This window comes from Bacillus sp. LJBS06 (genome assembly GCF_016924995.1).
GTDB classification, from domain to species: Bacteria; Bacillota; Bacilli; order Bacillales; family Bacillaceae; genus Bacillus; species Bacillus stercoris.
The window spans coordinates 2,274,329-2,389,068 of sequence record NZ_CP070483.1 but is presented as its reverse complement, the minus strand read 5'-3'; the positions used below and the strand labels follow the sequence as shown (position 1 = coordinate 2,389,068).

Below are 114,740 nucleotides of genomic sequence, written 5' to 3'. Positions count from 1 at the left end.
TTACAGCAAAAAACATAAAAAAGCGCAAATGCTGCCGCTCGCAGATACATTTGCCGATATCGGCGCAACGATCGCTGATAATTTCCAAACAAATAAACCGAAATACGGGAAAAGCTTTTTATCTTTATTACAATAGGGGGACTGTTTCTTGAAGGACAGAATTGAACGCGCAGCCGCTTTTATTAAACAAAACCTGCCGGAATCTCCGAAGATCGGCCTTATTTTAGGCTCAGGTCTTGGCATTTTGGCGGACGAAATCGAAAATCCGGTCAAGCTGAAATATGAAGACATACCTGAATTCCCGGTATCTACTGTTGAAGGGCATGCGGGACAGCTTGTGCTGGGCACTCTTGAAGGAGTTTCCGTCATTGCAATGCAAGGCCGCTTTCATTTCTATGAAGGCTACTCAATGGAGAAAGTGACATTCCCAGTACGCGTGATGAAAGCGCTCGGCGTGGAAGCATTGATCGTGACAAATGCCGCAGGCGGTGTCAACACTGAATTCCGTGCGGGAGACTTAATGATTATTACCGATCATATCAACTTTATGGGGACAAACCCGTTAATCGGGCCAAACGAAGCTGATTTCGGCGCCAGATTTCCAGATATGTCTTCAGCCTATGACAAAGAGCTATCCAGCTTGGCTGAAAAGATTGCGAAAGACCTTAATATTCCAATTCAAAAAGGCGTGTATACTGCTGTGACAGGACCTTCTTACGAAACACCGGCAGAAGTCCGTTTCTTAAGAACGATGGGCTCTGATGCAGTCGGCATGTCTACTGTTCCGGAAGTCATTGTGGCGAATCATGCGGGAATGCGGGTTCTTGGCATTTCCTGCATCTCTAACGCGGCAGCCGGAATTCTGGATCAGCCTTTAAGTCACGATGAAGTAATGGAAGTGACTGAAAAAGTAAAAGCTGGATTTTTGAAGCTTGTTAAAGCGGTCGTCGCTCAATACGAATAAAAAAGAATCAAAGCAGGACCAAAAGACAGCTGTGTCGGATATCACACAGCTGTCTTTTTTTGTGCCCAAAATTCGAAACATTTTCCATCAGTGGCGTATAAAACCATCCCGCTTGGAAAAAATAAAAAGGATTATGAAATGGAGGGCTTTTGAGATGAAACGTCTTTTATCCACTTTGTTGATTGGTATAATGCTGCTTACATTTGCACCGTCTGCATTTGCAAAACAAGACGGAAAACGCACATCGGAGCTTGCTCATGAAGCGAAGTCTGCGGTGCTGATAGAACGTGACACGGGAAAAGTGCTTTACAACAAGAACAGTAATGAGAGACTGGCGCCTGCAAGCATGACGAAAATTATGACGATGCTTTTGATTATGGAAGCTTTAGATAAAGGCAAAATCAAAATGAGTGATAAGGTCCGTACAAGCGAGCATGCGGCGTCAATGGGCGGCTCACAGATCTTCCTTGAGCCCGGCGAAGAAATGACTGTCAAAGAAATGCTGAAGGGTATCGCAATCGCTTCAGGAAATGACGCTTCTGTAGCCATGGCTGAATTTATTTCCGGCTCTGAAGAAGAATTTGTGCAGAAAATGAACAAAAAAGCAAAAGAGCTGGGATTGAAAAATACATCCTTCAAAAACCCGACCGGATTGACAGAGGAAGGACATTACAGCTCTGCTTATGACATGGCAATCATGGCTAAGGAATTATTGAAATACGAATCAATTACGAAGTTTACCGGCACGTATGAAGATTACCTGCGTGAAAATACAGATAAAAAGTTTTGGCTTGTGAATACGAATCGCCTGATCAAGTTTTACCCTGGTGTAGACGGCGTCAAAACAGGCTATACAGGTGAAGCGAAATATTGTCTGACTGCTTCGGCTAAAAAAGGGAACATGCGGGCCATCGCAGTTGTATTTGGAGCGAGCACACCTAAAGAAAGAAACGCGCAAGTGACAAAGATGCTTGATTTCGCCTTTAGTCAATATGAAACGCATCCTTTATATAAACGAAATGAAACAGTAGCAAAAGTAAAGGTCAAAAAAGGGAAACAAAAACTGATCGAACTTACTACATCTGAGCCGATTTCAATATTGACGAAAAAAGGCGAGGATATGAACAATGTGAAGAAAGAAATCAAAATGAAGGACAATATCAGTGCTCCGATTCAAAAAGGCCAAGAGCTTGGCACTCTTGTTCTGAAAAAGGATGGAGAAGTACTCGCTGAAAGTCCAGTTGCTGCAAAAGAAGATATGAAGAAAGCCGGGTTTATCACATTCTTGAAGCGGACGATGGGAGACTGGACAAAATTTAAGTAATTATGCCGAATGACCACTAGTTTTGTCACGGTGAAGGAATTCATTCCGTCGAAATCGAAACACTCATTATCCGATCATATCAAGGAGGAATGAGCATGAGCCTTGGAATTGACATGCATGTCAAAGAATCTGTGCTTTGTATTCGATTAACAGGCGAACTCGATCACCATACGGCTGAAACCCTGAAACAAAAAGTGACTCAATCATTGGAGAAGGATGATATTCGCCATATCGTGCTGAACCTAGAGGACCTTACCTTTATGGACAGCTCGGGGCTTGGCGTCATTTTAGGAAGATACAAGCAAATTAAGCAAATTGGCGGAGAAATGGTCGTTTGCGCTATCTCTCCTGCGGTGAAGCGGTTGTTTGATATGTCAGGTCTGTTTAAAATTATCCGATTTGAACAATCTGAGCAGAAGGCTCTGCTTACACTGGGGGTGGCATCATGAAAAATGAAATGCACCTTGAGTTTTCTGCTCTCAGCCAGAATGAATCATTCGCCCGTGTGACAGTTGCTTCATTTATAGCCCAGCTGGACCCGACAATGGATGAATTGACTGAAATCAAAACAGTCGTGTCAGAGGCTGTCACGAATGCGATTATCCATGGATATGAAGAAAACAGTGACGGAAAAGTTTACATTTCTGTAACGCTGGAGGATCATGTCGTATATATGACCATTCGTGATGAAGGCTTGGGCATAACAGATCTTGAAGAAGCCCGCCAGCCTTTATTCACGACTAAGCCTGAGCTTGAGCGTTCTGGAATGGGCTTTACCATTATGGAAAATTTCATGGATGATGTCAGTATCGATTCATCGCCTGAAATGGGAACAACGATTCGCTTAACAAAGCACTTATCAAAAAGCAAAGCGCTTTGTAATTAAGGAGATTTGTTATGGATGTGGAGGTTAAGAAAAACGGCAAAAACGCTCAGCTGAAGGATCATGAAGTAAAGGAATTAATCAAACAAAGCCAAAATGGCGACCAGCAGGCAAGAGACCTCCTCATAGAAAAAAACATGCGTCTTGTTTGGTCTGTCGTACAGCGGTTTTTAAACAGAGGATATGAGCCTGACGATCTCTTCCAGATCGGCTGCATCGGGCTGTTAAAATCTGTTGACAAATTTGATTTAACCTATGATGTGCGTTTTTCAACGTATGCAGTGCCGATGATTATCGGAGAAATCCAGCGGTTTATCCGTGATGACGGAACCGTAAAAGTATCAAGGTCATTAAAAGAGCTCGGAAACAAAATTCGGCGCGCCAAGGATGAGCTTTCGAAAACACTGGGCAGAGTGCCGACGGTGCAGGAGATCGCAGACCATTTGGAGATTGAAGCAGAAGATGTTGTACTGGCCCAAGAGGCGGTAAGGGCTCCATCTTCAATCCACGAAACCGTTTATGAAAATGACGGAGATCCGATTACCCTGCTTGATCAAATCGCTGACAACTCAGAAGAAAAATGGTTTGACAAAATTGCGCTGAAAGAAGCGATCAGCGATTTGGAGGAAAGGGAAAAATTAATCGTTTATCTCAGATATTATAAGGACCAGACACAGTCCGAGGTGGCTGAACGGCTCGGGATCTCTCAAGTACAGGTTTCCAGACTTGAAAAGAAAATATTAAAACAGATCAAGGTTCAAATGGATCATACGGATGGCTAGTCTGCAGTGCAGGCTAGCTTTTTTGTGTGTAAAAGCGTGGTAATTTATGGTCTTTTCGAGCGGATGAATGAGAACAAAATCGAACCACATACTACATATATAACCACCGAAAGATGGTGATCAATGATGGAACGACGAATATTTATCCGGCTTCGCCACCGGGTGCTGGCACATCCAGGGGATATCATTACCGTTGGAGATGCCGCGCAAATAGAAGGGCAGCTTCAGCTGAAAAAGAAACTTTCGGCTATGCCGCTTTATCAAGTGAGCGAAAAAGATAAAAATATCGTAATTCTGGATATCATACAGGTCCTCAAAGCCATTCACTTACAAGATCCGACACTTGATGTTCAAACAGTAGGCGGAGCAGAAGCCATTGTTGAAATTCAGTATCGAAAACGGAAATTATCAACGGTTCTGTTTATCGGTGTCTGGCTGCTTCTGTTTATCGGATCGTGTCTTGCCATCATGAACTTTCATGAGGATGTAAGCATGAGAGATGTTCATATCGCACTATATGAAATCATAACCGGAGAGAGGAATGACTATCCATATTTGCTTCAAATCCCATACAGCATCGGTTTGGGACTGGGGATGATCGTGTTTTTCAACCACATATTTAAAAAGCGCCTAAATGAAGAGCCCAGCCCGCTGGAGGTTGAGATGTTTAACTATCAGCTTGATCTCGATCAATATGTGGCCATGCACGAGAATCAAGAAACCATAAAGGATCTGCATGATCGTTAGTGTATTGTTCATTATTTTTGTCGGGCTCGGCGGAGGCATAACGGTGGGGGCAGGTTTCGTTGCTTTTTTAACCGTAATGGGGATCATTCCGCGGCTGATGCAGCTCACCAAAACAATGAGATTTGTCCAGGCTTATGAAGCGGCTGTTATTCTTGGCGCGGTTTGCGGGGGATGGGAGACGCTTCATATGAATCATCTTTATCTGACAAAATGGATAGCTGTGCCGGTCGGACTTCTGGCAGGTTTGTTTGTCGGGATGCTAGCGGCTGCCCTTACAGAGGTTTTAAATGTCCTGCCGATTTTGGCAAAACGAATCGGGCTCAGAAGTAAAATCATTATTCTGTTAATGGCCATCGTGATTGGGAAAATCGCGGGATCTTTATTTCATTGGCTGTACTTTATTGACCATTCATAAGGAGGTTTCAAGATGACAAACATTAAAGAAAATTACAAATCCAAAGTAAAAACATATCAGCCTAAGCCGCCTTACGTCTGGAACTGTGTAAAAGCCTTTTTGGTGGGCGGGCTGATTTGTGCAATCGGGCAAGGTCTGCAAAATTTCTACATCCATTTTTTTGATTTTAATGAAAAAACCGCAGGAAATCCAACGGCTGCAACGCTGATATTAATTTCTGCCCTGCTTACAGGGTTCGGCATCTATGACAGAATCGGACAATTCGCAGGCGCCGGTTCAGCCGTACCTGTCACAGGATTTGCCAACAGCATGGCAAGCGCCGCACTTGAATATAAAAGCGAAGGGTTAGTGCTTGGCGTAGCGACTAATATGTTTAAACTGGCAGGAAATGTTATTGTTTTCGGGGTTGTGGCTGCATACATCGTTGGAATGATTCGGTTTGCTTTTGAGAAACTGATGTCATAGGAGGAGAAGATAATGAAATTAACAGGAAAGCAAACCTGGGTATTTGAACATCCCTTATTTGTGAACTCAGCGGGAACGGCAGCAGGACCAAAGGAAAAAGACGGACCGCTCGGCTCTCTATTTGATAAAACCTATGACGAAATGCATTGCAATCAAAAAAGCTGGGAAATGGCGGAACGGCAGCTAATGGAAGACGCTGTAAATGTTGCGCTTCAAAAAAACAATCTGACAAAAGATGATATTGATCTATTGCTGGCAGGCGACTTGCTGAACCAAAACGTGACGGCTAACTACGTGGCAAGACATTTAAAAATCCCGTTTCTTTGTATGTTTGGCGCTTGTTCAACATCAATGGAAACAGTGGCTGTCGCGTCAGCGTTAGTTGACGGCGGGTTTGCCAAAAGGGCACTCGCTGCCACCAGCAGTCACAATGCAACGGCGGAAAGACAGTTTCGCTATCCGACAGAATACGGAGGCCAAAAACCGGACACTGCCACTTCTACTGTAACCGGAAGCGGCGCAGTTGTCATCAGTCAGACACCGAGTGATATTCAAATCACAAGTGCGACTGTCGGAAAGGTTTCTGATTTAGGAATTACAGATCCTTTTGATATGGGATCGGCCATGGCTCCGGCTGCAGCTGATACAATTAAGCAGCACTTTAAAGATCTAAACCGGACAGCGGATGACTACGATCTTATCCTGACAGGTGATCTGTCAGGCGTCGGTTCTCCAATCGTAAAAGATCTCTTAAAAGAAGATGGTTATCCAGTCGGCACAAAGCATGATGATTGCGGGCTTCTGATTTATACCCCGGATCAGCAGGTCTTTGCCGGGGGGAGCGGCTGTGCTTGTTCAGCGGTTGTCACCTACTCTCATATTTTTAAGCAGCTGAGAGAAGGAAAATTAAACCGTGTATTTGTCGTGGCGACCGGTGCGCTGTTAAGCCCGACGATGATCCAGCAAAAAGAAAGCATCCCGACTATCGCCCACGGGGTTGTATTTGAGCGTGCAGGAGGTGCATCTTAACATGGATTATCTTTTGGCTTTTGTATGTGGCGGTGCCATTTGTATCGTCGGCCAGCTACTCTTGGACATTTTCAAATTGACGCCAGCTCATGTCATGACAACATTCGTTGTAATCGGTGCCATATTAGATGGTTTCGGCATTTACGATAAATTTATTGAATTTGCCGGAGGAGGCGCCACCGTTCCGATCGTCAGCTTTGGTCACAGTCTTTTGCACGGTGCCATGCATCAGGCGCATATACACGGATTTATCGGAATCGGCATGGGAATTTTTGAGCTGACATCTGCCGGTATCTCAGCCGCCATTCTCTTCGCTTTTATCGTAGCTGTTATTTTCAAACCGAAAGGATAATGCCGACATGACAACAAAACGCAAGGTCATACTGGTAACAGACGGGGATGTGTATGCCGCTAAAACAATTGAATACGCCGCAAGAAAAGTAGGAGGCCGATGTATTTCACAATCGAAAGGGAACCCCTCCACCCGCAGCGGCGCCGAGCTCATCAAGCTGATCGCCTCAGCACCGTATGATCCTGTTTTTGTCATGTTTGACGACTCCGGCCTTCAAGGAGAGGGTCCGGGAGAAGCCGCTCTGACCTATGTCGCGACCCATCCGTCTATTGAAGTGCTCGGTGTGATTGCGGTCGCGTCAAAAACACATCAGGCTGAATGGACCAGGGTAGATGTAAGCATTGACCGCAATGGAGAAGTAACTGAATATGGCGTCGATAAAGTCGGGGAAAGAGAATTTGATGACCACAGAATGAGTGGAGATACAGTCTATTGCCTTGATAAACTTGATCTTCCGCTTATTGTCGGTATCGGGGATATCGGCAAAATGGGCAGAAAAGACGATATCTCAAAAGGGTCGCCAATCACCATGAAAGCGGTCGAGTTTATTTTAGAAAGGAGCGGGTATCATGCCGGACCACAAGGAAGAGAAAATTCGGGTTTATCGGAATCCAGCTAAAAATGAAGAGTACTTCAAAAAACGTGTCGGGATGGGGACAAGCTATGATGTAGGTGTTCGCAAGCTCATTATTTTAGACAAAGAGATCCAGCTTTACTATCTAAATGGATTATGCGATACGGCTTATATTATTCATTTAATGAGAGAGCTTGTTGCCATTAACAATCGGAAAGAAGATCCTGATGAGCTGGTCGATATTGTCGAAAACAGATTGCTTAACGCCCAGGTCGAAAAAGTAAAAACCTTGGATGAAACCACCGACCAAGTGCTGTCCGGGCTCGTCGCAGTCATTGTTGAAGGCGCAGGCTTCGCATTTATCATTGATGTCAGGAGCTATCCGGGCAGAAATCCGGAAGAACCAGATACGGAAAAGGTAGTCAGGGGAGCCAGAGACGGATTTGTTGAAAATATCGTCGTCAATACGGCCCTTCTCAGAAGGCGGATCAGAGACGAACGCCTTCGAGTCAAGATGACGAAAGTTGGCGAACGGTCAAAGACGGATTTAAGCATTTGTTATATAGAAGATATAGCTGATCCGGATCTGGTTGAGATCGTGGAAAAGGAAGTTGCTTCCATTGATGTCGATGGATTAACAATGGCCGACAAAACTGTCGAGGAATTCATTGTTAATCAAAACTATAATCCTTTTCCGCTCGTGCGCTACACAGAAAGACCGGATGTGGCCGCGAATCATGTTCTTGAGGGCCATGTTGTCATTATAGTGGATACATCGCCTAGTGTGATCATTACCCCGACGACTTTATTTCACCACGTGCAGCATGCGGAAGAATATAGGCAGGCGCCTTCAGTCGGGACCTTTTTAAGATGGGTCAGATTTTTCGGTATTCTTGCTTCTACTTTATTTCTTCCGATCTGGTTTCTCTTTGTGCTTCAGCCTGATCTGCTCCCGGACAATATGAAATTTATCGGTTTAAATAAAGATACGCATATCCCGATCATCCTGCAAATATTTTTAGCGGACTTAGGAATCGAGTTTCTCAGAATGGCTGCCATTCACACCCCGACAGCTTTATCGACAGCAATGGGTTTAATTGCCGCTGTTCTGATCGGGCAGATTGCGATTGAAGTCGGCCTTTTCTCGCCTGAGGTGATTCTGTACGTCTCACTTGCGGCGATTGGAACCTTTACGACGCCTAGTTATGAATTAAGCTTGGCAAACAAAATGAGCCGCCTTGTCCTCATGATACTCGTTGCCTTATTTCATATAAAAGGGCTCGTTATTGGATTTACAGTGCTAATTATTGCCATGGCAAGCATCAAATCCCTTCAGACACCGTACTTATGGCCGCTGATTCCCTTTAACGGAAAGGCGCTGTGGCAGGTTCTTGTCCGCACAGCGAAACCTGGCGCAAAAGTTAGGCCCAGTATCGTTCACCCCAAAAATCGCTTAAGACAGCCTACCAATTCATAATCGCATTGAAACTGACTGAAGAGTATGATAATGTATGTCTTAATTATGAAGGGACAGTCCGTAAAACTGTCCTTTCATCCATAAGCGGAGAAAGAGGGAATGACATTGTTCTTACACGGCACAAGCAGACAAAATCAACATGGTCATTTAGAAATCGGAGGTGTGGATGCTCTCTATTTAGCGGAGAAATATGGTACACCTCTTTACGTATATGATGTGGCTTTAATACGTGAGCGTGCTAAAAGCTTTAAGCAGGCTTTTATTTCCGCAGGGCTGAAAGCACAGGTGGCATATGCGAGCAAAGCATTCTCATCAGTTGCAATGATTCAGCTCGCTGAGGAAGAGGGACTTTCTTTAGATGTCGTATCCGGAGGAGAGCTTTATACGGCTGTTGCGGCAGGCTTTCCGGCAGAACGCATTCACTTTCATGGAAACAATAAAAGCAGGGAAGAACTGCGGATGGCGCTTGAGCACCGTATCGGCTGCATTGTGGTGGATAATTTCTATGAAATTGCGCTACTTGAAGACCTATGTAAAGAAACGGGACACTCCATCGATGTTCTGCTTCGGATCACGCCTGGAGTAGAAGCGCATACGCATGACTACATTACGACGGGACAAGAAGATTCAAAGTTTGGTTTCGATCTTCATAACGGACAAACTGAACGGGCGATTGAACAAGTATTACAATCGGAACACATTCAGCTGCTGGGTGTCCATTGCCATATCGGATCGCAAATTTTTGATACGGCCGGTTTTGTGTTAGCAGCGGAAAAAATCTTCAAAAAACTAGACGAGTGGAGAGATTCATACTCATTTGTATCCAAGGTGTTGAATCTAGGAGGAGGTTTCGGCATCCGTTATACGGAAGAGGATGAACCGCTTCACGCCACTGAATACGTCGAAAAAATTATCGAAGCTGTGAAAAAAAATGCTTCCCGTTACGGTTTTGATATCCCGGAAATTTGGATCGAACCAGGCCGTTCTCTCGTAGGAGACGCAGGCACAACCCTTTATACGGTTGGCTCACAAAAAGAAGTGCCGGGTGTCCGCCAGTATGTGGCAGTAGACGGAGGCATGAACGACAATATTCGTCCTGCGCTTTACCAAGCTAAATATGAAGCTGCGACAGCCAATCGGATCGGAGAAGCGCATGACAAAACGGTATCGATTGCTGGAAAGTGCTGTGAAAGCGGAGATATGCTGATTTGGGATATTGACCTGCCGGAAGTAAAAGAAGGTGATCTTCTTGCCGTTTTTTGTACAGGCGCTTACGGATACAGCATGGCCAACAATTATAACCGTATTCCGAGACCTGCCGTTGTATTTGTCGAAAACGGTGAGGCTCATTTAGTCGTGAAGCGAGAAACATACGAAGATATTGTAAAACTTGATCTGCCATTTAAAACGAGTGTAAAGCAATAAAAAAAGCGCCGATTTTTCGGCGCTTTTCTTATTTGAAGATAGATACAATCGCATTCCAGATAGATACGAAGAAATCAATGACTTTCTGGATGAAGTTTTTGCCTTCATCTGATTCTATGAATTTCGTAATCTTATCTTTCGCTTTATCAAGCTGGTCACTGACCTGTCCCCAGTTAATGTCAGCGTTTTTCATCTTATTGAATAGGGAGACAAGCTGATTCTTTTGGCTGTCTGTAAGTGTGACGTTTAAATCAGAAGCTGCGTCGTCCACTTGTTTTTCGATGTCAGCTTTATTATCAGGCACCCCGTTTTTAGCAAACTCTTCTTTGATTTTTGCGATCAGGGCTGCCGCATTTTCGTTACCGATTTTGTCTCCAAGATCTGATGTCGTGACAAGCTCTTGGTTGGCGACTTGCTTAACATCCTCTGAGATCGCTTCGTCGGAAGAAACCTCATACGCCTTAATCAATCCGGTTAAAGCCGCAGTCCCGGATACTTCAAACGGCGCTGTAACATACACCTTCGCATCTTTAACACCGGCTGTCATCAGCGCATTCAGGTACATTTCATCTGTAATGCCGCTGATATTATGTGTCTCAACATTCAGTCCAGAGCCTTTTTTGGCAATCGTTATGGACGATGAAGAAATCGCTCTTGATCCGATTTGCGCGTTCGATATATATTTTCCTAAATATTCATGTTCTTCCTTATTGGTCACGGTTACCGTTGTGGCATTATCAGGGACATTCATTTCATCAAGCACTTTTTGTTTGTCGGATTCTGACAAATCAGCACCAAGTGTTACAATGACATCTCCAACTGCGGCATCCGCGAGACTGACCTTCGGAACCATCAGCAGCAAAACGGCCGCTGCCAGCATTCCAATCCAAATTTTCTTCAAAGCAGTTTGACCTCCTTCAACTTCACAAGCAGCTGGCTAGAGCTGCTTTGTGAGGACCTGAATCATAATGAAAATACAGTTCCGTTAGGTTAGACGGAGATAAAGAGATTCAGGTTTCATTTTTATTTTTTAGTAAAGCCGGGAGATTCGTTTTCCCCCGAAAGGTGTGGTATAATAGCCGCGACAAGGAGAGACAGGCTATAACCTATCATACATAATCTCCTTTGAAAATTTAAATAAAGAAAGTAGGCATACAATTGAAAACAGGTTACTTTTTATTAGAAGACGGAAACAAAATTGAATTTGAACTTTACCCTGAAGCTGCACCGGGTACTGTCGCAAACTTTGAAAAGCTTGCGAACGAAGGCTTTTATGACGGCCTTACATTCCACCGAGTGATTCCTGGCTTCGTCAGCCAAGGCGGATGCCCGCACGGAACTGGTACTGGCGGTCCAGGATACACAATCAAATGTGAAACAGAAGGAAACCCGCATACACATGAGGCGGGCGCACTTTCTATGGCACATGCCGGAAAAGATACTGGCGGCAGCCAATTTTTCATCGTTCATGAGCCACAGCCTCATTTGAACGGTGTTCACACTGTATTCGGTAAAGTAACAAGCGGATTAGAATTCGCGAAAAACATGTCTAACGGCGATGTCATGAAAGAAGTTCGCGTAGAAGGCTAATCGGCAGGCAAAAGGCTTCCTCTTAGAGAGGAAGCTTTTTTGTTGGCCAAAAATGGTCAATAAAAAACCGCCGAATGCTGATGGCGGTTGGCAAACCAGGTGTTAAAGGAAGGAGTTTCTCAATCCCCAAATAAATACATTAAAAAGTTTTGGTGACGTTCTGATCAGTAAACTGATGATTAATCATTTTAGCCTTGCTTACGAAGTTATTTTCAAAAACAATCCCTGTGTTTAAACCTCCGGAGCCAAACACAGATTTGGACAAAGTTAATGGCCTGATCATAAAAGCGCCGCCTACGTTAACTACGCCGTTGCCGGAAATGTTGTTTATATTAATAGGATAATCAATCATACCATCCAAATCTCCTTTCATAGTATTCTACTTTTTATATGTATTAGTGCTAGAGTCAATAAGCATAAACTTATTGGTAAAAATATTTAAATGAAGCCTCTTTTTTTCGGTTTTTGAAAAATGTGCATAAAAAAGAGCTTCTTTAAAGCTTCCCGAAACCCAAGTATTTGTCTGTGCTTTTATTCTCTCTGAAAATGGCGGCTTTTTTTCTAGATAATGCTAAGATTAACTTCTGGTTGACTACAAATAGATATACATTACAAGCGGCTCTTCAAATAACCAGTGAGGACGCATGCTGTAGCCGTGATGTTCCTTTCTTGTAAGAGAACGGTTTCTCCTAAATTTAATAAACTGCTATGATGACCCTCAAATGAAAACATGGGGGCGATAAGGTAGTCACTCCCTTAACCGTATATGTTAGATTTTTCAAACCAAACAAACACCTGACTTGGACGTTGACCAGAACCGCCCTTGGCAAACAATCTGCATCAATATGTATGGACAAGGATAGGTTGCGTTTTTTTATCCAGATAAGATCCCGTCGGAATTACTGAAAAGAAAATTGAGCTGATTATACAAAAGTGGATTGGGAATGATAAAAGGACAAAAAAGGTTAAGGAGAAACACATGCAAGTTTTGACGGGGTTACTTGAACAGCATGGATATGCCGTCTTGTTTATTGTGTTAATGTTAGAGCTTATCGCTTTACCTGGGCCTGGAGAGTTTCTGATGGGCTATGCGGGTGTTCTCGTGTTTCAAGATAAGTTAAACTGGGCGCTAAGCATGTTAGCGGCAGGATTGGGAAGTTGTGCGGGAGTGAGCATTTCGTATTGGATCGGGTATAGACTGGGCCCTGCCATTTATAAATATGGAGAACGAATTCATTTTGGAAAGGACAGGATGGAAAAAACATCACGCTGGCTTGCACATTACGGAAACAAATTATTTCTTATTGCTTACTTTATACCAGGTGTGCGCCATGTCGCCGGCTATGCTGCAGGCATTACTCATATCCGATTTAGACAGTATGCCATCTATGCGTATTGTGGTGCATTTCTTTGGACCGGCACGTTCATTTCACTTGGAAAGTTACTCGGACCGGACTGGGAACAGTTTCATGTCGCAATCAAAAAGTATGTATTGATCGGGAGTTTGTTTGCTGCTATTCTGATCTTGCTTTTCTACCTGGTCAAGACGCAAAAAAGCAAGATCAGAGAGTTGATCATAGCGGGATTGGTGAAGGGGGCAAGACAATTTCACACCCTTCGCCGTTTAAGGCTTCTGATCGTGTTTACAGCTTTATTGTTTTTGATGTTTGTGCTGTTAATGGGAAGCTTGGTTGAAAATTATATCAATAATGAATTTAAGCCGTTTGATACGATCGTTACACTTGTTGTGACAGTTCTTTTTAACTCACAGTGGCAGTATTGGATGGCAGTATTCGGGGTTTTTGCGTCGAGAGATGTTCTATTAGCCGTTATTGTTGTAACTTTTCTTTGGATAGTATTCAAAGGGCAAGACCGGAAAATCGAACTCTCTTTCTTATTTTTCCTAGTCATTGGCGGAGAGCTTTATGAAGAGGGAATCAGGCGGCTCTTTCATTCCCTTCGTCCTGTCCATGCTCCTTTGGAAAGTCCCGTCTTATACCCGTTTCCAAGCGAACAGACGTTAACGGCATTTGTCATTTTTGGTTTTTGCGCTTATCTCTTTGTGCGTCATTCTCACAAAGCTCGTCTGCAAACTGTTACATTTTTATCGTTGCTTGTCGTTTTGTTCCTCATCGGGCTGAGCCGTGTGTACTTTCATGAACAGTATCCTAGTGATGTTGTTGGGGGCTACGCCTTCGGCGGTGTTTGGCTCAGTTTGAATGTTTTCGTCATGGAGCTCTTCCGTTTCTCCAGAAGATTTAGCAAGCTGAGAAACGAACCCGATTAGTATGTAGGACGGGTGATTAAAATTAAGAAAACTTTAAAGTTGTACGATTCATTGAGATTGGTATTTTGTAGTAAAATAAATCAAAACAAACGTGATGTATGAAAAGGGGTTCTATATATGGACAACAAAGGCTGTATAAAATGCGGCAGCACTGAAGCCGGACAAAAAGAAATAGCCACAACCGGCACGGGTTTATCAAAGCTGTTTGACGTGCAGCATAACCGATTTTTAGTGGTTTACTGTAAGAACTGCGGATATTCAGAGTTTTATAATAAAGAGTCTTCAACGGCCGGGAATATATTGGATTTATTTTTTGGAGGCTGACAATGTTTTTCGAGCTTCACTGATTTAAACATATCATGAAAGCAAAACGGATGCCTGTTAAGTCACCTGTGAAATAAGCTGCCCGTAACCTCTGTCCCTGTGCAGGATAAGGATGCTGACGTTGATGCCGTCCAGGTTATGTTGAACTATGAAGTTGAAGTTCAATTTCTCAAGCGACATTTGAGGAAGGCCTGGTTGTGATCGACAAGAAAAAATAGGCATGAAGAAGATGAAGATTAACAGTTTGTAAAATCACTTCAATGGTCCTAATGGGATTTCTTTTCGATTCGTGATAACATAAATTGAAGACCGTTGTTTATTGGAGGAAATCAGTTGAAATCAGAAAATGTTTCGAAGAAAAAATCCATTTTAGAATGGGTTAAAGCAATTGTGATAGCTGTCATTCTTGCTTTGCTCATCCGCAACTTTATTTTTGCGCCGTATGTCGTTGATGGTGACTCTATGTATCCTACACTTCACAACCGTGAAAGGGTCTTTGTCAATATGACAGTCAAATACATCGGCGAGTTTGATAGAGGAGACATCGTTGTGTTAAACGGAGATGATGTTCACTACGTCAAACGCATTATCGGCCTTCCCGGCGATACAGTTGAGATGAAAAATGACCAGCTCTATATCAACGGGAAAAAGGTGGACGAACCTTATTTGGCAGCTAATAAAAAGAGAGCGAAACAAGACGGTTTTGACCATTTGACCGATGATTTCGGCCCGGTTAAAGTGCCTGATAACAAGTATTTTGTGATGGGTGACAACCGTCGGAATTCCATGGACAGCCGTAACGGACTTGGCCTCTTCACGAAAAAACAAATTGCGGGTACGTCAAAGTTTGTTTTCTACCCGTTTAACGAAATGCGCAAAACAAATTAGAGTCAAGCAGACCCATTGGGGCTGCTTTTTTTATATCTTTTTTATGGTTATCCCCCAAAACCAGAACATAAATTCGTATATCTATAGAAAAGAAATTTTTGCAGAAATGTGAAACATATTCCCGTTATGCATCGTTATATTAATAATTTACGAGAATTAACGGTTTTTTATTCATGAAAAAAAGGAATAACTCATATGAATGAATAGATTCATATTGGCTGGAGGTTTAGATATGGGAAGAATAAAAACCAAGATTACCATTCTGTTAGTGCTTTTGCTTTTACTTGCAGGCGGTTATATGTACATAAATGATGTTGAGCTGAAGGATGTCCCGACAGCAATCGGACAAACCTTGTCCTCGGAAGAAGAGGAATACACCATCCAAGAATATAAAGTAACGACAATCGACGGCTCAGAGTATCATGGAGTAGCAGAAAACGGAACGAAAATCATCTTCAACGGAAAAAAATTAAATCAGGATTTATCTGATATAAAAGAAGGTGACAAGATTAAGGCGTACTTCAGCAAATCAAAGCGGATCGATGGATTAATCAAGGTTGCAAAAGTGAATGATTAACAAAACATCACCTTTCAGATCGAAGGGTGATGTTTTTGTTTTTCTCAAATTGTAAGTTTATTTCATTGCGTACTTTTAGAAGGATCGCTATAATAGCCAATAAGGACAAATGAATAAAGATTGTATCCTTCGGGGCAGGGTGGAAATCCCGACCGGCGGTAGTAAAGCGAATTCGCTTTAGAGCCCGTGACCCGTGTGCATAAGCACGCGGTGGATTCAGTTTAAGCTGAAGCCGACAGTGAAAGTCTGGATGGGAGAAGGATGATGAGCCGCTATGCAAAAAGTTTAAAAATGCATAGTGTTATTTCCTATTGCGTAAAATACCTAAAGCCCCGGATTTTTCATAAATTCGGGGCTTTTTTTGACGGTAAATAACAAAAGAGGGGAGGTAAACAAATGGAAGAGTATTATATGGAACTGGCATTAGATCTTGCGAAGCAGGGCGAAGGACAGACCGAATCAAATCCGCTCGTCGGCGCTGTTGTCGTAAAGGACGGACAAGTTGTCGGAATGGGCGCCCATTTAAAATATGGGGAAGCTCATGCAGAAGTTCATGCTATCCATATGGCTGGAGCACATGCAGAGGGGGCCGACATTTACGTTACACTCGAACCGTGCAGCCATTACGGAAAAACACCGCCATGTGCAGAATTGATTATCAATTCTGGCATCAAAAGAGTGTTCGTGGCGATGAGAGATCCTAACCCGCTTGTGGCTGGAAGAGGGATCAGCATGATGAAAGAAGCCGGCATTGAGGTAAGTGAAGGCATCCTGCCAGACCAGGCGGAGAAGCTGAATGAAAAATTTCTGCACTTTATGAGGACAGGCCTTCCGTACGTCACACTAAAAGCGGCCGCAAGCCTTGATGGCAAGATAGCTACCAGCACGGGTGACAGCAAATGGATCACATCAGAGGCTGCAAGACAGGATGCTCAGCAATACAGGAGAACACACCAAAGCATTCTAGTCGGAGTTGGGACGGTGAAAGCCGACAATCCGAGCTTAACTTGCAGACTGCCGAATGTAACAAAACAGCCCATTCGGGTTATACTTGATACCGTACTCTCGATTCCTGAGGACGCTAAAGTGATTTGCGATCAATTAGCGCCGACATGGATTTTTACAACGGCACGCGCAGACGAGGAAAAGAAAAAACGGCTTTCCGCTTTCGGAGTGAACATATTTACACTGGAAACCGAGCGCATTCAAGTTCCCGATGTTTTGAAAATCCTATCGGAAGAAGGCATCATGTCGGTGTATGTGGAAGGCGGTTCAGCTGTTCACGGAAGCTTTGTCAAAGAAGGCTGTTTTCAAGAAATCATCTTCTATTTTGCCCCTAAACTAATCGGAGGAACGCTTGCTCCCAGCTTAATCTCCGGTGAAGGTTTTCAATCAATGAAAGATGTCCCCTTATTACAATTCACTGATATAACCCAAATCGGCCGTGATATCAAACTGACGGCCAAACCGACAAACGAGTAGGATGGTGACCATGTTTACAGGAATTATCGAAGAAACAGGCACAATCGATTCCATGAAAAAAGCAGGGCATTCAATGGCCTTAACAATTACATGCTCAAAGATTTTAGAGGATGTTCATCTTGGCGACAGCATTGCAGTGAACGGTATTTGTCTGACTGTCACTGATTTTACAAAAAATCAATTCACTGTGGATGTTATGCCTGAAACAGTCAAAGCTACGTCACTGAATGATTTATCAAAAGGAAGCAAAGTAAATCTGGAAAGAGCGATGGCGGCAAACGGCCGTTTCGGAGGTCATTTCGTCTCAGGCCATGTCGACGGAACTGCGGAAATCACACGAATTGAAGAGAAAAGCAACGCAGTTTACTATGATTTAAAAATGGACCCGTCTTTAACCAAAACATTGGTTTTAAAGGGATCAATTACCGTGGATGGCGTGAGCTTAACCATTTTCGGCCTGACAGAAGACACAGTGACGATTTCTTTAATACCGCATACGATCAGCGAAACGATCTTTTCAGAAAAAACGATCGGCTCTAAAGTGAATATCGAATGCGATATGATCGGAAAATATATGTATCGATTTTTGCATAAAGCCAATGAAAATAAGACCCAACAAACCATTACAAAAGCCTTCTTAAGCGAAAACGGCTTTTAGAGAGGAAGATTTGCATGTTTCATCCGATAGAAGAAGCACTTGACGCTTTAAAAAAAGGCGAGGTCATCATCGTTGTAGATGATGAAGACAGAGAAAATGAAGGAGACTTTGTGGCTCTAGCCGAGCATGCAACGCCGGAAGTGATTAACTTTATGGCGACACACGGAAGAGGGCTGATCTGCACGCCGCTCAGTGAGGAAATTGCAGACAGGCTTGATCTTCACCCTATGGTTGAGCATAATACAGATTCTCACCATACTGCCTTTACCGTAAGCATAGACCATCGTGAAACGACAACAGGTATCAGCGCTCAAGAAAGATCATTTACTGTCCAAGCTTTGCTGGACAGCAAAGCTATGCCATCTGATTTTCAGCGTCCCGGGCACATTTTTCCTCTGATTGCGAAAAAAGGAGGTGTCCTGAAAAGAGCGGGCCACACAGAAGCTGCTGTTGATCTTGCTGAAGCCTGCGGATCTCAAGGAGCCGGCGTCATTTGTGAAATTATGAATGAAGACGGAACGATGGCGAGAGTGCCTGAGCTCATTGAAATTGCGAAAAAGCATCAGCTAAAAATGATCACGATTAAAGATTTGATTCAATACCGTTACAATCTGACAACACTAGTCGAGCGTGAAGTTGACATTACGCTGCCTACTGATTTTGGCACATTCAAGGTTTATGGATACACAAATGAGGTAGATGGAAAAGAGCATGTCGCATTTGTGATGGGGGATGTGCCGTTCGGAGAAGAACCGGTATTGGTCCGGGTGCATTCAGAATGTCTCACAGGTGATGTGTTTGGGTCTCATCGCTGTGACTGCGGTCCGCAGCTTCACGCCGCGCTGACCCAAATTGCCGCAGAAGGCCGCGGAGTGCTTCTGTATTTGCGCCAAGAAGGACGAGGCATCGGTTTAATCAATAAATTAAAAGCTTATAAGCTTCAGGAACAAGGCTATGACACCGTCGAAGCCAATGAGGCGCTTGGATTCCTGCCGGATCTTCGCAACTATGGCATCGGTGCACAAATTTTACGCGACCTCGGTGTGCGGAATATGAAGCTTTTGACGAATAATCCGCGGAAAATCGCAGGCCTAGAAGGCTACGGACTCAGTATTTCAGAAAGAGTGCCGCTTCAAATGGAGGCGAAAGAGCACAATAAAAAATATTTGCAAACCAAAATGAACAAGCTGGGTCATTTACTTCATTTCTAATCACAAATATCACAAAAAAGGATGGGAATCATATGAATATCATACAAGGAAATTTAGTTGGTACAGGTCTTAAAATCGGAATCGTAGTAGGAAGATTTAATGATTTTATTACGAGCAAGCTGCTGAGCGGTGCAGAAGATGCGTTGCTCAGACACGGCGTAGACACAAATGATATTGATGTGGCTTGGGTTCCAGGCGCATTTGAAATACCGTTTGCTGCGAAAAAAATGGCGGAAACAAAAAAATATGACGCTATTATCACACTAGGCACTGTCATCAGAGGCGCGACGACTCATTATGATTATGTCTGCAATGAAGCTGCAAAAGGCATCGCGCAAGCCGCAAACACTACTGGAGTACCTGTCATCTTTGGAATTGTGACAACTGAAAACATCGAACAGGCTATCGAGCGTGCCGGCACAAAAGCGGGCAACAAAGGTGTAGATTGTGCTGTTTCTGCCATAGAAATGGCAAATTTAAACCGCTCATTTGAATAATTTGCTGAAAACAGTTTAAAAATATGGCGAAAATGATATAATGTGAGAAAACGGATCACCTATTCGTATCCGTTTAATAGCAGACTGGACATTTTGGATATAGAGGGGTTTTTATGTTAATTCGTTATAAAAAATCGTTTGAAAAGATTGCGATGGGACTTCTTTCGTTTATGCCGAATGAAAAAGACCTTAAGCAGCTTCAGCAGACAATTAAGGACTACGAAACGGATACAGACCGCCAGCTCTTTCTTTGGAAAGAGGACGAGGATATCGTCGGAGCAATCGGAGTCGAAAAAAAGGATTCTGAGGTAGAGATCCGGCATATCAGTGTGAATCCTTCTCATCGCCATCAAGGAATCGGAAAACAGATGATGGATGCTTTAAAGCATTTATTCAAAACGCAAGTGCTGGTTCCAAATGAATTAACGCAGAGCTTTTTCGAACGTTGTCAAGATCAGCAGGATCAAGACATTTCATACAATAATTAAGCAGAGGCTGTGATCAGCCTCTGCTTTTTTTTCTGCGTTCTCTTTCTTTTTCACGTTCGCGGATGACGTCAGTTCGATCCCGCAAACGGTGTTTGTCGATAAGAAATGTGTCGCTAAGTGTGCTGGGCTGCCCCCATGTATACTTTTTATTCTTGCATTCGTTCCGGCAAGCTTCCTTTAATTTCTCATCTTTGATCGGCAGCATAATGCTTTTATAGGCAGAGCCGGTTTCGATTTGTTCATAAACCGTTTGCATAAGCTCGAGCAAACGCCCATGATCGAGCCCTAAGTCTTCGACTGCCTGGTGTTCTGCTTGAAGAATCCGGATGCTGTTCGCCATCAGTCTTTTGGCCCCGGCTGTATTCTGCCTTCTGTGATGATATAAAGCAACTGCAAGCTGAATAAAGCCGACCCAATAGCGTTTTCGTTTCTTTGGCGGATCTTCCTTCCAATATTCTTCTAATATTTCATGGCATTCAAAATAATCCCGTGTCGCGTGAAACTCAACGAGATAATCTATATAAGCTTTTGGATACAAGGTGCTTCCTCCTTTAATGTCTTTTAGTGTAACACAGGAAGGATAAAAGGAAAAAAGAACGCTCAGCCAACGCATTTCGCGTTTTGAATATTCTGTACAAACTGCTTCAAAACAGGAAATGAAATAGTATTGGACGAGAGCTTTTTGGTGGCTTATACTAAAGGGTAGCCAGTTTTACCGGCAATGAGAGTGATACTTGAAAATGGTGAGATGATGGAAGAATATCAAGTGAAAATTGATACGTTTGAGGGCCCATTGGACCTGTTGCTTCATTTAATCAATCGTCTTGAAATTGACATATATGATATACCTGTGGCGAAGATCACTGAACAATATTTATTATATGTACATACAATGCGCGTGCTTGAGCTCGATATTGCCAGCGAGTATTTGGTTATGGCCGCCACGCTGCTCAGCATTAAAAGCAGAATGCTGCTTCCGAAGCAAGAGGAGGAGCTTTTTGAAGATGAATTACTTGAAGAAGAGGATCCGCGTGAGGAACTGATTGAAAAGCTGATTGAGTATAGAAAATATAAAGATGCGGCGAAGGATTTAAAAGAACGGGAAGAAGAAAGACAAAAATCGTTCACGAAACCGCCGAGTGATTTGAGTGAATACGCAAAAGAAATAAAACAGTCTGAGCAAAAGCTCTCTGTTACGGTCTATGATATGATCGGGGCTTTTCAAAAAGTGCTGAAACGCAAAAAAATAAACAGGCCGATGGAAACGACGATTACCAGACAGGACATACCAATCGAAGACAGAATGAACGAAATCGTGCACAGCCTGAAATCAAGAGGAACGAGAATCAACTTTATGGACCTGTTTCCATATGAGCAAAAAGAACATTTAGTAGTGACCTTTCTAGCCGTTCTCGAGCTGATGAAAAATCAGCTGGTTCTCATTGAACAGGAGCAAAATTTTTCAGATATTTACATTACGGGGAGTGAATCCATTCATGGGGCTTGATATCGTGAATTGGAAAGCTATAGTGGAAGCCCTTCTTTATGCGGCAGGCGATGAAGGGCTCACAAAAAAGCAGCTGTTAACAGTGCTTGAAATCGAAGAGCCTGAGCTGAACACCATCATGGCGGAAGTGGCGGACGAATACCGCGGGGATACAAGAGGCATTGAACTGATTGAGTATGCAGATACGTACATGCTCTCTACCAAAAAAGACTTTGCACCTTACTTGAAAAAACTGATTGAAGTGCCGTCCAAGGGCCTTTCTCAAGCATCTTTAGAAGTGCTGGCTATTGTTTCATACAAACAGCCAATTACGAGAGCAGAAATTGAAGAAATCAGAGGAGTAAAATCAGAGCGGATTTTACACAGTCTCGTCGCGAAGGCTTTATTGTGTGAAGTGGGACGTGCTGACGGTCCGGGACGTGCCATTTTATACGGTACAACGCCGACTTTTCTTGAACAATTCGGTCTAAAAACACTGGACGAGCTTCCGCCGCTGCCTGAAAATGCGGAAGAAGACGTTCTTCAAGAAGAAGCAGATTTATTTTTTGAAAACTTTAACCAAACCTTCGAAGATATAAAATAGAAGTTTAATGAATCGCGCTTTTTCATCATCATAAGATATAAGGAAGAAGCTATCATGAAAGAAGCAAAATGTGAGAGACAAAGACATGAGGGGAAGATACCAAACGAAATGGGACATTCGATTGTGCGAGCGCAGACTCAAAAAACAGGCGAATTCTTATCAATGGTTGTCAATACCGTGAACGATTACCTAAATCAAACGACGCTGGAATCCTTACAGGCTGAATTGCCTATTGAAAAAGGATACTGCTGTGATGTGCTGAGCACTTTGAGAAGAATGGCAGTATTTTGTGAAGGAGGCGCAGAAGCGTGCCGCCGTCTCCTGATGCAGGAGCCTTTTCAGGAAGCCAGAGCGGAAAAAACACTTTATAATGTGTATCACCAATGCATTGAAGAGTTCTTTATGCCGAAAAAAGACACGTGGTGTGAAAATAGCCGGGCGTCTTATACAGGGGTCAGCGCAATTGAGTTTTATCATGCTGTTCCTGCGTCGCTTGAGCAATTACTATTGCCGTTGAGCGCAGCCTTTCTGAAGATGAGGGAAGAGCTGGCTCATTACGAAGCGTCCGGATCAAGCGTGGCGCCAATCAGATAACGTTTACTCTCCCTCTTTCAGGGAGAGTTTTTTATGTTTGCTTCCAGAAATAGAATTGTTATTCATAACTGATGGACATGCGCATAAACTTGTACAAACCACCACAAGGACGTGAGCAAACATGCGCATTTTCAAAAAAGCAGTATTCGTGATTATGATTTCTTTTCTGATTGCCACTGTAAATGTGAATACAGCACATGCAGCTATAGATGTCAGTGCAAAAAGCGCGATCATTATCGACGGAGCGTCAGGCAGAGTGTTATTTGCCAAGGATGAGCATCAAAAAAGGCGTATTGCCAGCATCACAAAAATTATGACCGCCGTCCTCGCTATCGAATCCGGCAAAATGGATCAAACGGTGACGGTTTCGGCAAATGCTGTCAGAACAGAAGGCTCCGCCATTTATTTAACAGAAGGTCAAAAAGTGAAATTGAAAGATCTTGTGTATGGCCTGATGCTAAGATCAGGAAACGACGCCGCTGTCGCGATTGCTGAGCATGTCGGTGGGAGCCTCGATGGGTTTGTTTATATGATGAATCAAAAAGCCGAGCAGCTTGGTATGGAAAACACCCGTTTTCAAAACCCGCACGGATTGGACGACCATGAAAATCATTATTCAACAGCCTATGACATGGCCATTTTAACTAAATATGCTATGAAGCTGAAAGACTATCAAAAGATTTCAGGCACAAAAATATATAAAGCGGAAACGATGGAAAGCGTATGGAAAAACAAAAATAAACTGCTTACAATGCTTTATCCATACAGCACAGGAGGAAAAACAGGCTATACAAAACTTGCAAAACGGACACTGGTTTCAACGGCTTCAAAGGATGGCATTAACCTGATAGCCGTCACCATTAATGACCCTGATGATTGGGATGACCATATGAAAATGTTTAATTATGTGTTTGATCACTATCAAACCTATTTAATTGCAAAAAAAGGGGACATTCCAAAGCTGAAAGGCACATTTTATGAATCGAAGGCTTTTATCAAACGAGATATCACCTATTTGCTGAACGAAGAGGAAAAAGAAGATGTGAAAATTAATACCACGCTGCTCAAGCCAAAAAAAGCATGGGAAAAAGATGCCTCAAAAATTCCTGACATCGTAGGGCACATGGAGATCATGTTCAACAATGAAACCGTCGCAAAAGTGCCAATCTATTATGAAAATGAACGTCATCAAAAACCGAAGAAACAATTTTTTGAAACGTTTAAGTCAATCTTTCTGAATGCGGCAGGCGGAGCAAAATGGTCAATATAATTTGGGTCAGTTTAACTGTGATCGGACTTGTTTTTGCGATGTGCAACGGAACTCTGCAAGATGTAAATGAAGCCGTGTTTAAGGGTGCGAAAGAAGCCGTTACGATCTCATTTGGATTGATGAGCGTGCTTGTTTTCTGGCTTGGCTTAATGAAAATAGCTGAGCAGTCAGGGCTTTTGGATATTTTCAGCCGGATGTGCAGGCCTTTTATATCTAAACTGTTCCCTGATATACCGCCGGACCACCCGGCGATGGGCTACATTTTATCTAATCTTATGGCGAATTTCTTCGGCCTCGGAAATGCAGCAACTCCGCTTGGCATTAAAGCAATGGAGCAAATGAAAAAGCTGAATGGAGACCGATCGGAAGCAAGCCGGTCGATGATTACGTTTTTAGCTGTTAATACGTCCTGCATCACTCTCATTCCGACAACGGTGATCGCTGTCCGGATGGCTTATTCCTCCAAAACACCGACAGATATCGTCGGACCAAGCATTTTGGCAACGCTCATTTCCGGAATCGGCGCTATTATCATTGACCGGTATTTTTATTATCGCCGCAAGAAGAAGGGGAGGTAAGCGGATGGAAATCATCAACTGGATGTCTTTAGCGATGATTCCGATCATTATTGCCGGCATACTTCTTTATGGGACAATCAAAAAGGTTCCCACATATGAATCGTTTGTCGAAGGAGGCAAAGAGGGGATAGAAATCGCCTTCTCCATTATCCCCTATTTAGTCGGAATGCTTGTCGCGATAACTGTTTTCCGATCATCAGGCGCGCTTGATTTTATAATGGATCTTTTAAAACCGGTTTTCTCTGCTATCGGCATCCCCGGTGAGGTGGTACCGCTTGCTCTGATCCGCCCGATCTCCGGTACGGCCGCACTCGGAATGACGACCGATTTAATCGCAGTATACGGGCCCGATTCCTTTATCGGCAGGCTGGCTTCCGTCATGCAGGGATCTACAGATACAACGCTTTACGTACTGACAGTGTATTTTGGTGCAGTCGGTATTAAAAAAATGGGTGATGCATTAAAGGTGGGACTTCTTGCCGATTTAATCGGCGTAGTTGCATCAATCATCATCGTTACGTTATTATTTGGGAGCGCCTGAAAACGGCGTTTTTTTTAGATTTGGTATAGGGATTTGAAAAAGCTTGTTTGTTATGGTTGAAAAAAGTAAGATAATACTTGAGGTGAAAGACATGGAAAGACTGCAAAAAGTAATTGCTCATGCCGGAGTTGCGTCGCGCAGAAAGGCAGAAGAGCTGATTAAAGAAGGAAAAGTAAAGGTGAACGGCAAAGTAGTAACAGAGCTCGGTGTTAAGGTCACCGGTTCTGATCAGATTGAGGTAAACGGGTTAAAGGTTGAACGCGAAGAGCCGGTTTACTTTCTCTTATATAAACCGAGAGGCGTTATTTCTGCAGCGCAAGATGATAAAGGACGCAAAGTGGTGACGGACTTTTTTAAAAATATTCCGCAGCGCATTTATCCGATTGGACGCCTGGATTATGATACGAGCGGTCTTTTGCTTTTAACCAATGACGGCGAATTCGCCAATAAGCTGATGCACCCTAAGTATGAAATAGACAAAACATACGTGGCGAAGGTGAAAGGAATCCCGCCTAAAGAGCTGCTCAGAAAGCTGGAGCGCGGAATTAGGCTGGAAGAAGGCAAAACAGCGCCTGCTAAAGCGAAGCTATTGTCTTTGGATAAGAAAAAGCAGACAAGCATTATTCAACTGACGATCCATGAGGGACGCAACAGACAGGTGCGCCGCATGTTTGAAGCGATCGGACATGAGGTAATCAAGCTGAAGCGTGAGGAATACGCGTTTTTAAACCTGCGAGGCCTGCACACGGGAGATGCCAGAGAACTTACGCCTCATGAAGTAAAAAGACTCAGAGCACTGGCGGAGCACGGTAAAAACGCTTTCTAAATTTCACATAACCTTCAAAAAGTAAGAAATGTGAAATGAACTTGCAATGATATAATTGAATGGATCTGCAATAGGGGGAAGGGGGCAGTGGACAATGAAGAAAAAAAGGCGATTATTCATTCGGACCGGCATCCTTCTCGTTTTAATCTGCGCACTTGGCTATACCATTTACAACGCTGTATTTGCCGATAAAGAAAGTATATCCGAAGGGTCCGACGCACCGAATTTTGTCCTTGAGGATACGAATGGGAAACGTATCGAGCTCAGTGACTTAAAAGGGAAAGGTGTTTTTTTGAATTTCTGGGGTACATGGTGTGAACCATGCAAAAAAGAATTTCCTTATATGGCAAACCAATATAAGCATTTTAAAGACCAAGGTGTTGAAATTGTCGCTGTAAATGTTGGGGAGTCAAAGATAGCAGTACATAATTTTATGAAATCCTACGGAGTGAATTTCCCGGTTGTTCTGGATACAGATCGCCAAGTGCTTGATGCCTACGACGTATCTCCGCTTCCGACAACCTTTTTGATTAATCCGGAAGGAAAAGTTGTCAAGGTGGTGACCGGCACTATGACAGAAAGCATGATACACGATTATATGAATCTCATAAAACCCGGAGAAGCTTCGGGATGAAGCAAGTCAAATGTGAATGCGGACATATAAACCCGGTCGGAACCGTTTTATGTGAATCGTGCGGAAGGGCTCTCCAGGAAACTCAGCCTCCGCTCGCTGATATGAGATATGACGGAAGCGCAAGACGTTCGCAAACCTACAACAAAACAATTATCGATAAAATTTGGAATTTCTTTTCCTCGGTTAAGGTGGGAATATGGCTTATTGTCATAACCCTTGCTGCATCAGCGTTCGGCACCATTTTTCCCCAGGAAGCCTATCTGCCTCCGGGCGCACAGGCCGAGACCTATTACAAGGAGCAGTACGGCGTGTTTGGCCAGCTTTATTTTTTGCTCGGGTTTCATCATTTATATGGTTCCTGGTGGTATTTGCTGCTCATTGCCTCGATCGGCATTTCGCTCGTGATTTGCAGCCTTGACCGTGTCATTCCGTTGTACAGAGCATTAAAAAACCAAGGCATCAGAAGGAACCCAGCTTTTTTAAGAAGGCAGCGCTTGTTCAGTGAAACGGCTACTGTGCTGGACGGGGAAGCAAAAGAAAAGATAGTTGCCCTATTAAAGAAAAAACATTATAGAATCAGAGAAAAAGAGGGCAGCATTCTTGCTGAAAAAGGGCGTTTTTCCCGCTGGGGCCCGTATGTCAACCACATTGGATTGATCATCTTTCTGATTGGTGCGATGCTGAGATTTGTGCCAGGCATGTACGTCGATGAGACGCTTTGGGTCAGAGAAGGCGAAACCGCAGCAATTCCGGGTACAGACGGGAAATACTACTTGAAAAACAATCAATTCAGCGTAGAGACCTATAACAGCAAAACGGAAAAAAAGGTATTTGCAGATGCCATTGACAGAGTCGGGGACGGGAGAGTGGCAAAGAGCTTTCAAACCGATGCCGTTCTCTACAAGAGAGAAGGAAAAATTGTTTATGGCGAGAAGCCGAAGCTGAAAAAAGTAACAGAAGAAGACATCCGTGTCAATCAGCCGCTGCGCTTTGATTCTTTTTCCGTTTACCAGGTGGATTATAAAGAAAATCAGCTTGACCAAATGGTGTTCCAGCTGATTGATAAAAAAACAAAAAAATCTTTTGGAAGCCTGAAGATTAACCTTCTGGATCCAGATTCGGTCTATGATCTTGGCAACGGTTACAAAGTGGAAATCGCCAGCTACCTGCCAGACTTCTATTTTAATCAGGACGGAGAACCAAGCACGAAAACAAAGATCCCTAACAACCCGGCTTTTGTCTTTAATATCATAACGCCGGATAAACCAAAGGGTGAAAAGAGCTTTGTCGCCATCCAAGAAACCATCGAAGGATCAGGCAGCAATAAATACAAGCTGAAATTTGACCATGTCGAAACGAAAAACATTACTGGGCTTACAGTCAGAAAGGATCTGACACTCTGGGTGCTTGCTGTCGGTGGAGCCATTTTTATGATCGGTGTCATTCAAGGTATGTACTGGCAGCATCGAAGAATTTGGCTGCACTCACAGGACGGCTCAGTCATGGTGGCGGGGCATACCAATAAAAACTGGTTTGGCCTGAAGAAGGATATAGCATTTATATTGGCTGATTCCGGACTGACTGAACCGGCGGACCAAAAAGAATTAATCAAAACACAGAAATAGGCGAAAAGGGAGTGATGTCATGGCAGAGCTGAGCGGAAATTTTCTTTATGCGGCCTTTCTTGTGTATTTAATCGCTGTCCCGATTTTCGGCGGGGCCATACGAGGAAATAAAGATAAAAAGGGTAGGCAAAACCGATGGGCCAACATTGGAATCACCCTTTCTGTTGTCGGGTTTATTTGCCACCTTGGGTATTTCATCACAAGGTGGGCTGCCAGCGGCCATGCGCCGGTCAGCAATATGTTTGAGTTCACCACCGCTTTTGGCATGATGCTTGTTTTGGCGTTTATTATTCTTTATTTTATTTATAGATTGCCTTCATTAGGCCTGTTTACGCTGTCAATCGCTTTATTGCTGATTGCCTACGCCAGCATGTTTCCGACAGATATCTCGCCTTTAATTCCTTCGCTCCAAAGCAATTGGCTGTATATTCACGTAACAACGGCCGCGCTTGGGCAAGCTATACTTGCCATCAGCTTTGTCGCTGGTGTCATCTTTCTTTTGAAGCATGTAGACCAGACAAAACCAAGCAAAAAAACCTTCTGGCTTGAAGCGATTATGTTTATCCTGGTCACAACCGTCGCCTTTATTGCGGTCACATCAGCATTTCGTCTTGCGGGCTATGAAGCGGAGTTTAACTGGGTGGATAAAAATAAAGAAAAAAGCGTGATGGTGTACGAAATGCCTGCGCTTGTCGGTCCGCATCAGGGAGAGCTTTTGACCGAGGGGAGAATGGAACCGCTTGTTGATCTTCCCGCGCTTTTCTCAGGCAGAAAAGTGAACACTGTCATTTGGTCATTTGGAGCAGGTCTTGTGTTGTATGGGGCTCTCCGTCTGATCATCAGAAAAAGAATCAGCGCTCTTTTACATCCGCTTGTGAAAAACGTCAATCTTGATCTGGTGGATGAGGTTGGGTACAGGGCCGTATCAATCGGGTTTCCGGTCTTTACGCTCGGCGCGCTGGTCTTTGCGATGATTTGGGCTCAGCTCGCGTGGACGAGATTTTGGGGCTGGGACCCTAAGGAAGTATGGGCGCTGATCACGTTTTTGTTTTATGCGGCTTACTTGCATTTAAGACTGTCAAGAGGCTGGCACGGTGAGAAGTCAGCATGGCTGGCCGTAATCGGTTTTGCTATTATTATGTTTAATTTAATATTCGTAAATCTAGTGCTTGCCGGACTTCATTCTTATGCATAGTCCTTTGAAAGCGACACAGTTCTCAAACTTTCTCACGATTTGATAAAATGAAAGTAACAGAAGGAAAGCAGGGGGAAAACATGGACCAAACGAACGAAACAAAAATATTAGTAGTTGATGACGAAGCCAGAATTCGCCGCCTTTTAAGAATGTATCTTGAACGTGAAAATTATGTTATAGATGAAGCGGAAAATGGTGATGAAGCCATTGCCAAAGGGCTTGAAGCCAATTATGATCTGATTTTGCTTGATCTGATGATGCCGGGAACTGACGGAATTGAAGTGTGCCGGCAAATTCGCGAAAAAAAAGCGACACCCATTATCATGCTGACCGCAAAAGGAGAAGAAGCAAACCGGGTGCAGGGGTTTGAAGCGGGCACAGATGATTATATTGTTAAGCCATTCAGCCCAAGAGAAGTCGTGCTGCGGGTAAAGGCTCTTTTGAGAAGAGCATCCCAAACCTCTTATTTCAATGCCAATACACCGACGAAAAATGTGCTCGTGTTTTCACATTTGTCCATTGACCATGATGCTCACCGCGTAACGGCTGATGGAACGGAAGTAAGCCTGACGCCAAAAGAGTATGAACTTCTATACTTCTTAGCGAAAACGCCTGACAAGGTGTATGATCGGGAAAAGCTTCTGAAAGAAGTGTGGCAATATGAGTTTTTTGGTGATTTACGGACAGTGGACACTCACGTCAAACGCCTGAGAGAGAAGCTGAACAAGGTATCTCCGGAAGCAGCGAAAAAAATTGTCACCGTATGGGGTGTAGGTTATAAATTTGAGGTCGGCGCTGAATGAAATTTTGGAAAAGCGTAGTAGGCAAGCTGTGGTTTACGATCCTTTCACTCGTCTTGATCGTATTGTTCATTTTAACGGTTCTTTTGCTGGAGTTTATTGAAAACTACCATGTGGAAGAAGCCGAGAATGATTTAACACAGCTTGCGAATAAAGTAGCTGTCATCTTGGAAAATCACGAGGACCAGGCACTGGCACGGTCAATCACTTGGGAGCTCGCTGATAACTTAACAAGCATTGCCATCATCCAGGATGAGAAGAAGTACTGGTATTCTCCCAATGACAAAAATCGCCTGTCGTCTATTACGGTTGAGCAAATACAGCATGACAAAGACTTAAATAAAGCTCTCCGAGATCATAAAAAAGTAAGCAAACGAACGGGACTGAGTGATACAGATACGGATAATGAACGCTTGATTGTAGGTGTCCCGTATGAAAAAGACGGAAAGAAAGGCATGGTCTTTTTATCCCAGTCTTTGCTTGCCGTTAAAGATACAACAAAACATACGACCCGCTATATTTTTCTTGCCGCGGGGATCGCGATTGTGCTGACCACATTTTTCGCATTCTTTTTATCAAGCAGGGTCACGTACCCGCTCCGAAAAATGAGAGAAGGCGCGCAGGATTTGGCGAAGGGCAAGTTCGATACAAAAATCCCGATTTTAACCCAGGATGAAATCGGTGAACTTGCGACCGCTTTTAATCAAATGGGCCGGCAGCTTAACTTTCATATCAATGCGCTCAATCAAGAAAAAGAGCAGCTTTCTAACATTTTGAGCAGTATGGCTGACGGGGTTATTACCATTAATATTGACGGTACGATTCTTGTGACCAACCCGCCTGCTGAACGTTTTCTTCAGGCTTGGTATTATGAGCAGAACATGAATATCAAAGAAGGCGACAACCTTCCGCCTGAAGCAAAAGAACTGTTCCAAAATGCTGTCAGCACTGAAAAAGAACAAATGATTGAGATGACGCTGCAAGGCAGATCATGGGTGCTTTTGATGTCGCCGCTTTACGCGGAATCGCACGTCAGAGGAGCAGTTGCCGTACTGCGTGACATGACTGAAGAACGCCGCCTTGATAAACTGCGGGAGGACTTTATCGCAAATGTCAGTCATGAGCTGAGAACACCGATCTCTATGCTTCAGGGATACAGTGAAGCGATTGTTGATGACATTGCAAGCTCTGAAGAAGACCGGAAAGAAATCGCCCAAATCATTTATGACGAATCGCTCCGAATGGGCCGACTAGTTAATGATTTGCTTGATTTAGCCCGAATGGAATCAGGCCATACAGGTTTGCATTATGAAAAAATCAATGTCAATGAATTTTTAGAGAAGATTATTCGGAAGTTTTCCGGTGTTGCTAAAGAAAAAGATATTGCTTTACATCATGACATTTCTCTCGCAGAAGAGGAATTTATGTTTGATGAGGACAAGATGGAGCAGGTATTTACCAATTTGATCGATAACGCGCTGCGTCATACTTCATCTGGCGGCATTGTCTCCATTACAGTCCATTCTGTAAAGGATGGATTGAAAGTTGATATCAAAGACTCCGGATCCGGCATACCAGAAGAAGATCTGCCATTTATCTTTGAGCGGTTTTATAAGGCAGATAAAGCGCGAACAAGGGGCAGAGCAGGAACCGGTCTAGGGCTGGCTATCGTTAAAAATATCGTAGAAGCCCACAACGGATCGATTACTGTGCACAGCCGAATAGATAAAGGAACAACATTTACTTTTTATATTCCGACAAAACGGTAAAATCGAGTCTGAATTTGCCGAAGAATCTTGTTCCATAAGAAACACCCGCTGATTGAGCGGGTGTTTTTTTAATAGCCAACATTAATAAAATTTAAGGATATGTTAATATAAATTCCCTTCCAAATTCCAGTTTCTCGTAATATAGTTGTAATGTAACTTTTCAAGCTATTCATACGACAAAAAAGTGAACGGAGGGGTTTCAAATGGAAGAAACCTTTCAATTATTATATGATACATATCATCAAGATTTGTACCAATTTTTATTTTATATGGTAAAGGATAAAAACCAGACAGAAGATCTTCTTCAAGAGGTTTATATCCGTGTATTAAATTCTTATCATACGTTTGAAGGAAGAAGCAGTGAAAAAACATGGCTTTTGTCTATCGCACGCCATGTAGCGATAGACTGGTTCCGTAAACAGCAAACGATCAGACAGCGTATACTTGGCACATTTGACTGGGATACACAGGATGTCAGGGATCAGCAATTGCTTCCGGACGAACTTGCGGTTCAACATGAAAATGCCCGGGAAATTTATGCTGCACTTGATCAATGTACGATCGATCAAAGAGCTGTGATTATCTTGCGGTTTATTCAGGGATATTCAATACAGGAAACAGCCAAAGCTCTGCGCTTCTCGGAAAGCAAAGTAAAAACGACCCAACACAGAGGGCTCAAAGTACTTCGGAAACATATGGAGCTTTTGAGGGAGGAGCTAATGGATGATGAAGTCAGAATGGAACGAAGAACAGATAAAGGAGTTGCTAAGTCAACTTCCGGCAGTTAAAGACCATCGTTCGCCTCAGGATATTTACAAGCGGCTGACGATGGCAAAGCGTAAAAAAAAGCCCGCTGTCAGGTGGATTGGCCCCGCGTGTGCCGCTGCAATTGCGGTTTATATCGCCTTCATTATTTCTCCTCATTTCTTTGATCAGGCACAGCCTCAACAAAAAGAAGCGTCCCAAGAGCACGCAGTAACGAAAACTGAGACAGAAGACAGCCCAAAAGCTGCATCATCCCTGGATCAGACATCGTATGTTGTACCTGAAAAGGAACAAGACAATTACATCACTGTAGCGGTTGCTGATGCCGATACATCCGCAATCATACCCATCAGCATCCAAAAAACAAATGCATACCAAACGATACAGGATATGCTGTTTGTAAGTAGTGAATTGGATATCTTTGATCATGCCATTACGATTCCATCCTTCATAGATGAAGTAGAAATAAAGGAAAACCCAAAGCAGAAGGAATTAAGTGTGCGAGTCCATCAGCCTATTACGGCTTTTTCTGTAAAAGATGATACACTGTTAAAAAAATTGCTGAAAGAATCCTTAAAATGGAGTCCTTATGAAAAAATAAAATTTCTTTCGGATCAAAATGAGCCTGGGGTTCGGATTGGCTCATATGGCACTTTTACGGAAATTTCGATTCCCAAACAGTCAAAACGATCCTACTACTTGTACCAAAATAAACAGGGACAAGACTTTCTCGTTCCGTCAAAAAATTCTTTTGATACAGTAAAAGAAGCGATTATGGAAATGGAATCGAACAGCCAAGAAGATACGAGACCTCTTATTCAAGCGGGTGCTGTCCAATCTGTAACGAAGAAACAGAAACACTTATATATCCGCTTCTCAAAGGACTCAGAAGTTGATGATTCTATTGCCGGTATTTTAATGATTGAGGGACTACTTTTAACTGCAAAAGAGTTTGGCTTCACAGAAGTGACCTTTACGGAAACCAGAACGAAAAAAATCGGCAAATATGACATATCAGATGCAATACCGGTGCCAGCTGCTCCAAATCCGATTTTCTTAAACTAAAAAGGGCCTTTTGAGGCTCTTTTTTAGTTGCTGTTCATATAATAGAAATTTTCAAAAAAAAGTTGTGCGTGTATAATAAAACAAGGTAACGATTGAAAGGATTTGAGACAAGTGAACGTGTTAACGATTAAAGGAGTTTCCATCGGAGAAGGGATGCCGAAAATCATCGTTCCGCTGATGGGAAAAACGGAAGAACAAATTTTGAATGAAGCAGAAGCTGTAAAACTTCTGAATCCGGATATTGTAGAGTGGCGAGTTGACGTATTTGAAAAAGCGAATGACAGAGAAGCGGTCACAAAGATGATTTCTAAGCTTCGTAAGTCTTTAGCGGACGAGCTATTTCTATTTACATTCAGAACCCATAAAGAAGGAGGAAGCCTGGAAATAGACGAAAGCTCCTATCTTGCTTTGCTGGAATCGGCAATCCAAACAAAAGACATCGATCTGATAGACATCGAATTATTTACAGGAGATGCACAGGTAAAATCGTTAGTATCGCTGGCGGAAGAAAACAACGTCTATGTGGTGATGTCAAATCACGACTTTGAAAGAACACCTGCAAAAGATGAAATTCTTTCCAGACTTCGAAAAATGCAGGATTTAGGCGCGCATATTCCAAAAATGGCTGTCATGCCGAATGATACTGGAGATCTTTTAACGCTGCTTGATGCGACGTATACAATGAAAACAAAATATGCAGACCGTCCCATTATTACAATGTCAATGGCTGCAACAGGGCTCATCAGCAGGCTGAGCGGTGAGATTTTTGGATCGGCTTGTACTTTTGGCGCGGGAGAAGAGGCGTCGGCACCAGGCCAAATACCTGTTTCTGAGCTAAGGAGTGTCTTAGACATTTTGCATAAAAACACACGAGAATAGAACAATAAAAAAACTCAAGCTATATAGCTTGAGTTTTTTTGATTATGGCAGATCTATGAGCTTCACAGACACAATATCAGGGACATTTGTTAGTTCTTTCACAATTTTATCTTCCAGATGTCTGTCAAAGGAAAGCATCATGATGGCTTCTCCGCCTTTTTCCTTACGGCCAACCTGCATGGTTGCAATGTTAATATCGTTATCCCCGAGAATACGTCCTACTCGGCCAATCACACCTGTTGTATCTTGATGCTGGATATATACCAAGTGACCTGTCGGATAAAAATCGATATTAAATCCGTTGATCTCGACAATACGTTCCCCGAAATGAGGAATATACGTAGCCGTTACAGTAAAGGTGCTTCGGTCTCCTGTCACTTTTACGCTGATGCAGTTATCATATCCAGATTCAGAAGAGGAAATTTTTTCACTGAAGCTAATGCCGCGTTCTTTTGCGACACCTCCGGCATTGACCTCATTAACAGTAGAGTCAACGCGCGGTTTTAAAAAGCCTGACAAAAGGGCTTTTGTAATGAACGATGTTTCAAGTTTGGCAATTGTGCCTTCATATTGAATGGCAACATCCTGTACCGGTTCTTTCATGCACTGTGATACAAGGCTGCCAATTTTTCCTGCAATTTGATGGTAGGGTTTAATTTTAGCGAATTCATCTTTTGTCATAGCAGGCAGGTTAATAGCTGACATAACAGGTAGACCTTTTGCGAACTGCAGAACTTCTTCTGACACTTGTGCCGCGACATTGAGCTGTGCTTCTTTCGTTGATGCTCCCAGGTGAGGAGTGGCAATGACTAATGGATGATCAACGAGTTTGTTGTCAACTGGCGGTTCAACTTCGAAAACGTCAAGCGCCGCTCCGGCAACATGCCCGCTTTCCAAAGCTTCGAGAAGTGCAGCTTCATCGATAATACCGCCTCGCGCACAGTTAATTAAGCGAACACCTTTTTTCGTTTTTGCAATCGTTTCTTTATTCAATAAGCCTTTTGTTTCTTTTGTTAAAGGCGTGTGAACAGTTATAATATCCGCACTTTCTAGCACTTCTTCAAATGTACGGCTGTTTACGCCGATTTTTTTCGCTCTTTCTTCCGTTAAGAAAGGATCAAAAACGTGCACAGTCATACCGAACGCTCTCGCACGCTGTGCAATTTCGCTTCCGATTCGGCCTAATCCTACAATACCAAGTGTTTTTCCATAAAGCTCTGAACCGACGTAAGCTGTACGGTTCCACTCTCTGGATTTCACTGAGATATTAGCCTGAGGAATATGTCTCATTAAAGAAGAGATCATCGCAAATGTATGCTCAGCTGTTGAAATGGTGTTGCCGTTCGGAGCGTTGATCACGATTACCCCGTGTTTAGTTGCCTCATCAATATCGATATTATCGACACCGACACCGGCTCTTCCGACAATTTTTAAAGAAGTCATTTTGTTGAAAAGGTCTTCTGTTACTTTTGTCGCGCTTCGCACCAAAAGAGCATCAAAAGTATGTAATTCATCTTCTGCATCTGCTACGTTTTTTTGAACGATTTCAATAAAGTCTGATTCAATAAGTGGCTGTAAACCGTCGTTGCTCATTTTGTCTGAGACCAATACTCGAAACATCGTTAGATTTCCTCCTAAATTGACAAACTAAATATCTGATAATTTAACATATTCTCAAAAGAGTGTCAACGTGTATTGACGCAGTAAAGGATAAAAGTAAAGCCTAATATATCAATGTTCTGACAGCTTATAGACAATATTTATAATTTGAAGCAATTCTCTATACAGCCAACCAGTTATCGTTTATAATGGAACTAAATTTCATATGATCAATCTTCGGGGCAGGGTGAAATTCCCTACCGGCGGTGATGAGCCAATGGCTCTAAGCCCGCGAGCTGTTTTTACAGCAGGATTCGGTGAGATTCCGGAGCCGACAGTACAGTCTGGATGGGAGAAGATGGAGGTTCATAAGCGTTTTGAAATTAAAGTTTTCAAACGTTTCTTTGCCTAGCCTAATTTTCGAAACCCCGCTTTTATATATGAAGCGGTTTTTTTATTGGCTGGAAAAGGACCTTTCCGTTTTCGAGTAAGATGTGATCGAAAAGGAGAGAGTGAAGTGAAAGTAAAAAAATTAGTTGTGGTCAGTATGCTGAGCAGCATTGCATTTGTTTTGATGCTGTTAAATTTCCCGTTTCCGGGTCTTCCGGATTATTTAAAAATCGATTTTAGCGATGTTCCCGCTATTATTGCCATTCTGATTTACGGACCTTTGGCGGGTATTGCCGTAGAAGCGATAAAAAATGTTCTTCAGTATATCATTCAGGGAAGCATGGCAGGAGTTCCTGTAGGGCAAATTGCGAATTTTATTGCAGGAACACTCTTTATATTGCCGACTGCTTTCTTATTTAAAAAGCTCAACTCAGCAAAGGGCTTGGCTGTCAGCCTGCTTTTGGGAACTGCAGCGATGACCATTTTGATGAGTATTTTAAATTATGTTCTGATTCTTCCTGCATACACGTGGTTTTTACATTCACCGGCATTATCCGACAGCGCGCTGAAAACAGCAGTCGTTGCGGGTATCCTGCCGTTTAACATGATAAAAGGTATTGTGATTACGGTTGTTTTCTCACTTATTTTTATCAAGCTTAAGCCTTGGATTGAGCAGCAGCGAAGTGCGCATATCCATTAAATAAAAAAGCTCCCGCCGGGGAGCTTTTTTTGTTACTTCTATTCAAATTTAAGCGGGTCGCCTTCAAATGGCTCATCCGCCACTTTGATGGAATCAGTAGGGCATCCTTCAAATGCGTCAATCATATCTTCTTCCAGTACCTCAGGAACTTCGACAACACCTTTGTTTTCGTCAAGCGTTACGAACGCGATGCCTTCATCATCGTAATCGTAAATGTCTGGTGCAGCAGCTCCGCAAGCGCCGCATGCAATACATGTATCTTTGTCTACGATTGTGTACTTTGCCATGAATAAAACCTCCCAGATTGTTCTTGGTGGAACAAATGGATCAATCTTTATAATTTAATCAATTTAACACCTATTCCTCTTACTTATTGTAATGATGTTGCTGCCACATTTCAACAGAAAAATGATTGAGAATGCTTATCACATAAGGGGTTATCTACATAACATCCCCCTTAATGATGACTTTAAACGTCGATTTCTGTTTGAAATCTGTTAAAATAAAAAGAGCAAATCAACGATTTTTGTCAGGAAGAATGTGGGTGAATAGGTTGTCATTAAATTACTTCGATATTATGGTTCTCGATTGCCTTTGCAAAATAAATGGGGAACGGTCGGGAAGCGCTGTTTTTCACCTATTCAAAGGCAAGAGATCGTCACAAACCATTCAAGATGCCGGCTTATTTCAGACTGCAAAATACTTTGGAATGGCGGCGCAATGTTCGAGAAACGATATTTCTGCGTCGCTTGACAAGCTTGAAAAGCATTCATATCTCGCGCCTTTGTCTGAAACAGATACATACAAAGTAACAGCCAGCGGCGAAGGAGTTTTGAGGCATGCCCTTAGTGAGCGGCCTTGGCCCGTTCATTGCCACGGTGCTCATTATCAGCAGGCTGCCAGCGTGCTTTGGAAAAGGCTTTCGCTGCTTGTGCAGGTCTTATCCCATAAGCAGAAAGGGAGCAGGCGATATATTCCTGTCACAAAGGATTACAAGACACTTCACTGGGTAAAGAAATACCTGTCCCGGCATACGGATCATAAAGAGATGGCAAGGAGCCTTTTCGCCATGCTTGAGGCGCATTTGAAAAAGATCGAAGACAAAGCAGCGCAAATTTTTGTCTACTCCTTAACCTCGCACGATCGGATCGGTTATACGAGCAGGCAGCTTGCTGACACGCTGAAAGAAGATGAATGGTATGTCTATATCATGTTTTGGGCTTCGGTACATTATTTTATTCATTCTCTTCCCGAGTGTGAAGATGCTTTGTTAAAGGATCTACTTTCTGATGTGCATTTAGATAATGCCCTGACAGAGTCAACGAGGAAAACATGGCAGATGGTCAAACAAGGGTTCCCGATACATCGAATTGCCGAAATCAGAAAGCTGAAAACAGCGACGATCGAAGACCATATTGTTGAGATTTCTCTTCACGAGCCTGCGTTTATAATTAATGACTATGTATCAGCAGAAGATCAAATCCAAATTGCAGCGTTTGCCAAACGGATGCGGACGAACAAAATCAAACAAATTCGTGACGGTCTGGGGCAGCGGTTCAGCTACTTTCAAATCAGACTGGCATTGACAAAGCAGGTGCAGCAATATGAGTAGATTACAGCAAACGTTACATCATTATTTTGGTTTTACTTCCTTTAAAAAAGGGCAGGAGGACATTATTAGAAGTATTCTCAGCGGGAAGGATACCATTGCAATGCTCCCGACTGGGGGAGGGAAATCGCTTTGCTACCAGCTGCCTGGTTATATGCTTGACGGCATGGTATTAATCGTTTCTCCACTGCTTTCTTTAATGGAAGATCAGGTGCAGCAGCTGAAAGCCCGAGGAGAAAAGCGTGCGGCCGCTTTGAACAGCATGCTTAACAGACAGGAAAGACAATTTGTTTTAGAACATATTCATCGCTATAAATTTTTGTACTTGTCCCCTGAGGCTCTGCAGTCTCCATATGTATTGGAAAAATTGAAAAACGTTCCGATCAGCCTTTTTGTTATTGATGAAGCACATTGTATATCTGAATGGGGCCACGACTTCAGGCCTGACTATTCAAAGCTCGGACAACTGAGAAAAATACTGGGACACCCGCCCGTTTTGGCATTGACTGCTACGGCTACAAAGGATACGCTGCAAGATGTCATGAACCTGCTAGAGCTGCAGCATGCTGACCAGCATCTCAACTCAGTCAACCGCCCGAATATCGCACTGAGGGTTGAAAATGCGGCGGATGCGGCCGAAAAAATAGATAGGGTCATTCAGTTGGTTGAAAACCTGCAAGGTCCAGGAATTGTTTATTGTCCGACACGGAAATGGGCCGAGGAATTAGCTGGTGAAATTAAAAGCAAAACAAGCAGCAGAGCAGACTTTTACCATGGCGGTTTGGAGTCAGGTGACAGAATTTTAATTCAGCAGCAGTTTATTCATAACCAGCTTGATGTGATATGTTGTACGAATGCGTTTGGAATGGGTGTCGATAAACCTGATATCAGATATGTGATTCATTTTCACCTTCCGCAGACGGCTGAAGCTTTTATGCAGGAAATCGGCAGAGCGGGCCGCGATGGAAAGCCGAGTGTCAGCATTTTGCTCCGGGCGCCAGGGGATTTTGAATTGCAGGAGCAGATTATCCAAATGGAGAGTGTCACAGCTGAAGAAATCGCCGACGTGATCCGTGTGCTAGAGAAGACGGAGGAGCGGGATGAGAGAAGACTGCGTGACGTATTAATGCAGTATGGCGCCGGAGAGACACAGGCCCGTATGATGATTCATCTCTTTATGCAGGGGAAAACGTCAGTTGAACTGATGAAGAAAGAAATTTCATATCGCATGGAGCTGAAGCTGGAAAAAATGCACCGTGTATCATTTTTGCTTCAGCGTGACGGCTGTTTAAGGCAGGCACTATTAACCTACTTTGATGAATCATACCAGCCTGATGACGGAAACCTCCCGTGCTGTTCACATTGCGGTTTTGATTTATCCTTGTATGAACAAAAAGGGGAACGGAGTAAAATGGCGCCATTAGACAGCTGGAGTTCGGAATTGCACCGGATATTCAGCTTGCAGACTGTAGGTGAGCTGAACTGAAACAGCAAAAAGATTATATTCAGCATATGTCTGACCGTGATATGCTGAAGCAGTTATATTTGACGCAGCTACTCATCATCTTTGCCGCTGCTGCAGCAGGACTGTTCTTTTTTGAGGATGTACGGGACGTATTAAAGCTCTGGGACATTCGCGATATGCGAATCATCTGGTATGGTGTTTCTATAGCGGTTATTGTTATTTTAGCCGATATGGCAGTAATGAAATGGTTTCCGTCTCATTTATATGATGACGGCGGAATCAATAAAAAAATATTCAGTAAGAGGTCAATCCCTCATATTATATTTTTAACGCTTCTGATTGCTTTCGCGGAAGAAATGTTATTCAGGGGAGTGCTGCAGACTCATATCGGTTTATGGGCGGCCAGCCTTATATTTGCCGCTCTGCACTTTCGGTATTTGTCAAAATGGCTGTTATTTATTATGGTGACAGCAATCAGCTTTTTGCTCGGTCTGATGTATGAATGGACCGGCAACTTATTTGTTCCGATGACGGCGCATTTTATCATTGATGCCGTGTTTGCCTGTCAGATTCGTTTTGAACATGTGAGGAGGGATAAACATGACGAACATGTCGAGAGTAGAGAGAAGAAAAGCCCAGAATCTTTATGAAGATCAAAACGCCGCATTGGCGGACGATTATGTCGATGATGGAGAAAGCCTTCCGACAAGACAATCTGTAAAAAATCAAAGAGAACAGAAAAAAAAGCAAGGCAAAACAAAAACGCCATTATTCACAGTACTCGCAGTAATATTTGTATTTGTGCCGGTTATCGTTTTAGTCACCTTATTTTATCTAAAGAGCCACCCGGATAATCATGACGATTATGAAGATGTTTTTATTGACAGCAGCCAAAGCAAATATGAGGTTGTCCCGAAATCAGAGGATAAAAACGATACCGCAGACACTAAAGAAACCGCACTGCAGAAGGAGTCAAAACAAGAGCCTGAAGATTCCAAGCCAAAAGAGCCGGCAAAAACAGCTGCTGATAAGAAACAGACTGCTGTAGCGGAAAAAGAAGACTCGGCAAATAAGGAGGAAGCAACCGCCGCGGCTGCTTCCTCTTCCCAATCAACAGTACAACAGCAAGAACAGCCAGCTGAGCCAGTTCAAAATGTGCCGAATCGCGTTGTCAAGCACACCGTCCAAAAGAAAGAAACGCTATACCGCATTTCCATGAAGTATTATAAAAGCCGGACAGGAGAAGAAAAAATTCGGGCGTATAATCATCTGAATGGAAATGATGTTTACACCGGACAAGTTTTGGACATCCCCTTAATGGATGAATAGGGCATTTTTTTTCTTTTACGTTCATATATTGTAGCAATGAAAATGGACAAGGTGTGAAGCGTATGGAATCCTTATGGAATCAGCTGGATCAGTTTACAGACGCGCCGACCAAACAGATGCTCCAAGCGCTGGTGAAGCGAAAACAAAAATTTGAAAATTATGCGTTGCAATGCCGCAGATGGCGATGGGCTTCACTTATTTGCTTAGGCTTATTATGTCTTATGATTATGGTCAAAAGCCCGGCGCCTCAGCTCATACTTCAAGAAATGCTCAGCCATACCTTTTATTTATTTTGGATGATGGCAACCGCTTTTGCATACTGCACTTCATATTACTTTAAGAAAAAGGAAGAAAAAGCTGAGGGTGATTTCCATAAACTGAGATGCGAAATTATTCAGAAGAGCACTGATCTTTGGCCGCAGCCGGATAAATGGAAGGCGAGAGAGTCTGTTTTTCAAATGATGAAGCACAGATATGACATTAATCTATATTTTGAAAGTAAATAAAATCGGGCGTTTTCTCAAACGGTAGAAACGTCTTTTTTTATTGTCCGTCTTATTGATAAGTTCTAAAAAAGAATGGAGAGTTTTTATGAAGCTATCAGTGAAAATTGCCAGTGTGCTGACTGTTGCGGCAGCGGCAATGACGGCAAAAATGTATTCAACTGCAAAAGGCAACCATTTAAAAACACATACGTTTCCTTTATCAAAAATGAAGGGCAAGCCGCCACTTACCATCTTTTTTATTTCGGATATTCACAAACGTCTTATCGATCAAGACCTTTTGGAAAAAGCGCGAAGCCATGCCCCTCACCTCGTAATCATCGGCGGAGATTTAGCTGAGGGCGGGGTGCCTATTGCGAGAATTGAGGAAAACATCAAAAGGCTCGCTGATTTAGGAGTTCCTGTTGTATTTGTGTGGGGGAATAATGATTATGAAGTCAAACAGCATAAGCTGTATTCCATATTCAAAGCGCACGGTGTCATCACTCTGAGGAATGAGTCAGTTCCGTTTTCGTACAACGGCCATACGATTGCGATTGCCGGGGTTGATGATATCAGGATGGAGATGGATCATTATGAGGAAGCCATTAAAGAACTTGACAAAAGCCAGCTGAATATTCTAGTTTGTCATAATCCGGAGATTCATGAGCAAATCAATGAAGGTGACGGTATTGATGTGATATTCAGCGGACATACCCATGGAGGTCAGATCAGGTTTGGGAAATTTGGCCCTTATGAACTGGGGAAAACAGGCATTGTTAAAAATGCGGCTTATCTGATCAGCAACGGCTACGGCACGACAAAAGTGCCTCTGCGTTTAGGTGCTGAGCCTGAAACACACATTGTGACTCTTTGCGGACCAGAGTAACTTCTAAAAAGCGAAAATCCATATGGCAATAAAAACTGCATTGTGCTTGTCTTACTAGTGAACTCAGTGTAAACTGATAACAATTAAGAACCTATGACTCATCATCTCATATAATGTGTTATATGATTTGTGTGCAAGTAGAGGCAGGAGGGAACGTTATGCGGCTTGAGCGTCTGAATTATAATAAGATCAAAATCTTTTTAACCCTCGATGATTTGACAGACCGGGGATTGACAAAAGAAGACCTCTGGAAGGACTCATTTAAAGTCCACCAGTTATTTAAAGATATGATGAATGAAGCAAATACAGAGCTCGGCTTTGAAGCGAATGGACCGATTGCAGTGGAAGTGTATTCTCTCCAAGCACAAGGGATGGTCGTGATCGTAACAAAGAACCAAGACGCCGATTCAGAAGACGATGAGTATGATGATGATTACATCGAAATGCAAGTCAAGCTTGATGAAAGCGCGGACATCATATATCAATTCCATTCCTTTGAAGATATCATTCAGCTTTCAGAAAGCTTACAGCGAATCGGTATCACAGGGGGAACTGTTTACCACTATGACGGGCAGTACTTTTTAAGCCTTGAAGATCTGGGGTCACATACGGCTGAGGGGGTTGTGGCGGTTCTGGCTGAATACGGCAATCCGACAACTTTAACGATTTATCGCCTGCAAGAGTATGGTAAGCTCATTATGGACGGTAATGCCGTTGAGACGATACAAACTCATTTTTCATAAGAATGCAACGGAAAACTGCTGATTTCACAGCAGTTTTTTTTTCGGTAAAAAACATGGAAAAACATAACGTTTATTCTATGCACAGATCAGATGAAGGTGTATACTATTCTCTGAAAGGGAGCATGTGAGAAACAGAAGATTCTAGGAGGTTAACTCAAATGGCAGCCGATCGAAACACCGGTCATACAGAAGAGGACAAACTTGATGTATTAAAATCAACCCAAACCGTAATACATAAGGCTCTGGAAAAATTGGGGTATCCCGAAGAGGTATACGAACTGTTAAAAGAGCCGATGAGGCTATTAACGGTAAAAATACCTGTTCGTATGGACGACGGTTCAGTAAAGATTTTCACAGGTTATCGTGCGCAGCACAATGACTCTGTCGGTCCGACGAAAGGCGGGATACGTTTTCACCCGAACGTAACAGAAAAAGAGGTGAAGGCGCTTTCAATTTGGATGAGTTTAAAATGCGGCATAATTGATCTTCCATATGGCGGTGGTAAAGGCGGAATTGTTTGTGATCCAAGGGATATGTCGTTTAGAGAGCTGGAGCGTCTGAGCAGAGGGTATGTCAGAGCGATCAGCCAAATTGTCGGCCCGACAAAAGACGTGCCGGCGCCGGATGTATTTACAAACTCACAAATCATGGCTTGGATGATGGATGAGTATTCAAGAATTGATGAATTTAATTCGCCTGGATTTATTACAGGCAAGCCTCTTGTGCTTGGCGGATCTCACGGGAGAGAATCTGCGACAGCAAAAGGTGTAACCATCTGTATTAAAGAAGCGGCCAAGAAAAAAGGCATCGATATTAAAGGTGCGCGTGTCGTTGTCCAAGGCTTCGGAAACGCGGGAAGCTATTTGGCAAAATTCATGCATGATGCGGGAGCAAAGGTTGTCGGCATCTCAGATGCATATGGCGGACTTTATGATCCGGAAGGCCTTGATATCGATTATTTACTCGACCGACGCGACAGCTTCGGTACTGTAACAAAGCTTTTCAACGATACCATTACGAACCAAGAGCTGCTGGAGCTTGATTGTGATATTCTCGTTCCTGCTGCGATTGAAAATCAAATTACAGAAGAAAATGCCCATAATATCCGGGCTAAAATTGTCGTTGAAGCGGCGAACGGGCCAACAACGCTTGAAGGAACAAAAATTCTTTCAGACCGAGACATTCTGCTTGTACCAGACGTGCTGGCAAGTGCCGGTGGCGTAACAGTTTCTTATTTTGAGTGGGTTCAGAATAACCAAGGCTTCTACTGGAGTGAAGAAGAGGTAGAAGAAAAATTAGAAAAAATGATGATCAAGTCATTTAACAATATTTACGAAATGGCTAATAACCGAAGAATTGACATGAGGCTAGCTGCATATATGGTTGGCGTACGCAAAATGGCTGAAGCTTCGCGTTTTAGAGGCTGGATATAAGTTGATGATTTGCATAAAAATAAAAAATCTCCTATGATAAAATAGGAGATTTTTTTATTCGGAAATAGAAAATATGAAGTGAAATGCCAATCGCAGGAGTTGACAGAAATGATTCAAGAAAAAGCAATTATTATAGGCGGAGGACCTTGTGGACTATCTGCTGCCATTCACCTAAAACAAATTGGCATTGATGCCCTCGTCATCGAAAAAGGCAATGTCGTTAACAGTATTTACAATTATCCGACACATCAAACCTTTTTCAGCTCAAGTGAAAAGCTCGAAATCGGAGATGTGGCATTTATTACAGAAAACAGGAAGCCTGTCAGAATTCAGGCTTTATCGTATTACCGGGAAGTCGTTAAACGGAAAAACATTCGTGTTAATGCGTTTGAAATGGTGCATAAAGTGACGAAAACGGAAAATAACGCATTCGTTATTGAGACGTCAAAAGAGATTTACACGACGCCATATTGTATCATCGCCACAGGCTATTATGATCATCCAAACTATATGAATATACCCGGTGAGGATTTGCCGAAAGTATTTCATTATTTTAAAGAAGGCCATCCGTATTTTGATAAAGATGTTGTGGTCATCGGCGGGAAAAATTCAAGCGTGGACGCCGCCCTTGAACTCGTGAAATCTGGAGCGCGTGTCACAGTTTTATATAGGGGCAATGAGTATTCGCCAAGCATTAAGCCGTGGATCTTGCCCGAATTTGAAGCGCTCGTCAGAAACGGTACAATCCGTATGGAATTTGGCGCCTGTGTCGAAAAAATCACCGAGGATGAAGTTGTGTTTCGTTCCGGAGAGAAAGAACTCATCACCATTAAAAATGATTTTGTATTTGCCATGACAGGCTATCATCCTGACCATCAATTTCTTGAAAAAATTGGTGTTGAGATTGATAAAGAAACAGGACGTCCATTTTTCAATGAAGAAACAATGGAAACGAACGTTGAAGGTGTCTTTATTGCCGGGGTTATTGCTGCGGGAAACAACGCAAATGAAATATTTATTGAAAACGGCAGGTTTCATGGGGGGCATATCGCAGCGGAAATCGCCAAAAGAGAAAACCACTAAAGATGAGGAGCATATGATGCATTCGTATGCTCTTTTTATTTTTTAAGTGCAGACAGATGTAAAATGATAAACAACATGGTAGGATAGACGTAGGAATATAAAGGAAAGAGGTTGCCTGATGTTTGCAATCATCTCTGCAGGAATTGCCCCCGGCATCGCGCTGTTAAGTTATTTTTATTTAAAAGATCAGTATGATAATGAACCTGTACATATGGTGCTTCGGTCGTTTTTTCTCGGGGTTGTTCTTGTATTTCCCACAATGTTTATCCAGTATGTACTTGAAAAAGAGAATGTAGGAGGCGGAAGCTTTTTCGTTTCTTTTTTATCTTCAGGGTTTTTAGAGGAATCATTAAAATGGTTTATACTGATGATCAGTGTTTACCCGCACGCCCACTTTGATGAGCATTATGACGGGATTGTGTACGGTGCAAGTGTATCACTCGGTTTTGCAACCCTCGAAAATATTCTTTATTTAATTGGCCACGGTGTGGAGCATGCGTTTGTCAGAGCGCTCCTGCCTGTTTCATGCCATGCCTTGATTGGTGTGATAATGGGATTTTACCTCGGAAAAGCGCGCTTTTCCGCTGATAAGGCGCGTGTGAAGTGGCTTGTTCTTTCTTTAGTTCTCCCATCCCTTTTGCATGGATCATATGATTTTATCCTGACAGCGCTTAGTAATTGGATTTATTACATGCTTCCATTTATGGTATTTTTATGGTGGTTTGGTTTGCGTAAAGCGAAAAAAGCCCGTTCCGTTAATATGATGCAAGTATAGAAGCCGCACAGCAATCGTGCGGCTTTTTTGTGTACAGTTTTTACAAAAGAGATTTTATGTTCTGAGGGATAACAAGGAAAGAGTGTATAAAAATAACCTCGTTACAGAAAATACGATTACACTTAAAAATTTGCTGTAGGAGGCTTGAAAAGATGAAGTCCAAAGGATCGATTATGGCATGTCTCATCCTTTTTTCCTTTACAATAACGACGTTTATTAATACTGAAACGATCTCTGCCTTTTCGAATCAGGTCATTCAAAGAGGGGCAACAGGGGATGATGTGGTCGAGCTTCAGGCGCGTCTTCAATACAACGGATATTATAACGGAAAAATTGACGGGGTTTATGGATGGGGAACATACTGGGCAGTTCGAAATTTTCAGGATCAATTCGGGTTAAAAGAGGTTGACGGCCTTGTCGGGGCTAAAACAAAGCATACCTTAATATGTAAATCTAAGTATTATCGTGAATATGTTATGGAACAGCTCAATAAAGGGAACACATTCACGCATTACGGAAAAATTCCGCTGAAGTATCAGACGAAACCGTCAAAAGCAGCAACACAAAAAGCAAGACAGCAAGCGGAAGCGAGGCAGAAACAGCCTGCGGAAAAAACAACGCAGCAGCCTAAAGCCAATGCGAATAAACAGCAAAACAATACACCAGCAAAAGCAAGAAAACAGGATGCGGTAGCAGCGAACATGCCTGGTGGATTTTCCAACAACGATATCAGGCTGCTTGCTCAAGCGGTTTATGGCGAAGCCCGGGGCGAGCCATACGAGGGGCAGGTTGCGATTGCAGCAGTCATTTTGAACCGTTTGAACAGCCCGTTATTTCCAAATTCAGTGGCGGGGGTTATTTTTGAGCCGCTTGCCTTCACAGCAGTAGCCGACGGGCAAATTTACATGCAGCCGAATGAAACGGCCCGAGAAGCGGTGCTGGATGCCATCAATGGCTGGGACCCGTCAGAGGAAGCACTTTACTACTTTAATCCCGATACGGCTACAAGTCCGTGGATTTGGGGGCGTCCGCAGATTAAAAGAATCGGTAAACACATTTTCTGTGAGTAGCAGATATGAGAAAGCATAAAAAGAGGTGTGATAAATGATCAGAGGAATTTTAATCGCCGTGCTTGGTATTGCAATAGTCGGTACAGGCTACTGGGGATACAAAGAACACCAGGAAAAAGACGCAGTTCTTCTTCATGCTGAAAATAACTATCAGCGGGCGTTTCATGAGCTTACCTATCAGGTGGATCAGCTTCATGATAAAATCGGAACAACACTTGCCATGAACAGCCAAAAATCACTGTCGCCTGCATTGATTGATGTGTGGAGGATTACTTCTGAAGCACATAACAGCGTCAGTCAGCTGCCGCTTACATTAATGCCGTTTAATAAAACGGAAGAGCTATTATCAAAGATCGGTGATTTCAGCTATAAAACGTCAGTCAGAGATTTGGACCAGAAGCCGCTTGATAAAAACGAGTATACATCACTAAATAAGCTATATCAGCAGTCTGAAGATATCCAAAATGAATTGCGCCATGTTCAGCACCTTGTCATGAGCAAAAACCTTCGCTGGATGGACGTAGAAATGGCACTGGCTTCAGACGAAAAACAAAGTGACAATACAATTATCAACAGCTTTAAAACTGTCGAAAAGAATGTTGGTGCATTCTCCACCGGCACTGACCTTGGCCCTAGTTTCACCAGCACGAAAAAAGAAGAAAAGGGTTTCAGCCACCTGAAGGGAAAACAAATTTCCGAACAGGAAGCAAAACAAATTGCTGAGCGCTTTGCCCCTGATGACAATTATTCAATTAAGGTGGTAAAGAGCGGAAAAAAAACAAATCGCGATGTATATAGCATCAGCATGAAAGACCCAGACCATAAAGCAGCGATTTATATGGATATCACGAAGAAGGGCGGGCATCCGGTATATTTGATCCAAAACAGAGAAGTGAAAAACCAAAAAATCAGTTTGAATGACGGATCGAACCGAGCGCTCGCATTTTTAAAGAAAAACGGATTTGAAACAGATGATTTGGAAATTGATGAAAGTGCCCAATATGATAAAATCGGCGTATTTTCATATGTTCCTGTTGAAAATAAAGTCCGGATGTACCCGGAGGCAATCCGCATGAAAGTGGCCTTGGATGACGGTGAGGTTGTCGGTTTTTCAGCAAGAGACTTCCTAACATCCCACAGAAAAAGAACTATACCTAAGCCGGCAATTACTGAAGCAGAGGCAAAATCTAAATTAAATAAAAATGTACAAGTGAGAGAAACGAGGCTCGCTTTAATTACAAATGAACTTGGTCAAGAAGTGTTATGCTATGAAATGCTCGGAACCATTGAAAATGACACATTTAGAATGTATATAAATGCCAATGATGGCACAGAAGAAAAGGTTGAAAAATTAAAAAATGCAGAACCAATATATAAAGACCTATAAAAAACAGGAGGAAAGGACTAAATGTCTTTTCCTTTTTTTCATTACGTGCTTTAATAAAAACGTGAGTATAATGAATACGAAAGAGTGAAGTCAATGATAGAGATTGGAGAAAATGTACTTTTAGAATATATAGAAGAAAATGAATTGAAAAAGGCAAAAACTAAGGCGGTAAGCATCGAAAACAATGAGCTTTTGATCGCGTATCCGGTTGATGTAGTTACAGGGCGAACTGTGATTTTACATAATGATATAGAGGTAACGGTAGAGTTTGTGGGGAAAGACGAAGTTCCTTACCACTTTACAAGCCGTATAAAAGGCAAAGTGAAGGACAAACTTCAAATGATCTGTCTTGAAGTGCCTCCCCGTGAAAAAATGAAAAGAATCCAGCGCCGCCAGTATGTAAGAACTGATGCGGTATTAGATGTGCAAATTCAGCCGGCAAATGAAGAAGAATTCCGCACACTATCCTATAACATTAGTGCAGGCGGCATCGCCGTGGTTTTAGCTGATGGACGTTCTTTTCAAGCCGGGGAATCATTGCGCCTGATCATCTGTCTTTCTGAAGAGGAGCACACACGTCAAATAGAAACAGAAGCGGTTGTCAGACGTCTCTTTGATGACCCAAAGTCAGGAAAACGCAAAATGACTTTAGAGTATTCAGAAATTGCAGCAAGTGACCAGCAGGCTCTGCTTCAATACTGCATTCGGCGCCAGTTAAAAAAGAGAAGAAAAGCCCGAATGGAATAAACATCGTCAAACACTTCCATACTATTAGTAATGGAGGTGCTCCAATGAAAACATTTGAACGGCTGCTGATCAAATTAGTGTTCATTCAGGCCATCATTTTACTTGGTGTCCAATTTCTTTTTCACTATCAGCATATTGAACCATACGTATCAAAAGTGATTCAATATGAAGGGGTGGATAAAATGGCGGAAAACAATAGGATTGAAACGTTCAAACATTAATTATTCATCAATTTTTCACCCTTTTTCATAAAGTTCATGATACAATCCATAGAGGAGAAAAGAGCAAGGAGAGGAATTATGGAAAAGAAATTATCGATTGCAATCGACGGCCCGGCAGCTGCAGGGAAAAGCACTGTCGCCAAAATTGTGGCTGAGAAAAAATCGTACATATATATTGATACAGGAGCAATGTACCGGGCGATAACGTACGCGGCTTTACAAGAAAACGTTGAGCTGACAAATGAAGAAAAATTGGCTGAGTTATTAAAGCGGACTGACATTGAACTGATTACGACAAAAGAAGGACAAAAAGTACTTGTAAACGGCACTGATGTAACTGAGGCGATCAGAACAGATGAAGTCAGCAACCAGGTTTCAATTGTGGCCAAGCATAGAAGTGTCAGAGAAGAAATGGTGAAACGCCAGCAGCAGCTTGGGGAAAAAGGCGGCGTTGTCATGGATGGTCGTGATATTGGAACTCACGTGCTGCCAAATGCAGAGGTGAAAATCTTTCTTTTGGCATCTGTTGAAGAGAGAGCGAAACGCCGTTATGAAGAAAATGTGAAAAAAGGCTTTGATGTCAACTACGAAACTTTAATTGAGGAAATTGCAAGAAGAGACAAGCTTGATTCAGAGCGTGAGGTATCTCCGCTGCGTAAAGCAGAAGACGCTCTTGAAATCGACACAACATCGCTTTCCATTCAAGAGGTAGCTGATAAAATCCTTGAGGCGGTGGAGCAAAAGTCCCGCTGAGGATGGCAAATGCCACTTTTTTTGAATTTTTCAACGAAGATAGAATGTTATTGCTTGACAAACCTGTCCTTTTATTAGAAGTTAATACTAATAAAACTTTTTATTGATCATTCAAAAAACTTTTTTGGATGATTCTTTAATACATATTCGGCTAAAAGCGGGCATGTTATATGTTCAGCTTTCAAACCGTTTTAATTAAGCTGTGTAGGTTTGGACCAAGGAGGTTATTCAAATGACAGAGGAAATGAATCAAATTGATGTTCAAGTGCCAGAGGTTGGAGATGTAGTTAAAGGGATTGTCACAAAGGTAGAGGACAAGCATGTAGATGTAGAAATTATCAATGTTAAACAATCCGGTATTATTCCAATCAGTGAATTATCAAGTCTTCATGTAGAGAAAGCATCGGATGTTGTTAAAGTAGACGACGAGCTTGACCTGAAAGTAACAAAAGTGGAAGACGATGCTTTGATTTTATCTAAACGTGCTGTTGATGCAGACCGCGCTTGGGAAGACCTTGAGAAAAAATTTGAAACAAAAGAAGTGTTTGAAGCTGAAGTGAAAGATGTCGTGAAAGGCGGCCTTGTCGTTGATATCGGCGTTCGCGGTTTTATTCCGGCATCGCTTGTTGAAGCACATTTCGTTGAAGATTTCACTGACTATAAAGGAAAAACACTGTCTCTGCTCGTTGTAGAGCTTGACCGTGATAAAAACCGCGTGATCCTTTCACATCGTGCCGTTGTGGAAAGTGAACAAGCGAATAAAAAACAGGAACTTCTTCAGTCTCTTGAAGTTGGAAGTGTACTTGATGGCAAAGTGCAGCGCCTGACTGACTTTGGCGCGTTTGTAGATATCGGCGGCATCGACGGACTTGTGCACATTTCACAACTTTCTCACTCTCATGTAGAGAAACCGTCTGACGTTGTTGAAGAGGGACAAGAAGTAAAAGTGAAAGTGCTATCGGTTGACCGCGATAATGAACGTATTTCATTATCAATCAAAGATACACTGCCTGGACCTTGGAGCCAAATCGGCGAAAAAGTGAAGCCTGGCGATGTGCTTGAAGGAACTGTACAGCGTCTTGTAAGCTTCGGTGCCTTTGTTGAAATCCTTCCAGGTGTTGAAGGTCTCGTTCATATTTCTCAAATTTCCAATAAACACATCGGCACGCCGCATGAAGTCCTTGAAGAAGGACAGACTGTAAAAGTGAAGGTTCTTGATGTGAATGAAAATGAGGAGCGCATTTCATTAAGCATGCGTGAACTTGAAGAAACGCCTAAAGCTGATCAGGAAGATTACCGTCAATATCAAGCGAAGGAAGAAACAAGCACTGGCTTCCAGCTTGGAGATCTGATCGGAGATAAGCTGAATAAACTAAAATAATTGGTGATAAACGTGACTCGAGCAGAACGAAAAAGACAACACATCAATCATGCCTTGTCCACCGGTCAAAAGCGGGAAACAGGTCTTGATGATATTACGTTTGTTCACGTTAGTCTGCCCGATCTTGCATTAGAACAAGTAGATATTTCCACAAAAATCGGCGAACTTTCAAGCAGTTCGCCGATTTTTATCAATGCAATGACTGGCGGCGGCGGAAAACTTACATATGAGATTAATAAATCGCTTGCGCGAGCGGCTTCTCAGGCTGGAATTCCTCTTGCTGTGGGATCGCAAATGTCAGCATTAAAAGATCCATCAGAGCGTCTTTCCTATGAAATTGTTCGAAAGGAAAACCCAAACGGGCTGATTTTTGCCAACCTGGGAAGCGAGGCAACGGCTGATCAGGCAAAGGAAGCAGTTGAGATGATTGGAGCAAACGCACTGCAGATCCACCTCAACGTGATTCAGGAAATTGTGATGCCTGAAGGAGACAGAAGCTTTAGCGGAGCACTGGAACGTATTGAACAAATTTGCAGTCATGTCAGTGTACCAGTCATTGTGAAAGAAGTCGGATTCGGTATGAGCAAAGAATCAGCAGGGAAGCTGTATGAAGCTGGTGCTGCAGCTGTTGACATTGGCGGTTATGGGGGGACGAATTTCTCCAAAATTGAAAATCTCCGAAGGCAGCGGCAAATCACCTTTTTTAATTCGTGGGGCATTTCAACAGCTGCAAGTTTGGCGGAAATCCGCTCTGAGTTTCCCGCAAGCACCATGATCGCCTCTGGCGGCCTGCAGGATGCACTTGACGTGGCAAAGGCAATTGCGCTGGGAGCCTCTTGTACCGGAATGGCAGGGCATTTTTTAAAAGCGCTGACTGACAGTGGTGAGGAAGGACTGCTTGAGGAGATTCAGCTGATTCTTGAGGAATTAAAGATGATTATGACCGTGCTGGGCGCCAGTACGATTGCCGATTTACAAAAGGCGCCTCTTGTGATCAAAGGTGAAACCCATCATTGGCTCACAGAAAGAGGGGTCAATACATCAAGCTATAGTGTGCGATAAATGATAAAAGCCCAAAACCATATGTGGTTTGGGCTTTTCGTATTATGATTTTCGTTTTTTGAATCTTCCGTTTTGTTCAAGGCTTGTCGCTCCGTCATAGTGAATGGACTGGTCGCGGTCTGATTCGACTCTTCCTGAAGCTTTGAGTTTTTTTTCCTGTCTGTCTTTTCCCATGATCATACTCCTTAATTGTGAGAGAGATTGTTTAAAAAATGCGCTTGGACTCCATACTGGAAATATGGAGGAAGTGTAAAATGGAACAATTTTATTACTATTGGTCAATGTGGTTTCTGTGGGTTCTGACAACATTTATTATCCAAAAGACAAAAAGACGATTTGCCGTCTCTGTCTTTATTTTAACTAATATTATTCTTAGCATACATGACATCGCTTTATATTTTTCCCTTAACGCTGCATATATGATGTTTTTCGTTTGTGGGTGTGTCTATGCCGGGTATTTGGGAATGTATCGTTTCCGTTACATTCTAGTCTGTCTGACGCTTGTTGCCGCGTATGCGTTTGTTTATCTTTTTGCATTATATGACCCGGTTTGGTTCATCATAAAACCTGAGTGGGCTGCCGTTATATTAATAGTGCTTTTGACAGCTTCTGTTGAAAGGAATTTTGAGAAGCAGCTTGCCTTATTTGTCCTCGGAATGTGCCAAGGCGAACTTGTGTATTCATTTGTGATTCAAAAGTTGGCCGGGGCTTTGGCTGTCGGCGGCTTTCAATGGCTGAATGCGTGTTCTGCGGGGATGATATTGCTATTTGGCATATCTAAATACGAACAGCTCGCAAGCCAGATTGGTCAGAAAAGCAAAAGATCAAACAAAGGAGCTACCAAAATGTCATGAGTGATTACATTTATCCGATTATTGCGGGGGTCATCGCCGGTATTGCAACAAGGCTTTATATGCTGAAAACGGATTATCGCCAGTATCCGACCTATATTCATGGGAAAGTGATTCATATCGCACTGGGGATGATAGCGGCTGGTTTAGGTGCAATTATTATGCCGGCGCTTTTGCAGCAGGAATTTACGGCCATCACATTTTTAACGTTAGCAGCGACGCAATTTAGAGATGTTCGAAACATGGAGCGGAACACATTGACGCAAATGGATTCGTATGAACTTGTCTCGAGGGGAAGCACATATATTGAGGGGATTGCCATTGCGTTTGAAAGCAGAAATTATATTGTGATCTTTACAGCGCTTTTGACAACCTCCGCGTATGTGTTTTTATCCATCTGGGCTGCAGTCATAGCGGCTGTCGTTTGTTTCTTACTGGCCATGAAATTTATGTCTGGCAGTGTGTTAAAGGATATTGTAGACATCGAGTACATAAAGCCACGCTTTGATGGTCCGGGCTTGTTTGTTGATAATATTTATATGATGAATATCGGGCTTCCAGAGAAACAGGAGCTGATTTTAAAGCATGGCATGGGCTTTATTTTGACGCCAAAAAACTTTAATTCAGCAGCGACGATAGCCAATTTAGGGCAGCGTCAGGCGATTTTATTTGATGTTTCCAATGTGCTCGGGGTTTATCGAGATTCAGGAGAGCCGTCTCTGACCCCAATTGCAAAACGGGATTTAAATGACGGGAGAGTGGCAGTTTTTGTTCTGCCGCAAATTCACCACCCCGAAACGGCAGTACAGATTATTAGCAATGTTCCAACCCTGGAAAATGCGATTAGAATGCCGACAGAATTTATCAAGAATCAGGATAAGGTGATAGGATGAGTGAATCTCTCACGAAAGTGATTTTGTCTGTGATTACGACAAATCGAAACCGGGCTGCAGGGGGAGCGCCTGTCTTTTTTTGCAATGACCAAAAGGAGATGGAGCTTTTCGCTAAAAATCTTGAGGCGATCCTTGATGGAATAGCGCATAGAATCGGAGATGACGTGTATTTGATCGTGAAACATTTTTAAGAATAGTTGTGATCCCGGTAAAAACTGATATAATAAATGAGTTAAGCCCTTCCTCTGAAGGGTTTCTTTTCATAAAAGTGAATGAAATGATTTTAATAACCGGTTGAAAATTTATGTAAAAATGAAAGCGGCTGGATCGAAAGGAAGGGTACTATGGGTAAACCTGTCGTAGCCATTGTCGGGAGACCAAATGTAGGAAAATCCACAATCTTTAACCGGATTGCGGGAGAAAGAATTTCAATAGTAGAAGATACCCCTGGCGTGACAAGGGATCGGATATACAGCTCGGCTGAATGGCTGAATTATGATTTTAATTTGATTGATACGGGCGGTATTGATATCGGTGATGAGCCGTTCTTAGCTCAAATTCGCCAGCAGGCTGAAATCGCCATGGATGAAGCGGACGTGATCGTTTTTATGGTGAACGGCCGTGAAGGCGTGACAGCTGCTGATGAAGAAGTAGCGAAAATTTTGTACCGCACAAAAAAGCCTGTTGTTTTAGCGGTTAATAAACTGGATAACACAGAAATGAGAGCGAATATTTATGATTTTTATTCGCTAGGCTTTGGCGAGCCATATCCAATTTCGGGAACACACGGACTCGGACTGGGTGATTTACTGGATGCCGTTGCAGAGCATTTTAAAAACATTCCAGAAACGAAATACAATGAGGAAGTTGTTCAATTCTGTTTGATCGGACGTCCGAATGTCGGAAAGTCCTCACTTGTGAACGCCATGCTCGGCGAAGAACGCGTTATTGTCAGCAACGTGGCTGGAACGACAAGAGATGCTGTTGATACGTCATTTACTTACAACCAGCAGGAGTTTGTCATTGTCGATACTGCAGGTATGCGAAAAAAAGGGAAAGTCTATGAAACGACTGAGAAGTATAGTGTACTGCGGGCGCTGAAAGCGATTGACCGCTCAGAAGTCGTGGCGGTTGTGCTTGATGGCGAAGAAGGCATTATTGAACAGGACAAGCGTATCGCCGGTTATGCACACGAAGCGGGCAAGGCCGTCGTAATCGTCGTAAACAAATGGGATGCTGTTGACAAAGATGAGAGCACGATGAAGGAATTTGAAGAAAATATTCGCGATCATTTTCAATTTCTAGATTATGCGCCAATCCTATTTATGTCTGCCTTAACGAAAAAACGGATCCATACGCTGATGCCTGCGATTATCAAAGCAAGTGAAAATCATTCACTTCGAGTTCAAACGAACGTCTTAAATGATGTCATCATGGATGCTGTGGCAATGAATCCGACACCGACTCATAACGGTTCGCGTTTGAAAATTTACTATGCGACCCAAGTGTCGGTGAAGCCGCCAAGCTTCGTTGTGTTTGTAAATGATCCGGAATTGATGCATTTTTCATACGAACGGTTTTTAGAAAACCGAATCAGAGACGCGTTCGGTTTTGAGGGGACACCAATCAAAATATTTGCAAGAGCTAGAAAATAAAAAGGTGTGAAGCAAATATGAAAAAAGTCACAATGCTCGGAGCGGGAAGCTGGGGGACAGCACTGGCTTTAGTGTTGGCTGATAATCATCACGAGGTAACCATGTGGGGACACCGTGCAGATCTGATCCATCAAATCAATGATCAGCATGAAAACAAAGATTATTTGCCGAACGTCAAGCTTCCAGAATCAATAGTGGCAACTACGGATATGAAGATGGCTGTGTCAGACGCAGATGTCATTATCGTTGCGGTTCCCACAAAAGCGATTCGGGAAGTGCTGGGGCAGGCTGTCCCTTTGATAACGAAAAAGGCAGTCTTTGTCCATGTCAGCAAGGGGATAGAGCCGGATTCACTCCTGCGCATTTCTGAAATTATGGAAGTAGAGCTTCCGAGTGATGTCAGAAAAGATATCGTTGTCCTTTCCGGTCCGAGTCATGCGGAAGAAGTAGGGCTGCGGCACCCTACAACTGTTACTGCATCTTCAAAAAGCATGAAAGCAGCGGAAGAGGTGCAGGATTTATTTATTAATCATAATTTTCGGGTGTACACAAATCCTGATGTTATCGGAGTTGAAATTGGAGGGGCTTTAAAAAATATTATCGCCCTTGCTGCAGGAATTACAGACGGTTTAGGGTACGGTGACAACGCCAAAGCTGCCTTGATTACACGCGGACTTGCCGAAATCGCGAGACTCGGAACGAAAATGGGCGGGAATCCCTTGACGTTTTCTGGATTGACAGGAGTAGGCGATCTAATTGTGACATGCACAAGTGTTCATTCCAGAAACTGGCGTGCAGGCAATTTGCTCGGAAAAGGGTACAGGCTTGAAGACGTTCTTGAAGAGATGGGAATGGTAGTCGAAGGCGTCCGCACGACGAAAGCGGCTTACCAGCTTTCGAAGAAATATGATGTCAAAATGCCGATTACAGAGGCGCTCCATCAGGTTCTATTCAACGGACAAAAAGTGGAAACCGCTGTTGAATCTTTAATGGCGAGAGGGAAAACCCACGAGATGGAGGATTTAGTAAATACGTTTGAAAATCAAGTGAAGTAAAAGTGTCAATCGTATAATGAATCGCATATCTTAATTGAACGAAAGCCCGAAAAACAGAAGAATACCCAAGTCTTGGGATCTCCTGAAACATTTTGCCGATTTAGGCAATAGAGGATGCATCTGTATGCCAAGTCGCATACTATAGCATCGAAGTCCAAGAGAGTGTTTCTTAAACGTGCAGGTGAATATAGTCAAGTTGACTGAAGCGAAGGTCCCCCTCTTTGCTTCAGTTTTTTTGTTCTATCAAAGGATGGAAAATCTGGTTGATCTTTTCCGGTGCTGTATATTAAAATAAAATATAACGCTTACATCATACATATCGGGGAGGCGCACGTCATTGAATCTGGCATTGATGAAAATGTGGTTTGCTCTAGGGTCCATGGGTTTGATGTTTCTGGCTGTCGCTTCCATCTATTTCAGTCGCTTTAAGTGCCAAAACCGTTTTTTGAAGATTACGATTTCATCATTCGCTTACATGTGTATGCTCATATCTGGAATTATTGTGTTTGTCGTGGTTTTTAGCGGCCCTGTCAATGAATAAAGCTGTAAAAGGAAGTGCTGTATGGGTAAACTGAAGTGCGCTATCATTTTTGCGGCAGTCGTGTTTTTATCCGGTTGTTTGTATCCGAATGAACGGAAAAGCAGTGTGCATGCCATTCCTTATCAAGACCAGCTACAGCAGGTTCAGTCTGCTGTTGATGAATTTCAAAAGGCAAATGGAGGGCTGCTTCCAATTCAAACCAAAGATATGTCGACTCCGCTATATCAAAAATATCCGATAGACTTTAACCGGTTAGCGCCAAGATACATAGCTGAACCTCCGAGTACGGCATATGAAAGCGGGGGAGACTATCAATACGTGCTTGTTGACGTAGAGAACGATCCGACTGTTAAATTAATTGATCTGAAGATGGCTGAAAAAATTCGCGATGTGAAATTGCGTATCCAAATGTACCGTCAGGAGCATCAATATCCGCCTTACAAGGATGTGCTATCACATGATTTATTTACACTCGATGAGAAGAAGCTGGGGGATGGAAGCTCTCTTACAGTGACAAGCCCAATCTCAGGGAATTCCTTGCCGCTTATGATTGATGGAGACGGAGAAATATATGCCGATTACCGGACTGAGCTGGCTTCTTATCTCAAAAAAAGCAAAAAAACGTTTAAACCCGGGACTGAAATCCAGGATATAATTTGGCAAAAAACCCCCTTTGTCCCTGCGTTTTCTGTGAAATATACGGTAAATGACAAGCAGGAACCTGTTTTTTTAGAAAATGATATGAAAAAGGAATGAACCTTTCTCCCTTGCATACAAATAGGGAGAAAGGTTTTTTTATACTTTAATAGATTGAGGATGAGAAATTTTCTAAAGATGTCATATTCAAATAGGACAACGTCATACACATATAGTGTCCTGTGTTTGATTGAAAGAGCTTAATAAAATTGATAAGGATAGGAAGTCCGGGAGGGGATCACTTGGAAAAGGTCGATATTTTCAAGGATATCGCTGAACGAACAGGAGGCGATATATACTTAGGAGTCGTAGGTGCTGTCCGTACAGGAAAATCCACGTTTATTAAAAAATTTATGGAGCTTGTGGTGCTCCCGAATATCAGTAACGAAGCAGACCGGGCCCGAGCGCAGGATGAACTGCCGCAAAGCGCAGCCGGCAAAACAATTATGACTACAGAGCCTAAATTTGTTCCGAATCAGGCGATGTCTGTTCATGTGTCAGACGGACTCGATGTGAATATAAGATTAGTAGATTGTGTAGGTTACACAGTGCCCGGCGCTAAAGGGTATGAAGATGAAAACGGGCCGCGGATGATCAACACGCCTTGGTACGAAGAACCGATCCCATTTCATGAGGCTGCTGAAATCGGCACACGAAAAGTCATTCAAGAACACTCGACCATAGGAGTTGTCATTACGACAGACGGCACCATTGGAGATATCGCCAGAAGTGACTATATAGAGGCTGAAGAAAGAGTCATTGAAGAGCTGAAAGAGGTTGGCAAACCCTTTATTATGGTCATCAACTCAGTCAGGCCGTATCACCCGGAAACTGAGGCTATGCGCCAGGATTTAAGCGAAAAATATGATATCCCGGTATTGGCAATGAGTGTAGAGAGCATGCGGGAATCAGATGTGCTGAGTGTGCTCAGAGAGGCCCTCTACGAGTTTCCGGTGCTTGAAGTGAATGTCAATCTCCCAAGCTGGGTAATGGTGCTGAAAGAAAACCATTGGCTGCGTGAAAGCTATCAGGAGTCCGTGAAGGAAACGGTTAAGGATATTAAACGGCTCCGGGACGTAGACAGGGTTGTCGGCCAATTTAGCGAGTTTGAGTTCATTGAAAGTGCCGGCTTAGCCGGAATTGAGCTGGGCCAAGGGGTGGCAGAAATTGATTTGTACGCGCCTGATCATCTATATGATCAAATCCTGAAAGAAGTTGTGGGCGTTGAAATCAGAGGAAGAGACCATCTGCTTGAGCTCATGCAAGACTTCGCCCATGCGAAAACAGAATATGATCAAGTGTCTGAGGCCTTAAAAATGGTCAAACAGACGGGATACGGCATCGCAGCGCCTGCTTTAGCTGATATGAGTCTTGATGAGCCGGAAATTATAAGACAGGGCTCGCGATTCGGTGTGAGGCTAAAAGCTGTCGCTCCGTCGATCCATATGATCAAAGTCGACGTCGAAAGCGAATTCGCCCCGATTATTGGAACGGAAAAACAAAGTGAAGAGCTTGTACGTTATTTAATGCAGGACTTTGAGGATGATCCGCTCTCCATTTGGAATTCCGATATATTCGGAAGGTCACTGAGCTCAATTGTGAGAGAAGGGATTCAGGCGAAGCTGTCACTCATGCCTGAAAACGCACGGTATAAATTAAAAGAAACGTTAGAAAGAATCATAAACGAAGGCTCTGGCGGCTTAATCGCCATTATCCTGTAATACCGGTAGACCTCTTTATAGAATGGGAGGTCTTTTTTCTTTGCTCTTAATAATGGAAAAGGATCAAGGAATAGGATGAAAAAAGTAAAAAAAGGAATATTTGTTCGATAAATCACGTTAAATCCTTGACGAGCAAGGGATTGACGCTTTAAAATGCTTGATATGGCTTTTTATATGTGTTACTCTACATACAGAAATTCTTCACTTTGTTGGACAAACATTCCTCAGAGTGCAGTTTTTCTTAAAAAGCCGTTTAATTGTCTTTCTCTTGCCTGCTCTCATTTTTTTCTGAGACAGGTTTAGAATCAGACTGAACTGTGAAGAAATGATAATAAACGAACTGAATGTATTCCTTTTGGGAGGAGGTGAAAGGCATGAACAAAACAGAACTTATCAATGCGGTTGCAGAAGCAAGCGAATTGTCTAAAAAAGACGCTACAAAAGCAGTTGACTCTGTTTTTGATACGATCTTAGATGCACTTAAAAACGGTGATAAAATCCAACTGATCGGTTTTGGTAACTTCGAGGTGCGTGAACGTTCTGCACGTAAAGGACGCAACCCTCAAACAGGTGAAGAAATCGAAATTCCTGCAAGCAAAGTACCTGCTTTCAAACCAGGTAAAGCGCTTAAAGACGCAGTTGCCGGAAAATAATTGTGAATATAGATCGTGTATGCATCTAGCTTACATACACTTTATTTCTTCACAGAAAAGCCCCTTTCTAAGGGGCTTTTCATATTTCAAGAGCATGGGCTTCCTGACAGGGCATTCACTTTGCTTTTAGCGGGGCATGTGTGCTAGAATCGAAATTAAATGTATTCATTGGTGGAGGACATAGAACATGAAAGAAGTTAATAAAGAGCAAATCGAACAAGCTGTTCGTCAAATTTTAGAAGCGATCGGAGAAGACCCGAATAGAGAAGGGCTTCTTGATACTCCGAAAAGAGTCGCAAAGATGTATGCCGAAGTATTCTCCGGCTTGAATGAAGATCCAAAAGAACATTTCCAGACTATCTTCGGTGAAAACCATGAGGAGCTTGTTCTTGTAAAAGATATCGCGTTTCATTCTATGTGTGAGCATCACCTGGTTCCCTTTTATGGAAAAGCACATGTTGCATATATACCGCGAGGCGGAAAGGTCACAGGACTCAGCAAGCTGGCACGTGCCGTTGAAGCCGTTGCAAAGCGTCCGCAGCTTCAGGAACGCATCACTTCGACAATCGCGGAAAGCATCGTAGAAACGCTTGACCCGCATGGCGTAATGGTTGTGGTTGAAGCAGAACACATGTGCATGACGATGCGCGGTGTAAGAAAACCGGGTGCAAAAACTGTCACTTCAGCAGTCAGAGGCGTTTTTAAAGATGATGCCGCTGCCCGTGCAGAAGTGCTGGAGCATATTAAACGTCAGGACTAATAAAGATAGAGGGTGCTATAAATGAATCAAAAGCATTCAAGTGATTTTGTCGTCATTAAAGCGGTTGAGGATGGAGTAAACGTGATCGGCCTGACAAGAGGAACAGACACAAAGTTTCACCATTCCGAAAAACTCGACAAGGGAGAAGTGATCATCGCTCAGTTTACAGAGCATACTTCTGCCATCAAAGTCAGAGGAGAGGCACTGATTCAAACCGCGTACGGAGAAATGAAAAGCGAAAAAAAATAAGCTGGCTGTCCCCGCTGTTAAAAGCAAATGCTCGCAAACAGCGGGAGGATACAGCCAATTTCTTTTTTTTATGCTATAATGATATCTGCGTAAGCGAATGAAAAGATAAGACTCTTACATAGATTAAGAAATAAATGTGAATTTGGGGACAAGGGTGATATTTTTGCAAGACATCTACGGAACTTTAGCCAATTTGAACACAAAATTAAAACAAAAGCTGTCTCATCCTTATTTAGCGAAGCATATTTCTGCGCCGAAAATTGATGAGGATAAGCTTCTTCTTTTTCATGCTTTATTTGAAGAAGCAGACATAAAAAACAACGACAGAGAAAATTATATTGTAACAGCGATGCTTGTACAAAGCGCCCTTGATACCCATGATGAAGTGACGACAGCTAGAGTCATAAAACGAGACGAAAACAAAAACCGCCAATTGACTGTTCTCGCGGGCGATTATTTCAGCGGGCTGTACTACTCTTTACTATCTGAAATGAAGGATATTTACATGATTCGGACGCTTGCTACAGCTATCAAAGAAATCAATGAACATAAAATTCGCCTATATGACCGTTCTTTCAAGGACGAAAACGATTTTTTCGAAAGTGTCGGCATCGTTGAATCAGCTTTATTCCATCGTGTGGCAGAACACTTCAACCTTCCGCGCTGGAAAAAGCTGTCGAGTGATTTTTTTGTATTTAAGCGGCTTATGAACGGGAATGATACATTTCTGGACGTGATCGGCAGTTTTATACAGCTTGGAAAAACAAAAGAAGAGATATTAGAAGATTGTTTTAAAAAAGCGAAAAACAGCGTTGAGTCACTTTTGCCTCTAAATTCTCCTATTCAGAACATTTTATTAAACCGTCTGAAGACAATCAGCCAAGATCAAACCTATCATCAGAAAGTGGAAGAAGGGTAAACCATTATGCAGGACTCAAAAGAACAGCGCGTACACGGAGTATTTGAAAAAATATATAAAAACTATGACCAAATGAACTCTGTCATCAGTTTTCAGCAGCATAAAAAATGGCGCGATAAAACGATGCGCATCATGGATGTAAAAGAAGGCGCCAAAGCACTCGATGTATGCTGCGGAACGGCTGACTGGACGATCGCTCTTGCGAAAGCGGCCGGCAAAAGCGGCGAGATCAAGGGCTTGGATTTCAGTGAAAATATGCTGAGTGTCGGCCAGCAGAAAGTAAAAGACGGCGGATTCAGCCAAATCGAACTGCTGCATGGAAATGCGATGGAGCTTCCTTTTGATGATGATACATTTGATTATGTCACCATTGGCTTCGGGCTCCGCAACGTCCCTGATTACTTGACTGTATTGAAAGAGATGAGACGTGTAGTGAAGCCGGGCGGCCAGGTTGTATGTCTGGAAACGTCTCAACCGGAAATGTTCGGATTCAGACAGGCTTACTTTATGTACTTTAAGTACATTATGCCGTTTTTCGGAAAACTGTTTGCGAAGAGCTATAAAGAATATTCTTGGCTTCAAGAATCAGCCAGAGATTTCCCTGGAATGAAGGAACTGGCAGGCCTGTTTGAAGAGGCGGGCCTGAAAAATGTTAAATATCATTCGTTTACTGGCGGAGTCGCTGCCACGCATATCGGATGGAAATGAAAACACAGATGTTTGGGTGAATGATATGAAATTTAAAATGGCCTACTCTTTTTTAAATGACGATATTGATGTAATCGAAAGAGAACTTGAACAAACCGTACGTTCCGATTATCCGCTTTTAAGCGAGGCGGGGCTTCACCTGCTGCAGGCCGGAGGGAAACGTATTCGGCCTGTTTTCGTACTGCTTTCAGGCATGTTTGGCGATTACGATATTAATAAGATTAAATATGTGGCTGTCACTCTGGAAATGATTCACATGGCATCTCTGGTTCATGATGATGTCATTGATGATGCGGAGCTTCGCCGAGGGAAACCGACAATCAAAGCAAAGTGGGACAATCGTATTGCGATGTACACAGGCGATTATATGCTTGCGGGATCTCTTGAAATGATGACGAGAATTAACGAACCGAAAGCCCATAGGATTTTGTCGCAGACGATCGTTGAAGTTTGTCTAGGAGAAATCGAGCAGATCAAAGACAAATACAACATGGAACAAAACCTCAGAACATATCTCCGCCGTATTAAAAGAAAAACGGCTCTCTTGATCGCGGTCAGCTGCCAGCTCGGTGCCATTGCGTCTGGCGCTGATGAGAAGATTCATAAGGCACTGTACTGGTTTGGATATTACGTCGGTATGTCTTACCAAATTATTGATGATATTCTTGATTTCACTTCAACTGAAGAAGAGCTGGGTAAACCCGTTGGAGGAGATTTACTTCAAGGGAACGTCACATTGCCAGTGCTGTATGCCCTGAAAAATCCAGCATTAAAGAACCAGCTTAAATTGATTAACAGTGAGACAACGCAGGAACAGCTTGAACCAATCATTGAAGAAATCAAAAAAACGGATGCCATTGAAGCATCTATGGCAGTAAGCGAAATGTATTTGCAGAAAGCTTTCCAGAAATTAAATACGCTTCCCAGAGGCCGCGCGCGCTCGTCTCTTGCAGCCATCGCAAAATATATCGGTAAAAGAAAATTTTAATTTTTGTAGATATTAAGAAATTTCTCCGCCCCGGATTGATTAATTATCAGAAAGATGTTACGATTTCGGTGTGCAGTGTGAAAGCCTATACATACATAATGATGGGGTGGAGAATATGATGGAAAAGACTTTTATCATGGTGAAACCAGACGGTGTCCAACGTCAGCTCATTGGGGACATTTTATCTAGATTCGAACGTAAGGGCTTACAATTAGCTGGTGCCAAGTTAATGAGAGTGACTGAACAAATGGCTGAGAAACACTACGCCGAACATCAAGGGAAGCCTTTCTTCGGAGAGCTCGTTGAGTTTATTACTTCAGGACCTGTATTCGCAATGGTGTGGGAAGGCGAAAATGTCATTGAAGTGACGAGACAGCTGATCGGAAAGACAAATCCTAAAGAAGCTTTACCTGGTACGATTCGGGGAGATTATGGCATGTTTGTCGGGAAAAACATCATCCACGGCTCTGATTCTCTCGAAAGTGCAGAACGCGAGATTAACATTTTCTTTAAGAATGAAGAATTAGTGTCATATCAGCAGCTTATGGCAGGCTGGATCTATTAATCATTGTGAAAATATGTAACAGAGCCGGCATTATTGAACGCCGCCGGTTTTTGAACTGTTTTGTAAAGGTTTACATTAAAGTGAATAAAGGGTTCAATGGCAGTGCGCATCAGACCTCTGCCTTTCCCAACGATCTAAAATCAGCTGAAAAGCTGATTTTTTTATTGAATTAATACAATTTCCTGATAAAACAAGCTATACTAGGACAAAAAGACAGCGAGACTGGGAGAGTAGAGATGGATACATACAGCGTTTTTACAACGAAATGGAAACAATTAACCGGAGTCGATTTGACACTATATAAAGAGTCACAAATGAAGAGAAGGCTAACATCACTTTATGAGAAAAAGGGGTTCCAAAGCTTTAAGGAATTTGCGGCGGCATTGGAAAAAGATCCCGCTCTCTTAAATGAAACATTGGACAGAATGACGATCAATGTTTCAGAATTTTATCGTAATTATAAAAGATGGGAAGTTCTTGAGACTGCAATTCTGCCGTTAATCAAGACCTCTAGACCTTTAAAGATTTGGAGTGCCGCCTGTTCAACAGGTGAGGAGCCATACACGCTTGCCATGCTTTTGGACCAGCAAAAAGGTCTTCCGGGCTATCAGATTTTGGCAACGGATATTGATGAAAAAGCATTGGAAAAAGCGAAAAAAGGCGTTTATCAGGAGCGGTCTTTACAGGAAGTGCCGTTATCAGTGAAGGATCGTTATTTTACTCAAAACACAAATGGAAGTTATGAAGTAAAACCGGGAATCAAAAAGAATATTACATTCAAAAAGCACAATCTGCTGGCGGATCGTTATGAACAAGACTTTGACTTAATCGTGTGCCGCAATGTATTTATTTACTTTACAGAAAGCGCGAAGGAAGAGCTTTATTTAAAAATGGCAAATAGCTTGAAAAAGAATGGAGTTCTTTTTGTCGGCAGCACCGAGCAAATCTTCAACCCTGAGAAATTCGGCCTGGCTCCAGCCGATACATTCTTTTATCAAAAAAGATAGACTGACTTTTTGCTGAAAAATATGTTATAGTAGTCTTACTTAAAAGCGTTAATGCGATGAAGGGAGAAGAAGTCATGAGATATTTAACAGCCGGAGAATCACACGGCCCCCAACTGACAACCATTATTGAAGGTGTGCCTGCCGGGCTTTACATAACGGAGGAAGATATCAATTTTGAGCTTGCCAGACGCCAAAAAGGCCACGGCCGCGGCCGTCGCATGCAGATCGAAAAAGACCAAGCCAAAATTATGAGTGGGGTGCGCCATGCACGTACACTCGGCTCACCAATTGCTCTCGTTGTTGAAAATAACGATTGGAAGCATTGGACAAAAATCATGGGTGCCGCTCCGATTACAGAAGATGAAGAGAAGGAAATGAAGCGCCAAATTTCCAGACCGAGACCTGGGCACGCTGACTTAAATGGCGCGATTAAATATAATCATCGTGATATGAGAAATGTGCTTGAGCGCTCTTCAGCAAGGGAAACAACTGTCAGAGTGGCGGCAGGGGCTGTTGCTAAAAAGATTCTTTCTGAGCTCGGCATTAAGGTGGCGGGCCACGTGTTGCAAATTGGCGCAGTTAAAGCTGAAAAAACAGCATATACGTCAATTGAAGACCTGCAGCGTGTAACGGAGGAGTCTCCTGTCAGATGCTACGATGAAGAGGCAGGAAAAAAAATGATGGATGCCATTGATGAAGCGAAGGCAAACGGAGATTCGATCGGCGGAATTGTGGAAGTCATTGTCGAGGGAATGCCAGTAGGTGTGGGCAGCTATGTCCATTATGACCGCAAACTGGACAGCAAGCTTGCTGCAGCTGTACTGTCAATTAACGCATTTAAAGGTGTTGAATTCGGGATCGGATTTGAGGCGGCAGGCCGAAATGGCAGTGAAGTCCATGACGAGATCATTTGGGACGAGGAAAAAGGCTACACCCGTGCCACCAACAGACTTGGAGGACTGGAAGGCGGCATGACAACAGGGATGCCGATTGTTGTCCGCGGAGTCATGAAGCCGATTCCGACTTTGTATAAACCGCTGAAAAGTGTCGATATTGAAACGAAAGAACCGTTTTCCGCCAGCATTGAACGTTCTGACAGCTGTGCTGTTCCTGCGGCAAGTGTAGTAGCTGAAGCGGCTGTCGCTTGGGAAATTGCGAACGCAGTCGTTGAACAATTCGGATTAGATCAAATCGACCGCATTAGAGAAAATGTGGAGAATATGAGAAAACTGTCGAGGGAATTTTAATGAAGACACTGCATGTTCAAACTGCTTCTTCGTCGTATCCTGTTTTTATCGGACAAGGCATCAGAAAAAAGGCTTGCGATCTATTAACCTCCTTAAACAGGCCTTTAACAAGGATCATGCTTGTTACGGATGAAGAGGTGGACCGCCTGTATGGCGATGAAATGCTTTATTTGCTGCAAGAAAAGTGGCCTGTGAAAAAAGTGACGGTACCGAGTGGAGAGCAGGCGAAATCCATGGACATGTATACGAAATTGCAGAGTGAAGCGATTCGTTTTCATCTGGATCGCTCCTCTTGTATCATCGCATTCGGAGGCGGTGTTGTAGGGGATCTTGCCGGTTTTGTGGCTGCCACTTTTATGCGCGGCATTGATTTCATCCAAATGCCCACGACGCTCTTGGCGCATGACAGCGCAGTCGGAGGAAAAGTAGCCGTGAACCATCCGCTTGGAAAAAATCTAATCGGTGCGTTTTACCAGCCGAAAGCCGTGCTCTACGATACAGAGTTCCTGCGTTCTCTGCCTGAAAAAGAACTTCGGTCCGGAATGGCAGAAGTAATTAAACACGCATTTATCTACGACAGAGCGTTTCTGGAAGAGCTGCTGAATGTCCGCTCACTTCGTGATATCACTAATGATCAGCTGAATGACATGATTTTTAAAGGCATTTCAATTAAAGCGTCTGTCGTTCAGCAGGATGAAAAAGAAGAGGGGATAAGAGCTTACTTAAACTTTGGGCATACGCTCGGCCATGCCGTTGAGGCGGAATATGGCTACGGGCAAATCACTCACGGTGATGCAGTAGCCCTCGGAACGCAGTTTGCTTTATATATAAGCGAAAAGACTGCAGGCTGTGAAATGGACAGAAAACGTTTGGTCAGCTGGCTAAAACGTTTGGGTTATCCAACTCAAATCAGAAAAGAGACGGAAACTTCGGTTCTCTTGGACCGTATGATGAATGATAAGAAAACCCGAGGCGGGAAGATTCAGTTTATTGTGCTCAACGAATTAGGGAAAGTTGCTGATCACACATTTTCAAGAAATGAACTTGAGAGCTGGCTGAACAAATGGCGATTGGAGGAGACATCATGATGATTCGCGGAATTCGCGGAGCAACTACAGTTGAACGGGATACCGAAGAAGAAATTTTACAAAAAACAAAACAGCTGTTAGAGAAAATCATAGAAGAAAATCAAACAAAACCGGAAGATGTTGTTCAAATGCTTCTTTCGGCTACACCTGATTTGCACTCTGTTTTCCCGGCAAAAGCTGTTCGCGAGCTTTCAGGATGGCAGTATGTACCGGTAACATGTATGCAGGAAATGGACGTAACAGGCGGTCTGAAAAAGTGCATAAGAGTCATGATGACGGTCCAGACAGATGTCCCTCAGGATCAGATCAGACATGTATATTTAGAAAAAGCCGTCGTATTGAGGCCCGATTTATCATTGACAAAAAATACTGAATTGTAATACGATAAGAACAGCTTAGAAATACACAAGAGTGTGTATAAAGCGTTTAGAATGAGTTGAGTTAGAGAATAGGGTAGCAGAGAATGAGTTTAGTTGAGCTGAGACATGCATGTTTATTCTACCCAAAAGAAGTCTTTCTTTTGGGTTTATTTGTTATATAATATTTTATCCTCTCATGCCATCTTCTCATTCTCCTTGCCATAAGGAGTGAGAACATTGAATTTCCAATCAAACATTTCCGCATTTTTAGAGGACAGCTTGTCCCACCACACGATACCGATTGTGGAGACCTTCACAGTCGATACACTGACACCCATTCAAATGATAGAGAAGCTTGACAGGGAGATTACGTATCTTCTTGAAAGCAAGGACGATACATCCGCTTGGTCAAGATATTCGTTTATCGGCCTGAATCCATTTCTCACAATTAAAGAAGAGCAGTGCCGTTTTGCTGCCACTGATCAGGACAGCAAATCTCTTTACACGGGAAATGAACTAAAAGACGTACTGAACTGGATGAATGCCACATACAAAATCAAAACACCTGAGCTTGGCATTCCTTTTGTCGGCGGGGCTGTCGGGTACTTAAGTTATGATATGATCCCGCTGATTGAACCTTCTGTTCCTTCGCATACAAAAGAAACAGAAATGGAAAAGTGTATGCTGTTTGTTTGCCGGACATTAATTGCGTATGATCATGAAACCAAAAACGTCCACTTTATCCAGTATGCAAGGCTCAATGGACAGGAAACAGAAAACGAAAAAATTGATGTGTTCCATCAAAATCATCAAGAGCTCCAACATCTCATCGAAAAAATGATGGACCAAAAAAACATAAAAGAGCTGTTTCTCTCTGTTGATTCATACAAGACACCCAGCTTTGAGACAGTATCTTCTAATTATGAAAAATCGGCTTTTATGGCTGATGTAGAAAAAATCAAAGGCTATATAAAAGCAGGCGATATCTTCCAGGGCGTTTTGTCACAAAAATTTGAGGTTCCGATAAAAGCAGATGCTTTTGAGTTATACCGAGTGCTTAGGATCGTCAATCCTTCTCCGTATATGTATTATATGAAACTGCAAGACAGAGAAATAGTCGGCAGTTCTCCGGAACGGTTAATTCACGTTCAGGACGGGCACTTGGAAATCCATCCGATTGCCGGTACGAGAAAACGCGGTGCAGACAAAGCCGAAGATGAGAGGCTGAAAGTTGAGCTGATGAAGGATGAAAAAGAAAAGGCGGAGCATTACATGCTCGTTGATCTTGCCCGAAACGATATCGGCAGAGTAGCAGAGTATGGGTCTGTTTCTGTGCCGGAGTTCACAAAAATTGTCTCCTTTTCACATGTCATGCACATTATCTCGGTGGTTACAGGCCAACTGAAAAAAGGGGTCCATCCCGTTGATGCACTGATGTCTGCTTTCCCGGCGGGGACATTAACAGGAGCACCTAAAATCCGTGCCATGCAGCTTTTGCAAGAGCTCGAACCAACACCGAGAGAGACATACGGAGGGTGTATTGCCTACATTGGGTTTGACGGGAATATCGACTCTTGTATTACGATTCGCACGATGAGTGTAAAGAACGGTGTTGCCTCGATACAGGCAGGTGCCGGCATTGTTGCTGATTCTGTTCCGGAAACCGAATACGAAGAAAGCTGTAATAAAGCCGGTGCGCTGCTGAAAACGATTCATATTGCAGAAGACATGTTTCATAGCAAGGAGGATAAAGCTGATGAACAAATTTCTACAATTGTGCGTTGACGGAAAAACCCTTACAGCCGGTGAGGCTGAAGCGCTGATGAATATGATGATGGCAGCGGAAATGACTCCTTCTGAAATGGGCGGTATATTGTCTATTCTTGCCCATCGGGGAGAGACACCAGAAGAGCTTACGGGTTTTATGAAGGCAATGCGGGCACACGCTCTTACAGTCGATGGACTTCCTGATGTCGTTGATACATGCGGAACCGGGGGAGACGGTATTTCCACTTTTAATATCTCAACGGCATCGGCAATTGTTGCCTCGGCAGCTGGCGCGAAAATCGCTAAGCATGGCAATCGCTCTGTCTCTTCTAAAAGCGGGAGCGCTGATGTTTTAGAGGAGCTAGAGGTTTCAATTCAAACTACTCCTGAGAAGGTCAAAACAAGCATTGAAACAAATAATATGGGATTTCTATTTGCGCCGCTTTATCATTCGTCTATGAAACATGTAGCAGGTACTAGAAAAGAGCTAGGTTTCAGAACGGTATTTAACCTACTCGGACCGCTAAGCAATCCTTTGCAGGCGCAGCGTCAGGTGATCGGGGTCTATTGCGTTGAAAAAGCTGGACTGATGGCAAGCGCACTAGAGTCATTTCAGCCGAAGCATGTCATGTTCGTATCAAGCCGTGACGGTTTAGATGAGCTTTCAATTACAGCGCCGACCGACGTGATTGAATTAAAGGATGGAGAGCGCCGGGAATATACGGTTTCACCCGAAGATTTTGGTTTTGTAAATGGCAGACTTGAAGATTTACAGGTGCAGTCACCGAAAGAGAGCGCTTATCTCATTCAGAATATTTTTGAAAATAAAAGCAGCAGTTCCGCTTTATCTATAACGGCTTTTAATGCGGGTGCTGCGATTTACACGGCGGGAATTACCGACTCACTGAAGGAAGGAACGGAGCTGGCCTTAGAGACGATTACAAGCGGAGGCGCAGCTGCGCAGCTTGAACGACTAAAACAGAAAGAGGAAGAGATCTATGCTTGAAAATATCATCAAACAAAAGAAAGAAGAAGTGAAAACGCTGGTTCTGCCGGTAGAGCAGCCTTTCGAAAAACGTTCATTTAAAGATGCGTTGGCAAGCCCGAATCGGTTTATCGGGCTGATTGCCGAAGTGAAGAAAGCATCACCGTCAAAAGGGCTGATTAAAGAGGATTTTGTCCCTGTGCGGATTGCAAAAGACTATGAAGCTGCGAAGGCAGATGTACTTTCCGTTTTAACAGACACCCCGTTTTTTCAAGGGGAAAACAGCTATTTATCAGATGTAAAGCGCGCTGTTTCGATTCCTGTACTCAGAAAAGATTTTATTATTGATTCTCTTCAAGTGGAGGAATCAAGAAGAATCGGTGCGGATGCCATATTGTTAATCGGCGAGGTGCTTGACCCTTTACACCTCTATGAATTATATCTTGAAGCAGGCGAAAAGGGGATGGACGTGTTAGTGGAGGTTCATGATGCATCAACGCTAGAACAAATATTGAAAGTGTTCACACCTGATATTCTCGGTGTAAATAACCGAAACCTAAAGACGTTTGAAACATCTGTAAAGCAGACAGAACAAATCGCATCTCTCGTTCCGAAAGAATCTCTGCTTGTCAGTGAAAGCGGAATCGGTTCTTTAGAACATTTAACATTTGTCAACGAACATGGGGCGCGAGCTGTACTTATTGGTGAATCATTGATGAGACAAACTTCTCAGCGAAAAGCAATCCATGCTTTGTTTGGGGAGTGAGGTTGTGGAGAAACCGGCATTAAAATATTGCGGTATTCGGTCACTAAAGGATTTGCAGCTTGCGGCGCAATCACAGGCTGACTATCTTGGCTTTATATTTGCTGAAAGCAAACGAAAAGTATCTCCGCAAGATGTGAAAAAGTGGCTGAACCAGGTTCGTGTCGAAAAAAAAGTTGCAGGTGTTTTTGTTAATGAATCAATAGAGAGGATGTCACGCATTGCTAAGGAATTGAAGCTTGACGTCATTCAACTTCATGGTGATGAAAACCCGGCGGATGCTGATGCGCTTCGCAAACTGACAGATTGTGAAATTTGGAAGGCGCTTCACCATCATCATAATACAACTCAAGAAATAGCCCGCTTTATAGATAATGTGGATGGCTTTGTGATTGATTCATCTGTAAAAGGGGCTAGAGGCGGAACTGGTGTTGCATTTTCATGGGATTGTGTGCCGGAATATCAGCGGGCGGTGATTGGTAAACGCTGCTTTATCGCTGGCGGGGTGAATCCGGATAGCGTCAAAGGCCTATTGAAATGGCAGCCGGCAGGAATTGACCTTGCCAGCGGAATTGAAAAAAACGGGCAAAAAGATAAAAATCTGATGAGGCTTTTAGAAGAAAGGATGAACCGATATGTATCCATATCCGAATGAAATAGGCAGATACGGTGATTTTGGTGGGAAGTTTGTTCCGGAAACACTCATGCAGCCGTTAGATGAAATAGAGACAGCATTTAAACAAATCAAGGATGATCCTGTTTTTCGTGAAGAATATTATAAGCTGTTAAAGGACTATTCCGGACGGCCGACTGCATTAACATATGCTGATCGAGTCACTGAATACTTAGGCGGCGCGAAAATCTATTTGAAACGAGAAGATTTAAACCATACAGGTTCCCATAAAATCAATAATGCGTTAGGCCAAGCGCTGCTTGCTAAAAAAATGGGCAAAACGAAAATCATTGCTGAAACGGGCGCCGGACAGCACGGCGTTGCCGCTGCAACAGTCGCAGCCAAATTCGGTTTTTCGTGCATTGTGTTTATGGGCGAAGAGGATGTTGCCCGCCAGTCTCTGAACGTTTTTCGTATGAAGCTTCTTGGTGCGGAAGTAGTGCCTGTAACAAGCGGGAACGGAACATTGAAGGATGCTACAAATGAGGCGATCCGTTACTGGGTTCAGCATTGCGAGGATCATTTTTACATGATTGGATCGGTTGTCGGTCCGCACCCTTATCCGCAAGTGGTCCGCGAATTTCAAAAAATGATCGGAGAGGAAGCGAAGGATCAGCTGAAACGTATTGAAGGCGCTCTGCCTGATAAAGTAGTGGCATGTGTAGGCGGAGGAAGCAATGCGATGGGGATGTTTCAGGCATTTTTAAACGAAGATGTTGAACTGATCGGAGCTGAAGCTGCAGGAAAAGGAATAGATACTCCTCTTCATGCCGCTACTATTTCGAAAGGTACCGTAGGGGTTATTCACGGTTCATTGACATATCTCATTCAGGATGAGTTCGGGCAGATAATTGAGCCTTACTCTATTTCAGCAGGTCTCGACTATCCGGGGATCGGTCCGGAGCACGCTTACTTGCATAAGAGCGGCCGTGTCACTTATGACAGTATCACAGATGAAGAAGCGGTGAATGCATTAAAGCTCTTGTCAGAAAAAGAGGGGATTTTGCCGGCAATCGAATCTGCCCATGCGTTAGCGAAGGCATTCAAACTCGCCAAAGGAATGGATCGCGGTCAAATCATTCTCGTTTGTTTATCAGGACGGGGAGATAAGGATGTCAACACATTAATGAATGTATTGGAAAATGAGGTGAAAGCCCATGTTTAAATTAGATCTTCAACCATCAGAAAAATTGTTTATCCCGTTTATTACGGCTGGCGATCCAGTGCCTGAGGTTTCGATTGAACTGGCGAAGTCTCTCCAAAAAGCTGGCGCCACAGCACTGGAGCTTGGTGTTCCATACTCTGACCCGCTTGCAGACGGCCCGGTGATACAGCGGGCTTCAAAGCGGGCGCTTGATCAAGGAATGAATATCGTAAAGGCAATCGAATTAGGCGGAGAAATGAAAAAAAACGGAGTGAATATTCCGATTATCCTCTTTACGTATTATAATCCTGTGTTACAATTGAACAAAGAATACTTTTTCGCTTTACTGCGGGAAAATCATATTGACGGTCTGCTTGTTCCGGATCTGCCACTAGAAGAAAGCGCCAGCCTTCAAGAGGAATGTAAAAGCCATGAGGTGACGTATATTTCTTTGGTTGCGCCGACAAGTGAAAGCCGTTTGAAAACCATTATTGAACAAGCCGAGGGCTTCGTCTACTGTGTATCTTCTCTGGGTGTGACCGGTGTCCGCAATGAGTTCAATTCATCCATGTACCCGTTCATTCGGGCTGTGAAGGATCTCAGCACTGTTCCGGTCGCTGTAGGGTTCGGTATATCAAACCGTGAACAGGTCCTAAAGATGAATGAAATTTGTGACGGTGTCGTAGTAGGAAGTGCGCTCGTCAGAAGGATAGAAGAATTAAAGGACCGGCTCACCAGCGCTGAAAAGAGAAAACAAGCGCTGCAGGAATTTGAGGAGTACGCAATGGCGTTTGGCGGCTTGTACAGTTTAAAATGAGGTGACTGATTTGCGTATCAAAGAACATTTAAAACAGCTGAAGCCTTATCAGCCCGGTAAGCCGATCGAAGCAGTGAAATCAGAATATGGCTTGGATAAAGTTGTGAAGCTTGCTTCAAACGAGAATCCGTACGGCTGTTCGGAGGCTGCAAAAGAGGCGCTTCATCATGAGATTCAACAGCTTGCCCTTTACCCAGACGGGTATAGCGCCGCTTTGCGGACAAGGCTCAGTAAGCACCTCAATGTCAGCGAAACATCACTTATTTTCGGCAACGGTTCTGATGAAATCATTCAAATCATCTGTCGGGCATTTTTAAACGATAAAACAAACACGGTTACTGCTGCCCCCACTTTTCCGCAATATAAACATAATGCGGTCATTGAAGGTGCTGAAGTACGTGAAATCGCACTTCGTCCTGACGGCTCACATGATCTAGACGCCATGTTAGAAGCGATCGACGAACAGACACAAGTCGTTTGGATATGCAGCCCGAATAATCCGACTGGCACTTATACATCTGAAGGAGAATTACTCGCATTTCTGGAGCGCGTTCCTTCACGTGTCCTTGTCGTTCTTGACGAAGCATATTATGAATATGTAACAGCCGAGGATTACCCGGAAACCGTGCCGCTCTTAAGCAAGTATTCCAATTTGATGATTTTGCGCACATTTTCAAAAGCATATGGTCTGGCAGCGCTCAGAGTCGGATACGGAATTGCTGACGAGAACCTGATTCGCCAGATTGAGCCGGCGAGAGAGCCGTTTAATACGAGCCGTCTGGGCCAGGCTGCGGCGATCGCAGCACTTGATGATCAAGCGTTTATTGCTTCCTGTGTCGAGCAAAATAATGCAGGCCTTCAGCAGTATTATGATTTTGCGAAGACTCATGGTTTAAAGTGCTACCCTTCACAGACAAATTTTGTGTTAATGGACTTTAAACGCCCTGCTGATGAACTGTTTCAGGCTCTGCTTGAAAAAGGCTATATCGTCCGGTCAGGAAATGCGTTAGGTTTCCCGACATCACTCCGGATTACGATCGGAACAAAAGAGCAAAACGAAGAAATACTTGCCATTTTAGCTGAAATTTTATAAGAGGTGATCAAATGTCACCTCTTTAGTCTATAAACCAGGTGATGACGTATGAATCGAATGAAAGATACAATATTGCTCGCCGGTCTCGGATTGATAGGCGGTTCGATTGCGCTAGCGATCAAAAAAAATCACCCCGGCAAACGGATTATCGGAATCGACATCTCTGATGAACAGGCGGTTGCCGCATTAAAGTTAGGTGTGATAGACGATCGTGCTGATTCGTTTATTAGCGGTGCGAAAGAGTCGTCTACAGTCATCATTGCGACACCAGTCGAACAAACGCTGGTTATGCTTGAAGAGCTGGCTCATTCAGGAATTGAACACGAGCTTTTGATTACGGATGTGGGAAGCACAAAGCAAAAAGTGGTTGATTATGCTGATCAAGTGCTGCCTAGCCGCTATCAATTTGTCGGAGGGCATCCGATGGCGGGTTCACATAAATCAGGGGTGGCCGCTGCGAAAGAATTCCTATTTGAAAATGCATTTTATATTTTAACACCAGGCCAGAAAACGGATAGGCAAGCGGTAAAACAATTGAAAAACCTGCTGAAGGGGACAAATGCCCATTTTGTGGAAATGTCACCAGAGGAACATGATGGCGTCACGAGTGTTATTAGTCATTTTCCGCATATTGTCGCAGCAAGCCTAGTTCATCAAACCCATCATTCGGAAGACCTTTATCCGCTAGTTAAGCGTTTTGCTGCCGGCGGGTTCAGAGATATTACAAGGATTGCATCGAGCAGCCCGGCCATGTGGCGGGATATTCTACTACATAATAAAGATAAAATTTTGGATCGTTTTGATGAGTGGATTCGTGAAATTGACAAGATCCGTACATATGTAGAACAGGAAGATGCGGAAAATCTATTTCGTTATTTTAAAACAGCTAAGGATTATCGCGACGGGCTGCCGCTTCGGCAGAAGGGAGCGATACCGGCATTTTATGATTTATACGTGGATGTTCCCGATCATCCGGGTGTGATATCCGAGATAACGGCGATCTTAGCTGCGGAGCGCATCAGCATCACGAATATCCGCATTATTGAAACACGAGAGGATATTAACGGGATTTTAAGGATCAGTTTTCAGTCTGATGACGATCGCAAACGGGCAGAACAATGCATTGAAGCCCGGGCGGAATATGAAACTTTTTATGCTGATTGAGGTGGAAAAAAATGAAACAAAAAAAGGTGCAGGCCTTACACGGAGAAATACATATTCCCGGTGATAAATCCATTTCTCACCGCTCTGTTATGTTTGGCGCGCTAGCGACAGGCACAACAACAGTTAAAAACTTTCTGCCGGGAGCAGATTGTCTGAGCACAATCGATTGCTTTAGAAAAATGGGTGTTCAAATTGAGCAAAGCGGCAGCGATGTCGTGATTCACGGAAAAGGAATCGATGCCCTGAAAGAGCCAGAAAGCCTTTTGGATGTCGGAAATTCAGGTACAACAATTCGCCTGATGCTCGGAATATTGGCGGGTCGCCCTTTTTACAGCGCGGTAGCCGGAGATGAGAGCATTGCGAAGCGTCCAATGAAGCGTGTTACTGAGCCTTTGAAAAAAATGGGGGCTAAAATCGACGGCAGAGCCGGTGGAGAATTTACACCGCTGTCAGTGAGCGGCGCCTCATTAAAAGGCATTGATTATGTATCACCTGTCGCAAGCGCGCAAATTAAATCTGCTGTTTTGCTGGCCGGATTACAGGCTGCGGGCACAACAACTGTTACAGAGCCCCATAAATCCCGCGACCACACTGAGCGGATGCTGTCTGCTTTTGGCGTTAAGCTTTCTGAAGATCAAACAAGCGTTTCCATTGATGGAGGCCAGAAACTGACAGCTGCTGATATTTTTGTTCCTGGAGACATTTCTTCAGCCGCGTTTTTCCTTGCTGCTGGCGCGATGGTTCCAAACAGCAGAATTGTATTGAAAAACGTTGGGTTAAATCCGACTCGGACAGGTATTATTGATGTCCTTCAAAACATGGGGGCAAAACTTGAAATTAAACCATCTGCTGACAGCAGTGCAGAGCCTTATGGAGATTTGATTATAGAAACGTCATCTCTCAAAGCAGTTGAAATCGGAGGAGATATCATTCCGCGTTTAATTGATGAAATCCCTATCATCGCGCTTCTTGCGACTCAGGCGGAAGGAACGACCGTTATTAAGGACGCGGCAGAGCTTAAAGTGAAAGAAACAAACCGCATTGACACTGTTGTTTCTGAGCTTCGCAAGCTAGGTGCTGAAATTGAACCGACAGCAGATGGAATGAAGGTTTATGGCAAACAAACGCTGAAAGGCGGCGCAGCAGTGTCCAGCCACGGAGATCATCGAATCGGAATGATGCTTGGTATTGCTTCCTGTATAACAGAGGAGCCGATTGACATCGAGCACACGGATGCCATTCACGTTTCTTATCCAACCTTCTTCGAACATTTAAATAAGCTTTCTAAAAAATCCTGAAGTTTTACTTCAGGATTTTTTTTGCAGATTGACTGGAAGAATCATAATTCGAGGCAAAAAAACATAGCTTGTCTTATAGAGAGGAAAGAAAAACGAAAAGGGGGGATGCGCTTTACTGACAAGCCGGCAGGTCAAAGAGCTGCTTTACTGTACAGAGGGCGATCTTCCTTTTTTCATTTTCTATCTCAAGATCTTTTGGTAAACTAATAAGACTCAATAATTTCCTTCCGTACAGCAAGCATCTTATTTGCCGGGGGCATTCGTCTGAATTAAGATAAGATTAACCCGAACAAATAAAGCTTTTTTGTATGGTTGATGTTGTATAGGAAAAGAAAGGACCGGTCCGATTTGAATACATTAATTCAAGAAGCCATAAAATTAGTTGAAGCAGGTGAAACAGAAAAAGGTCTCAATACGCTCTCGAAAGCCGAAAAACAGCTGCATGATGAAGATAAAGCGATTGCAGCCCAGCTTTATTACGAGTGGGGCGATGTAGAAAAAGCCATTTCACTGATTAGTGATTTACATGATTTATACCCAAATGAAACAGAACTGACGAATTTCTACGCTGAACTTTTAATAGATATTGACGAAGAAGAAAAAGCTCTTGCTGTGCTGGAGACTATTCCGGAAACAGATCCATCATATCCGGAAAGTTTGCTGCTTATGGCGGATCTTTATCAGATGCAGGGATTATTCGAAGTCAGTGAACAAAAGCTTTTACAGGCAAAGTCCATTCTGGCCAATGAACCCGTTATTGATTTTGCACTGGGGGAACTTTACTTTACTCAGGGAGCCTATGCAAAAGCGGTTCAATATTTTAAATCAACGGCTGAGGAGAAGAGTGAGATCGGAGGCGTTAATGTCCATCAAAGACTGGCAGAATCGTTAAGTGCCTCTGGTGAATTTGAGGATGCCATTCCATGGTACGAGAAAGCTGTTGATGAGAGTCCTGATCCTAATACGATTTTCGGCTATGGGTTTACAGCTTTACAGGCGGAGCTTGTAAAAACGGCTATTAAGCAGCTGTCTGATTTAAAGGAGCTTGATCCATCTTATTCTTCACTGTATATGCCGCTCTCAAAAAGCTATGAAGCTGAAGGAATGTATGAAGAGGCATTAAAAACGGCAAAAGAGGGTATCAGATATGATGAATATAACAAAGAACTTTTCCTTTATGCCGCCAAAATGGCCCTGAAAATCGGGAAGTCAGAAGAAGGGAAAAAGCTGCTTCAGGAGGCGCTTGCGCTTGACCCAGGATTCGTCGAAGCGCTTCATACACTTCTTGCCGTGTATCATAAAGAAGAGGATTATGAACAGATCATTGATCTTATTCAAGAGGTTCGCAGCTACGGTGAAGAAGATCCGAAATACAATTGGTATCTTGCAAGCGCATATACTGAATTAGAGCAATACGAGGAAGCAAAACAATCCTTTGAGGCTGCCTATCTTCATTACCGGGAGGATAGAGATTTCTTATATGAATACGCAAGCTTCCTATTAGAAGAAGGCCTTCAAAAAGAAGCGCTGCCGTTTTTGAAAAAGGTTCTTGAAATGGACGGAGCCAATGAAGAGCTGGAAGAAACGATTTTGCGAATCGAGGATGAATTTTCGAGATAAGCAGGAATATTAACCGTTCATGTGGAACATATAAGTATATAGATTATACGAACGATAGAGGAGGGAATTACATGCAGACCCCTGTTTCTGTCAATGAGAAAAAGGATTTTATCCGTTGGTTTTTAAACCATTATCAGTTAAAGCGCCGAGAGTGCGTTTGGATCTTGAACTACTTAATGAGCCATGATTCTCTCATGGAGAAGGTTCATTTTGTGGAGCAGGCTGAATTTTGCCCGAGAGGCATTATAATGTCAACACATTGTGTTGAAGAAGTTCCGTTTCGGTTCTATAAAGAGAATGTCATGACTACCGACGCGGAAAAATCTTTTCATGATATTAGATTAAATAAACAGCAGGATTTGTTTATCCAGCTTAATTTCCGTTCGGCCTACAGCTCACCTGAGTATGCGGCGGTGCTGGAGTCCAATCCGCATATGCCGAAAGATCTTTTTGAGAATAAAAAAGACCAGGGGTTGGCGGAACAGATTTTGGAGCACGCCATTTCCACATTCCAAAGAGAAAAATTATTAAAAGACATTGACGACGCGTTAGATCGTCATGATAAAGAAGCATTTGAACAATTATCGCGCCAATTGAATCAGCTCACATAATATGACCAGCCTTGCAGCGTATTGCAAGGCTTGTTGCCGTAAAGGGGGAGAACAATGAGGTGGAGAATCACTGATGCCAAGGACTATTTACAAGCTAAGGATTACATTGATACCGCTGTCATTCCATTAATTAACATAAAGGTGGATAACCATTTTAAAATGGCGGCGGAGAAAGGCGAGTTTACACAGCTTCTCTCAGAGGAATTGGAAAGGCAGTTAAAGGGACGGGTATATTTACTGCCTCCTTATACATATGTTGATAGAAATGACATAACCGTTCAAGGGCTTAAGGATTTGCGGGAAGAGCTGCTAACGGAATTTCCGCATGTTGTCCTGCTCACATCTGACGAAAATTGGAGAACTGAGGATACGTTAGGCAAAATGATTGTTACACCGTCTGTTCCATTAGAGCATTTAAATGACTCTTTAAAAAGAAAAATATTGGATGAACGCACTGCTGAAATTTTGAACGTTTTGTTACAGTTATGGAGCACTTCATAAAAACACTTACATTTCCTCATAAACAATATTTTGGCTATATTGACCTTGCTGAGAGATTCATATATTATGAGGGTGTCTAGAGTTATTGCAATATTTTCTATTTTAGTCAGTTTGCAGGGGTGACCTAGAGGGGGGAGAAGAGATGGGCGGAAAACATGATATATCCAGACGTCAATTTTTGAATTATACGCTCACAGGCGTAGGAGGTTTTATGGCGGCTAGTATGCTCATGCCTATGGTTCGCTTTGCACTCGACCCGGTATTAAAATCGACAGGGAAGCAGGACATGGTTCAGGTTGTCAGTGTTGATGAGTTGACAAAAGAGCCGCAGCGCTTTGATTTCAAAATTAATCAAGTCGATGCCTGGTATGAGTCCGAAGAGTCAAGATCAGCCTGGGTCTTCAAAAACGGGGATGAAATTGTAGCACTTTCGCCAATTTGTAAACATTTAGGGTGTACGGTGAACTGGAATAGTGATCCTAAAAACCCGAATAAATTCTTTTGTCCATGCCATTACGGACTCTATGAAAAGGACGGCACCAATGTCCCTGGCACGCCGCCGCTTTCGCCTCTTGATCATTACGAGCAAGAAGTAAAAGACGGCTTCCTGTATCTTGGAAAAGCAAAGCCTAAGGGGGAAGGGTGACATGCTGAACAAAATTTATGACTGGGTAGACGAGCGGCTTGATATTACACCGATGTGGAGGGATATTGCCGATCACGAAGTACCGGAACATGTGAATCCCGCCCATCATTTCTCTGCGTTTGTGTATTGCTTTGGGGGACTGACGTTTTTTGTAACCGTTATCCAAGTATTATCTGGAATGTTTTTAACGATGTATTATGTGCCTGATATCAAAAATGCCTGGGAATCGGTATATTATTTGCAAAATGAAGTGGCATTCGGCCAGATTGTCAGGGGGATGCACCATTGGGGTGCGAGCTTGGTCATTGTGATGATGTTTTTACATACGCTGAGGGTCTTTTTCCAAGGCGCGTACAAAAAGCCGCGCGAGCTGAACTGGATTGTCGGTGTGCTGATCTTTTTTGTCATGCTCGGTCTTGGTTTTACAGGCTACTTGCTTCCTTGGGATATGAAGGCACTGTTTGCAACAAAAGTCGGGCTGCAGATCGCCGAGGCCACACCTTTGATCGGGACGCAAGTTAAAACGCTCCTTGCAGGGCATCCGGATATTGTAGGCGCCCAAACGCTGACTCGGTTTTTTGCGATCCATGTATTCTTTCTTCCTGCCGCATTGTTCGGGCTGATGGCAGCACATTTTATTATGATCCGGAAGCAGGGGATTTCAGGACCGCTTTAAACTCTTGATCTGCGAATAAAAGGGAGGGAACGACATGCACCGGGGCAAAGGGATGAAATTTGTAGGCGACTCAAGGATACCGGCTGAAAAAAAGCCGAATATACCGAAGGATTATTCGGAGTATCCCGGTAAAACAGAGGCTTTCTGGCCAAATTTCTTGTTAAAGGAATGGATGGTTGGAGCTGTCTTTCTCATCGGTTTTCTTGTTTTGACGATTGTGCATCAGCCGCCTTTAGAGCGGATGGCTGACCCGACTGATACTGGTTATATTCCGCTGCCGGATTGGTATTTTCTTTTCTTATACCAGCTGTTGAAGTATGAATACGCCGCCGGAAGCTTTACAGTGGTCGGCGCCATGATTATGCCAGGTCTCGCTTTTGGAGCCCTGCTTTTGGCTCCATTCTTAGACAGAGGGGCAGAAAGAAGGCCGTGGAAGCGTCCGGTCGCTGTCGGTATGATGCTTCTGGCCATTTCCGCTGCTGTATTTTTGACGTGGCAGTCAGTTGCTACTCATGACTGGGCCAAGGCAGAGGAACAGGGGAAAATCACAAAAGAGGCCGACATTGACACCAATACAGAAGGATATAAGATTTTTAAGGAACAAGGCTGTATTTCTTGCCATGGGGATAACCTTCAGGGAGGAGCGGCTGGACCTTCATTGGTTGACAGCGGGCTGAAACCGGAAGAAATCAAAAAGATCGCTGTAGAAGGGAAAGGCAAAATGCCTGCGGGTGTGTTCAAAGGAAATGATAAGCAGCTCGAAGAACTTGCGAAATTTATTTCTGAAACAACCGCAAAATAACGTATTGTGAATTGTCAAATGGAAGGATATACTTTTATTATCAAAAGCTGACCTGGCGTCAGCTTTTTTATATGGACACATTATTTTTACAGACTGAGAGTTGATTGATGTGAAATGGTTTCAATATGTATTAGGACAGAGGCCGATGCTTATTTTTGTCTTAGCCATTAATTTTCTGGGAACGGTTTACGGCTACTATTGGTACTTGCCGCAGCTCCTGGAGACACCGGCCCGTTTCCTGGTTTTTGTTCCAGATAGTCCGACAGCAACGTTTTTCTTTCTGTTTGTGCTGCTTGCCTTTATCATGAAACGGAATGCTCCGCTCTTTGAAGCGCTTGCGCTAGTTACTCTCGTAAAGTATGGCCTATGGGCGGTCGCTATGAATTTTCTTGTGCTTGCAGTAACTGGTGACTTGCCTTGGGAGGGCTACATGCTAATTGCTTCGCATTTTGCAATGGCAGTGCAAGGCGTATTATACAGTCCGTATTTTCGTTTTTCATTTTGGCATCTTGCAATTGCTGCAGTCTGGACACTGCATAACGATGTCATTGACTACTTGTTTGATATGATGCCGCAGTACTCTATGCTTTCTAATTATATGACTGAAATAGGGTACGGAACATTTTGGCTAAGCATCTTTTCAATCGGGCTTGCTTACTTCCTTGTGATCTCGAAAAAGCAAACGAAGCTTAAGCTGATGTAAAGACAATGTTGGTCTATCCTTGTCCCTTTCTTCATATTCTGTAAGGAGAGAGAGTGGGAGGGACCTGCATGAAACGAAAGCTGACGATCTGTTTGTTGATTGCTCTTATTTTTTATAATGGAAATGCCAAGGCTGCAGAGCGGGGAAGCCTCGAGGAATTGAATGATTTATCCGATACGGTCTTTCAAATGACCCGTCAGTCGAAATATGAAGAGGCGCTGCAAGTCCTGGGTTATTTTGAGAAAACATTAAAATCCGCTGAGAAAAAACAGCAAGATTCCATGCTAACAGGAGCCCAAATCCGTCAAATCACACTGGGCTATAATGATATGGTTCGAAGTTTAAAGCAGGCTGATACATCAGACACGCAAAAACTCAGAGCAGCCGCGCAGTTCAGAATGCTGATGGATGCGGTTGACAACCGGTCTGACCCACTTTGGGGTTCACTGGAAAAACCGATTATGGAAGCCTTTACTGAGCTGAAGCGAGATGTCCAAAAGAATGAAGGCACTAGCTTCCATGAAAAATGGAATGAATTTATCAGTTTATATGATTTGATTTACCCAAGTCTTACAATCGATGTATCAGAGGAAAAGCTGGAAACAGTCGGAAAACATATAGATGTTATTGAACAAGGGGAATTTCAACAAATGACAGAGAGCACGAAGCTTGAACGGCTTTCCCTTCTTCAGCATGACCTGAAAAATTTGTTTGACAGGGCGGAGGAGGATGATGCCGATCCGTCTTTACTGTGGGTGATGATTACAACCGGCAGTATCATCATTACAGCTCTCACCTATGTCGGCTACAGAAAGTACAAGGCGGAAAAAAACAAGCTGAAAAAACGGGACTACCCTAAATAAGGATGAGGGGCGGCGGTCAGCCGCCTTTTTTCTATTACATGTCAGCGTGGAAGCGGATTTTTATTTTCATCAAGCGTAAATCCTTCTCCGAGCACATCGTGGACATCGCTTACGGCTACAAAGGCATGAGGGTCAATGGAGTTAATCACGCTTTTCAGCATCACCAATTCGTTTTTCGGCACCACACAATAAAGTACATCTATATCCTCTTTTGTGTAGGAGCCTTGTCCTTTCAAAATGGTGACGCCCCGTTCCATTTCTTCAAGGATCTTTTTCTGAATCAGGTCGTTTTTCGATGAAATGATCGTAGCGCCTTTAGCAGCGTATCCGCCTTCCTGAATAAAATCGATTAATCTTGCCGCTACAAATACAGCTACCAGCGTATACATCGCTTCTTTATAGGAGAGATAAGTAAGCAAAGACAAAATGATGACGCAGGCATCGAAAGCAAACATTGTTCTGCCCATCGGGATTCCAAAATACTTATTCACTAAACGTGCGATGATATCAACACCGCCTGTCGTACCGCCGAACTTGAAAATAATTCCCAGTCCGGCTCCAATGAATACGCCGGCAAATAAAGCGGCGAGCGCTAAGTCGTGCTGAAGGGGCATATGGATTTCATATCGCTGAAAGATGCTGAGGAACAAAGACAAGGCCACAGTGCCGACAAGGGTATAAACAAACATTGTCCTGCCGAGCAAACGCCAGCCAATAAAAAAAATCGGAATGTTTAACACTAGGTTCGAGATAGAGGGGCTGATGTGGAAAAGAGCATAAAGCAAAAGTGTAATACCTGTAAAACCGCCCTCAGCCAGATTGTTTTGCATATTGAAATGAACCAAGCCAAATGAAAAAATTGCCGCTCCGATTAAAATGAAAAATATGTTTTTTAATCTAATTTCTCCAAGCATCACACAAAACCCCTTTTCCTTCCATTAGATAGCGTTTATATTATAGTGGATGAAAAAGAAAACAGCAAACGTGCTTAAACATTTGTCAAACGTATCTGAATTAGCTAACATGTAAGAGGATGATAGGAGGTTTCGTTTCAGTGAGTGATAAAACAATGAAAGACATACAGGCTGAAGTAGACCGTTACATCGGCCAGTTTAAAGAAGGATATTTCAGCCCGCTAGCCATGGTGGCAAGGCTGACTGAAGAACTGGGCGAACTTGCCAGAGAAGTCAATCACCGCTACGGAGAAAAACCAAAAAAAGCGACTGAAGACGATAAAAGCATGGAAGAGGAAATGGGCGATGTGCTATTTGTATTGGTTTGTTTAGCCAACTCTCTTGATATCTCTTTAGAGGAAGCCCACGACCGAGTCATGCATAAATTTAATACAAGAGATAAAGATCGCTGGACCAGAAAAGAAGAAGGAAAGTAGAGGAGATCAAGATGTCAAACGAAACAATTAAAGTAGTCATTGCAGGGCCGCGTGGAAGAATGGGGCAGGAAGCTGTTAAATTGGCAGAACGAACCCCTCATTTTGACCTTGTCGGTGCTATAGACCATACATACGATCAGCAAAAATTATCTGATGTGATGCCTGTTGAGTCAGATGCTTTAATTTACACAGATATCCATGCCTGTTTTACAGAAACACAACCGGATGTCTTGATTGATTTAACAACGCCTGAAATCGGAAAAGTACATACAAAAATCGCATTAGAGCACGGCGTCCGTCCAGTTGTCGGAACAACCGGTTTCTCAGAAGCTGATTTAAAAGAGCTCACGTCCTTAACAGAAGAAAAGGGGATCGGAGCCATCATTGCTCCAAACTTTGCGCTGGGCGCGGTGCTGATGATGAAATTTTCAAAAATGGCTGCCAACTATTTTGAAGATGTAGAGATTATTGAGCTTCATCATGACCAGAAGCTTGACGCACCAAGCGGAACTGCGCTTAAAACAGCGGAAATGATTTCAGAAGTCCGTAAAGAAAAGCAGCAAGGACATCCAGATGAAAAAGAAATTCTCCCAGGAGCTAGAGGAGCGGAGCAAAACGGTATTCGCTTGCACAGCGTCCGTCTTCCGGGGCTGATCGCACATCAAGAGGTCATGTTCGGCATGGATGGCCAAACGCTTCAGATCCGACACGATTCTTATAATCGCGCTTCTTTCATGTCAGGTGTTAAGCTGTCAGTCGAACAAGTCATGAAGATTGATCAGCTTGTGTACGGACTAGAAAATATCATTGATTAGACGGGGGGAGAAACGATGAAAATTGCTTTAATCGCGCATGACAAGAAAAAACAGGATATGGTTCAATTTACGACTGCCTATCGGGATATTTTGAAGCATCATGATCTGTACGCGACCGGAACCACAGGGTTGAAAATTCAAGAGGCGACAGGCCTTCAAATTGAACGTTTTCAATCCGGTCCTCTAGGGGGAGACCAGCAAATCGGAGCACTGATCGCAGCTAATGCACTCGATCTTGTCATTTTTTTGCGCGACCCGCTGACCGCGCAGCCGCATGAACCGGATGTCTCGGCATTAATCCGGTTGTGTGATGTGTATTCCATTCCGCTCGCCACAAATATGGGTACTGCGGAAATTCTTGTCCGGACACTTGATGAAGGTGTTTTCGAATTCCGCGACCTTCTTCGGGGAGAAGAGCCGAATGTATAATGCTGACGTTCTTGCTTTCGGCGCCCACAGTGATGATGTCGAGATCGGAATGGGCGGTACAATAGCGAAGTTTGTCAAACAGGGAAAAAAAGTAATGATATGCGATTTGACAGAAGCGGAACTCTCTTCTAACGGTACGGTCAGTTTGCGTAGAGAAGAAGCAGCTGAAGCAGCACGCATATTAGGCGCAGATAAAAGGATTCAGCTGACGCTTCCGGACCGCGGCCTAATGATGAGCGATCAGGCAATTCGGTCGATTGTTACAGTGATCAGAACCAACCGGCCAAAAGCGGTTTTTATGCCGTATAAAAAGGATCGCCATCCGGATCACGGCAATGCGGCTGCACTGGTGGAAGAAGCGATTTTTTCCGCTGGAATCCATAAATATAAAGACGAAAAAAGCCTTCCGGCGCATAAAGTCAGCAAGGTTTACTATTATATGATAAATGGTTTTCATCAGCCGAATTTTGTCATTGATATCTCGGATACAATAGAGGCAAAAAAACAAAGCCTCAATGCCTATAAAAGCCAGTTTATCCCGTCAAAGGATTCAGTTTCTACTCCACTGACGAATGGTTATATCGAGATCGTCGAAGCGAGAGAAAAGCTTTACGGTAAAGAAGCGGGCGTGGAGTATGCAGAAGGTTTCTTTTCCAAACGGATGCTGATGCTAGATCATGATGTTCTTGGGGGCGAACAATGAAAAAACTAAAAATAGGGATCACATGCTATCCGAGCGTCGGAGGCTCAGGTATCATTGCGACAGAACTGGGGAAGCAGCTTGCTGAAAAGGGACATGAAATCCATTTCATCACATCAAGCATTCCGTTTAGACTGAATACATATCATCCCAATATTCATTTTCATGAAGTTGAGGTTAATCAATATGCTGTTTTCAAGTATCCTCCGTATGATTTGACATTGGCAAGCAAAATCGCTGAGGTGGCGGAGCGGGAGAATTTAGACATTATCCATGCTCACTATGCTCTCCCGCATGCTGTTTGCGCCTATCTTGCAAAACAGATGCTGAAACGCAATATCGGCATCGTCACAACTTTGCACGGCACGGATATCACGGTATTAGGTTATGACCCGTCTCTAAAAGATCTGATCCGTTTTGCCATCGAGTCATCAGACAGGGTAACTGCCGTCTCTTCAGCGCTTGCAGCTGAAACATATGATTTAATTAAACCGGAGAAAAAAATCGAAACGATTTATAACTTTATAGACGAGCGCGTGTATCTGAAGAAAAACACAACAACAATTAAAGAGAAACATGGAATCTTACCAGATGAAAAAGTCGTCATCCATGTGTCCAACTTCAGAAAGGTCAAACGCGTGCAGGATGTCATTCGTGTGTTCCGTAATATCGCCGGTAAAACGAAAGCGAAGCTGCTTTTAGTCGGAGACGGTCCGGAAAAATCGACAGCCTGCGAGCTTATCAGAAAATATGGCTTGGAAGACCAAGTCTTAATGCTTGGTAATCAAGACCGTGTTGAAGAACTTTATTCTATTAGCGATTTGAAGCTGCTGCTGTCTGAAAAAGAAAGTTTTGGCCTTGTCCTTCTGGAAGCGATGGCTTGCGGGGTGCCTTGTATCGGAACGAACATTGGCGGTATCCCGGAGGTTATTAAAAACAATGTGAGCGGATTTTTGGTGGATGTCGGTGATGTTGCAGGCGCAACAGCCCGCGCGATGAGCATTTTAGAAGATGAACAGCTAAGCAGTCGTTTTACAAAGGCGGCAATAGAGATGCTTGAAAATGAATTTTCCTCCAAGAAAATTGTCAGTCAGTATGAACAGATTTATGCCGATTTAGCAGAACCGGAGTGATCACATGGAAAAAGTTTTTATCAAAGCACTTCCCGTGCTCCGCACCTTAATCGAAGCGGGCCATCAGGCTTATTTTGTCGGGGGCGCAGTTCGTGACAGTTATATGAAACGAACGATCGGAGATGTCGATATCGCGACAGATGCGGCACCTGATCAAGTAGAACGGCTGTTTCAGCGGACTGTTGATGTAGGCAAAGAGCACGGGACCATCATTGTGCTCTGGGAAGATGAAACCTATGAAGTCACGACATTCCGGACTGAGTCTGATTACGTGGATTACAGAAGACCGTCAGAAGTGCAATTTATCTCATCATTAGAAGAGGATTTAAAACGCAGAGATTTGACGATCAATGCGATGGCCATGACAGCGGACGGGAAGGTGCTTGATTATTTTGGCGGCAGGAAAGATATTGATCAAAAAGTGATTCGAACCGTTGGAAAGCCCGAGGACAGATTTCAAGAAGATGCGCTTCGTATGCTGAGAGCCGTACGCTTTATGAGCCAGCTTGGCTTTACGCTTTCACCGGAAACAGAAAAAGCCATTTCGATAGAAAAATCTCTCCTCTCCCATGTTTCAGTCGAACGAAAAACAATAGAGTTCGAGAAATTGCTGCAGGGAAGAGCTTCCCGCCAAGCGCTTCAAACGCTTATTCAAACGAGGCTGTATGAAGAGCTGCCTGGTTTGTATCATAAACGAGAAAACCTGATTTCAGCGAGTGAGTTTCCATTCTTCTCTTTAACATCACGTGAGGAGCTTTGGGCAGCTCTTTTAATTGACCTCGACATCGTCTTGAAAGACGCGCCTCTTTTCCTGAAAGCCTGGAAGCTCCCGGGAAAAGTGATGAAGGAAGCCATTCACATTGCCGATACGTTTGGCCAGAGCCTTGACGCAATGTCAATGTACAGAGCTGGGGAAAAATCACTGCTCTCAGCGGCCAAAATATCGCAGCTGCGGCAAAACAAAACACTGGATGAAAAAAAACTGAAGGACATTCAATACGCTTATCAAAACCTGCCGATCAAAAGCCTTAAGGATCTTGATCTCACGGGTAAGGATTTGCTTGCGCTTCGAAACCGGCCGGCCGGAAAATGGGTGTCGGAAGAATTACAGAGGATCGAGCAGGCTGTTGTGACAGGAAAGCTCTCCAATCAAAAGAAACACATAGAGGAGTGGCTGAAGACATGCGGTCAACATTAAGAAAAGACCTTATTGAATTATTTGCTCAGGCCGGCAAAGAATTTATTTCCGGCCAAAAAATCAGTGATGCACTCGGCTGTTCTAGAACTGCTGTATGGAAGCATATTGAAGAGCTTCGAAAAGAGGGCTATGAAGTAGAAGCCGTAAGAAGAAAAGGATATCGGCTCATCAAAAAGCCCGGGAAACTCAGTGAAAGCGAAATTCGCTTTGGATTAAAAACGGACATGATGGGGCAGCATCTTATTTATCATGACGTTCTTTCAAGCACGCAAAAATCGGCTCATGAGCTTGCGAATAATAATGCACCGGAAGGCACCCTCGTGGTGGCTGACAAACAAACAGCCGGAAGGGGCCGAATGTCTAGGGTATGGCATTCTCAAGAAGGAAACGGCATTTGGATGAGCCTGATTTTGCGGCCAGACATCCCGCTCCAAAAAACACCCCAGCTCACACTGCTTGCTGCAGTAGCTGTTGTGCAGGGAATAGAAGAGGCGGCAGGCATCCAAACGGATATTAAATGGCCTAATGATATTTTAATTAACGGAAAAAAAACAGTCGGCATCCTAACAGAAATGCAGGCTGAAGAAGACCGCGTACGTTCAGTGATCATTGGAATCGGCATTAACGTTAACCAGCAGCCTGCTGATTTTCCAGATGAATTGAAGGACATCGCGACAAGCCTCAGCCAAGCCGCTGGAGAAAAAGTCGATCGGGCTGGCGTCATCCAGCAAATTTTACTTTGCTTTGAGAAACGGTACCGGGATTATATGACACACGGATTTACGCCGATTAAGCTTTTATGGGAAAGCTATGCGCTCGGAATTGGCGCTAATATGAGAGCCAGAACGTTAAACGGAACCTTTTACGGGAAGGCGTTAGGTATAGATGATGAAGGCGTTCTGCTTTTAGAAACGAATGAAGGCATGAAAAAAATCTATTCTGCCGATATTGAATTGGGCTAATGTGTTGGTACAAGCCCGTTGATTTTGGTATACTTCCATTGGGCAGTATCGCCTGCGAACTGCACCTATTATTAAAATAGATTGACATTGCAGCAGTCTGCCTTGATCCAAAAAAGGACTGGGACAGAGGGATGAAACTCGCCGAACTTTAGAAAGTGAAGGATCCTTCTCGTTGTAACGGAAGGTTTTTTGGCTTGCAGAAGAAAACGGCAGCTCATCTCCTCTAAACATGAGGAGGAGAAAACATGAAAACAAAACTGGATTTTCTAAAAATGAAGGAGTCTGAAGAACCGATCGTCATGCTGACCGCTTATGATTATCCGGCAGCTAAGCTTGCTGAACAAGCGGGAGTTGACATGATTTTAGTCGGTGATTCACTCGGAATGGTCGTTCTCGGCCTTGATTCAACTGTCGGTGTGACAGTAGCGGACATGATTCATCATACAAAAGCCGTTAAAAGGGGAGCGCCGAATACCTTTATTGTGACAGATATGCCTTTTATGTCTTATCATCTTTCCAAGGAAGATACGCTGAAAAATGCAGCGGCTATCGTTCAGGAAAGCGGAGCAGACGCACTAAAGCTTGAGGGCGGAGAAGGCGTATTTGAATCCATTCGCGCATTGACGCTTGGTGGCATTCCAGTAGTCAGTCACTTAGGTTTAACTCCGCAGTCAGTCGGCGTATTGGGTGGATATAAAGTACAGGGCAAAGATGAACAAAGCGCCAAAAAATTAATAGAAGACAGTATAAAATGCGAAGAGGCAGGAGCTATGATGCTTGTGCTGGAATGTGTACCGGCGGAACTAACAGCCAAAATTGCCGAGACGCTAAGCATCCCGGTCATCGGAATCGGGGCTGGTGTGAAAGCGGACGGACAAGTTCTCGTTTATCATGATATAATCGGCCACGGTGTTGAGAGAACACCTAAATTCGTAAAGCAATATACGCGCATTGACGAAACCATCGAAACAGCAATCAGCGGATATGTTCAGGATGTACGACATCGTGCTTTCCCTGAACAAAAGCATTCCTTTCAAATGAACCAGACAGTTCTGAACGGCTTGTACGGGGGAAAATAAGATGAGACAGATTACTGATATTTCACAGCTGAAAGAAGCGATAAAACAATACCAATCAGAGGGCAGGTCAATCGGATTTGTTCCGACGATGGGGTTTCTGCATGAGGGGCATTTAACCTTAGCAGACAAAGCTAGACAAGAAAACGACACTGTTATTATGAGTATTTTTGTCAATCCTGCACAATTCGGCCCTAATGAAGATTTTGAAGCATATCCACGCGATATTGAGCGGGATGCAGCTCTTGCGGAAAACGCGGGAGTCGATATTCTTTTTACGCCGGATGCTCATGATATGTATCCCGGTGAAAAGAATGTCACGATTCATGTAGAAAGACGCACAGACGTGTTATGTGGGCGCTCAAGAGAGGGACATTTTGACGGTGTTGCGATCGTACTGACGAAGCTGTTCAATCTTGTTCAGCCGACCCGTGCCTATTTCGGTTTAAAGGATGCGCAGCAGGTAGCTGTTGTTGATGGCTTAATCAGCGACTTTTTCATGGATATTGAATTGGTTGCTGTCGATACGGTGAGAGAGGAAGACGGCTTAGCCAAAAGCTCCCGCAATGTATACTTAACAGCTGAGGAAAGAAAGGAAGCGCCTAAGCTGTATCGGGCCCTGCAAACCAGTGCGGAGCTGATCCAAGCCGGTGAAAGAGACCCGGAAGCGGTGATAAAAGCTGCAAAAGAAATCATTGAAACGACAAGCGGAGCGATAGATTATATAGAGCTTTATTCCTATCCGGAACTCGAACCTGTGAATGAAATTGCCGGAAAGATGATTCTCGCTGTTGCAGTTGCTTTTTCAAAAGCGCGTTTAATAGATAATATCATTATTGATATTCGAGAAATGGAGAGAATATAATATGTATCGAACAATGATGAGCGGCAAGCTTCACAGGGCAACTGTTACGGAAGCAAACCTGAACTATGTGGGAAGCATTACAATTGATGAAGATCTCATTGATGCGGTGGGAATGCTTCCTAATGAAAAAGTACAAATTGTGAATAATAATAATGGAGCACGTCTTGAAACGTATATTATTCCTGGTAAACGGGGAAGCGGCGTCATATGCTTAAACGGTGCAGCCGCACGCCTTGTGCAGGAAGGAGATAAGGTTATTATTATTTCCTACAAAATGATGTCTGATCAAGAAGCGGAAAGCCACGAGCCAAAAGTGGCTGTTCTCAATGATCAAAACAAAATTGAACAAATGCTGGGGAACGAACCAGCCCGTACAATTTTGTAGAAGAAAAGCCCCCTTTATCGGGGGTTTTCTTTTAAGATTTTGAGAGTAAAACGGTTTTGCCGCTCCATTTCCGTACAAAACGTGTTACACTTTTGTCGTATGCAAGAATTGAGGTGTCCATTTTAATGAATAAGCAACGATTCGTTGTAATAGACGTAGAGACAACAGGGAATTCGCCGAAGAAAGGCGATAAAATCATACAAATCGCAGCGGTTGTAATTGAAAATGGACAAATTACTGAGCGGTTTTCAAAATACATTAATCCAAATAAACCAATCCCTGCTTTTATTGAGCAGCTTACTGGAATCTCTAGTCAAATGGTAGAGAATGAACAGCCATTTGAAGCAGTCGCTGAAGAAGTCTTCCAATTGCTTGAGGGCGCTTATTTTGTCGCTCACAATATTCATTTTGACCTTGGATTTGTCAAGTATGAGCTTCATAAGGCGGGTTTTCAGCTCCCAGATTGTGAAGTGCTGGATACTGTCGAACTTTCACGGATTGTTTTTCCGGGATTTGAAGGGTATAAGCTGACGGAATTAAGCGAGGAGCTTCAGCTGCGGCATGATCAGCCGCACCGGGCTGACAGCGATGCTGAAGTGACAGGGCTTATTTTTTTGGAAATCCTTGAAAAGCTGCGGCAGCTTCCTTATCCGACATTAAAGCAGTTAAGAAGGCTTTCGCAGCATTTCATCAGTGATCTGACGCATTTGTTGGATATGTTCATTAATGAAAACAGACAAACCGAGATACCGGGCTATACACGCTTTTCTTCCTTTTCTGTCAGAGAACCTGAATCGATCGATGTTCGTGTGAATGAGGACGGGAACTTTTCATTTGAGATCGAACGATGGGAAGCGGAAAATGAAAAAGCGCTGTCAGAGTTAATGCCCGGGTATGAAAAAAGAGACGGCCAAATGATGATGATGAAAGAGGTGGCTGAAGCGTTTGCCAATCGTGAGCATGCGCTGATTGAAGCTCCTCCGGGAATCGGAAAAACGATTGGCTATCTTATTCCGGCTGCGCTTTTTGCCAAGAAATCAAAAAAGCCGGTCATTATCAGCACGTATTCGACGCTTTTACAGCAGCAGATTCTAACAAAGGATTTGCCGATTGTCCAAGAACTGTTTCCATTTCCGGTAACAGCGGCGATTTTAAAAGGACAATCGCATTATTTATGCCTGTATAAATTCGAGCAGGTGCTTCATGAAGAAGATGATAATTATGATGCGGTACTGACAAAGGCACAGCTTCTCGTTTGGCTGACAGAGACAAATACAGGGGATGTAGCGGAACTGAATTTGCCTTCAGGCGGAAAGTTGCTGTGGGACAGATTGGCGTATGACGATGACTCCTATAAAAGAAGCCGCAATGAGCATGTGACCGGCTTTTACGAGCGGGCCAAACAGATCGCTATACGTTCCGATTTGGTGATCACCAATCATTCCCTTTTGCTGACCGATGAAGGCAGCCAGAAAAAAAGGCTCCCCGAAAGCGGCACATTTATTATTGATGAAGCACATCACTTTGAACGAGCGGCAAGTGAACATTTAGGAAAAAGAGCCACGTACATAGAATTGCATACGAAATTGAGCAGGATCGGCACTCTGAAGGAGCAGGGACTTCTAAAAAAAATGAGACAGCTATTCCAGCGAAACAGCCTGCCGGTTGATTCATTTTTCGAATTGGAAGAGTGGCTTCAGCACATTCAAGCAGAAAGTGATGCTTTCTTCAGCTCTGTTCATTCTTTTGTCAAACGAAGAAAACCTAAAGAGGACTTAAACCGTCTAGTTTTTAAGGTGAACAAAGAAAGCCAGGATAAAAGCTGGTCGATCTTAACGGATGGTGCGGAGAGGCTTTGTTCCATGCTGACACACCTGCAGCAGCTTTTTGAGGCACAGTCGTCCCTGATAGAAAAACATCTGAAGGGTATGAAGAGCAAAACTGTCTTTTTGGCCGATGAATACCAAAGAAGCATGAAAGGTTTGCAGCATTACTGTCAGACGTTGCAGAAGCTGTTCTTTGGGTGCGATGACGATGAAGCGGTTTGGATTGAAATAGATGCTAAAGGTGCGAAAAATGCAGTGGCCATTTACGCACAGCCCCTTGAACCTGGGGAACTTCTGGCTGATCAGTTTTTCGCGCGCAAAAATAGTGTGGTGCTAACGTCTGCAACCCTTACAGTCGAAGGCTCTTTTCAATTTATGATTGAACGACTGGGACTGAGTGACTTTTTCCCGCGGACAATGAGAATTGAGTCGCCCTTTTCTTATGATGAGCGCATGCAGGTGATGATTCCAAAGGAAATGAAGTCAATTCAGGATACAGGACAAACTGAATTTATCCAGGATACGGCTCGTTATATCGAACTGATGGCAAAGGAAAAACAGCCCAAAATCCTTGTGCTGTTTACATCCCATGAGATGCTGAAAAAGGTCCACCAGGAGCTTAAGCATATCATGAGTGCTTCCGGCATTCAGCTCTTGGCACAAGGGATTACAGGCGGAAGTCCCGGCAAACTGATGAAAACTTTTAAAACATCCAATCAGGCGATCCTGCTTGGAACAAATCATTTTTGGGAAGGCGTTGATTTCCCTGGTGATGAGCTGACAACAGTAATGATCGTGAGGCTCCCATTCCGATCCCCAGATCACCCGCTTCATGCTGCAAAATGTGAGCTTGCCCGCAAAAAAGGAAAGAATCCGTTTCAAACAGTGTCATTACCGGAGGCTGTACTGACCTTCAGGCAAGGAGTCGGACGCTTGCTGCGTACTGCGGGAGACAAAGGAACGATTATGATATTGGACAGACGGATTAAAACCGCTGGATACGGCCGGCTGTTTCTTGATGCCTTGCCGACAACCTCAGTATTCGAAATGACTGACAGCGAGCTTGAAGCTTATGTTGCAGGGAAAAATAAATAAAAGCCGCATAAAGCGGCTTTTGCGGTGTGGGAGTAGGATGGTGTTTTATTTAAAAGCGGTTATTCCCGCTCTGTGATACTAGTATGGCGTGTCCTGAAATGGAGTATGACTAACAATATTTGTTCAAACTGGAGGATGAAAAAATGGAAAGTAAAATCGAGATTCTTTCAACAATTAATGTAGAGCATTCTGATGATCTGTATAAAATTGTGGACACACTGAATCGGACACTGAAAAGAGACAATCTGATGTTCGGTCTTGCACTTGATGAAGAAAACAAAAACCAAGCCGTTTTTACCATTTATCGTACGTAGGTGAGAAGATGAGAAAAAAAGCATTAATATTTACCGTCATTTTTGGTATTATTTTTTTAGCAGTACTTCTTGTCTCGGCAAGCATTTATAAATCAGCCATGGCACAAAAGGAAGAGGGGCACGAAGCAGCAGCTGCTGAAGCTAAAAAAGAAACCGATCTCGCCAATGTTGATCAAGTCGAAACATTTGTCGGAAAAGAAAAATATTATGTTGTCAAGGGTACGGATAAAAAAGGCACTGCCTTATATGTCTGGGTTCCTGCTAATAAAAAAGCAAAAATTCTCTCAAAAGAAGCAAAAGAGGGAATCTCGGAAGACAAAGCGGCGAAAATCATACAGGATGAAGGGCTGGTTTCAAAACAAAAAGAGGTTCATCTGGCAAGAGAAGGTAACGTTCTGCTATGGGAAGTGACGTACTTAGACAAAGAAGGTCAATACAGTTTAAGTTATGTGGACTTTACAACTGGAAAGATTCTCAAAAATATCACGCCTTAAGACGAATTAGGGGGAGTTCAAGTTGAAACTGGCAAAAAGAGTATCCGCATTAACACCATCAACTACACTGGCAATCACAGCGAAAGCGAAAGAACTGAAAGCCGCGGGCCATGATGTCATCGGTTTAGGCGCAGGCGAGCCGGACTTCAATACACCGCAGCACATTATTGATGCCGCTGTGCGTTCGATGAACGAAGGCCATACGAAATATACGCCTTCAGGTGGCTTGGCTGAACTGAAAAACAGCATTGCAGAGAAATTTAAACGCGACCAGAATATTGAATACAAACCGTCTCAAATTATTGTCTGCACTGGTGCCAAACATGCTCTGTACACCCTTTTCCAAGTGATTTTGGATGAAGAAGATGAAGTCATTATTCCGACGCCTTACTGGGTAAGCTATCCGGAGCAGGTGAAACTCGCTGGCGGAAAGCCTGTTTATGTACAAGGACTTGAAGAAAATCACTTCAAAATTTCGCCTGAGCAGCTAAAAAATGCGATTACGGAAAAAACAAAAGCAATCGTTATTAACTCTCCAAGCAATCCGACTGGAGTCATGTATACGGAAGAAGAACTGTCTGCGCTTGGTGAAGTATGCCTTGAACATGACATCCTAATTGTGTCTGACGAAATTTATGAAAAACTTACATACGGCGGAAAGAAACATGTTTCCATTGCACAGCTGTCTGACAGACTGAAAGAGCAAACGGTCATTATAAACGGCGTATCGAAGTCACACAGCATGACGGGCTGGCGAATTGGCTATGCGGCTGGAGCTGAAGACATTATAAAAGCGATGACGAACCTTGCTAGCCACAGCACGTCAAATCCGACATCAATCGCACAGTACGGGGCGATTGCTGCTTATAACGGACCTTCTGAGCCATTGGAAGAAATGAGAGAAGCCTTTGAACATAGATTAAACACGATCTATGCAAAGCTCGTAGAAATCCCTGGGTTCAGCTGTGTGAAGCCGGAGGGTGCTTTTTACTTGTTCCCGAATGCAAAAGAAGCGGCTCAATCTTGCGGTTTCAAAGATGTAGATGAATTTGTTAAAGCGCTTCTCGAGGAGGAAAAAGTTGCGATTGTTCCTGGATCCGGATTCGGTTCTCCTGAAAATGTCCGTCTTTCTTATGCCACCTCGCTAGATCTTCTTGAAAAAGCGATTGAAAGAATCAAACGTTTTGTCGAAAAACATAGCTAATAGTGAAAAAAGCGGCTGACAGAAAGCCGCTTTTTATCTGCATTGACCCGGTTAGTTAAGAGCGGGTATAATAAAGTGATGATAAAAGAGTTCGCGGGGCAATGAGCTTCCGAATGTCTTTCTTGTTTTGGAGGGAAATATGTTGAAAACAACAATCAACCAAGTGTACAAGCACGTAGGTGAGGAAGTAACGATCGGAGCTTGGGTCGCTAATAAGCGTTCAAGCGGGAAAATTGCATTTTTACAGCTTCGGGACGGTACTGGTTTTATTCAAGGTGTCGTAGTAAAAGCGGAAGTGGAAGAAAGCATTTTCCAAACAGCTAAATCAGTGACTCAAGAAACGTCACTCTATATAAAAGGGATTGTCAAAGAGGACGAGCGTTCCCCGCTTGGATATGAACTAGCTGTGACAGATATTGAAGTCATTCACGAAGCGACTGATTATCCAATTACACCAAAAGAACATGGTACGGAATTTTTGATGGATCACAGACATTTATGGCTTCGTTCAAAGCGCCAGCATGCGATCATGAAAATCCGTAATGAAATCATTCGCGCGACTTACGAATTCTTTAATAACGAAGGCTTTGTAAAAGTGGATCCGCCGATTTTGACTGGAAGTGCACCTGAAGGAACAACAGAGCTCTTTGCGACAAAGTACTTTGATGAAGATGCGTATCTGTCTCAAAGCGGCCAGCTTTACATGGAAGCTGCGGCAATGGCTTTAGGAAAAGTATTCTCTTTCGGACCGACATTCAGAGCGGAAAAGTCTAAAACAAAACGCCACTTAATCGAATTCTGGATGATTGAACCGGAAATGGCGTTTGTAGAGTTTGAAGAAAACCTTCAAGTACAGGAAAATTATGTTTCTTTCATCGTGCAATCCGTTCTTAAGAATTGCAAAATTGAATTAAACACATTGGGAAGAGACACGTCAAAACTTGAGCAAATCAAAGCTCCTTTCCCAAGAATCACGTATGATGAAGCGATTGAATTTCTGAAAGAAAAAGGCTTTGACGATATCGAGTGGGGAGATGATTTCGGAGCGCCTCATGAAACAGCAATTGCTGAACACTATGACAAACCGGTATTCATCACTCGCTATCCGACGTCTTTAAAACCGTTCTATATGCAGCCGGCTTCTGACCGTGAGGACGTCGTGCTTTGCGCTGACTTGATTGCACCGGAAGGCTATGGAGAAATCATTGGCGGATCTGAACGGATTCACGATATGGAACTTTTGGAATCGCGTCTTACAGAACATGGACTGGATTCTGACGCATATAAATGGTATGCTGAACTTAGAAAATATGGATCAGTTCCTCATTCAGGCTTCGGTCTTGGATTAGAGCGGACAGTAGCTTGGATTAGCGGAGCGCCTCACGTTCGTGAAACGATCCCGTTCCCAAGACTATTAAACCGTCTGTATCCGTAATACATTCAAATGAAACAAAAAAGAGTCTCCTGCAAGGGAGACTTTTTACAGTAAAGGGGAAATCACAATCCTTTACAGTAAGAGGTGTGACGATGAAAAAACAGCAATTTATTGATATGCAGGAGCATGGAACATCAACAATCCCCAATCTTCTGCTAACGCATTATAAACAGCTTGGACTTAATGAAACAGAACTTATTCTGCTGTTAAAAATTAAAATGCATTTAGAAAAAGGATCATATTTTCCTACACCGAATCAGCTGCAGGAAGGTATGTCAATTTCTGTTGAGGAATGTACAAACAGATTGCGCATGTTTATTCAAAAAGGCTTTCTGTTTATTGAAGAATGCGAGGATCAAAACGGCATCAAATTTGAGAAGTATTCTCTCCAGCCTTTATGGGGCAAGCTGTACGAGTATATTCAGCTTGTACAGAATCAAACACAGGAAAGAAAAGCAGAAGGGGAACAAAAAAGCCTTTATACCATTTTTGAGGAAGAGTTCGCAAGGCCGTTATCACCTTTAGAGTGTGAAACGCTGGCGATCTGGCAGGACCAGGATCAGCATGACGCACAACTGATCAAACACGCGTTAAAAGAGGCTGTACTGTCAGGAAAACTCAGTTTCCGCTACATTGACCGGATTTTGTTTGAATGGAAGAAAAACGGGCTGAAAACTGTGGAGCAGGCAAAAATACACAGCCAAAAATTCCGGCGGGTACAAGCAAAGCAGAATGAACCGCAAAAAGAGTATAAAAGGCAGGTTCCTTTTTACAATTGGCTTGAACAATAAAGTGAAAAGGTGACAATCGTGTTAAATCTAAAACAAATTGAATTCTGTTTGGACAAGATAGGTGACATGTTTCCTCATGCGGAGTGTGAACTGGTTCATTCCAATCCTTTTGAATTAGTGGTGGCTGTCGCTTTATCTGCTCAATGTACAGATGCACTTGTAAACAGAGTGACCAAAACATTATTTCAAAAATATAAACGGCCGGAAGACTATTTGGCTGTCCCGCTGGAAGAGCTTCAGCAAGATATTAAATCAATCGGTTTATATCGTAATAAAGCGAAAAATATTCAAAAACTGAGTAAAATGATTATTGAAGAGTACGGCGGAGAAGTGCCGAGGGACCGCGATGAGCTTGTTAAACTGCCAGGGGTCGGAAGAAAGACTGCTAATGTAGTGGTATCGGTTGCCTTTGGCGTGCCGGCCATCGCCGTAGATACCCATGTGGAGAGGGTCAGCAAACGGTTGGGCATCTGCCGGTGGAAGGACTCAGTGCTGGAAGTTGAAAAGACGCTGATGCGCAAGGTTCCAAAAGAAGACTGGTCCGTTACGCATCACCGCCTTATTTTCTTCGGCAGATATCACTGTAAAGCCCAATCTCCGCGCTGTGCGGAATGTCCGCTGCTTTCTTTATGCAGAGAAGGGCAGAAGAGAGATAAAAAAGGACTGGTGAAACGATGACGCAAGCGAAAGAAGAGTTGGCTTCCTATGAGGAATACTTGCGCAGTCTTGGCCCGGTGATCTCCCCGGATATGAAAGATGTCTTGCTGGTTAACCCTGTGTATTTTGATTTCAGCACGGAATCTCAAGGTGTTTTGCCATGGGAGGACAGAGGCAAGTATGTTCCGCTTTTATTTAATGTGTGGGAAGACATTAAAGAATCACTTCTGCCTGTCTTTCAAACACGAAAATCGAGATGCGATCAAAATGACATGCTGAAGGGCATTGTGTGTTTGCTTGCTTCGTTTCATTGGACAGCAGGTGAGCGGGTGAAATCTCTTGATTGGGCAGAACTGACGGAGAAATCATTTCCCGTAATGCCGATCAATTGGGCCGAACGAGTGGAATTTATCCTCCTCAAGCCGACCCAATATCATTGCTTTATTCAGCTGGATGAGCTGTTTACTGAAATGAAAAAGCATTTTTATAAATATCATGCGATGAATCGATAAAACCTTCTCTTAAAAGGGGAGGTTTTTTTATGAACAAAAAAAGCCATCACCCGAAGGGTGACGGCTTTTTTGTTTAATTTGTTTTTTCAGTTGATGATGAGTTTGTTTGTGCTTTATTAGATGTGTCTGTTTTATTTTTATTCGTGTCAGAACCTGATGAATCATTTTTACCAGAGTTCGAATCACCATCCGACGTATCCTGGTTGTTACTGTTGTCGTTATCGTTTGATTGGTCTTGGTTACTGTTGTCGGACGGATTTGTGTTCGTGTTGTCTTGTTTATTGTCTTGATCGTTTGTTGAATCATTTGTCTGATCTTGATCCGTCTGACCGTCATCTTTTTGAGAATCATCAGTTTGTGTATCATCCTGAGTCTTCTCATCATCTTGTTTTTCATCATCCGTTTGTTGCTGGTCTTTTTTATCTTCATCGTCTTCAGCTTTTGGCACCTCATAGGATGTGGAAGCTGTGCTTTTGCCATCATCACTGAAGGCTGTTACTTCGAATTTGTACACAGATCCTGGCTGCACACCCGAAATGACTGCTTCTTTTGCAGAGCTGTTTTGAATTTCCGAGTAGCTGCCGCCATCAACAGATTGCTTAACAGCAAAGGTCGCATCTCCGTCGTAATTCCAGCTTAACGTTAAAGATTGATTGTCTTTATCGTATTTCACGTTTAAACCAGACAGTTTAGCTGTTTCCTCTTTTTCTTCTTTCTCATATGTTTTAGAAACAGTAGAAGGAGCTGTGCCTTTAACAAAGTACTCTGTGAGCTTCTTATCGCTTGGCGTATTTGGCCCTGCCAGTTTTGCCGGATTAGAGCCTTTTTCTACAGTGGCTTCCACTACGCTGTCAGGCTTCTCAAATGATCCGCTTCCGTCATCGACATCGGCGATGAGTTGGGCGAAGATGCGCTTTGCAACTTTTTGTTCTTCAGTTGAAAGAGATTTCTTTCCAGCTTCGTTTTCTTCCATACCCGTCCAGACGGCTGCTGTATATTGCGGTGTGTAACCGACAAACCAAGAATCTCGAGCACCGTCGCTTGCAATATTGTACTTTTGGATTTCACTTTCTTCAAAGTTGGTCGTCCCTGTTTTTCCTGCTACTTCTACACCGGGTACTTGTGCAAGCTGTCCAGTACCTGTTTTAACAGCTGTTTTCAGCATATCTGTAATCATAAACGCAGTATAATCGCTCATTGCTGACTTTGATTTTGGTGTTAAGTCAAGCTTTGTGCCATCGTTAAATTCAATAGACTTTACAAAATGCGGTTCATTATATGTTCCGTTATTTCCGAAGGCGCTGTATGCTCCTGCCATTGTCAGTGAAGAGACACCGACATTCCCTTTTCCGAATCCTCCAATAGAGTAGGATTCATATACAGTATCTTTATCTAATCCCAGTCCAAGTCCATTGGCAAAGTCTACCGCTGTATCTTTTCCGACTGCTTGGAATGCTTTTAAAGCTGGAATATTACGAGATTGTGCCAGTGCTTCACGCATAGACATTGGTCCTTTATATCTGCGGTCAAAGTCTCGAATAGGTGTTCCATCTGAATACGTGTAAGCTGAATCATCAATTTGCTCATAAGTTGACCATTTTTTATTTTCAATAACTGGACCGTAGTCGAGAATAGGTTTAATGGTAGATCCAGGCTGTCGCTTAGCTTGGGTCGCGTAATTGTAGCCTCCAACCGTAGAATTTCTTCCCGCACCAATCGCGCGGACTTCTCCGGTTTTTGTATCGAGAAGCGTAACGCCGCCCTGCATACCTTCAGTAAATCCGACAGTGTCTCCGTCCATTAATTCATCTAGTTTATCTTGTGCTTTTGTATCTAATGTCGTATAGATCTTTAATCCGTCAGCAGATGGGTCGACATCAGATTTTTCATCAATTTCTTTCATGACTTCTTCAACAAACGCGCTGTATTTATTTGAGTTTGTTTTTTCATATTCCTTCTGTGACACAATGCCTTCGTCTTTCACTGCCACTTTTTTCGCTTTGTTGTATTGAGAATCAGAAATGAATCCTTGTTTTTTCATCAGACTGAGGACGATGTTCCGTCTTTTTTCCGCTTTATCCGGGTTTTTAACCGGGTTGTATGCTGTTGGGCTCTGCGGCATGCCTGCCAGTGTGGCAGCCTGTTCGACAGTCAATTTGCTTAAATCTGTGACGCCGAAAAACTCTTCCGCTGCTTTTCCGATTCCGTATGCTCTAGGAGAAAAATAAATCCGGTTTAAATACATTTCTAAAATTTCATCTTTAGAGTAATTGCGCTCCAGCTGAATCGAAAGCCATACTTCCTGCACCTTCCGTTTTAACGTCTTCTGATGTGAAAGAAGGGAGTTTTTGACGACCTGCTGGGTGATCGTACTTCCGCCTTCAGCTCCGAAGCCGTCTGTAAAGTTTGCAACTAAGGCGCCGCCGATACGGACAGGGTCAATCCCGTGGTGCTCATAAAAACGAGCGTCTTCTGTCGCGATGAAGGCTTCTTTCACAACATCGGGAATTTGATCTATCGGCACGTAGGTCCGTTTTTCAGCGCCGACTTCAGCGATTTCTTTTCCGTTTTTATCGTATATTGTTGATGAATAAGGCGTCTTCAATTTACTTTCATCCAGTTTTGGCGCATCTGAAACCATGACGGCAAATGTAACGGCACCGCCGACAACGCCTAAAACAAACAGAATGAGTAAAGTGAGAAGGGTCTTTTTAAACAATCCGCCCTTTTTTCGTTTCTTTCCTTTTTTTGGTGAAGGACTCGACTTGCTGTTCGCTTTTCGTCGAGCTTCACGGCTGTTAAATTGATCTGACATAACATCTCAACCTTTCGTTAATCAACCTTTCGCACCAGATGATGGCGAAAAATAAAGCTGTTCAATAATACTAATATAATCAATTCTAGGTGCGTATCCAAGAGAAATCGGATAAGCCGCTTCTTCCAACTCATCTTTTCGAATTGATTTTCTGCCGTTTTTTTCTTTTCTGTCCCAGAAATAAAACAGCTTATCGGCTTCCAAAAAATAAACCTGGTCGAAAGCGGATATAATAACAAAACAAATACCGTCTTGAGCCTTTACCTGCTTCATATGCTCGATTTGATGGTCATGGAAATTCTGCAGGGGGAAAGAGGTCTTGTTTTTCGTTTCTTTCGCCTCAAAATCAATATACCGTCCTTTGTAAATCCCATTGTAGTCTGTTGTCGATGATTGTTTAAAATAAGCTTCTTTAATCACTGCGGCACTTCTTTTTGGATAATGGACATTTACAATTTGAACAGGTGTCGGCTTTTTGTGTATAACGGCAATTTGGTTTGTCAGATAATACTTATTCGTTTCGTTTAAGTCATCTTCGAGGGTCATTCCGCGATTACTGTATGACGGGGCCCTTTTCTGACTGCTTTGGGATGAAACCGAATGTTTCGGCTGAAATGTTTTTCCATTAGGATACCGAATCACTTTCTCATCCTCCTTATTAAACTATTCATGACGGAAGTGAATGAACGTGCAAGAACAACAGACCATCAGAAAGCTTCTGAGCCGGATTGAGCGGCAAACAAAAACAAAAAACGCAGATAACATTTCAAGAACAAATGCATATAAAGCATTTTATGACCGTCATCCGGAAATCAAATGGTCACTCTTAGCTTCTTTCGTTTCTCGTAATGCCGGCTGGTCAATGACTGACTTAAAAGGCAGTCTGTTTCAGCTTGGACTCCGTGAGAGACAGCAAAAATGGTTCTTTTTAGCCTACGAAAGAGCGAACTGGCTTATTTTTTCGGATGCCTATCCGCAGCTTCTTTTGTACCACTGGTCCAAAAAAGTCGGGAAACCGCTGTTTCATCTTCTGCATGTGTTTGGCGTCTCACAATTTATGTCGGAAGAATGGGCCCGTTTTTGGCATGAGCGAAACACAGAGCGGCTAATGTATGCCCTCATTATAAATGAACAAAACACTATCCAAACACCTATTATACAAAATCCTTCGTTTAAAAAGAATGTTTTTGACACGATTCCTTTTTATTTAAGTGACTGGTTTCATTTTAACACCGTTATTTTTCCTTCCTCAGACGGGTTTCTTTACGGCATTTCAGTGAAACGCTTTTCAAAGGCGGAGGAAAGGATAAGGCTGGGAAAGCAGCTGTCTGAATTGCTGTTCAAGCCAGAATTGTTTTCCGCTTTTTATCACTTTTTGCACACAGTGCCGCACACAGGTTCCCGTTTTGATATGGAAAAGATAATCGGGATTACAAAGAGAACATCTCCTATGCTAAGGACATGCTACCCTGAGGTAATCCACTCATTAGACGGAACGAAAACAGATTGGTTTCATGGAAAGATAAAGAAAACGTTCTTTAGGCGCGAGGAATTGCCGAAGCAGATTGAATTGACAGACTGGTATTTACATAAAAAGCGCCAGCTTCATGCGCTTTTTGCGGTGGAACATTGGCTGAAAAAATAAAGAAGCAAGGAAATTCCTTGCTTCTTACGTAGAAGGGCGGTTCGGGCCGCCTAATTTTTTATCTAAAGAATCGATTGCTTTTGATTCAGTCTTTTTTTGTTGGCCGGCTTTTTTCGGTCTAGTTTCCATACGGCACCTCCTCACAAGTATCGTTTGCATTAAGGAGGAGGATCATACAATTTTTGCAGGTGTTTTTGTCGAAAACTTCAGCTTTTCGTGGAATACCTGTTTGTTTGGCGATTTGCTTCTAGTTTTGTCATGAAGAAGGAAAGAGCCTGGGGAGCAAAGAATGTTAACCGGAGAGACGAGGAAAGGGAGGTACACGAATGTCCGGTTATGTAAGCAAGACAGATATTCTCCGTATGCTTTCTGATATAGAAGATGAATTAACGCGAGCTGAGCAAAGCCTGAATCATTCTGTAAATGCATTAGAGGCTGAGATGCGGGAAGCGGAAAACGATCGCCTGAGTGTGCTGGAAGAAGAAATCATAGATCTTCATATTTGTATAAATGAGCTGTATCAATCGCCTGAACACAGGTATGCGTTTGAGAAGGTATACCGCATCGGCTGAATTCACGAGTGAAATTTGGTACGATAGGCATTGAGGTGAAAGGTATTGCTATCACAAACATTGCTGGGAATGACCGAGAAAATGATTGAAGTTGCTGAAAAAGGCGCTGATCGGTATCAGGAAGGAAAAAGCAGTAATCATTCTTATGATTTTTTTGAGACGATAAAGCCTGCAGTTGAAGAGAATGATGAGCTGGCGGCTCGCTGGGCGGAGGGTGCTCTTGAATTGATAAAAGCCCGTCGCCCTAAATATGTGCATAAAGAGCAAATTGAGACCGCAAAAGATAATTTCCTGGAATTGGTCCTTCAATCATATGTTCATCATATTCATAAAAAACGATTCAAGGACATCACTGAGTCAGTCCTTTATACATTGCATGCAGTAAAGGATGAAATTGCAAGAGAAGACAGCCGGTAAAGGCTGTCTTCTTTTGAATTCGTTATAGGGGGCCGGACGTTAATTCATCTCATATGCCGGGCTTTCTGCTCCATTTGCTTCGAGAACCTTCATACTGTTACGAAACTCAGTTATGCTGAGATGTCCTTGAATATAGAGGAACTTGGCAAAGTCCATCAGTTTATTCATACAGTCTGTTTCATATTTCTTCATTTCTGCAAAACGTTTGCTTAAGTATGATACGTTCATTATGGTGCATCCCCTCTCATCTGTATTGAAAACATGGTACCATAATGATTCGACTTTTTTCTGTTTTTAAAAAATTTAAACTTTCGACACAATTTGACAAACGCTAACCTTTACTCGTGACACAAACAATAGAAGTCATTCATACATATATAGAAGAGAAATATGTTGAGTTTAGGGGGAATCGCAATGAACAGGAGCTCTCGAAGCTATCCTCGGCAAATGGGCTATTATGATCCTCAGCAAATGCAAGGATATTATCAGCAGGCTGCACCCGGTTATTTGGAGCAATATCTGCCTCAGCAGCATTATGGACAGCAGGATTACTATCAGCCCTATGCTCCGATCCAGCCTATGCCTATGCAGCCGCCTGTATTTTCCAACCCTTATCCTATTCCAAGGCCTAATCAACAGCAGCCTTCGCAATTTCAAAGCATTATGTCGCAGTTCAAAAAAGCCAATGGGCAATTTGATTTTAATAAAATGATGGATACGACAGGCCAAGTGATGAGTGCAATGAATCAGGTCGGATCTTTAATAAAGGGATTTACCAGCTTTTTTAAATGATAGAAGCATGAATGAATCGTTCATTCATGCTTATTTTTTGGAAAGAATAGTGTCATTGTCTGCTCGTTCCAAGATGTTTCCATATCTTCTTGGCGAACTTCATAAGGAAGCTGCACCGTTCTTGTCATGCTTGTAAAAGTAGCTTCATATTGGTGTTTCTGTTTTTCTTGGAGTGTGACATGGAGATACCTCGATTTGACATCAACGACGATCTCGCCATCTCGAAACGTCGCCGGAATGGTAATATCGACATAGAGCCCAGTTTCTCTTTCTCTGACATGTATGGTTGTCTGCACATCCTTTAAACTCGAATTGATCAGGTTCTGAAATCCGTTTATAAGGTTGCCGAATGCTGAGGATTGAAAAAGAGTGTCTATTGCCTCCGTTATGATTTCCTCTTTCTTTTGCAGTTCGTTCTTTTTGTCATCATAGAATTCCACTTCAGCCACCGCCTTTTTTTAACCAGATTATGCGTCTATGCCAGATGTTGTTATAAATTGAAGCAAAATTGAAAGTGTGGTTAAATAGTGGTGAATGAAGGGATAACGGTTGAAGTGAATGAGAAGGGAGAAAACACATTGCTGAAAAAATTATTCGGAATGGGCAAAACTCAAGAAAAAGTGACAGAAGAGGTTATTTATTCTCCGGCAGACGGTACAGTAATGGACCTGTCAGATGTGCCGGATCCAGTTTTTTCACAGAAAATGATGGGAGAAGGAATAGCGGTGGAGCCCTCTAACGGTGAAATCGTTTCACCTGTTGAAGGTGAAGTCATTCAGATTTTCCACACCAAACACGCCGTTGGCATTCGGACTCGCTCCGGAATTGAACTGTTAATTCATGTCGGGCTGGAGACAGTCAATATGAACGGAGAAGGATTTACTGCCCACATTAAAGAAGGGGATAAAGTGAAGGTCGGTGACCCGCTGATTACATGTGATTTGGAATTAATAAAAGAAAAAGCGAGCAGCACCGTCATCCCGATCGTTATTATGAATGGTGAGGCTGTAGGATCAATTGTGCCGGCAGGCGAAAAGGCTGCCCGTAAAGGCGAATCAAAGCTCCTTACAATCAAAGCGAAATAAGCAGGGCGTATGCCTTGCTTTTTTTATTCAACTGTATAAAATTTGCACCTAGCCATGCAAACAAATATTCGGTAAACTGTACTTGACAAAGAGGTGTAAAGAATGAAAAAGAAATCACTGACTGAACTCATTTCTGATTTGAAAGGAAATGAAAACGTTGTGAATTGGCATGAAATTGAGCCTCGTGAAGCAAAAACAAGGCCCATGCCTGAAAGTATAGATGAGAGAATCAAAGCTGCCCTTACGAAAAGGGGCATTGATGAACTATATACCCACCAATATTCCGCTTTTCAATATGTGCAAAAAGGAGAAAGCATTGTTACCGTTACGCCAACCGCGTCAGGAAAAACGCTATGCTACAACCTCCCAGTCCTGCAGTCCATCGCTCAGGATGAAACAAACCGGGCGTTATATTTATTTCCGACTAAAGCGCTGGCACAAGACCAAAAGAGCGAGCTAAATGAAATCATCGATGAAATGGGAATTGACATTAAAAGCTTTACATATGACGGGGATACGTCTCCGGCAATCAGGCAAAAGGTGAGAAAAGCAGGTCACATTGTCATTACAAATCCCGATATGCTGCATTCTGCCATTCTTCCGCATCATACGAAATGGGTCAGTTTGTTTGAAAACCTTAAGTATATCGTCATTGATGAGCTTCATACGTATCGGGGGGTGTTCGGCAGCCATGTGGCAAATGTGATCCGTCGGCTGAAGCGGATCTGCCGGTTTTATGGAAGTGATCCGGTTTTTATTTGCACTTCTGCAACGATTGCCAACCCGAAGGAATTGGGAGAGCAGCTGACAGGCAAACCGATGCGGCTGGTCGATGACAACGGTGCCCCGAGCGGACGCAAGCATTTCGTATTTTATAATCCGCCAATTGTAAACAAACCGCTGAATATTAGAAGGAGCGCAACTGCAGAAGTGAATGAACTGGCGAAAGAGTTTCTTAAAAACAAAGTGCAGACCATTGTTTTTGCCAGAAGCAGAGTCCGGGTGGAAATTATTTTAAGCCATATTCAGGAGCTCGTGAAAAAAGAAATTGGAACAAAATCAATCAGAGGCTATCGGGGAGGCTATCTGCCTAAAGAGCGAAGAGAAATCGAAAGAGGCTTGAGAGAAGGCGACATTTTAGGAGTGGTCAGTACAAATGCCTTAGAGCTTGGTGTTGATATCGGCCAGCTGCAGGTGTGCGTGATGACGGGTTATCCCGGAAGTGTCGCAAGTGCTTGGCAGCAGGCGGGACGAGCCGGCAGAAGACACGGTGAATCTTTAATTATCATGGTAGCCAATTCGACGCCGATCGACCAATATATTGTACGGCATCCTGAATACTTCTTTAATCGTTCGCCGGAATCTGCAAGAATCAATCCGGAGAATTTGATTATTTTAGTAGACCACTTAAAGTGTGCTGCTTATGAGCTTCCATTTAGAGCTGATGAAGAATTTGGGCCCATGGATGTAAGTGATATTCTTGAGTATCTTCAGGAAGAGGCCGTTCTTCACCGCAACGGCGAACGGTATCATTGGGCAAGTGAGTCGTTCCCTGCTTCAAACATCAGTTTGCGTTCCGCATCACAGGAAAATGTCGTCATAGTTGATCAGTCGGATATTGCAAATGTCAGGATTATCGGTGAAATGGACCGTTTTAGTGCGATGACGCTTTTACATGATGAAGCCATTTATTTGCATGAAGGCGTTCAGTATCAAGTAGAGAAGCTCGATTGGGACCATAAAAAGGCTTATGTCAGAAAAGTTGATGTCGAATATTATACAGATGCAAACCTAGCAGTTCAGCTGAAGGTGTTAGAAATCGATCAAACGAAAGAAAAAAGCCGTACGTCATTGCACTACGGAGATGTCACTGTCAATGCTCTGCCGACCATTTTTAAAAAAATAAAAATGACTACGTTTGAAAATATTGGGTCTGGACCTATTCATTTGCCGGAAGAAGAACTGCATACAAGCGCAGCTTGGCTCGAAATCAAAACAGCGGACGAAGACATCGGGGAAAAGACACTGGAACAGCTGCTTCTTGGCATCACGAATGTGCTTCAGCATATTGTCCCTGTATATATCATGTGTGATCGAAATGATGTTCATGTCGTTTCTCAAATTAAAGCAGCCCATACCGGATTGCCAACCATATTTTTATACGATCATTATCCGGGCGGTATCGGTTTGACGGAGGAAGTCTTTAAACGTTTTTCAGACATTAATGAAGCGGCGAAACAGCTGATTACATATTGTCCTTGTGATGACGGCTGTCCGTCTTGTATAGGTACCGAAATAGAAGGGGTAAAAGCAAAAGAAAGAATTTTGCGCATGTTGGATCAGATGTCGTAAGGAGGGAGGTTGGATATGTCATTAAAAGGGAAACTCCAGCGTATGAAAAAGCACATGGTGCTCGACGAAGGAGAACAAAAAATAGAAGCAGGCAAACAAGAAAACCACTTTGATGACATCCCGTTTTTAGAAGAGTGGGAGGCTTTTGGCATGAAGCCTTTCTTTTTCGAAGATGAATACTGCCTCATCAGAGAAGTAGAATATCCGCTTTCTCACCGCCATGGGTTATACCATTTTTCTGAGCTTGAGGAAGTGATCAAATTATGGAACCAAAGCAGCCTGTCTCATACGTTGTCAGCAAAAGGGTATAACAAAAACAATCTCTTTTTCTTTGATACAGAAACAACCGGTCTTGGAGGCGGAGCTGGGAATACCATTTTTTTGCTTGGCCATGCGAGAGTGTATGAAGACCGAGTGACAGTCAAACAGCATCTTTTGCCTAAGCCGGGGAACGAAGTCGCCTTGTACCAAAGCTTTTTAAGCGAGGTTGACATTACATCACTTGTGACCTACAACGGCAAAGCCTTTGATTGGCCTCAGGTGAAAACAAGGCATACCTTGATCCGTGACAGACTTCCGAAGCTTCCGGAATTCGGCCACTTTGACCTTTTACATGGAGCTAGACGCCTGTGGAAACACAAAATGGACCGTGTATCCCTCGGCACGGTTGAAAAAGAAGAGCTCGGCATCCGCAGACTAGAAGACACACCGGGCTACTTGGCGCCGATGCTTTACTTTCATTTTATCAAGGCGCAAGTGCCGGATCTTCTAAAAGGCGTCCTGCAGCATAATGAAATGGATGTGCTATCCCTTATTTCATTGTATATTCATATGTCTAAAAAAATCCTTTCAGAATCACATGCGCCAAAAGAACACAGTGAAGCTTATGCCATGGCCAAATGGTTTATGGCTCATAAAGAGACGGATCAAGCGATCAAACAGCTGGAAAGGCTTATAGAAAAACCGTTTGAGGATCAGGACAGTGCACGACTGGATTTATCGCTCCTGTACAAAAAACAAAACCGCTTGGAAGATGCAGTGCAGCTTTGGGAAAAACTGTCCTGCTCGCAAAATCAGAAGTGCAGATACGCTGCTGTAATAGAGCTCGCGAAATATTTTGAGCATAAGAAAAAAGAATTCGGAAAAGCATTGCAGATAGCAGAACAACTGCTTAGCGATGCGGCATTTTTATCAGAAAAAGAAACAGAAAAACTGCATATGAGAATCGCCCGGCTGAAGAGGAAATATTCCTCTTAAATATTCCCCGGGAAAGCGCAAAAGACGACTTGTTTCGCTATGAATTTTTTTTGCTGAATTCACAGTGATTTTGTTGTAGAATAGCGGCGAATCCTGTAAAATGACGTTAGTTATTTTTAAAGGGAGAGTTGGTATGTATAAGGGTGTTTTTTACTTGTTCTTTGTTGTGGTATTTTTGATTGCTTTTGTGTTTTCAAACTTTAAAGACAGCTTAATTGCACACTTTTAAAATAGGTTTTTGTATTAGAACATGTA

131 protein-coding genes and 2 riboswitches (1 of these 133 cut by a window edge) are annotated in these 114,740 nt (G+C 43.1%); of the genes, 119 read left to right on the top strand and 12 right to left on the bottom strand.

The window, feature by feature from the left end; translation table 11 throughout:
- From deoB to lysA, 14 genes are all read left to right on the top strand, one after another.
- Positions 1-136, top strand: partial view of a phosphopentomutase gene (gene deoB / locus JQX68_RS12025; protein ID WP_014664482.1) — the end only. The gene continues 1,049 nt to the left of window position 1, outside the view; 136 of the gene's 1,185 nt are visible here — the last part of the coding sequence; its start codon lies beyond the left edge, outside the window; its stop codon occupies positions 134-136.
- Positions 137-148: 12 nt separating this feature from the next.
- Positions 149-964, top strand: a complete 816-nt coding sequence (locus JQX68_RS12020; RefSeq protein WP_040082727.1) for a purine nucleoside phosphorylase I, inosine and guanosine-specific — start codon at positions 149-151, stop codon at positions 962-964.
- A gap of 154 nt (positions 965-1,118) precedes the next feature.
- Positions 1,119-2,288, top strand: coding sequence for a D-alanyl-D-alanine carboxypeptidase DacF (gene dacF, locus JQX68_RS12015; protein WP_014664480.1), 1,170 nt, complete (start codon positions 1,119-1,121; stop codon positions 2,286-2,288).
- A 95-nt stretch (positions 2,289-2,383) separates the two neighbouring features.
- Entirely contained in the window at positions 2,384-2,737 is a 354-nt protein-coding gene (gene spoIIAA / locus JQX68_RS12010; RefSeq protein ID WP_014664479.1) for an anti-sigma F factor antagonist, read from the top strand.
- Complete coding sequence (gene spoIIAB / locus JQX68_RS12005) at positions 2,734-3,174, top strand: anti-sigma F factor (protein WP_069149810.1); 441 nt, start codon at positions 2,734-2,736, stop codon at positions 3,172-3,174. Before spoIIAA ends, spoIIAB begins: the two co-directional genes overlap by 4 nt.
- 11 nt (positions 3,175-3,185) lie before the next feature.
- Entirely contained in the window at positions 3,186-3,953 is a 768-nt protein-coding gene (gene sigF / locus JQX68_RS12000) for an RNA polymerase sporulation sigma factor SigF (RefSeq protein ID WP_003230458.1), read from the top strand.
- Positions 3,954-4,079: 126 nt separating this feature from the next.
- Positions 4,080-4,700, top strand: a complete 621-nt coding sequence (gene spoVAA / locus JQX68_RS11995) for a stage V sporulation protein SpoVAA (RefSeq protein ID WP_040083772.1) — start codon at positions 4,080-4,082, stop codon at positions 4,698-4,700.
- Positions 4,690-5,115: a stage V sporulation protein SpoVAB gene (gene spoVAB, locus JQX68_RS11990; protein ID WP_003230463.1), complete on the top strand. Its 426-nt coding sequence runs from the start codon at positions 4,690-4,692 to the stop codon at positions 5,113-5,115. Before spoVAA ends, spoVAB begins: the two co-directional genes overlap by 11 nt.
- A 12-nt stretch (positions 5,116-5,127) precedes the next feature.
- Positions 5,128-5,580: a stage V sporulation protein AC gene (spoVAC, locus tag JQX68_RS11985; protein WP_003223947.1), complete on the top strand. Its 453-nt coding sequence runs from the start codon at positions 5,128-5,130 to the stop codon at positions 5,578-5,580.
- Positions 5,581-5,592: 12 nt separating this feature from the next.
- The gene (spoVAD, locus tag JQX68_RS11980; protein ID WP_014664476.1) at positions 5,593-6,609 is read left to right on the top strand and encodes a stage V sporulation protein AD; all 1,017 of its coding nucleotides are present in this window, start codon (positions 5,593-5,595) and stop codon (positions 6,607-6,609) included.
- Position 6,610: 1 nt separating this feature from the next.
- Positions 6,611-6,961, top strand: coding sequence for a stage V sporulation protein AE (spoVAE, locus tag JQX68_RS11975; protein ID WP_014664475.1), 351 nt, complete (start codon positions 6,611-6,613; stop codon positions 6,959-6,961).
- 7 nt (positions 6,962-6,968) lie between these two features.
- The gene (gene spoVAEA, locus JQX68_RS11970) at positions 6,969-7,580 is read left to right on the top strand and encodes a stage V sporulation protein SpoVABEA (RefSeq protein ID WP_147772199.1); all 612 of its coding nucleotides are present in this window, start codon (positions 6,969-6,971) and stop codon (positions 7,578-7,580) included.
- A complete protein-coding gene (gene spoVAF, locus JQX68_RS11965) occupies positions 7,531-9,012 on the top strand; it encodes a spore germination protein SpoVAF (protein WP_014664473.1) in 1,482 nt (493 codons plus the stop codon). Before spoVAEA ends, spoVAF begins: the two co-directional genes overlap by 50 nt.
- 105 nt (positions 9,013-9,117) lie before the next feature.
- The gene (gene lysA, locus JQX68_RS11960) at positions 9,118-10,437 is read left to right on the top strand and encodes a diaminopimelate decarboxylase (RefSeq protein ID WP_147772442.1); all 1,320 of its coding nucleotides are present in this window, start codon (positions 9,118-9,120) and stop codon (positions 10,435-10,437) included.
- A 28-nt stretch (positions 10,438-10,465) separates the two neighbouring features.
- Here the strand turns inward: lysA and JQX68_RS11955 are convergent, their stop codons facing one another.
- Positions 10,466-11,338, bottom strand: a complete 873-nt coding sequence (locus tag JQX68_RS11955) for a DUF1002 domain-containing protein (RefSeq protein ID WP_147772198.1) — start codon at positions 11,336-11,338, stop codon at positions 10,466-10,468.
- A gap of 257 nt (positions 11,339-11,595) precedes the next feature.
- Here JQX68_RS11955 and JQX68_RS11950 point away from each other — a divergent pair, with 257 nt between their 5' ends.
- The gene (locus tag JQX68_RS11950) at positions 11,596-12,027 is read left to right on the top strand and encodes a peptidylprolyl isomerase (protein ID WP_003223931.1); all 432 of its coding nucleotides are present in this window, start codon (positions 11,596-11,598) and stop codon (positions 12,025-12,027) included.
- A gap of 139 nt (positions 12,028-12,166) precedes the next feature.
- Here the strand turns inward: JQX68_RS11950 and JQX68_RS11945 are convergent, their stop codons facing one another.
- Positions 12,167-12,379 carry a spore germination protein gene (locus JQX68_RS11945; RefSeq protein ID WP_014664471.1) on the bottom strand — a complete coding sequence of 71 codons (213 nt, stop codon included), beginning with the start codon at positions 12,377-12,379 and terminating at the stop codon, positions 12,167-12,169.
- A gap of 627 nt (positions 12,380-13,006) precedes the next feature.
- On the opposite strand from JQX68_RS11945, the gene JQX68_RS11940 reads away from it, so the two are divergent.
- From JQX68_RS11940 to ribT, 9 genes are all read left to right on the top strand, one after another.
- On the top strand, positions 13,007-14,314 hold the full coding sequence (locus JQX68_RS11940; RefSeq protein ID WP_147772197.1) for a bifunctional DedA family/phosphatase PAP2 family protein: 1,308 nt from the start codon (positions 13,007-13,009) through the stop codon (positions 14,312-14,314).
- Between the two features lie 117 nt (positions 14,315-14,431).
- A complete protein-coding gene (locus JQX68_RS11935) occupies positions 14,432-14,638 on the top strand; it encodes a zinc ribbon domain-containing protein (RefSeq protein WP_003230483.1) in 207 nt (68 codons plus the stop codon).
- A 333-nt stretch (positions 14,639-14,971) separates the two neighbouring features.
- Positions 14,972-15,526 (top strand): signal peptidase I sipS, encoded by a 555-nt coding sequence (sipS, locus tag JQX68_RS11930; protein ID WP_014664467.1) that lies wholly within the window; start codon positions 14,972-14,974, stop codon positions 15,524-15,526.
- Between the two features lie 232 nt (positions 15,527-15,758).
- Positions 15,759-16,103 carry a hypothetical protein gene (locus tag JQX68_RS11925; protein ID WP_071580445.1) on the top strand — a complete coding sequence of 115 codons (345 nt, stop codon included), beginning with the start codon at positions 15,759-15,761 and terminating at the stop codon, positions 16,101-16,103.
- A 121-nt stretch (positions 16,104-16,224) separates the two neighbouring features.
- Positions 16,225-16,369, top strand: a riboswitch (FMN riboswitch).
- Positions 16,370-16,499: 130 nt separating this feature from the next.
- Positions 16,500-17,585 carry a bifunctional diaminohydroxyphosphoribosylaminopyrimidine deaminase/5-amino-6-(5-phosphoribosylamino)uracil reductase RibD gene (gene ribD, locus JQX68_RS11920; protein WP_147772196.1) on the top strand — a complete coding sequence of 362 codons (1,086 nt, stop codon included), beginning with the start codon at positions 16,500-16,502 and terminating at the stop codon, positions 17,583-17,585.
- Positions 17,586-17,595: 10 nt separating this feature from the next.
- Positions 17,596-18,243 (top strand): riboflavin synthase subunit alpha, encoded by a 648-nt coding sequence (gene ribE, locus JQX68_RS11915; RefSeq protein ID WP_040082734.1) that lies wholly within the window; start codon positions 17,596-17,598, stop codon positions 18,241-18,243.
- A gap of 14 nt (positions 18,244-18,257) precedes the next feature.
- Positions 18,258-19,454, top strand: coding sequence for a bifunctional 3,4-dihydroxy-2-butanone-4-phosphate synthase/GTP cyclohydrolase II (locus tag JQX68_RS11910; RefSeq protein WP_147772195.1), 1,197 nt, complete (start codon positions 18,258-18,260; stop codon positions 19,452-19,454).
- Between the two features lie 32 nt (positions 19,455-19,486).
- On the top strand, positions 19,487-19,951 hold the full coding sequence (gene ribH / locus JQX68_RS11905; protein WP_003223915.1) for a 6,7-dimethyl-8-ribityllumazine synthase: 465 nt from the start codon (positions 19,487-19,489) through the stop codon (positions 19,949-19,951).
- Positions 19,952-20,064: 113 nt separating this feature from the next.
- Positions 20,065-20,439: a GNAT family N-acetyltransferase RibT gene (ribT, locus tag JQX68_RS11900; protein WP_014664461.1), complete on the top strand. Its 375-nt coding sequence runs from the start codon at positions 20,065-20,067 to the stop codon at positions 20,437-20,439.
- A 13-nt stretch (positions 20,440-20,452) separates the two neighbouring features.
- Here ribT and JQX68_RS11895 read toward each other — a convergent pair whose 3' ends face one another.
- Positions 20,453-20,977: a DUF309 domain-containing protein gene (locus tag JQX68_RS11895; protein ID WP_147772194.1), complete on the bottom strand. Its 525-nt coding sequence runs from the start codon at positions 20,975-20,977 to the stop codon at positions 20,453-20,455.
- A 213-nt stretch (positions 20,978-21,190) separates the two neighbouring features.
- On the opposite strand from JQX68_RS11895, the gene scpA reads away from it, so the two are divergent.
- The 15 genes from scpA (at position 21,191) to aroD (ending at position 35,070) form a co-directional block, all read left to right on the top strand.
- Positions 21,191-21,946: a segregation/condensation protein A gene (gene scpA / locus JQX68_RS11890; protein ID WP_014664459.1), complete on the top strand. Its 756-nt coding sequence runs from the start codon at positions 21,191-21,193 to the stop codon at positions 21,944-21,946.
- Positions 21,936-22,529, top strand: coding sequence for an SMC-Scp complex subunit ScpB (gene scpB / locus JQX68_RS11885; RefSeq protein WP_014664458.1), 594 nt, complete (start codon positions 21,936-21,938; stop codon positions 22,527-22,529). The genes scpA and scpB overlap by 11 nt, the downstream gene beginning before the upstream one ends.
- A gap of 54 nt (positions 22,530-22,583) precedes the next feature.
- Entirely contained in the window at positions 22,584-23,123 is a 540-nt protein-coding gene (locus JQX68_RS11880; RefSeq protein WP_069149804.1) for a YpuI family protein, read from the top strand.
- Between the two features lie 121 nt (positions 23,124-23,244).
- Positions 23,245-24,393, top strand: coding sequence for a D-alanyl-D-alanine carboxypeptidase DacB (gene dacB / locus JQX68_RS11875; protein WP_147772193.1), 1,149 nt, complete (start codon positions 23,245-23,247; stop codon positions 24,391-24,393).
- Positions 24,381-24,971 (top strand): spore maturation protein SpmA, encoded by a 591-nt coding sequence (spmA, locus tag JQX68_RS11870; RefSeq protein WP_014664456.1) that lies wholly within the window; start codon positions 24,381-24,383, stop codon positions 24,969-24,971. The genes dacB and spmA overlap by 13 nt, the downstream gene beginning before the upstream one ends.
- Before the next feature lie 4 nt (positions 24,972-24,975).
- The gene (spmB, locus tag JQX68_RS11865) at positions 24,976-25,512 is read left to right on the top strand and encodes a spore maturation protein SpmB (protein WP_014664455.1); all 537 of its coding nucleotides are present in this window, start codon (positions 24,976-24,978) and stop codon (positions 25,510-25,512) included.
- Between the two features lie 91 nt (positions 25,513-25,603).
- Positions 25,604-26,338, top strand: coding sequence for a 23S rRNA pseudouridine(2605) synthase RluB (gene rluB / locus JQX68_RS11860; RefSeq protein ID WP_014664454.1), 735 nt, complete (start codon positions 25,604-25,606; stop codon positions 26,336-26,338).
- A gap of 94 nt (positions 26,339-26,432) precedes the next feature.
- Positions 26,433-26,972 (top strand): thiol-disulfide oxidoreductase ResA, encoded by a 540-nt coding sequence (gene resA, locus JQX68_RS11855; RefSeq protein WP_014664452.1) that lies wholly within the window; start codon positions 26,433-26,435, stop codon positions 26,970-26,972.
- Entirely contained in the window at positions 26,969-28,597 is a 1,629-nt protein-coding gene (gene resB, locus JQX68_RS11850; RefSeq protein ID WP_147772192.1) for a cytochrome c biogenesis protein ResB, read from the top strand. The genes resA and resB overlap by 4 nt, the downstream gene beginning before the upstream one ends.
- A 19-nt stretch (positions 28,598-28,616) precedes the next feature.
- Entirely contained in the window at positions 28,617-29,792 is a 1,176-nt protein-coding gene (gene resC, locus JQX68_RS11845; protein WP_147772191.1) for a cytochrome c biogenesis protein ResC, read from the top strand.
- A gap of 80 nt (positions 29,793-29,872) precedes the next feature.
- A complete protein-coding gene (gene resD, locus JQX68_RS11840) occupies positions 29,873-30,595 on the top strand; it encodes a DNA-binding response regulator ResD (RefSeq protein WP_040082743.1) in 723 nt (240 codons plus the stop codon).
- Positions 30,592-32,361 (top strand): sensor histidine kinase ResE, encoded by a 1,770-nt coding sequence (resE, locus tag JQX68_RS11835; protein WP_014664448.1) that lies wholly within the window; start codon positions 30,592-30,594, stop codon positions 32,359-32,361. The genes resD and resE overlap by 4 nt, the downstream gene beginning before the upstream one ends.
- A 203-nt stretch (positions 32,362-32,564) precedes the next feature.
- On the top strand, positions 32,565-33,149 hold the full coding sequence (gene sigX, locus JQX68_RS11830; RefSeq protein WP_069149801.1) for an RNA polymerase sigma factor SigX: 585 nt from the start codon (positions 32,565-32,567) through the stop codon (positions 33,147-33,149).
- A complete protein-coding gene (gene rsiX, locus JQX68_RS11825; RefSeq protein ID WP_147772190.1) occupies positions 33,085-34,191 on the top strand; it encodes an anti-sigma-X factor RsiX in 1,107 nt (368 codons plus the stop codon). Before sigX ends, rsiX begins: the two co-directional genes overlap by 65 nt.
- Before the next feature lie 111 nt (positions 34,192-34,302).
- Positions 34,303-35,070 (top strand): type I 3-dehydroquinate dehydratase, encoded by a 768-nt coding sequence (gene aroD / locus JQX68_RS11820; protein WP_147772189.1) that lies wholly within the window; start codon positions 34,303-34,305, stop codon positions 35,068-35,070.
- A gap of 42 nt (positions 35,071-35,112) precedes the next feature.
- Here aroD and serA read toward each other — a convergent pair whose 3' ends face one another.
- On the bottom strand, positions 35,113-36,690 hold the full coding sequence (gene serA, locus JQX68_RS11815; protein ID WP_014664444.1) for a phosphoglycerate dehydrogenase: 1,578 nt from the start codon (positions 36,688-36,690) through the stop codon (positions 35,113-35,115).
- 208 nt (positions 36,691-36,898) lie between these two features.
- Positions 36,899-37,033, top strand: a riboswitch (FMN riboswitch).
- Between the two features lie 153 nt (positions 37,034-37,186).
- Between serA and fmnP the strand changes: the two genes are divergently transcribed.
- Positions 37,187-37,759 (top strand): riboflavin transporter FmnP, encoded by a 573-nt coding sequence (gene fmnP, locus JQX68_RS11810; protein WP_014664441.1) that lies wholly within the window; start codon positions 37,187-37,189, stop codon positions 37,757-37,759.
- 38 nt (positions 37,760-37,797) lie between these two features.
- On the opposite strand, the gene JQX68_RS11805 is transcribed toward fmnP, so the two are convergent.
- Positions 37,798-38,046, bottom strand: coding sequence for a ferredoxin (locus JQX68_RS11805; RefSeq protein WP_003225461.1), 249 nt, complete (start codon positions 38,044-38,046; stop codon positions 37,798-37,800).
- 266 nt (positions 38,047-38,312) lie between these two features.
- Here JQX68_RS11805 and JQX68_RS11800 point away from each other — a divergent pair, with 266 nt between their 5' ends.
- The 17 genes from JQX68_RS11800 to fni all read left to right on the top strand — a co-directional run bounded on the left by JQX68_RS11800 (position 38,313) and on the right by fni (position 54,188).
- Positions 38,313-39,371 (top strand): YpbB family protein, encoded by a 1,059-nt coding sequence (locus tag JQX68_RS11800; RefSeq protein WP_069150772.1) that lies wholly within the window; start codon positions 38,313-38,315, stop codon positions 39,369-39,371.
- The gene (locus tag JQX68_RS11795; protein WP_205440312.1) at positions 39,364-40,854 is read left to right on the top strand and encodes a RecQ family ATP-dependent DNA helicase; all 1,491 of its coding nucleotides are present in this window, start codon (positions 39,364-39,366) and stop codon (positions 40,852-40,854) included. Before JQX68_RS11800 ends, JQX68_RS11795 begins: the two co-directional genes overlap by 8 nt.
- Positions 40,855-40,880: 26 nt before the next feature.
- The gene (locus JQX68_RS11790) at positions 40,881-41,483 is read left to right on the top strand and encodes a CPBP family intramembrane glutamic endopeptidase (protein WP_024573135.1); all 603 of its coding nucleotides are present in this window, start codon (positions 40,881-40,883) and stop codon (positions 41,481-41,483) included.
- Positions 41,434-42,162 carry a LysM peptidoglycan-binding domain-containing protein gene (locus JQX68_RS11785; protein WP_015251801.1) on the top strand — a complete coding sequence of 243 codons (729 nt, stop codon included), beginning with the start codon at positions 41,434-41,436 and terminating at the stop codon, positions 42,160-42,162. Before JQX68_RS11790 ends, JQX68_RS11785 begins: the two co-directional genes overlap by 50 nt.
- 62 nt (positions 42,163-42,224) lie before the next feature.
- Positions 42,225-42,668 carry a YpbF family protein gene (locus tag JQX68_RS11780; protein ID WP_014664436.1) on the top strand — a complete coding sequence of 148 codons (444 nt, stop codon included), beginning with the start codon at positions 42,225-42,227 and terminating at the stop codon, positions 42,666-42,668.
- Positions 42,669-42,753: 85 nt separating this feature from the next.
- Positions 42,754-43,533, top strand: coding sequence for a metallophosphoesterase (locus JQX68_RS11775; RefSeq protein WP_040082753.1), 780 nt, complete (start codon positions 42,754-42,756; stop codon positions 43,531-43,533).
- A 158-nt stretch (positions 43,534-43,691) separates the two neighbouring features.
- Positions 43,692-44,276 carry a genetic competence negative regulator gene (locus tag JQX68_RS11770; RefSeq protein WP_003230533.1) on the top strand — a complete coding sequence of 195 codons (585 nt, stop codon included), beginning with the start codon at positions 43,692-43,694 and terminating at the stop codon, positions 44,274-44,276.
- 158 nt (positions 44,277-44,434) lie between these two features.
- Positions 44,435-45,709, top strand: coding sequence for an NAD-specific glutamate dehydrogenase (gene gudB / locus JQX68_RS11765; RefSeq protein ID WP_014664433.1), 1,275 nt, complete (start codon positions 44,435-44,437; stop codon positions 45,707-45,709).
- A 108-nt stretch (positions 45,710-45,817) separates the two neighbouring features.
- Positions 45,818-46,792, top strand: a complete 975-nt coding sequence (locus JQX68_RS11760; RefSeq protein WP_014664432.1) for a YpdA family putative bacillithiol disulfide reductase — start codon at positions 45,818-45,820, stop codon at positions 46,790-46,792.
- Between the two features lie 118 nt (positions 46,793-46,910).
- Positions 46,911-47,567 carry a glutamic-type intramembrane protease PrsW gene (prsW, locus tag JQX68_RS11755; RefSeq protein WP_014664431.1) on the top strand — a complete coding sequence of 219 codons (657 nt, stop codon included), beginning with the start codon at positions 46,911-46,913 and terminating at the stop codon, positions 47,565-47,567.
- Positions 47,568-47,719: 152 nt separating this feature from the next.
- Positions 47,720-48,637 carry a spore cortex-lytic enzyme gene (gene sleB, locus JQX68_RS11750; RefSeq protein ID WP_014664430.1) on the top strand — a complete coding sequence of 306 codons (918 nt, stop codon included), beginning with the start codon at positions 47,720-47,722 and terminating at the stop codon, positions 48,635-48,637.
- Between the two features lie 34 nt (positions 48,638-48,671).
- On the top strand, positions 48,672-50,024 hold the full coding sequence (gene ypeB, locus JQX68_RS11745; protein WP_014664429.1) for a germination protein YpeB: 1,353 nt from the start codon (positions 48,672-48,674) through the stop codon (positions 50,022-50,024).
- A 93-nt stretch (positions 50,025-50,117) separates the two neighbouring features.
- On the top strand, positions 50,118-50,771 hold the full coding sequence (locus JQX68_RS11740) for a cyclic di-GMP receptor DgrA (RefSeq protein WP_147772186.1): 654 nt from the start codon (positions 50,118-50,120) through the stop codon (positions 50,769-50,771).
- A 44-nt stretch (positions 50,772-50,815) separates the two neighbouring features.
- Positions 50,816-50,992, top strand: coding sequence for a YpfB family protein (locus JQX68_RS11735; RefSeq protein ID WP_052438154.1), 177 nt, complete (start codon positions 50,816-50,818; stop codon positions 50,990-50,992).
- Positions 50,993-51,070: 78 nt separating this feature from the next.
- Positions 51,071-51,745 (top strand): (d)CMP kinase, encoded by a 675-nt coding sequence (gene cmk / locus JQX68_RS11730; RefSeq protein ID WP_147772185.1) that lies wholly within the window; start codon positions 51,071-51,073, stop codon positions 51,743-51,745.
- 232 nt (positions 51,746-51,977) lie between these two features.
- Positions 51,978-53,126: a 30S ribosomal protein S1 gene (gene rpsA, locus JQX68_RS11725; protein WP_014477197.1), complete on the top strand. Its 1,149-nt coding sequence runs from the start codon at positions 51,978-51,980 to the stop codon at positions 53,124-53,126.
- 12 nt (positions 53,127-53,138) lie between these two features.
- On the top strand, positions 53,139-54,188 hold the full coding sequence (fni, locus tag JQX68_RS11720; RefSeq protein ID WP_069149794.1) for a type 2 isopentenyl-diphosphate Delta-isomerase: 1,050 nt from the start codon (positions 53,139-53,141) through the stop codon (positions 54,186-54,188).
- 42 nt (positions 54,189-54,230) lie between these two features.
- Here the strand turns inward: fni and JQX68_RS11715 are convergent, their stop codons facing one another.
- A complete protein-coding gene (locus JQX68_RS11715) occupies positions 54,231-54,362 on the bottom strand; it encodes a YpzI family protein (RefSeq protein ID WP_003225499.1) in 132 nt (43 codons plus the stop codon).
- Between the two features lie 80 nt (positions 54,363-54,442).
- On the opposite strand from JQX68_RS11715, the gene JQX68_RS11710 reads away from it, so the two are divergent.
- From JQX68_RS11710 to ypjB, 36 genes are all read left to right on the top strand, one after another.
- On the top strand, positions 54,443-55,042 hold the full coding sequence (locus JQX68_RS11710; RefSeq protein ID WP_147772184.1) for a YphA family membrane protein: 600 nt from the start codon (positions 54,443-54,445) through the stop codon (positions 55,040-55,042).
- Positions 55,039-55,932 carry a YIEGIA family protein gene (locus JQX68_RS11705; RefSeq protein WP_014664423.1) on the top strand — a complete coding sequence of 298 codons (894 nt, stop codon included), beginning with the start codon at positions 55,039-55,041 and terminating at the stop codon, positions 55,930-55,932. Before JQX68_RS11710 ends, JQX68_RS11705 begins: the two co-directional genes overlap by 4 nt.
- Positions 55,929-56,123, top strand: a complete 195-nt coding sequence (locus JQX68_RS11700; protein WP_004398137.1) for a capping complex subunit for YIEGIA — start codon at positions 55,929-55,931, stop codon at positions 56,121-56,123. The genes JQX68_RS11705 and JQX68_RS11700 overlap by 4 nt, the downstream gene beginning before the upstream one ends.
- 153 nt (positions 56,124-56,276) lie before the next feature.
- Positions 56,277-57,587, top strand: a complete 1,311-nt coding sequence (der, locus tag JQX68_RS11695) for a ribosome biogenesis GTPase Der (protein ID WP_014664422.1) — start codon at positions 56,277-56,279, stop codon at positions 57,585-57,587.
- A gap of 17 nt (positions 57,588-57,604) precedes the next feature.
- Entirely contained in the window at positions 57,605-58,642 is a 1,038-nt protein-coding gene (locus tag JQX68_RS11690) for an NAD(P)H-dependent glycerol-3-phosphate dehydrogenase (RefSeq protein ID WP_147772183.1), read from the top strand.
- A gap of 337 nt (positions 58,643-58,979) precedes the next feature.
- Positions 58,980-59,183 carry a DUF2768 domain-containing protein gene (locus JQX68_RS11685; RefSeq protein WP_014664420.1) on the top strand — a complete coding sequence of 68 codons (204 nt, stop codon included), beginning with the start codon at positions 58,980-58,982 and terminating at the stop codon, positions 59,181-59,183.
- Between the two features lie 21 nt (positions 59,184-59,204).
- On the top strand, positions 59,205-59,939 hold the full coding sequence (locus tag JQX68_RS11680) for a YphF family lipoprotein (protein ID WP_147772182.1): 735 nt from the start codon (positions 59,205-59,207) through the stop codon (positions 59,937-59,939).
- A 182-nt stretch (positions 59,940-60,121) separates the two neighbouring features.
- The gene (spoIVA, locus tag JQX68_RS11675; RefSeq protein ID WP_014664418.1) at positions 60,122-61,600 is read left to right on the top strand and encodes a stage IV sporulation protein A; all 1,479 of its coding nucleotides are present in this window, start codon (positions 60,122-60,124) and stop codon (positions 61,598-61,600) included.
- Positions 61,601-61,974: 374 nt separating this feature from the next.
- Positions 61,975-62,253, top strand: coding sequence for a non-specific DNA-binding protein Hbs (hbs, locus tag JQX68_RS11670; protein WP_003153447.1), 279 nt, complete (start codon positions 61,975-61,977; stop codon positions 62,251-62,253).
- Positions 62,254-62,440: 187 nt separating this feature from the next.
- Entirely contained in the window at positions 62,441-63,013 is a 573-nt protein-coding gene (folE, locus tag JQX68_RS11665) for a GTP cyclohydrolase I FolE (RefSeq protein WP_003225516.1), read from the top strand.
- A 21-nt stretch (positions 63,014-63,034) separates the two neighbouring features.
- Complete coding sequence (mtrB, locus tag JQX68_RS11660; RefSeq protein WP_003230576.1) at positions 63,035-63,262, top strand: trp RNA-binding attenuation protein MtrB; 228 nt, start codon at positions 63,035-63,037, stop codon at positions 63,260-63,262.
- A 163-nt stretch (positions 63,263-63,425) separates the two neighbouring features.
- On the top strand, positions 63,426-64,181 hold the full coding sequence (gene hepS, locus JQX68_RS11655) for a heptaprenyl diphosphate synthase component 1 (protein ID WP_014664416.1): 756 nt from the start codon (positions 63,426-63,428) through the stop codon (positions 64,179-64,181).
- A gap of 6 nt (positions 64,182-64,187) precedes the next feature.
- A complete protein-coding gene (gene menG, locus JQX68_RS11650; RefSeq protein ID WP_014664415.1) occupies positions 64,188-64,889 on the top strand; it encodes a demethylmenaquinone methyltransferase in 702 nt (233 codons plus the stop codon).
- Between the two features lie 25 nt (positions 64,890-64,914).
- The gene (hepT, locus tag JQX68_RS11645; protein WP_003246013.1) at positions 64,915-65,877 is read left to right on the top strand and encodes a heptaprenyl diphosphate synthase component II; all 963 of its coding nucleotides are present in this window, start codon (positions 64,915-64,917) and stop codon (positions 65,875-65,877) included.
- A gap of 115 nt (positions 65,878-65,992) precedes the next feature.
- The gene (ndk, locus tag JQX68_RS11640) at positions 65,993-66,442 is read left to right on the top strand and encodes a nucleoside-diphosphate kinase (protein ID WP_010886554.1); all 450 of its coding nucleotides are present in this window, start codon (positions 65,993-65,995) and stop codon (positions 66,440-66,442) included.
- Between the two features lie 236 nt (positions 66,443-66,678).
- The gene (gene cheR / locus JQX68_RS11635) at positions 66,679-67,449 is read left to right on the top strand and encodes a protein-glutamate O-methyltransferase CheR (protein WP_014664412.1); all 771 of its coding nucleotides are present in this window, start codon (positions 66,679-66,681) and stop codon (positions 67,447-67,449) included.
- Between the two features lie 74 nt (positions 67,450-67,523).
- On the top strand, positions 67,524-68,696 hold the full coding sequence (aroC, locus tag JQX68_RS11630; RefSeq protein WP_041521366.1) for a chorismate synthase: 1,173 nt from the start codon (positions 67,524-67,526) through the stop codon (positions 68,694-68,696).
- A complete protein-coding gene (gene aroB, locus JQX68_RS11625; RefSeq protein ID WP_147772181.1) occupies positions 68,696-69,784 on the top strand; it encodes a 3-dehydroquinate synthase in 1,089 nt (362 codons plus the stop codon). Before aroC ends, aroB begins: the two co-directional genes overlap by 1 nt.
- Positions 69,781-70,164, top strand: coding sequence for a chorismate mutase (gene aroH, locus JQX68_RS11620; RefSeq protein ID WP_014664409.1), 384 nt, complete (start codon positions 69,781-69,783; stop codon positions 70,162-70,164). The genes aroB and aroH overlap by 4 nt, the downstream gene beginning before the upstream one ends.
- Before the next feature lie 216 nt (positions 70,165-70,380).
- Positions 70,381-71,928 (top strand): anthranilate synthase component I, encoded by a 1,548-nt coding sequence (trpE, locus tag JQX68_RS11615; RefSeq protein WP_014664408.1) that lies wholly within the window; start codon positions 70,381-70,383, stop codon positions 71,926-71,928.
- Positions 71,900-72,916, top strand: coding sequence for an anthranilate phosphoribosyltransferase (gene trpD / locus JQX68_RS11610; RefSeq protein WP_147772180.1), 1,017 nt, complete (start codon positions 71,900-71,902; stop codon positions 72,914-72,916). The genes trpE and trpD overlap by 29 nt, the downstream gene beginning before the upstream one ends.
- A complete protein-coding gene (trpC, locus tag JQX68_RS11605; protein ID WP_147772179.1) occupies positions 72,909-73,661 on the top strand; it encodes an indole-3-glycerol phosphate synthase TrpC in 753 nt (250 codons plus the stop codon). The genes trpD and trpC overlap by 8 nt, the downstream gene beginning before the upstream one ends.
- Before the next feature lie 4 nt (positions 73,662-73,665).
- Entirely contained in the window at positions 73,666-74,313 is a 648-nt protein-coding gene (locus JQX68_RS11600; RefSeq protein WP_147772178.1) for a phosphoribosylanthranilate isomerase, read from the top strand.
- On the top strand, positions 74,294-75,496 hold the full coding sequence (trpB, locus tag JQX68_RS11595) for a tryptophan synthase subunit beta (RefSeq protein ID WP_069149786.1): 1,203 nt from the start codon (positions 74,294-74,296) through the stop codon (positions 75,494-75,496). Before JQX68_RS11600 ends, trpB begins: the two co-directional genes overlap by 20 nt.
- Positions 75,489-76,292, top strand: a complete 804-nt coding sequence (gene trpA, locus JQX68_RS11590; protein ID WP_147772177.1) for a tryptophan synthase subunit alpha — start codon at positions 75,489-75,491, stop codon at positions 76,290-76,292. Before trpB ends, trpA begins: the two co-directional genes overlap by 8 nt.
- A 10-nt stretch (positions 76,293-76,302) precedes the next feature.
- A complete protein-coding gene (gene hisC / locus JQX68_RS11585) occupies positions 76,303-77,385 on the top strand; it encodes a histidinol-phosphate transaminase (protein ID WP_040082777.1) in 1,083 nt (360 codons plus the stop codon).
- A gap of 48 nt (positions 77,386-77,433) precedes the next feature.
- Positions 77,434-78,549 (top strand): prephenate dehydrogenase, encoded by a 1,116-nt coding sequence (locus tag JQX68_RS11580; RefSeq protein ID WP_205440311.1) that lies wholly within the window; start codon positions 77,434-77,436, stop codon positions 78,547-78,549.
- An 11-nt stretch (positions 78,550-78,560) separates the two neighbouring features.
- Positions 78,561-79,847: a 3-phosphoshikimate 1-carboxyvinyltransferase gene (gene aroA / locus JQX68_RS11575; RefSeq protein ID WP_147772175.1), complete on the top strand. Its 1,287-nt coding sequence runs from the start codon at positions 78,561-78,563 to the stop codon at positions 79,845-79,847.
- 348 nt (positions 79,848-80,195) lie between these two features.
- Positions 80,196-81,467: a tetratricopeptide repeat protein gene (locus JQX68_RS11570; protein ID WP_147772174.1), complete on the top strand. Its 1,272-nt coding sequence runs from the start codon at positions 80,196-80,198 to the stop codon at positions 81,465-81,467.
- 71 nt (positions 81,468-81,538) lie between these two features.
- On the top strand, positions 81,539-82,078 hold the full coding sequence (locus JQX68_RS11565; protein WP_014664397.1) for a ReoY family proteolytic degradation factor: 540 nt from the start codon (positions 81,539-81,541) through the stop codon (positions 82,076-82,078).
- Between the two features lie 54 nt (positions 82,079-82,132).
- Positions 82,133-82,579: a YpiF family protein gene (locus JQX68_RS11560; RefSeq protein WP_014664396.1), complete on the top strand. Its 447-nt coding sequence runs from the start codon at positions 82,133-82,135 to the stop codon at positions 82,577-82,579.
- Positions 82,580-82,721: 142 nt separating this feature from the next.
- Positions 82,722-83,225: a Rieske (2Fe-2S) protein gene (locus tag JQX68_RS11555; protein WP_004398062.1), complete on the top strand. Its 504-nt coding sequence runs from the start codon at positions 82,722-82,724 to the stop codon at positions 83,223-83,225.
- Position 83,226: 1 nt separating this feature from the next.
- The gene (gene qcrB / locus JQX68_RS11550; RefSeq protein ID WP_003225560.1) at positions 83,227-83,901 is read left to right on the top strand and encodes a menaquinol-cytochrome c reductase cytochrome b subunit; all 675 of its coding nucleotides are present in this window, start codon (positions 83,227-83,229) and stop codon (positions 83,899-83,901) included.
- Between the two features lie 34 nt (positions 83,902-83,935).
- Positions 83,936-84,703, top strand: coding sequence for a menaquinol-cytochrome c reductase cytochrome b/c subunit (locus JQX68_RS11545; protein ID WP_014664395.1), 768 nt, complete (start codon positions 83,936-83,938; stop codon positions 84,701-84,703).
- A gap of 109 nt (positions 84,704-84,812) precedes the next feature.
- Positions 84,813-85,406, top strand: coding sequence for a lipoprotein heptaprenylglyceryl N-acetyltransferase LhaT (lhaT, locus tag JQX68_RS11540; protein ID WP_205440310.1), 594 nt, complete (start codon positions 84,813-84,815; stop codon positions 85,404-85,406).
- A gap of 68 nt (positions 85,407-85,474) precedes the next feature.
- On the top strand, positions 85,475-86,269 hold the full coding sequence (gene ypjB / locus JQX68_RS11535; RefSeq protein WP_014664393.1) for a sporulation protein YpjB: 795 nt from the start codon (positions 85,475-85,477) through the stop codon (positions 86,267-86,269).
- Between the two features lie 41 nt (positions 86,270-86,310).
- Here the strand turns inward: ypjB and JQX68_RS11530 are convergent, their stop codons facing one another.
- A complete protein-coding gene (locus JQX68_RS11530; protein ID WP_003230635.1) occupies positions 86,311-87,183 on the bottom strand; it encodes a YitT family protein in 873 nt (290 codons plus the stop codon).
- 140 nt (positions 87,184-87,323) lie between these two features.
- On the opposite strand from JQX68_RS11530, the gene JQX68_RS11525 reads away from it, so the two are divergent.
- The 18 genes from JQX68_RS11525 (at position 87,324) to JQX68_RS11440 (ending at position 103,550) form a co-directional block, all read left to right on the top strand.
- Positions 87,324-87,659: a nucleotide pyrophosphohydrolase gene (locus JQX68_RS11525; RefSeq protein WP_014664392.1), complete on the top strand. Its 336-nt coding sequence runs from the start codon at positions 87,324-87,326 to the stop codon at positions 87,657-87,659.
- A gap of 11 nt (positions 87,660-87,670) precedes the next feature.
- Positions 87,671-88,474: a 4-hydroxy-tetrahydrodipicolinate reductase gene (gene dapB / locus JQX68_RS11520; protein WP_014664391.1), complete on the top strand. Its 804-nt coding sequence runs from the start codon at positions 87,671-87,673 to the stop codon at positions 88,472-88,474.
- 15 nt (positions 88,475-88,489) lie between these two features.
- Entirely contained in the window at positions 88,490-88,903 is a 414-nt protein-coding gene (gene mgsA, locus JQX68_RS11515) for a methylglyoxal synthase (RefSeq protein WP_014664390.1), read from the top strand.
- Positions 88,896-89,606 (top strand): bacillithiol biosynthesis deacetylase BshB1, encoded by a 711-nt coding sequence (bshB1, locus tag JQX68_RS11510; RefSeq protein ID WP_147772171.1) that lies wholly within the window; start codon positions 88,896-88,898, stop codon positions 89,604-89,606. The genes mgsA and bshB1 overlap by 8 nt, the downstream gene beginning before the upstream one ends.
- A complete protein-coding gene (bshA, locus tag JQX68_RS11505) occupies positions 89,603-90,736 on the top strand; it encodes an N-acetyl-alpha-D-glucosaminyl L-malate synthase BshA (RefSeq protein WP_069839233.1) in 1,134 nt (377 codons plus the stop codon). Before bshB1 ends, bshA begins: the two co-directional genes overlap by 4 nt.
- A gap of 4 nt (positions 90,737-90,740) precedes the next feature.
- A complete protein-coding gene (locus JQX68_RS11500) occupies positions 90,741-91,934 on the top strand; it encodes a CCA tRNA nucleotidyltransferase (protein WP_071580477.1) in 1,194 nt (397 codons plus the stop codon).
- A complete protein-coding gene (locus JQX68_RS11495; protein WP_147772170.1) occupies positions 91,919-92,896 on the top strand; it encodes a biotin--[acetyl-CoA-carboxylase] ligase in 978 nt (325 codons plus the stop codon). The genes JQX68_RS11500 and JQX68_RS11495 overlap by 16 nt, the downstream gene beginning before the upstream one ends.
- Before the next feature lie 245 nt (positions 92,897-93,141).
- A complete protein-coding gene (gene panB / locus JQX68_RS11490) occupies positions 93,142-93,975 on the top strand; it encodes a 3-methyl-2-oxobutanoate hydroxymethyltransferase (RefSeq protein WP_014664385.1) in 834 nt (277 codons plus the stop codon).
- 1 nt (position 93,976) lies between these two features.
- Positions 93,977-94,837 (top strand): pantoate--beta-alanine ligase, encoded by an 861-nt coding sequence (gene panC / locus JQX68_RS11485; protein WP_014664384.1) that lies wholly within the window; start codon positions 93,977-93,979, stop codon positions 94,835-94,837.
- A gap of 1 nt (position 94,838) precedes the next feature.
- Positions 94,839-95,222, top strand: coding sequence for an aspartate 1-decarboxylase (panD, locus tag JQX68_RS11480; RefSeq protein ID WP_014664383.1), 384 nt, complete (start codon positions 94,839-94,841; stop codon positions 95,220-95,222).
- 125 nt (positions 95,223-95,347) lie between these two features.
- Positions 95,348-98,143: an ATP-dependent DNA helicase DinG gene (gene dinG / locus JQX68_RS11475; protein WP_014664382.1), complete on the top strand. Its 2,796-nt coding sequence runs from the start codon at positions 95,348-95,350 to the stop codon at positions 98,141-98,143.
- 143 nt (positions 98,144-98,286) lie between these two features.
- On the top strand, positions 98,287-98,457 hold the full coding sequence (locus JQX68_RS11470) for a YpmA family protein (protein WP_003225588.1): 171 nt from the start codon (positions 98,287-98,289) through the stop codon (positions 98,455-98,457).
- 8 nt (positions 98,458-98,465) lie between these two features.
- Complete coding sequence (gene tseB, locus JQX68_RS11465; RefSeq protein WP_014664381.1) at positions 98,466-98,951, top strand: cell wall elongation/penicillin-binding protein regulator TseB; 486 nt, start codon at positions 98,466-98,468, stop codon at positions 98,949-98,951.
- Between the two features lie 22 nt (positions 98,952-98,973).
- Entirely contained in the window at positions 98,974-100,155 is a 1,182-nt protein-coding gene (gene aspB, locus JQX68_RS11460) for an aspartate transaminase AspB (RefSeq protein WP_014664380.1), read from the top strand.
- A 142-nt stretch (positions 100,156-100,297) separates the two neighbouring features.
- On the top strand, positions 100,298-101,590 hold the full coding sequence (asnS, locus tag JQX68_RS11455; RefSeq protein WP_040083776.1) for an asparagine--tRNA ligase: 1,293 nt from the start codon (positions 100,298-100,300) through the stop codon (positions 101,588-101,590).
- Positions 101,591-101,682: 92 nt separating this feature from the next.
- Positions 101,683-102,381 carry a DNA replication protein DnaD gene (gene dnaD / locus JQX68_RS11450; RefSeq protein ID WP_014664378.1) on the top strand — a complete coding sequence of 233 codons (699 nt, stop codon included), beginning with the start codon at positions 101,683-101,685 and terminating at the stop codon, positions 102,379-102,381.
- Positions 102,382-102,399: 18 nt separating this feature from the next.
- A complete protein-coding gene (gene nth / locus JQX68_RS11445) occupies positions 102,400-103,059 on the top strand; it encodes an endonuclease III (protein WP_014664377.1) in 660 nt (219 codons plus the stop codon).
- Positions 103,056-103,550: a YpoC family protein gene (locus tag JQX68_RS11440; RefSeq protein ID WP_040082798.1), complete on the top strand. Its 495-nt coding sequence runs from the start codon at positions 103,056-103,058 to the stop codon at positions 103,548-103,550. Before nth ends, JQX68_RS11440 begins: the two co-directional genes overlap by 4 nt.
- 73 nt (positions 103,551-103,623) lie before the next feature.
- On the opposite strand, the gene JQX68_RS11435 is transcribed toward JQX68_RS11440, so the two are convergent.
- On the bottom strand, positions 103,624-106,365 hold the full coding sequence (locus JQX68_RS11435; RefSeq protein ID WP_147772169.1) for a PBP1A family penicillin-binding protein: 2,742 nt from the start codon (positions 106,363-106,365) through the stop codon (positions 103,624-103,626).
- A gap of 21 nt (positions 106,366-106,386) precedes the next feature.
- A complete protein-coding gene (gene recU, locus JQX68_RS11430; protein ID WP_014664374.1) occupies positions 106,387-107,007 on the bottom strand; it encodes a Holliday junction resolvase RecU in 621 nt (206 codons plus the stop codon).
- Between the two features lie 40 nt (positions 107,008-107,047).
- Here recU and JQX68_RS11425 point away from each other — a divergent pair, with 40 nt between their 5' ends.
- Positions 107,048-108,010: a DUF2515 domain-containing protein gene (locus JQX68_RS11425; RefSeq protein WP_040082801.1), complete on the top strand. Its 963-nt coding sequence runs from the start codon at positions 107,048-107,050 to the stop codon at positions 108,008-108,010.
- A 24-nt stretch (positions 108,011-108,034) separates the two neighbouring features.
- Here the strand turns inward: JQX68_RS11425 and sspM are convergent, their stop codons facing one another.
- Positions 108,035-108,139, bottom strand: coding sequence for an acid-soluble spore protein SspM (sspM, locus tag JQX68_RS11420; protein ID WP_147772168.1), 105 nt, complete (start codon positions 108,137-108,139; stop codon positions 108,035-108,037).
- A 197-nt stretch (positions 108,140-108,336) separates the two neighbouring features.
- On the opposite strand from sspM, the gene JQX68_RS11415 reads away from it, so the two are divergent.
- Together JQX68_RS11415 and JQX68_RS11410 are read left to right on the top strand one after the other, a co-directional pair.
- Positions 108,337-108,582 (top strand): DUF5446 family protein, encoded by a 246-nt coding sequence (locus JQX68_RS11415; protein WP_014664372.1) that lies wholly within the window; start codon positions 108,337-108,339, stop codon positions 108,580-108,582.
- Between the two features lie 45 nt (positions 108,583-108,627).
- Positions 108,628-108,999, top strand: coding sequence for a YppE family protein (locus JQX68_RS11410; protein WP_069149771.1), 372 nt, complete (start codon positions 108,628-108,630; stop codon positions 108,997-108,999).
- A 39-nt stretch (positions 109,000-109,038) separates the two neighbouring features.
- Here JQX68_RS11410 and JQX68_RS11405 read toward each other — a convergent pair whose 3' ends face one another.
- A complete protein-coding gene (locus JQX68_RS11405) occupies positions 109,039-109,227 on the bottom strand; it encodes a YppF family protein (protein ID WP_003230690.1) in 189 nt (62 codons plus the stop codon).
- Positions 109,228-109,413: 186 nt separating this feature from the next.
- On the opposite strand from JQX68_RS11405, the gene JQX68_RS11400 reads away from it, so the two are divergent.
- On the top strand, positions 109,414-109,791 hold the full coding sequence (locus JQX68_RS11400; protein WP_147772167.1) for a YppG family protein: 378 nt from the start codon (positions 109,414-109,416) through the stop codon (positions 109,789-109,791).
- A 20-nt stretch (positions 109,792-109,811) separates the two neighbouring features.
- Here JQX68_RS11400 and JQX68_RS11395 read toward each other — a convergent pair whose 3' ends face one another.
- Positions 109,812-110,231: an Hsp20/alpha crystallin family protein gene (locus JQX68_RS11395; RefSeq protein WP_147772166.1), complete on the bottom strand. Its 420-nt coding sequence runs from the start codon at positions 110,229-110,231 to the stop codon at positions 109,812-109,814.
- A gap of 138 nt (positions 110,232-110,369) precedes the next feature.
- Between JQX68_RS11395 and JQX68_RS11390 the strand changes: the two genes are divergently transcribed.
- The 4 genes from JQX68_RS11390 to JQX68_RS11375 all read left to right on the top strand — a co-directional run bounded on the left by JQX68_RS11390 (position 110,370) and on the right by JQX68_RS11375 (position 114,714).
- A complete protein-coding gene (locus JQX68_RS11390) occupies positions 110,370-110,876 on the top strand; it encodes a PTS sugar transporter subunit IIA (RefSeq protein WP_041521517.1) in 507 nt (168 codons plus the stop codon).
- Positions 110,877-110,978: 102 nt separating this feature from the next.
- Positions 110,979-113,228 (top strand): ATP-dependent helicase MrfA, encoded by a 2,250-nt coding sequence (mrfA, locus tag JQX68_RS11385; RefSeq protein ID WP_147772165.1) that lies wholly within the window; start codon positions 110,979-110,981, stop codon positions 113,226-113,228.
- 15 nt (positions 113,229-113,243) lie between these two features.
- On the top strand, positions 113,244-114,485 hold the full coding sequence (mrfB, locus tag JQX68_RS11380; RefSeq protein ID WP_147772164.1) for a metal-dependent exonucleaseMrfB: 1,242 nt from the start codon (positions 113,244-113,246) through the stop codon (positions 114,483-114,485).
- A 100-nt stretch (positions 114,486-114,585) separates the two neighbouring features.
- Positions 114,586-114,714, top strand: coding sequence for a hypothetical protein (locus JQX68_RS11375; RefSeq protein WP_003230707.1), 129 nt, complete (start codon positions 114,586-114,588; stop codon positions 114,712-114,714).
- The last annotated feature ends 26 nt before the right edge of the window (positions 114,715-114,740 follow it).

Bases quoted from the DNA above. Each gene is read 5' to 3' on its own strand.
- dacF (WP_014664480.1), top strand. From the start codon at position 1,119: ATGAAACGTCTTTTATCCACTTTGTTGATTGGTATAATGCTGCTTACA.
- spoIIAA (WP_014664479.1), top strand. From the start codon at position 2,384: ATGAGCCTTGGAATTGACATGCATGTCAAAGAATCTGTGCTTTGTATT.
- spoIIAB (WP_069149810.1), top strand. From the start codon at position 2,734: ATGAAAAATGAAATGCACCTTGAGTTTTCTGCTCTCAGCCAGAATGAA.
- sigF (WP_003230458.1), top strand. From the start codon at position 3,186: ATGGATGTGGAGGTTAAGAAAAACGGCAAAAACGCTCAGCTGAAGGAT.
- spoVAA (WP_040083772.1), top strand. From the start codon at position 4,080: ATGGAACGACGAATATTTATCCGGCTTCGCCACCGGGTGCTGGCACAT.
- spoVAB (WP_003230463.1), top strand. From the start codon at position 4,690: ATGATCGTTAGTGTATTGTTCATTATTTTTGTCGGGCTCGGCGGAGGC.
- spoVAC (WP_003223947.1), top strand. From the start codon at position 5,128: ATGACAAACATTAAAGAAAATTACAAATCCAAAGTAAAAACATATCAG.
- spoVAD (WP_014664476.1), top strand. From the start codon at position 5,593: ATGAAATTAACAGGAAAGCAAACCTGGGTATTTGAACATCCCTTATTT.
- spoVAE (WP_014664475.1), top strand. From the start codon at position 6,611: ATGGATTATCTTTTGGCTTTTGTATGTGGCGGTGCCATTTGTATCGTC.
- spoVAEA (WP_147772199.1), top strand. From the start codon at position 6,969: ATGACAACAAAACGCAAGGTCATACTGGTAACAGACGGGGATGTGTAT.
- spoVAF (WP_014664473.1), top strand. From the start codon at position 7,531: ATGCCGGACCACAAGGAAGAGAAAATTCGGGTTTATCGGAATCCAGCT.
- JQX68_RS11945 (WP_014664471.1), bottom strand. From the start codon at position 12,379: ATGATTGATTATCCTATTAATATAAACAACATTTCCGGCAACGGCGTA.
- JQX68_RS11940 (WP_147772197.1), top strand. From the start codon at position 13,007: ATGCAAGTTTTGACGGGGTTACTTGAACAGCATGGATATGCCGTCTTG.
- JQX68_RS11935 (WP_003230483.1), top strand. From the start codon at position 14,432: ATGGACAACAAAGGCTGTATAAAATGCGGCAGCACTGAAGCCGGACAA.
- JQX68_RS11925 (WP_071580445.1), top strand. From the start codon at position 15,759: ATGGGAAGAATAAAAACCAAGATTACCATTCTGTTAGTGCTTTTGCTT.
- ribD (WP_147772196.1), top strand. From the start codon at position 16,500: ATGGAAGAGTATTATATGGAACTGGCATTAGATCTTGCGAAGCAGGGC.
- ribE (WP_040082734.1), top strand. From the start codon at position 17,596: ATGTTTACAGGAATTATCGAAGAAACAGGCACAATCGATTCCATGAAA.
- JQX68_RS11910 (WP_147772195.1), top strand. From the start codon at position 18,258: ATGTTTCATCCGATAGAAGAAGCACTTGACGCTTTAAAAAAAGGCGAG.
- ribH (WP_003223915.1), top strand. From the start codon at position 19,487: ATGAATATCATACAAGGAAATTTAGTTGGTACAGGTCTTAAAATCGGA.
- ribT (WP_014664461.1), top strand. From the start codon at position 20,065: ATGTTAATTCGTTATAAAAAATCGTTTGAAAAGATTGCGATGGGACTT.
- scpA (WP_014664459.1), top strand. From the start codon at position 21,191: ATGGAAGAATATCAAGTGAAAATTGATACGTTTGAGGGCCCATTGGAC.
- scpB (WP_014664458.1), top strand. From the start codon at position 21,936: ATGGGGCTTGATATCGTGAATTGGAAAGCTATAGTGGAAGCCCTTCTT.
- JQX68_RS11880 (WP_069149804.1), top strand. From the start codon at position 22,584: ATGAAAGAAGCAAAATGTGAGAGACAAAGACATGAGGGGAAGATACCA.
- dacB (WP_147772193.1), top strand. From the start codon at position 23,245: ATGCGCATTTTCAAAAAAGCAGTATTCGTGATTATGATTTCTTTTCTG.
- spmA (WP_014664456.1), top strand. From the start codon at position 24,381: ATGGTCAATATAATTTGGGTCAGTTTAACTGTGATCGGACTTGTTTTT.
- spmB (WP_014664455.1), top strand. From the start codon at position 24,976: ATGGAAATCATCAACTGGATGTCTTTAGCGATGATTCCGATCATTATT.
- rluB (WP_014664454.1), top strand. From the start codon at position 25,604: ATGGAAAGACTGCAAAAAGTAATTGCTCATGCCGGAGTTGCGTCGCGC.
- resA (WP_014664452.1), top strand. From the start codon at position 26,433: ATGAAGAAAAAAAGGCGATTATTCATTCGGACCGGCATCCTTCTCGTT.
- resB (WP_147772192.1), top strand. From the start codon at position 26,969: ATGAAGCAAGTCAAATGTGAATGCGGACATATAAACCCGGTCGGAACC.
- resC (WP_147772191.1), top strand. From the start codon at position 28,617: ATGGCAGAGCTGAGCGGAAATTTTCTTTATGCGGCCTTTCTTGTGTAT.
- resD (WP_040082743.1), top strand. From the start codon at position 29,873: ATGGACCAAACGAACGAAACAAAAATATTAGTAGTTGATGACGAAGCC.
- resE (WP_014664448.1), top strand. From the start codon at position 30,592: ATGAAATTTTGGAAAAGCGTAGTAGGCAAGCTGTGGTTTACGATCCTT.
- sigX (WP_069149801.1), top strand. From the start codon at position 32,565: ATGGAAGAAACCTTTCAATTATTATATGATACATATCATCAAGATTTG.
- rsiX (WP_147772190.1), top strand. From the start codon at position 33,085: ATGATGAAGTCAGAATGGAACGAAGAACAGATAAAGGAGTTGCTAAGT.
- serA (WP_014664444.1), bottom strand. From the start codon at position 36,690: ATGTTTCGAGTATTGGTCTCAGACAAAATGAGCAACGACGGTTTACAG.
- JQX68_RS11805 (WP_003225461.1), bottom strand. From the start codon at position 38,046: ATGGCAAAGTACACAATCGTAGACAAAGATACATGTATTGCATGCGGC.
- JQX68_RS11795 (WP_205440312.1), top strand. From the start codon at position 39,364: ATGAGTAGATTACAGCAAACGTTACATCATTATTTTGGTTTTACTTCC.
- JQX68_RS11790 (WP_024573135.1), top strand. From the start codon at position 40,881: ATGTCTGACCGTGATATGCTGAAGCAGTTATATTTGACGCAGCTACTC.
- JQX68_RS11785 (WP_015251801.1), top strand. From the start codon at position 41,434: ATGACGAACATGTCGAGAGTAGAGAGAAGAAAAGCCCAGAATCTTTAT.
- JQX68_RS11780 (WP_014664436.1), top strand. From the start codon at position 42,225: ATGGAATCCTTATGGAATCAGCTGGATCAGTTTACAGACGCGCCGACC.
- JQX68_RS11775 (WP_040082753.1), top strand. From the start codon at position 42,754: ATGAAGCTATCAGTGAAAATTGCCAGTGTGCTGACTGTTGCGGCAGCG.
- JQX68_RS11770 (WP_003230533.1), top strand. From the start codon at position 43,692: ATGCGGCTTGAGCGTCTGAATTATAATAAGATCAAAATCTTTTTAACC.
- gudB (WP_014664433.1), top strand. From the start codon at position 44,435: ATGGCAGCCGATCGAAACACCGGTCATACAGAAGAGGACAAACTTGAT.
- JQX68_RS11760 (WP_014664432.1), top strand. From the start codon at position 45,818: ATGATTCAAGAAAAAGCAATTATTATAGGCGGAGGACCTTGTGGACTA.
- prsW (WP_014664431.1), top strand. From the start codon at position 46,911: ATGTTTGCAATCATCTCTGCAGGAATTGCCCCCGGCATCGCGCTGTTA.
- sleB (WP_014664430.1), top strand. From the start codon at position 47,720: ATGAAGTCCAAAGGATCGATTATGGCATGTCTCATCCTTTTTTCCTTT.
- ypeB (WP_014664429.1), top strand. From the start codon at position 48,672: ATGATCAGAGGAATTTTAATCGCCGTGCTTGGTATTGCAATAGTCGGT.
- JQX68_RS11740 (WP_147772186.1), top strand. From the start codon at position 50,118: ATGATAGAGATTGGAGAAAATGTACTTTTAGAATATATAGAAGAAAAT.
- JQX68_RS11735 (WP_052438154.1), top strand. From the start codon at position 50,816: ATGAAAACATTTGAACGGCTGCTGATCAAATTAGTGTTCATTCAGGCC.
- cmk (WP_147772185.1), top strand. From the start codon at position 51,071: ATGGAAAAGAAATTATCGATTGCAATCGACGGCCCGGCAGCTGCAGGG.
- rpsA (WP_014477197.1), top strand. From the start codon at position 51,978: ATGACAGAGGAAATGAATCAAATTGATGTTCAAGTGCCAGAGGTTGGA.
- JQX68_RS11715 (WP_003225499.1), bottom strand. From the start codon at position 54,362: ATGGGAAAAGACAGACAGGAAAAAAAACTCAAAGCTTCAGGAAGAGTC.
- JQX68_RS11710 (WP_147772184.1), top strand. From the start codon at position 54,443: ATGGAACAATTTTATTACTATTGGTCAATGTGGTTTCTGTGGGTTCTG.
- JQX68_RS11705 (WP_014664423.1), top strand. From the start codon at position 55,039: ATGAGTGATTACATTTATCCGATTATTGCGGGGGTCATCGCCGGTATT.
- JQX68_RS11700 (WP_004398137.1), top strand. From the start codon at position 55,929: ATGAGTGAATCTCTCACGAAAGTGATTTTGTCTGTGATTACGACAAAT.
- der (WP_014664422.1), top strand. From the start codon at position 56,277: ATGGGTAAACCTGTCGTAGCCATTGTCGGGAGACCAAATGTAGGAAAA.
- JQX68_RS11690 (WP_147772183.1), top strand. From the start codon at position 57,605: ATGAAAAAAGTCACAATGCTCGGAGCGGGAAGCTGGGGGACAGCACTG.
- JQX68_RS11680 (WP_147772182.1), top strand. From the start codon at position 59,205: ATGGGTAAACTGAAGTGCGCTATCATTTTTGCGGCAGTCGTGTTTTTA.
- hbs (WP_003153447.1), top strand. From the start codon at position 61,975: ATGAACAAAACAGAACTTATCAATGCGGTTGCAGAAGCAAGCGAATTG.
- folE (WP_003225516.1), top strand. From the start codon at position 62,441: ATGAAAGAAGTTAATAAAGAGCAAATCGAACAAGCTGTTCGTCAAATT.
- mtrB (WP_003230576.1), top strand. From the start codon at position 63,035: ATGAATCAAAAGCATTCAAGTGATTTTGTCGTCATTAAAGCGGTTGAG.
- menG (WP_014664415.1), top strand. From the start codon at position 64,188: ATGCAGGACTCAAAAGAACAGCGCGTACACGGAGTATTTGAAAAAATA.
- hepT (WP_003246013.1), top strand. From the start codon at position 64,915: ATGAAATTTAAAATGGCCTACTCTTTTTTAAATGACGATATTGATGTA.
- ndk (WP_010886554.1), top strand. From the start codon at position 65,993: ATGATGGAAAAGACTTTTATCATGGTGAAACCAGACGGTGTCCAACGT.
- cheR (WP_014664412.1), top strand. From the start codon at position 66,679: ATGGATACATACAGCGTTTTTACAACGAAATGGAAACAATTAACCGGA.
- aroC (WP_041521366.1), top strand. From the start codon at position 67,524: ATGAGATATTTAACAGCCGGAGAATCACACGGCCCCCAACTGACAACC.
- aroB (WP_147772181.1), top strand. From the start codon at position 68,696: ATGAAGACACTGCATGTTCAAACTGCTTCTTCGTCGTATCCTGTTTTT.
- aroH (WP_014664409.1), top strand. From the start codon at position 69,781: ATGATGATTCGCGGAATTCGCGGAGCAACTACAGTTGAACGGGATACC.
- trpD (WP_147772180.1), top strand. From the start codon at position 71,900: ATGAACAAATTTCTACAATTGTGCGTTGACGGAAAAACCCTTACAGCC.
- trpC (WP_147772179.1), top strand. From the start codon at position 72,909: ATGCTTGAAAATATCATCAAACAAAAGAAAGAAGAAGTGAAAACGCTG.
- trpB (WP_069149786.1), top strand. From the start codon at position 74,294: ATGTATCCATATCCGAATGAAATAGGCAGATACGGTGATTTTGGTGGG.
- trpA (WP_147772177.1), top strand. From the start codon at position 75,489: ATGTTTAAATTAGATCTTCAACCATCAGAAAAATTGTTTATCCCGTTT.
- JQX68_RS11580 (WP_205440311.1), top strand. From the start codon at position 77,434: ATGAATCGAATGAAAGATACAATATTGCTCGCCGGTCTCGGATTGATA.
- aroA (WP_147772175.1), top strand. From the start codon at position 78,561: ATGAAACAAAAAAAGGTGCAGGCCTTACACGGAGAAATACATATTCCC.
- JQX68_RS11565 (WP_014664397.1), top strand. From the start codon at position 81,539: ATGCAGACCCCTGTTTCTGTCAATGAGAAAAAGGATTTTATCCGTTGG.
- JQX68_RS11560 (WP_014664396.1), top strand. From the start codon at position 82,133: ATGAGGTGGAGAATCACTGATGCCAAGGACTATTTACAAGCTAAGGAT.
- JQX68_RS11555 (WP_004398062.1), top strand. From the start codon at position 82,722: ATGGGCGGAAAACATGATATATCCAGACGTCAATTTTTGAATTATACG.
- qcrB (WP_003225560.1), top strand. From the start codon at position 83,227: ATGCTGAACAAAATTTATGACTGGGTAGACGAGCGGCTTGATATTACA.
- JQX68_RS11545 (WP_014664395.1), top strand. From the start codon at position 83,936: ATGCACCGGGGCAAAGGGATGAAATTTGTAGGCGACTCAAGGATACCG.
- ypjB (WP_014664393.1), top strand. From the start codon at position 85,475: ATGAAACGAAAGCTGACGATCTGTTTGTTGATTGCTCTTATTTTTTAT.
- JQX68_RS11530 (WP_003230635.1), bottom strand. From the start codon at position 87,183: ATGCTTGGAGAAATTAGATTAAAAAACATATTTTTCATTTTAATCGGA.
- dapB (WP_014664391.1), top strand. From the start codon at position 87,671: ATGTCAAACGAAACAATTAAAGTAGTCATTGCAGGGCCGCGTGGAAGA.
- mgsA (WP_014664390.1), top strand. From the start codon at position 88,490: ATGAAAATTGCTTTAATCGCGCATGACAAGAAAAAACAGGATATGGTT.
- bshB1 (WP_147772171.1), top strand. From the start codon at position 88,896: ATGTATAATGCTGACGTTCTTGCTTTCGGCGCCCACAGTGATGATGTC.
- bshA (WP_069839233.1), top strand. From the start codon at position 89,603: ATGAAAAAACTAAAAATAGGGATCACATGCTATCCGAGCGTCGGAGGC.
- JQX68_RS11500 (WP_071580477.1), top strand. From the start codon at position 90,741: ATGGAAAAAGTTTTTATCAAAGCACTTCCCGTGCTCCGCACCTTAATC.
- JQX68_RS11495 (WP_147772170.1), top strand. From the start codon at position 91,919: ATGCGGTCAACATTAAGAAAAGACCTTATTGAATTATTTGCTCAGGCC.
- panB (WP_014664385.1), top strand. From the start codon at position 93,142: ATGAAAACAAAACTGGATTTTCTAAAAATGAAGGAGTCTGAAGAACCG.
- panC (WP_014664384.1), top strand. From the start codon at position 93,977: ATGAGACAGATTACTGATATTTCACAGCTGAAAGAAGCGATAAAACAA.
- panD (WP_014664383.1), top strand. From the start codon at position 94,839: ATGTATCGAACAATGATGAGCGGCAAGCTTCACAGGGCAACTGTTACG.
- dinG (WP_014664382.1), top strand. From the start codon at position 95,348: ATGAATAAGCAACGATTCGTTGTAATAGACGTAGAGACAACAGGGAAT.
- JQX68_RS11470 (WP_003225588.1), top strand. From the start codon at position 98,287: ATGGAAAGTAAAATCGAGATTCTTTCAACAATTAATGTAGAGCATTCT.
- tseB (WP_014664381.1), top strand. From the start codon at position 98,466: ATGAGAAAAAAAGCATTAATATTTACCGTCATTTTTGGTATTATTTTT.
- dnaD (WP_014664378.1), top strand. From the start codon at position 101,683: ATGAAAAAACAGCAATTTATTGATATGCAGGAGCATGGAACATCAACA.
- JQX68_RS11440 (WP_040082798.1), top strand. From the start codon at position 103,056: ATGACGCAAGCGAAAGAAGAGTTGGCTTCCTATGAGGAATACTTGCGC.
- JQX68_RS11435 (WP_147772169.1), bottom strand. From the start codon at position 106,365: ATGTCAGATCAATTTAACAGCCGTGAAGCTCGACGAAAAGCGAACAGC.
- JQX68_RS11425 (WP_040082801.1), top strand. From the start codon at position 107,048: ATGAACGTGCAAGAACAACAGACCATCAGAAAGCTTCTGAGCCGGATT.
- sspM (WP_147772168.1), bottom strand. From the start codon at position 108,139: ATGGAAACTAGACCGAAAAAAGCCGGCCAACAAAAAAAGACTGAATCA.
- JQX68_RS11415 (WP_014664372.1), top strand. From the start codon at position 108,337: ATGTCCGGTTATGTAAGCAAGACAGATATTCTCCGTATGCTTTCTGAT.
- JQX68_RS11405 (WP_003230690.1), bottom strand. From the start codon at position 109,227: ATGAACGTATCATACTTAAGCAAACGTTTTGCAGAAATGAAGAAATAT.
- JQX68_RS11400 (WP_147772167.1), top strand. From the start codon at position 109,414: ATGAACAGGAGCTCTCGAAGCTATCCTCGGCAAATGGGCTATTATGAT.
- mrfA (WP_147772165.1), top strand. From the start codon at position 110,979: ATGAAAAAGAAATCACTGACTGAACTCATTTCTGATTTGAAAGGAAAT.
- mrfB (WP_147772164.1), top strand. From the start codon at position 113,244: ATGTCATTAAAAGGGAAACTCCAGCGTATGAAAAAGCACATGGTGCTC.
- JQX68_RS11375 (WP_003230707.1), top strand. From the start codon at position 114,586: ATGACGTTAGTTATTTTTAAAGGGAGAGTTGGTATGTATAAGGGTGTT.